This window comes from Pseudomonas sp. NMS19W, from assembly GCF_051554255.1.
Classification (GTDB): Bacteria; Pseudomonadota; Gammaproteobacteria; order Pseudomonadales; family Pseudomonadaceae; genus Aquipseudomonas; species Aquipseudomonas kribbensis.
The window spans coordinates 349,927-465,269 of the sequence record NZ_CP136718.1 but is presented as its reverse complement, the minus strand read 5'-3'; the positions used below and the strand labels follow the sequence as shown (position 1 = coordinate 465,269).

The following is a 115,343-nucleotide window of genomic DNA, read 5'->3' as shown; positions in this document are numbered from 1 at the left end:
CTTCCTCCTGCGCTTCGCGGCGAGCAACTTCTTCCGGCACTTCTTCCTTGTCGATCAGACCGGCGACCAGTTCCACCAGCCACGGGTTGGCGGTCTTGCCCATGGCGCCGACGCGAAACTGTTCGATCAGCACCACTTCATCGCGCTGCGGATCGTAGGGCAGCAGGCACACGGCGTCGTGACGCACGAACACTTCACGATTGATCTCGCGGCTCATGCCGCCGGCAAACAGTTCGTGGCGCAAATGCACACGGTCGAGCTTGTAGAAGCCCTTGTAGCATTGTTCGCGCCGCACGATATCGATGGCGGCGGGAGTGGCTTTGGCAAGATCGGTCATGGGCATCCTCGTTTACTGCAATTCCAATACGAGGCTGCGTTTTTTGTGACGGGCAACCTCGACTTCGCGCCATCCTAACGCGCCCGCGATGTTTGATGCAGCCCCTTTACCGTCAGCGGGATGGACGGTGGAGGCGAAACCCACTCTAATTAGCTTAGTGGCGAACTGACCGCTTCGTAGAGAGTCGAAGCGGTAACTTTTTGCCTTCCCCTGTTTCAGAAAGGACGCCCATGTCGCTTTTCAAAATCGCCTCCGTGGCGGCCATCGCCCTGACCCTGGGCGCCTGTGCCAGCCTGTTCCAGCCCAACTACCGCACGCCGCTGGAAACCACCCGCGACGCCTCGGAAACCCTGAAACCCGGCTGTTCCAACCCGGACTGCCCGCTGGTGAACATCGACACGCTGCACTTCCCGGCCGAGCCTGCGCTGGACGGCATCATCGAAAAACGCCTGCTGCAATTCACCCGCACCGAGCCGAACGCACCGGTGGCGCCGACCCTGGCGGCCTACCGCGAGCAGTTCCTACGCACGGCCGGCCCGCGCAACAGCAGTTATTTGCAGGCGAAAGTACGCGAGCAGCATGACGGTCTGGTGATTGTCGAAGTGTCGAGCTACCTGGACACCGGCGGCGCCCACGGCACCCCGGGCCGTGGTTTCATCAACTATTCGCGCCAGCAGCACAAGGTGCTGAGCCTGTCGGACATGCTGGTGCCGGGTCAGGAAGAAGCGTTCTGGAAGGCTGCACAAGTGGCGCATAACAGCTGGCTGATCAGCACCAAGCTCGATCAGGAAGCGGAGTTCGTGAAGAACTGGCCGTTCGTCAAAACCCCGCACGTGGCCCTGACTTACGGCGGCGTGATCCTCAAGTACGACGTGAGCACCATCGCGCCTTACGCGCTGGGCCACGTCGAACTGAAGATCCCTTACCCGCGTCTGAACGGCATCATCAAGCCCGAGCTGTTTCCCGGCCGTAACTGAAGGCCCGGCCCAGCACGAGTTGCAGCAGCCCTGCCAGGACCAGCGCCGGCAGGGTTGCGCCGACATCCGGATACAGGTTGGCCAGCAGGTGATAGGTGCTGATGCCACCCAGCCAGGCCAACAGCGCCGGCCAGCGCAACGCGGCCGAAGCGACCTGACCACTGCGCTTGCGCAGAATGAAATGATCCACCAACACTACGCCGAACAGCGGCGCAAATACCGAGCCGATCAGCAGCAGGAAATTCTGGTACTGCGCCAGGGGCGCGAGCAGCGCGATCAGGGTGCAGATCACACCAATGGCCAAGGCCAGATGCTCGACCCTCAGGCGTAGCAGAATCCCGCTGGAAACCGCCGCCGAGTGAATGTCGGCAAAAGCGTTTTCCGACTCGTCCAGCAGAATCAGCAGCAGCGGAATCCCCAGACCGGCACCGGCCAGTGCCAGCAGCAGCGCGTTGACTTCACCGCTCGGCGCAAAGGCCAGGGTGTAGGCGACGCCCAGGCTCATCAGCCAGAAGTTGCCGATGAAAAAACCGATGGCCGTGCCACCGAATACGTTCTTCGCCCGCTTGCCGAAACGCGAGTAGTCGGCAATCAGCGGCAGCCACGACAGCGGCATCGCGATGGCAATGTCGAAGCCCACGGCGAGCGGCATCGAACCATCCCCGGCCTGTGCCCACAAGGCACCCAGATCGGCCTTGGCGAACAGGTTCCAGGTCAGCCAGATGCACGCGGCCAGAATCAGCCAGATGCCCCATTTGCGCAGGATCTTGCGCACGAATGTCAGCGGCCCGCTGACCGCGAGCAATGTTGCCAGTGCACCGAAGCACAACGTCCACAGCATCGGACTCGCCCACAGCGAACCTTCGCTGAATGCACGAGTGCCGAGCAGACTCGCCGCATCGCGCATGACGATGATTTCGAACGAGCCCCAACCGATCAGTTGCAGCAGGTTGAGCAGCGCCGGCAGGCTCGCGCCTTTGCTGCCAAGGCTGAGTTTCAGTGCGGCCATCGACGACAGGCCGGTGTCGCTGCCGATCACGCCGACGGCGGCCAGCAGCAGGACGCCGACCAGGGTGCCGAGGAAGATCGCCAGCAGCGATCCCGACAGGCCCAGCCCCGGCGCCAGCAATGCGCCGGTCTGCAAGACCATCAGGCCGATGCCGAGGGAAAACCACAGGGAAAACAGATCGCGACCGCCGAACACACGCTTGTCGGCGGGCACGGCGAGGTCGGGGGAATAGGTACCGGGTTGAATGCTCAAGGACGTTTCTCACAGAGAAGCAGAAAAAAAAGCTGCAAGCTGCAAGCTACAAGTCAGAAGCGATACGCGGATCGCTTCTTCTCTTGCAGCTTGTAGCTTGCCACTCGTGGCTAGACTTTCTTGTACAGCTGACTGCCTTCCTTCTTGAACCGCTCGGCCTGTTCCGCCAGGCCCTGGGCGACGTCCACGTCGACCGCGTCGATCCGCTGGTTGGCCGCGTATTCGCGGACTTCCTGAGTGATCTTCATCGAGCAGAATTTCGGCCCGCACATCGAACAGAAATGCGCGACCTTCGCCGAGTCCTTCGGCAGGGTTTCATCGTGATACGAACGGGCGGTGTCCGGGTCCAGACCGAGGTTGAACTGGTCTTCCCAACGGAATTCGAAACGCGCCTTGCTCAAGGCGTTGTCGCGGATCTGCGCGCCCGGATGTCCCTTGGCCAGGTCCGCTGCGTGGGCGGCGATCTTGTAAGTGATGATCCCGGTCTTCACGTCATCCTTGTTCGGCAGGCCGAGGTGTTCCTTCGGCGTCACGTAGCAGAGCATCGCGCAACCGAACCAGCCGATCATCGCCGCACCGATACCCGAAGTGATGTGGTCATAACCCGGTGCGATGTCGGTGGTCAGCGGGCCGAGGGTGTAGAACGGCGCCTCGTCGCAGCACTCCAGCTGCTTGTCCATGTTCTCCTTGATCAACTGCATCGGCACGTGGCCCGGGCCTTCGATCATGCATTGCACGTCGTGTTTCCAGGCGATCTTGGTAAGCTCGCCGAGAGTTTCCAGTTCGCCGAATTGCGCTTCGTCGTTGGCATCGGCAATCGAGCCCGGACGCAGGCCGTCGCCCAGCGAGAAGCTGACGTCATAGGCCTTCATGATTTCGCAGATTTCGTCGAAGTGGGTGTAGAGGAAGTTCTCTTTGTGGTGCGCCAGGCACCACTTGGCCATGATCGAACCGCCACGGGAGACGATGCCGGTCACACGCTTGGCGGTCAGCGGCACGTAGCGCAACAGCACGCCGGCGTGGATGGTGAAGTAGTCGACGCCCTGCTCCGCTTGCTCGATCAGCGTGTCGCGGAACAGCTCCCAGGTCAGGTCTTCGGCCACGCCGTTAACTTTTTCCAGTGCCTGATAAATCGGTACGGTGCCGATCGGAACCGGCGAGTTACGAATGATCCACTCGCGGGTTTCGTGGATGTGCTTGCCGGTGGACAAGTCCATGACCGTGTCCGAACCCCAGCGAATGCCCCAGGTCAGTTTCGCCACTTCTTCTTCGATGGACGAACCCAGTGCACTGTTGCCGATGTTGCCGTTGATCTTCACCAGGAAGTTGCGGCCGATGATCATCGGTTCCAGTTCGACGTGGTTGATGTTGGCCGGGATGATCGCGCGGCCACGGGCGATTTCTTCGCGGACGAACTCAGGGGTGATTTCTTTCGGAATGCTCGCGCCGAAGCTGTGACCGGCGTGTTGCTGGTTCAGCAGGCCGGCGGCGCGGGCTTCTTGCAGCTTCATGTTTTCGCGGATGGCGACGTATTCCATCTCGGCGGTGATGATGCCTTGGCGGGCGTAGTGCATCTGGCTGACGTTGGCCCCGGCCTTGGCGCGGCGCGGGTTGTTGACGTGGGCAAAACGCAGCTTGGTCAGCTCCGGATCGGCCAGGCGTTCCTGACCGAAATTCGAGCTCAGGCCCGGCAGGCGCTCGGTGTCGCCACGGTCGTCGATCCACGCCGAACGCACATCGCCCAGACCTTTGCGCACATCGATCACCACGTTCGGATCGGTGTACGGGCCAGAAGTGTCGTAGACGGTAACGGGTGCGTTGATTTCGCCGCCGAAGTCGGTCGGGGTCACATCGAGGGTGATTTCGCGCATCGGCACGCGGATGTCCGGGCGGGAGCCCTGAACGTAGACTTTTTGCGAACGGGTGAACGGTTGGACCGACTGCTCGTCGACCTTGGCCGAGTCACTCAGGTTGATCGCGTTTTTAGATTTTGTAGTCATCACGGGCTCTCCAGACAGCATCCAGGCAGTGGATTGTCGGAGCAGAACCTGAAAGGCACGGACGCACCAGGACTGGTGCTGTGCATCGTCGTCGAGCGTTCGATTGTCGAACAATTTCCCGGACGAAGCACAAGAGGACTCGCCGGGTGACGAGAAATCTTGTTCCCTACGCAGGCGCTAACCTGATCAGGTTCAACGGGATCCGAAATTATTCGATCTCAGCCTCATAGCAAGGCACCCCGACAAGAACCCGGCCAGTCTCAGACACAACCGGCAAAGAACGCCAACACCGCAGCAAACACCATGATGAATGGCGCAATTGCGGCGGCCGACAGGATTGTGAGCGCCTCAATGCGCTACTACACTCGCCTTGCCCTGCTGCGCCTTGACGCTATGCGGCCCGCGCCTTACCTTTGGCGCCCGGATTATTTCCATAATATTCATGCTAGGGATCGCCTCATGCTGCGCAAACTCTCACTGGCTGTTGCCGTGTCTTGTGCGTCCAACGCAATGGTCTGGGCAGCAGAAGCGCCCTTGTCGACCAGGACCGATCTGGTCAGCGTCTATCAGGAAGCGGTCGACAACAACGCCGATCTGGCCGCCGCCCGCGCCCAGTACGGCGCCCAGAAAGAAGTGGTGCCCCAGGCCCGCGCCGGGCTGCTGCCGAACCTCTCCGGCGGCGCCGAAACCGCCAGCGTGCGCACCTCGATCGACCAGCCTTCGGCCATCGCCAACCGCAGCGCGCATTCCTATCAGGCGACCCTGGCGCAGCCGCTGTTCCGCGCCGATCGCTGGTTCCAGTACCAGGCCGCCAAGGACGTCAACGAGCAGGCCGCGCTGCAACTGTCGGCCACCGAGCAAAACCTGATCCTGCAATCGGCCGAAAGCTATTTCAACGTGCTGCGCAGCCAGGACAACCTGGCCTCGACCAAGGCTGAAGAAGCCGCGTTCAAGCGCCAGCTCGACCAGTCCAACGAGCGCTTCGACGTGGGCCTGTCGGACAAGACCGACGTGCTGCAGTCGCAAGCCAGTTACGACACCGCCCGGGCCAACCGGATCGTTGCCCAGCGTCAGGTGGATGATGCGTTCGAAGCGCTGATCACCCTGACCAACCGTCAGTACAACTCGATCCAGGGCATTGTCCACACCCTGCCGATCCTGCCGCCGGCGCCGAACGACGCCAAGGCCTGGGTCGACACCGCCGCCAAACAGAACCTCAATCTGCTGGCCAGCAACTTTGCCGTCAGCTCCGCCGAGCAGACCCTGAAGCAACGCAAGGCCGGCCACCTGCCGACCCTCGACGCTGTGGCCAAATACGAAAAAGGCGACAACGACGCCCTCGGTTTCTCCAACCCGAGCGCGTTCGGTACGCCTTATCACGGCAACGTCGAACAGAGCACCGTGGGCCTGCAACTGAACATCCCGATCTACAGCGGCGGACTGACCAGCTCCCAGGTGCGCCAGTCTTATGCACAACTGGATCAGAGCGAACAACAGCGCGAAAGCCTGCGCCGCCAGATCGTTGAAAACACCCGCAACCTGCACCGCGCTGTGAACACCGACGTCGAACAGGTGCAGGCGCGCCGCCAGTCGATCATCTCCAACCAGAGCGCGGTGGAAGCCACGGAAATCGGTTATCAGGTGGGGACGCGCAACATCGTCGACGTGCTCGACGCCCAGCGTCAGCTCTACACCTCGGTGCGCAACTACAACAACACCCGTTATGACTACATTCTCGACAACCTGCGCCTGAAGCAGGCGGCGGGGACGTTGAACCCGGGTGACCTGCAGGACCTGACCCGTTATCTGAAAGCCGACTACAACCCGGACAAGGACTTCCTGCCGCCGGATCTGGCCAAGGCCGCCGAAGAACAGCTCAAGGCCCGGCCTTAAACAAAAAACGCAGCCCTGAGGCTGCGTTTTTTTATGGGCGGTCGATCAACCGTCCCAGGCCATCGAGCAATCGCTGCAACGCGCCCTGATTGCGGCGCATCACGTTCAGCCCGGCATCGGCCATGCGCTGTGCATCGCGGGGCAATTCGAACAGCCGCTGTACTTCCGTCGCCAGACCTTCGGCGTCATCCACCTCGGCCAAAGCCCCGGCGCTGCGCAGTTGTGCGGCGATGTCGAGGAAGTTGAACAGGTGCGGGCCGCTGATCACCGGTTTCGCCAAAGCTGCCGGCTCCAGCAGGTTGTGGCCACCGTTGGGCACCAGGCTGCCACCGACAAACGCGCTGTCGGCCAGGGCATAGAGAAACAGCAACTCGCCCATGGTGTCGCCGAGCAGCACCGAGGTTGAGGCATCGACGTTGGCGCCGGTCGAACGACGCACCGTGGCAAAACCTTCGCGCTGGCACAGTTCGAACACCGAGTTGAAGCGCTCCGGATGGCGCGGCACCAGAATCAGCAACGCATCGGGATGGTTGGCCAGCAAACGGCGATGGGCATTGAGCACCACCTCGTCTTCGCCTTCATGGGTGCTGGCGGCGATCCACACCGGACGCTCCAGCGCCTGCCATTGGCCGCGCAGTTCAGCGGCGCGTTGCAGCAGTTGCGGGTCGATGGTCAGGTCGAACTTGATCGAGCCGGTGACTTCGACCGTCTCCGGGCGTGCGCCCAAATCGCGGAAGCGCTGGGCTTCGGCTTCAGTCTGCACGGCGAACAGGCTCATCTCGGCCAGCATTGGCGCGGTCAGTTTGCTGAACCGGCCGTAGCCTTTGGCCGAACGCTCGGACAATCGACCGTTGGCCAGCGCCACCGGAATCCCGCGTTTGGCACATTGATGAATGTGGTTCGGCCAGAGTTCGGTTTCCATGATCACGGCCAGTTTCGGCTGCACACGATCGAGAAAACGCGCCGCCGCGCAGGGCAAATCGTAAGGCAGGTAGCAATGCTGGATGCGCGGCTCATTGGCGAACATCGCATGAATGCGTTCCGAGCCGGTCGGGGTCATGCAGGTCACGGTGATCGGAAGCGTCGGATAACGTTGCAGCAGCGCGCGGATCATCGGCGCGGCCGCAATGCTTTCGCCCACTGACACGGCGTGAACCCAGATACCACCAGGTTGCAGCGTCGGCATGCCGTAGGAGAAACGTTCGCCAATCCGTTTGGCATACGCCGGCGCCTTGCGCGAACGCAGCCATAGCCGAATCGCCACCAATGGCAGCCCCAGGTAAAACAGCGCGGTGTAGAGAGTTCTATTCATGGCGGCGGAGTTTATCGGCTTTTGCCGCCGATCGCCCGCAGGTGTATGGCAAATCGCTCCGCCAGCCAGCGGGCGGCCGGCCCCAGCGGTTCATCACGGCGCCAAACCAGCTCCACCACCAGCGCTGGCGGCGTCCATTCGCTGTCGAGTTCCACCATCAGGCCCTGATAGGCCGAGTACTGCACCACGTGGCGCGGCAGCCAGGCCCAGCCGAGGTCGCGCACCAGCCATTCGGCCATGACGTAGAAACTGTCGGCGCGCCAGACCTGCGGACTGGCCGGTTCGCTGCCGGGGTAGACGCTGGTCTGGGTCGACATCAGCAGTTGCCGATGTTGCGCCAGCTGCTGGCAATTGACCCAGGATTGCGCCGCCAGCGGATGATTGACGCCACAGACCGTGACCATCTCCACGCTGCCCAACACCCGACGCTCCAGCGCTTCGGGGATTTCATCGTGATAGAACAACAAACCGAGATCGGCCCGACGCTCCACCAGTTTGCGCGAAACCTCGCCCTGTGCGGCGCTGGTCAGTTGCACCTCCAGACTCGGAAACTGCTCGGCCAGCGCACCGAAGCTTTCTACCAGCGCCTGATACGGCATCGCTTCATCCTGGGCGACACGCAACTGCGCTTCCTGACCACGCACCATGGCCATGGCCCGGCCGTTCAGGCGCTCGCATTGACGCAGCACTTCCCGCGCCTCTTCGAGCAAGGCTTCGCCCGCTTCGGTAAGACTCGGCTGACGACCGCTGCTACGCTCGAACAGACTGACACCGAGGTCGTCTTCCAGCATGGCAATCGCGCTGCTGATCGCCGATTGCGCCTTGCGCTGCTGGCGAGCCACAGCGGAAAACGAACGCTGTTCGGCCACCGCGACGAACACCCGCAACTGCTCCAGATTCCACTGCATGCTCATCGGCCAACCCATCTTGTAAACAGATAGGTAATGACTTTACCCCATCCGGGCAGTCACTAGAATGCCGCCTCAGAAAGCAACGCTTCACACGAGGAATTGAACATGAACGCTTACGTCTATCTGGCCATCGCCATTTGCGCCGAAGTGATCGCTACCGTTTCGATGAAGGCCGTCAAAGGTTTCAGCACGCCTTTGCCACTGGTGCTGGTCATCGTCGGCTACGGCATTGCGTTCTGGATGCTGACCCTGGTAGTGCGCAGCGTGCCGGTGGGTGTGGCCTACGCGGTGTGGGCCGGCATGGGCATCGTGATGGTCAGTGTTGCGGCGCTGTTCATCTATGGGCAGAAGCTGGATATCCCGGCGATGCTCGGGATGGGCTTGATCGTACTCGGCGTGGTGGTGATTCAGCTGTTCTCGAAAACCGCAGGCCATTAACAGCAGCGACAGGCTTCAAGCCACAAGCTGCAAGCCAAGCCAAGCCAAGCCAAGCCGATTTTTCCGCTTCGGGTTGCAGCTTGCAGCTTGAAGCTTGAAACTTGCGGCTTATTTGAGCCTTGAGGTCGTTGCATGCCATCTCCAATTTCCACCGACGTGCTGATTGTCGGCGCGGGTGTCGCCGGTCTCTGGCTGAACGCGCGCCTGCGTCGCCAGGGTTTCTCGACCGTGCTGGTGGAAAGCGCCAGCCTCGGCGGCGGGCAGAGTGTGAAGTCCCAGGGCATCATCCACGGCGGCGCCAAGTACGCGCTTCATGGCGCACTGACCGGCGCCTCGGAAGCCATCGCCGACATGCCGCGCCGCTGGCGCGAAGCCCTGGCCGGCAACGGTGAGCTGGACCTGAGCGGCGTGCGCCTGCTGTCCGAAGCCCATTACCTGTGGTCGCCGGGCACCCTGGCCGGCAACCTCACCAGTTTCTTCGCCAGCAAAGCGGTGCGCGGCCGGGTCGATCAGGTCAAGGGCGATCAATTGCCGCCAGCGCTGCAAGACAAACGCTTCAAGGGCAAGGTCTACCGCCTCGCCGAACTGGTGGTCGATGTACCGAGCGTGATCCAGCGTCTGGCCAACCTCGCCGGTGACGGTCTGCTCGCCGGTCAGAACATCGAGCCATTGCTGGAAAGCGGCGTGCTGGTCGGCCTGAAGGTCGACGGTCGCGAGATCCGCGCCCAGCGCATCGTGCTCAGTGCCGGAGCCGGTACTGCGGCGCTGCTGGAAACTCTCGGTCTGACCCAACCGGCCATGCAACGCCGGCCACTGCACATGATCATCGCCAAGGGCCCGGGCCTGAAACCGCTGTACGCCCATTGCCTGGGTGGCGGCACCAAGCCGCGCATCACCGTGACCACCCACCCGGCCGCCGACGGCCAGTGGGTCTGGTACATGGGCGGTGACATTGCCGAATCCGAAGGTGTGGCGCGCGAGCCGGCCGAGCAGATCGCCACTGCGCAAAAGGAAATCGCTCAGTTGCTGCCGTGGATCGACCTGAGCAACGTGCAATGGGCGACCCTGCGCGTCGACCGCGCGGAACCGCTGCAAACCGGCCTGACCCGCCCGGACAACGCGTTCCTGGCCGAAGACGGTCGCCTGCTGGTCGGCTGGCCAACCAAACTCGCCCTGGCCCCGGACTTCGCTGACCGTGTGATCGCGTCCCTGGAACGCGACGGCATCCAGCCGAGCCACCCTGCTCCGCTGCCGGAATTGCCGAAACCACCGATGGGCGTTCCGGCCTGGGAGCAACTGCTGCCATGAGCCTGCCGACCCTGCACGATCTGCATCGCCCACTGGGCAGCACCGGCCTGCTGGTTTCGCCGCTGGGCCTGGGCACTGTCAAACTCGGCCGCGACCAGGGCGTGAAATACCCCAACGGCTTCCAGATCCCTGACGACGACGCCGCGCGCATGCTGCTCAAGCAGGCGCGGGAGCTGGGCATCAACCTGATCGACACCGCGCCGGCCTATGGCCGCAGCGAAGAACGCCTTGGCCCGTTGCTGCGCGGCCAGCGCAAGGATTGGGTGATCGTCAGCAAGGTCGGCGAAGAATTTGTCGACGGCCAGTCGACCCACGATTTCAGCGCCGCCCACACTCGGATGTCGGTGGAGCGCAGCCTGCAACGTCTGGAAACGGATTTTATCGATCTGGTGCTGGTGCACTCCGATGGCAACGACATGGCCATCCTCAATGACAGCGAAGTCTACGCAACCCTCGCGGCGCTGAAGGCCGAGGGCAAGATTCGCGGCTTCGGCTTCTCCGGCAAAACCGTCGACGGCGGACTCAAAGCGCTGGAGCAAGGCGACTGCGCGATGGTCACCTACAATCTGAACGAACAAAACGAGAAGGCTGTCATTGACTATGCTGCTGCCCACGGCAAAGCCATTCTGGTGAAGAAGGCCCTGGCCAGCGGTCACGTGTGCCTGAGTCCCGGGATGGATCCGGTACGCGCCAGCTTCGAGTTGCTGTTCGCCCGGCCCGGCGTGGCCAGTGCCATCGTCGGGACAATCAATCCGCTGCACCTCGCCCATAACGTTGCGACCGTTGCCCAGGTCCTTCGTGGTCACTGACGCCGCCCCGCGGCCTTAAGCAGGAGCCGACATGCCGCGTACGCTCATCAGAAAGAACCCGAGCAACTTCAAGACGCTGCCACTGTTCGTCGAAGCGACGCCCGAAGGCCTGACATATCAGAGCGTCGGCATGCCGCTGAATTTCGCCCAGACCCTGCAGCGGCGCAAACCGGTCAGCGTGGCGGATGCCGAGCGCTTTGCGCTGGAACTGGCCAATCTCGGCGTCTCGGTGCGCCTGACCCTGCACTGGCAGAATCGCGATTACTGGGTGCTGGTGCGCCAGCGGCGGCAGGATCGCGGCGATGTCGTGCTCAAGCTGATTTCCGGCTACGTGCCGGCGCACGAATTGAATATCCCGTTGCACACGGCCATCCAGGAGATCGCCGAAGAATGCCTGCTGGAAACCCCGGAAGGCTGGCTCGGCGGGCGCTTCAATGACACCTGGCTGCCGGCGCCGTACGCGTCGGCGCTGCATTATCGCGAGGCCCTGCCCTTTCGCCTGACGCCGCTGTCCGGTTCGGCGCGACCGGTACGCTGCGCCAATCTGCAATTGCTGGAACGGCCACGGGCCTACGTGCACTTGCCGACCGCGTCCCTGCAATTGATCTATGACCTGCGGCTCGACGTGCCGAAGGAAGCCAAGAACCTGAGCCTGTTCCATGTCGATGAACGACTGGAAGGCGATCAACTGGTGGCCCGACTCGACCGCAAGCGCCCCGATCTGTACTTGATGCCGCTGCAGGACGGCGAACCGTTGCCCGAGCTGTATACGCTGAAGAAAGGTCAGTTGTCCCCGGCAGGCACCCGAGGCCTGTATCTGGCGGAAAGCTTCGCCCGGCAGGACGGCTGGCTGGTGCGCGATGAGCGGATTCGCTGGAAGGACTGGCTGCGCCAGCAAGGCCTGACGCCGCCCCCCAAGGACACAGGGCTGGAGCGGTTGCGCGGCAAGGCCAAGCAACTGCTGAAGAAGATCGTGCCGCGCAAGAAAGTGAATTCCTGAACGACAAAAGACCGCGCCTGCGAGTGACTCCAGAGAGTCATCGCAGGCGCGGTCTTCATGTTTGCATCACTCGGACTTGCGGATTTTTTCCACAATCGCCGTGGTCGAGCTGTTTTCCACCAGCCCCAACACCTTCACGGTGCCGCCGTAGGCCTTGACGATATCGGCGCCGACAACCTGGTCGATGCCATAGTCGCCGCCCTTCACCAGCACGTCCGGCTTGACCTCGCGCAGCAGGTTTTCCGGGGTGCCTTCAGGGAAGCTGATGACCCAGTCCACCGCACCGAGACCGGCAAGAACCGCCATGCGCCGGTCGACGCTGTTGATCGGGCGGCCCGGGCCTTTCAGGCGGCTGACCGAAGCGTCGTCGTTGATCGCCACGATCAGACGATCGCCTTGCGCTCGTGCCTGCTCGAGGTAGGTCACGTGCCCGGCATGCAGGATGTCGAAGCAGCCGTTGGTAAACACGATCCGCTCGTTGTGCGCCCGGGCATCGGCCACCGCCAGAATCAGTTGCTCCAGACCCAGCACACCGCGCTCCGAACCTTCCTCGCGCTGAATCGCGCGACGCAGTTCCGGGGCGCTGATCGCCGCCGTACCCAGTTTGCCGACCACGATGCCGGCCGCCAGGTTGGCCAGCGCCACCGCGTGCGGCAGTTCTTCGCCTGCGGCAATCGCGGCCGCCAGGGTGGAAATCACTGTGTCGCCGGCACCGGTCACGTCGAACACTTCACGGGCCCGTGCAGGCAAATGCAGCGCCGGATGGTCCGGACGCAGCAGGGTCATGCCGTGCTCGCCGCGAGTCACCAACAGTGCGCCGAGTTCGAGGTCGTGCATCAGCGTCGCGCCCTTGCTCACCAGTTCATGCTCATCGGCGCAACCGCCGACGATGGCTTCGAACTCGCTGAGGTTCGGGGTGATCAGGCTCGCGCCACGGTAGATCGAAAAATCCTTGCCCTTCGGGTCGGCCAGCACCGGAATGCCTTTGGCCCGGGCGGCCTGGATCAGCGCCTGATGGTTTTTCAGTGCGCCTTTGCCGTAGTCGGACAGCACCAGCACCTTGATGCCTTCCAGCAGGTCGTCGACCTGGGAAGCAAGGGCCAGGGCGTCAGTGGCGAACGGTTCTTCGAAGTCGATACGCAGCAATTGCTGGTGCCGGCTCATGACCCGCAGCTTGACGATGGTCGGCTGGTGCGCGATGCGCTGGAACAAGGCGCGCACGCCCGCACCCTTGAGGCTGTTGCTCAGGCTGTCGGCAGCCTCGTCGTCACCGGTCACACCGACCAGCGACGCCGGCGCACCCAGCGCGGCAATGTTCAAGGCAACGTTGGCGGCACCGCCCGGGCGGTCTTCGATTTGCTCGACCTTTACAACCGGAACCGGCGCCTCAGGGGAAATCCGTGAGGTACCACCATGCCAGTAACGGTCGAGCATGACATCGCCGACCACCAAGACAGGGGCTTGATCGAATCGCGGCATGGACAACTTCATGGAGCAACCCACATACAAAATGAACAGGGGCGCGATATTAACACAGGGTTGGCGAAGGCTTGTGCAGCGGCTGCAACAGGATGAAACGACAGGCTTTTTTGCTTATTTTTTGCACAGAAACGCCGCCAGTCGATGACAGGCATCGGCCAGCTCGACCTCGTCCGTATCGATCCGGCACTCGGCCGCCAGCGGCGCCTCGTACGGGCTGTCGATCCCGGTGAAGTCCTTGATCCGCCCTTCTCGCGCCGCCCGGTACAAACCCTTCGGATCGCGTCGGGCGCAGACTTCCAGCGAAGTGCTGACATGCACTTCAATGAAATCACCTTCGGCAAACAGCCGGCGTGCCGTATCCCGCTCGGCACGAAACGGTGAAATGGCAGCCACGATCACGATCAACCCGGCGTCCACCATCAACCGCGCCACTTCGGCGGTGCGCCGGATGTTCTCGCGCCGGCAGGCGTCACTCATGCCCAGATCACGACACAGACCGCTGCGCAGATTGTCGCCATCGAGCAGGAAGGTGTGCAGCCCGAACTGATGCAGATGCAGTTCCAGCGCATTGGCCAGGGTCGACTTTCCGGCGCCGGACAGACCTGTCAGCCACAGGCAACGGGGGCGCTGCACCTTATGCGCAGCACGCGCCTCGGCGGGAAGAGACAGCGCATAGGGACGGATCGCCGGTGGCGGCGATACTGACAGAGCCTCACTCATAACCGAGCATCTCGTAATCACGTGCATAGACTCGCCGTACCAGGCGTCGGGTGCGTTGCGTACAGAAGTCACGGGCCGGCTGTGGGCGTCGCTGCCGGGAGCTGTTGATGTGGTGCAGCTGGCTGGTCAGACCCAGGCGCTCGCACACAAGGCGAAAATCCCGCTCCAGATGCTCCTGATAACCGACGAAGTCCAGGGCGAGGCGCCCCAGTGAATCGGTGAGAAAGTCGGTTTGCGCGGCAAAGTGCAATTGTCGCCCGATGGTGTCGGCATGTAGCCAGCGCGCAACGAAGTCGTCGAAGTCTCGGTAGTGCCTGACCAGTTGCTGCGAGGCATGATCGCGACCGCCCAGTTCGTTGCCGTACAAGAAGGCATAGGCCGAATAGGCACGCTCCAGCGGATCACGCACGAAAGTGAATTTGAATGCCGCAGCGTACTGCGTGGGAAACTGTTCTTCATACCAGTACAACGGTAGATGACCGGGACGCCAGCCGTCGAACATCGACTTGCACACACTGCTGCCGGCGCATTTGGGGACGTGAATGAACAGGCAGGAGCGTTGTTCGAACGCTTCGGGAAAGCGCAGGCCGGCCGACATTGACTTGTTCACCGCCTGTCGGTCGACCACCGACAGGCGCCCCAGCAGAAAGGCCCGCTGCGGCTTGGGCAGCAATTTCCAGAGATAACGTTGCAGCATGCCAGCACCCGCGCGAAGAGGATGGCCCCTTCGATTGAAGTCAGAGTTCGTTCAGGAACCTTAACAAGCGCGATGCCGGGTTTTTATGCCGGTTTGGTCAAGATGGGTAAAGGTTTGGATACAAATCGCCGGGCGCATTGCGCGCCCGGCGTTCACAAGGCGGAATCAGGCGATATCTTCGGCCGGTGCGTCGAGGCCCATGGCGTTCAGACGCGCGTAGTAACCGTTCTGCGCCAGCAGTTCGCCGTGAGTGCCACGCTCGACAATCCGGCCCTGATCCATCACCAGAATCAGGTCGGCCTTCTCGATGGTCGACAGACGGTGGGCAATCACCAGCGTGGTGCGGCCCTTCATCACCTGGTCCAGCGCTGCCTGAATGTGCCGTTCGGATTCGGTGTCGAGGGCCGAAGTGGCCTCGTCGAGAATCAGCAGCGGCGCGTTCTTGAGCAAGGCACGGGCGATCGCCAGACGCTGGCGCTGGCCACCTGAAAGCAGCACGCCGTTCTCGCCGACCTGAGTGTCCAGGCCTTCGGGCAGCTGTGCGATGAAGTCCATCGCATAAGCGTCACGCGCGGCTTTCTCGATGTCTTCACGCGGCGCGCCGGCCAGATCGCCGTAGGCAATGTTGTTGGCCACCGTGTCGCTGAACAGCGTGACGTGCTGGGTGACCTGGGCGATGTGGCGGCGCAGGTTGAGCAGTTTGTATTGCTCGACTTCCACACCGTCGATCAGGATCTCGCCCTTGTCGTGGTGGTAGAAGCGCGGGATCAGGTTGGCCAGGGTCGACTTGCCGCTGCCGGAGCGGCCGACCAGTGCCACCATCTGCCCGGGCTCGGCCGAGAAGCTGATGTTGTCGAGCACCTGACGCTCGGTGCCAGGATAGGTGAAGCTCAGGTTGCGCACGTCCAGGCGGCCGGTGACCGAATCGCGCTCGATCGTACCGGTATCGACTTCCGGCTCGACATCGAGCTGCTCGAAAATGCTTTCGGCACCCGCCACACCCTTCTGGATCGTCGAACTGACTTCGGACAACTGGCGAATCGGCTTGGGTAGCAGGCCCGCCAGGGTGATGTAGGCCACCATGTCGCCCGCCGAGGCATCTCCACGCAGGAACAGCACCAGGAACATCAGCACGGCCATGGCGGTGTAGATCACCAGTTGCAGCATAGGCGTGTAGATCGCACCGGTGCGGGTCATGCGCAGCTGCTTGTCGGTATTGCTCTGGCTGGCGTTGAGGAAGCGTTTTTCTTCGTAGGTTTCGCCACCGAAGCTGCGCACCACGCGATAGCCCTGGATGGTCTCCGACGCGACGTGCGTCACGTCGCCCATGGCCAGTTGGATCTTCTTGCTCTGTTTGCGGAATTTCTTGCTGGCGGTACGCACCATCACCGCGATCAACGGCAGGATCGCAACCATCACCAGTGTCAGCTTCCAGTTCATGAACAGCAGGGAGGCAAACAGGAAGATCACCGTCATACCCTCACGGATTACGACCTTGATCGCATCTGTTGCCGCCCCCGTGACCATGGTGACGTTGAAGGTGATGCGTGAAATCAGATGACCGGAGTTATGCTTGTCGAAGTAACGGTTCGGCAGCACCAGCAGGTTGTTGAACAACTGCACCCGCAGATCGTGCACCAGGCCCAGGGAGACCTTGGCCAGGAAATAGTTGCCCAGATAGGAACCCAGGCCCTGCCAGGCAGCGATCAGGATGATCAGCAGCGGTACGGCCTGCAGCAGCTGCAAATCGCGCAGGTAAGGTACGGTCGGGAAAAGTACCGCCTCGGGATTGGACAGACCGTCGACGAAATACTTGAGGATGTAACCGAGCATCGGCTGGGTCGATGCGAAAATCAGAAAACCGACGATGCTGATCAGGAACAGACTGATATACGGCCGGACATAGCCGAGCAGGCGGAAGTAGATTTTCAAGCTCGAAGGGCTTGCGGCGGGACTGGAGTCGGTCATATCACGCGAAAGTCGATAAAAAGGACGCTGACTTTAGCACAGCTTCTTAAGGGTTCTGGCAATCGGGCAAAGGCTGGTATTGTTATGCGTCTTTTTCAGCATCAAAAAGCCATCAACCAAATGGCCGATCAACTTCAGGATTGAATCTCACAGCATGCAACTTCGCGGCTTCAGCAGTACGTCCAGTCGAGTCTTCGATCTCATCAGCCTGTGGATACTTCCCGTCGGCTACTTCCTGCTCCTGTGCGCGTTGTTTTTCCTGCCTGGCCGCAGCCTGCACCACAAGCTGTTTTACGGCCTGTTCAGCATTCCGGCGCTGGTTGCCCTGTGCGTGCGCCCGCGCGAGTTCAAGGAACTGCTGCGCGAACCAATGATTGCCGCTTTGCTGGTGTTCGTCGCCTGGGCGATGCTCAGTCTGAGCTGGGGGCCAGTCGACGGCGAATCGTTCAGTGGCATGTTCAAGCCACCGCTGCATACCTTGCTGCTGTTCGTCGGCTGTTACCTGCTCGTGCGCTATCGCAGCGATATTCTTGCGCCAATGTTATTTGTCGCGGCCATGGTCGCACTGATCGCCACCACCTGTTTTCTGGTCCGGTTCGCCCTTCATTACGAGCCTGGCGCGCGTCTTGTCGGTGGTGGCGCTTTCGACAATCCCTTGCTCAGTTCCCACCTGTTCGGCTTCTTCTGCGCCTACTGGATGAGCGTCAGCATGTCCTGCAAACATGGCCGCCTGCTCTGGCTCAGCCTGCCGGCGATGCTGGTCATGTTTGCAGCAGTCATCGCCACCGGTTCAAGAACGCCACTGGTCGCACTCACCATGGCTGCGCTGTGGCTGAGTTTCATCTGCTGGAACCGTCGCTCGCTGGTGATGCTGGGGGCGTTGATGGCCGTGGGCATCGCCGTGGCCAGTCTGTTTTCCAGAATGATTACCGAGCGTGGCGATTCCTACCGTTTCGAAATCTGGCAGATCGCCTTGCAGAAAATTGCCGATCACCCGTGGATCGGCCATGGCTTCAACGCCGATCTGGCGATCGATCCGGGCGTCGGCTATTCCTTTCAGGAACCTCACAGCTTCGCTCTGGGCGTCCTTTATTACGTCGGAATCCTCGGTTTGTTGCCCTGGCTGTTTTTCCAGGCGTGGGGCTTGCTGAGCAGCTGGCGTCAGCGGGTTCAGCCGTTGCTGATCATTGCTTCCACCTGGCTGGTTTTCGGCATCGGTGCCGGATTGACCGAGGGTGGCGGCATCATCTCGCGCCCCAAGGAACACTGGTTCCTGCTGTGGATTCCTCTGGCGCTGATTGCTGCACTGAGCATCAATCAGCGAGCCCGACGCCTGCTGACCGTACCGGTACAGAAACTGTCGGTCACCGGCCTGCAACAACTGGCGGCCGATGCTCAGGTGATCGAGGAAGACGGCCTCGGTCCCAAGGTCCTGCGCCTGAGCGATGGCAGCTTCCTCAAACTGTTCCGTCGCCGCCGCTGGTACACCTCCGGCAACTTCAACCCCTACTCCGAACGCTTCGCCATCAATAGCGAACAATTGCGCCGGATGGGCATCCCGACCCCGCAAGTGCTGAACCTGTATCGCCTCGACGATGGCAGCAGCGCGGTGCATTACGCCCCACTGCCGGGCCACACCTTGCGCCAGGTACTTCAAGGCATTACCGCACCGGCCGTGCGGCAGGCCCTGGTCGAACGCTTCGGCAAATTCATGGCTCGCCTGCATGAACAGGGCGTGTACTTCCGTTCGCTGCATCTGGGCAACGTATTGGTGCTGGAGGATGGTGAGTTCGGGTTGATCGACCTGGCAGACCTGCGTATCTACCCGTCCCCTTTGAGCCTTTCATTGCGTCAACGCAACCTGCGCCACATGCAGCGTTACACGGAAGACAAGCGCTGGCTGTTCGAGGACCACTTCGATGCCCTGCTTCAGGGTTATTCGACAACGGCGTCGCGGGCGGCTGTCGATAATCTGCACAGGCAAGTGCAACAGGGAGGCCGCCCTGCCCGGGCCCACTGACCATGATGGATACCAATCCTGGCTTCGCCGCGGTAGCGTACCTGCTCGCTATCGCGACTTCGGCAATGTTCCTGCGTCTGGCTCCCAAAGCCGCTCGACATCTGCAGCACAACGGTGAAAACCGCTACAGCAGTATCGATGGTTTGCGCGGTTATCTGGCCTTTGGCGTATTCATACATCACGCCATCATTACCTGGTTCTACCTGCACACCGGCGTGATCGACTTTCCGCCGAGCAACTTCTACTCGCAGTTGGGCCAGGCCAGTGTTGCGCTGTTTTTCATGATCACCGGGTTTCTGTTCTGGAGCCGCCTGCTCAAACAGGGGCGCCAGCACGACTGGCTGGCATTTGCGGTATCACGGGTATTCCGGCTTTATCCCCTTTACCTGCCACTGATGCTGATTGTGTTTGTCACTGTGTTCCAGCTGCAGGACTGGGAACTGAAGGACTCTCCCGCAGAAGTGGCCGGCCAGGTATTGGGTTGGCTGACATTCGACCGGCCGGATATCAATCAGCACCACCAGAGTGGCATGTTGATCTCCAACGTGACCTGGACACTGGCTTATGAGGTGTTCTTCTATCTGGCACTTCCGCTGCTGGGGTTGGTGTTCATCTATCGCGGGCACTGGGTGCAAGTCGTACTGTGCCTGATCGGGATCTACGCCCTGTACCAGGTCGTCGGCTGGGAGCATTCGCTGAAGAAGCATTTCCTGGCGAGTTTTCTTGGCGGCATCGCAGCGGCCTATTGGGTAAGACGCCCACACCTGGTTGCATGGGGCCGGACCCACATAGCCACGGCGGTTGCCCTGCTGGCCCTGATTCTGACGATGACACTGTTCAAGCGCGCCTTCAGCCTGGTGCCGCTTCTGCTGCTGAGCGTATTTTTCGTCATCGTGGCCTCGGGCAATCCGCTTTGGGGAGCCCTGCGCCTGCGCAGTGTCCGCTGGCTGGGCGAGATCAGTTACAGCACCTATCTGCTGCACGGTTATGTGCTCTGGATCATGGTGCAACAGCTGCCACACCTGATGTCCTTCAATCCACAGAACCCGGTCTTCTATCTGCTGTTGATGGCCGTCTGCAGCTGCCTGCTGATCGTCATCGCCAGCCTGACATTTCTGTACATCGAGAAGCCCGGAATCGAAGCCGGAAAGACATTCCTGCACTGGCTACGCCAGAAGCAGCGGCCGAAAAAACTGGCCGAAGAAGCCGCCCGGGAACGTTGAGCGACTACGAGGGCTGGCGCTGGCGGGCGTAATCGAGGAATCCCTCGATGTCGTCACTGCACAACTTTTGCGCCAAACCGTGCAGTTCGGCTTCCGGCCAGTCCCACCAGGCACTCTGCAACAGTTGCTGGCGCTGCTCCTCGGGAAAGCGCCAGCGCAGGAATTTCGCCGGATTGCCGCCCATGACCGCATAGGGTTCGACATCCCGCGTAACCAGTGCACCGGCTGCGATGATTGCGCCACTGCCAATCGTGACGCCCGACAGGATTGTGCAGTTGGAGCAGAGCCAGACATCGTTGCCGATTATCACGTCCCCGTGAGTACCGCTGTAATCGCAGATGCCAGCGGCTTGCGGCAGCATCGCCGGAAAGGGAAACGTCGTCACCCAGTCAGCCCGGTGATGCCCGCCAAGGAAGATCTGCACGCCTTCGGCAATCGAACAGTAGGCACCGATCTTCAGCGTCGAGCCTTCCTTCCAGTCATGAACGGTCGGCAGACCATAACTGCCCCGGCCAAAGCTGTACTCCGGGTAGGCCTGGGCGAACCGCACCGCACCGCGTTCGATCTTCGGCAGCTTGCGAATCGCCCGTTTGGCGCGTCGCTCACGCCAGCGCTGAAGCCAGCCCATGGCTCAGTCCTTTTCCAGCGGTGAAAACAGCAACCGGCCCAGACCGCGCCAGGTTTTCTTGTTCCAGGCCTTGAACGGAATCTGCGCCAGCAGCTCCCGCGCCAGTTTGCGGTCACGGTTGGCGGTTTTCAGGAACATCGAATTGAGCGACTTGTAACGCACCTCGTCGTACAGCGGATGATCGCTGAACAGCGCGTAGGTACGCAGGATGTTTTCGATCATGAAACGGTGATTCTTGTAGGAGTTGGTGGCGTGCTTGCGATAGCGCGCCATCACCACGTTCAGGCCATCGATGAAGTAACCGGCGCGGGTCACTTTCAGCTCGATGTACAGATCCTCGAGACGAATCGTCGGATCGAACCCGCCCACCTTGTCCAGCGCCTCGCGGCGGATCATCAGGGTCGGCGCCGGCGGATACGGCTTGCGCTCCAGGAACATGTCATCGAAATCAAGGCGCCGGAACGGCACGTCCCGGCGCTGACGTTTCTCCGGATAGAGGTTGCCGTCGGCGTCCATCAATTCGATGTTGCCGGCGCAGATCCCCACTTCCGGCTTGCCGTCCATGTACGCGACCTGGGTGGCGATACGGTCCGGGTACATGATGTCGTCGGAACCGAACGGCACGATCAGGCTGCCTTTGGCCCGCGCAATCGCGCCGTTGAGCGTATTGGTCAGGCCCTGGTTCTGCTGCACCCGGAAATCGAAGCCGTGCTGTTCCTGCAAGGCCTTGATGCGCTCGACACTGTCATCCTTCGAACCATCGTCGACCACCAGCAGCTCGATGTTCCTGTAGCTCTGGTTGATGACGCTGAGGATGCTTTCCTCGATGTACGGTCCGTGGTTGTAGGACGCGATGATGACGGTGACGAGGGGTTGCGCATCGCTCATGGCTGCTCCTTGCGGGCCTGCGCCAGGCCGGAATCGATCAGGTTCAGGTATTCCTGACGGAAGACCTCGATGTCGTGCTGTTCCTGCAAATAACGATACGCCTGTTCACCCTTGGCCTTGAGCTCGTCATCCGACAGCCCGAGGTAGGTATCCAGCGCTGCCACCAGGCTCGGCACGTCCTTGGGGGTGATCGACAGACCACCGGCCCCTTCGATCAGCGGCAACATGGCGGGTACGTTCGAGGCGATCACCGGCAAGTGCCCGCTCATGCCTTCCAGCAAGGCCAGGCCGAGGCCTTCGGCCAGCGACGGCATGGTCCAGATATCGAACGCACGCACGTATTGCAGGGCGTTTTCCTTGAAGCCCAGCAGGTGGGCGCGACCGCTCAGACCGAGCTGTTCAATCTCCGCCGCCAGCGGCGCTTGCAGGCGTCCGGCACCGATGATTGCCAGTTGGGTGTTCGGGTATTTGTCTTTCAGTTGGGCGAAAGCCTGCAACAGATAAGTGTGGCCCTTGACCGACACCAGCCGCCCCAGCGCACCGATCAGGCGCACATTCGGGTCGATACCGAGCAGCTCGCGGGCACGCTCGCGGCTGTGCTGCAAGCCTTCGGCCTGTTCGATGTCGATGGCGTTGGTGATCGCGTACGTGTTCTGGTCAGTGAAACCGCAATCGCAGTCCAGCAGGTACTGCTTGACCGCCGGCGACACGCCGACGAAACGCCAGTGCCGGTCGATCAGGCGTTGAGTCTGACGACGGCGATAGAAGCGGTCGTACTCGCCGAAACCGTGGGAAATACCGATGCACAACGGCACTTTCAACCAGCGGTTGAGGGTCAGCATCATGTTCACCGGTTTGAAGCGGTTGCAGATCACCACGTCGAACTTTTCCCGGCGGCAGAACTTGTACAGCTGCCACATCGCCCGCAGGCGCATGCCCTTGAGGGACTTGTCGGAAAACTCGAAATACACCGAACGATCCGCCCGGCTGACAGCTTCACCCGGACCGGGCTTGCCGCGCAGGAATGCCGCCGTCACCTCATAACGTTCCGTCGGCAGGGCCTTGACGATCTGTTCGGCGAGGTCGGCGAAATCATGGGATTTGACGTTGTAGTCGGGCTGCAGTTGCAGCACCTTTGCGCGTTGACTCATGACTCTCCCCGGTGCGATCCCGTCGCGCCTGTTTCACTCTGCTTCAGCAGCCAGAACAACTCCTGGCGCCTGACCGCTTTGCGGAAAAATTCGTTCTCGCCATAGACCGACGGCGCCCGACCGGCCAGCAGTCGCTGAAACAGCCGGCGCAGGCGCCGCTTGAACGGCGCCGGCGGTTGCAGGTCGTGCATCATGCCCAGTGCCATGGCCTTGTCCTGTTGCAACTCGACCGACAGCGGCAGGCACAGCGGCTGCATCGCCAGAGTCGCATCGAACGTCGGCGGCAAGGCGATGCCCTGCCCGCTGTCACCCATCGGCCAGCGATCGTTGTCGTGCAGGTGGTTGGCGTAACCGAGCAGGGTCGGTTGGTAATCGAGACCGCGCAAGGCTTCCAGCACGGCTTCCTGGGCACATATATGGTCGGGATGCGGATCCAGCGTCGGGTGCGGCAACACGATCACATCCGGACGGGCACGTGCCAGGACATCACGCAGATCGGCCAGCAAATTGTTCCAGGTCGGCGCGCCGTCGGCATCGCCGGGCAAGGCAAACGGATTCAACTGACGAAAAATCCGCGTGTCGCTGAGATCGGCTTCCCGCGAGCCCACCGGTTGATTCGGCGCAGCCTGCATCGCCGCCAGTTGCAGGCAGAAGTAGCCGAGCTGCACGCAGTGTTCCTGCGGCACGCCGGCCCAGCGCGGCACGGCGAGGCTGTCCCAGGCCCGCAAGCGGCCCTTGAGTCGCGACGCCTCGACCTTGCTCAGGCCCATTTGCTGATAGTGTTCGGCTTCGATCTCGCCGGCGGTCAGGGTGACGATCCAGGTCTCGTCGGCCTGACTGTACAGACCGTAAGCGGCCAGTTCGGCATCGTCGGCGTGAGGGGCGATGACCATTACCCGCTGCCGGCGGTAGTCCGGTTGTTCCAGCGCCCACAGCACCGGTTCGCCGGACACCCGGCAAAAACGCCCGTGCAAACGCAGCAGGCCCTGAGACAAGGTTTGCGCCTGACCACTGAGGTTCAGATAACGCAGGCCGTTGACGCCTCGTTCGAAGGTCTGGGCATCCGGGTTCGATCCACCCGCCAGATCGACCCGTGGATCGAAAAAAACGCCCCAGCCAGCTACTTTTCACCCGCACAGCGAGAATCAGCGTTGCGTCATCCGGCAACATCACGCCCTCATCGAGGCGCAATTGCTCACCGTGCAAATGCACTTTTGGTTGCGGGGTGAACGGCGGAAAGCTGTATTGGTAATCGTCTTTCGGCGAATAGAACAAGTGATCGGCGAACCACGCTTCGTGAGCGATCCAGCCAATCACCGCCAGCACCAACGGCAACCACCAGGCCACCAGCACGCCGAGGGCGATCAACACGATCAGTGCAATCAGCAGGCTGATCCGTTTATTGCGCCGGTGACGCTTGAGCAATTGCTGTTTGCGGCTCATGGGCTGACTCATACGGTGAAGACCGGCACAGGATTGCACCAGCGATCCTTGTATTCACGGTCGGCACGACCGAAGGAAAAGCGCAGCGGCTTGTTCTGGGACCGTGCATGCTCCCAGGCACTTTGCGTATTGAGAAAACTCAGGACGCTGCCGGGGCTGAATTCACGGGTTTCGGGGTCGACGCCACCGTTGATGTATTCGACGCTGATCCACTCCGGCGCCTCGACGCGATACACGAGCTGGATCGCGATCGGCGCATCGTTGAGGAAGATCACCGAACCGATCAGCAACTCGCGCAGCAGCTCGATGACTTCGGCCATGCGTACCGCGCCAGTGGCCGGAAAACCCCAGCGACGCTGGAACAGGTCGCAATAGATCGCTGCCAGTTCGGCACTCGTGAACTCGCTGACCGGTCGTACGACACCGCCCGCCTCTTCCAGCAGGCGCAGCTCACGACGCTGGTTGTAGCGAAACTTTTTCGACAGTTCTTCCGGGGTGCGGGCCATGGCCAGTTGCTCGGTCTGCAACTTGAGGCCGCTGAAGCGGTTCTCGTTGAGCGCCGACAGGTAGCGCCCGCGATGGCGCAGCGGGGCCTGGGCATCGGCGGCGGCCGGCAGGATCAGTTCGGCGTTGCCGAGATCGAACAAGCCTTTCTTGCCACTGCGTTTCAGCACGTCCTTGGACAAGGCCAGATCACGGCCCCAGGTCGGGATCGCCGCTTTGACTTCGCCCTGCTGCTCCCACGCCAGATAACGCACCGGGATGCCGGCCAGATCCGCCAGACGCTCGACCACCATCGGGTGAGTCGCGACGCTGCCGCCAAAACGCTGCCAGGCCTGTGCATAAGTTGAGGCGTCAACGGGCGACCAGCCACGTTCGCGCCAGCCTTGAAATCGGTTGAGCATCAGCCCCTCGGTGCCAGATCGGTAACTTGCGGCAAATGCCAGAAGGTGTCGCGTACGGCGCGGTCGGAGAAACGCTCGCGCAGGCGATCGAACATCATCTCGGCGCATTGACGGCGTTGCTGCTCGTCCATGCCGGCCAGATGTTTCAGGCCCTGGGCCAGATGCTCGGCATCGCCCAGCGGGAACAGAATGCCCACGCCTTCGACCACTTCCTTCGCCCCGCCGCACGCCGTGGCCAGCAGCGGCACGCCGGCGGCCATGGCCTCCAGCAGCACCATGCCGAACGGTTCGTGGTCGGAGCTCAGGGCAAACACATCGAATGCGCGGAAGTAATTGCGCGCGTCCGGCACCTGACCGAGAAACAGCACGCGATCACCGACACCCAGCTCACGGGCCTGCGCCTTGAGTTCATCCTCAAGCCGACCCTTGCCGAGGATCACCAGTTGGCTGTTGGCCGGCAGACCGGGCAGTGCGGCGGCAAAACCGTGCAGCAGCGTGGCCTGATCCTTGTCCGGGTGCAGGCGACCGACGTTGCCGACGATGAATGCGTCTGCAGACAGACCCAGGGTCTCACGGGCTTCACGGGCGGACACCTGACTCATCTGCAACGCCGAAACGTCGATGCGGTTGTAGAGAGTCTGGATGCGCGTCGCCGGCCATTTCGGCAGGCAGCGGCGCATGTCGTCGCGCACCGCATCGGACACGCCGAGCAGGCTCAGGCGCTTGCGGAATATGTGCGCAAACAATTTGCGCGAGCCACGTTTGTAATCACCAAACGCGTGGTGCACGCCAATCACCGGCAGCGAAGTGCCGAGCAAGGCGATGTAGATCGGCTTGAAGCGATGGGCAATGCAGAAACTGAAATTGCGTGAAGCGGCGATCTTGCGCAGATCGCCGATGGCACCCAGCTTCAGGCCACGAATGGCCTTGGAGCTGTATTCCATGAACAACACTTCGTCGGAGGCGCAGGCCGCGGCCACCTCGCTATCGGCCGCCCCGGTCAGAAAGACCGTGGTGACCCGATAACCGGTGCCCGCGAACAGGCTGGCGTACTGCCGCGCGCAGTCGAGGAACGGCCCGTCATAGCCGTGACAGAACTGCAGCACATGGCGTTCAGCCGAGCGTGTCATAAGCGTTTGCGCCTTCTTTGACCACCAGGATGTCTTCCATGATCAGGTACTGCAGATCGGAGCCGAAGAACATGTTCAGGGCGTCGGTCGGCGAGCAGATCATCGGCTCACCACGGCGGTTGAGCGAGGTGTTCAGGGACACGCCGTTGCCGGTCAGCACTTCCAGCGCCTTCATCATGTCGTAGTAGCGCGGGTTGTATTCGCGCTTGAGCACCTGGGCCCGGGACGTGCCGTCTTCGTGGACGACTTCCGGCACGCGGGTCTTCCACTCTTCCGCCACTTCGAAGGTGAAGGTCATGAACGGCGCCGGGTGATCGATCTTGATCATCTGTGGCGCAACGGTGTCGAGCATCGACGGGCAGAAAGGCCTCCAGCGCTCGCGGAACTTGATCTGGTGGTTGATGCGGTCAGCCACGCCAGCCACGCTCGGGCAACCGATGATCGAACGACCACCCAGTGCACGCGGACCGAACTCCATGCGGCCCTGGAACCAGGCCACCGGGTTGCCATCGACCATGATCTTGGCGATCTGCTCCGGCATGTTGTCGAGCTTGCGCCAGGTCGGCTTGTTCTCGTGACGGGCGCACGCGGCGATCACGTCTTCGTTGCTGTACGACGGGCCGAGGTAGATGTGTTCCATCTTCTCGACCGGCACGCCACGGGCGTTCGACACATAGGCCGCTGCGCCGACGGCGGTGCCGGCGTCGCCGGACGCAGGCTGTACGAACAGTTCCTTGACGTCGTCGCGGGCGATGATTTTCTGGTTGAGCTTGACGTTCAACGCACAGCCACCGGCGTAGGCCAGTTTGCCGGTTTCCTTGAGCACGTCGCCCAGGTAGTAGTCGATCATCTGCAGCGCGATTTTTTCGAACAGCGCTTGAATGCTGGCGGCGTAGTGGATGTACGGCTCGTCGGCGATGTCGCCTTCGCGCTTCGGACCCAGCCACTCGATCAGCTTCGGCGAGAAGTAGTAACCCTTGCCCTTCTCCTTGTAGCGACGCAGGCCGATCACGTTGGCGTAGTCGGTGTTGATCACCAGCTCGCCGTTTTCAAACGAGGCCAGGCGCGAGAAATCGTATTTGCTGGCGTCGCCGTACGGCGCCATGCCCATGACCTTGAACTCACCGTCGAGCATGTCGAAACCGAGGAACTCGGTGATCGCACCGTACAGGCCACCAAGGGAGTCCGGATCGAAGAATTCCTTGATCTTGTGGATCTTGCCGTTTTCGCCATAACCGAAGAAGGTCGTGGCGTACTCGCCCTTGCCGTCGATGCCGAGGATCGCGGTTTTCTCTTTGAAACCCGAGCAGTGATAGGCGCTGGAAGCGTGGGCCAGGTGGTGTTCAACCGGTTCGATCTTGATTTTCTTCGGATCGAAGCCCAGTTGCTCCAGGCACCAGACGATCTTGTTGCGATAGCGCTTGTAGCGACGGTTGCCCATCAGGATCGCGTCGAGTGCGCGGTCCGGGGCGTACCAGTAACGCTTGGCGTACTGCCAGCGAGCCTTGCCGAAAATGCTGATCGGGGCGAACGGAATCGCCACCACGTCAACGTCGGACGGCTTGATGCCGGCCTGCTCCAGGCAGAACTTCGCCGATTCGTAGGGCATGCGGTTCTTTGCATGTTTATCGCGTACGAAGCGCTCTTCCTCAGCCGCCGCGACCAGCTTGCCGTCGATGTACAGGGCTGCTGAAGGATCATGGCTAAGGGCGCCGGACAGGCCAAGAATCGTCAATGCCACAGGGGTCTAGCCTCTTTAGTCTGCATTCAGGCGCGATGCGCCTTGAAAAATGATGTGCCCTCGCACCGGGCGAGAGACAGCTAAAGGGCGGGATTATAGCGTAAACGTGGCGGGAATGACCCTGTGCGAATTGCCCCATGTCGTTCACCCCGCAGAACTTCCGGCGCAGCAAGAAAATTTTCGGTGCAGGAGCTGGCCTCATCGCTGGCAAGCCAGCCCCACACCTGAACGGCGACACTTACAGACCCTGTGGGAGCCGGCTTGCCGGCGATGGCGATTCAGGCAGCGCTGGAAATGTCTTTGGGCAAGCGCTGATCAATCACCTGATACAGCGCACTGCTTTCGGGCCAGTTGCGCATGAACCGCGCACGATCCCGGGCGTAGGCCGGAGCAAAGCTGCCCGCCGAGCCGTGCTGACACATCGAATCCAGGTCGATCAACGCCCAGCGATCCTCATGCCAGAACAGGTTGTGGCCCTTGAAGTCGCCGTGACTGATGCGCTCGGCAATCAACCGCGCAAACAGCTGATCCAGCGCCTGCAACTCGGCCTCCGGCGCTTCACCGCTTTCAACATACGGCGCAAAACGCTCGATGATGTCCGGCCCGGCCAGGTATTCGGTGATCAGGTACGCCTTGCTGCGCAGCCAGAAAAACCGCGTTTCCAGCACCGCCAGCGGTTTGGGCGTGGCGATACCGAGGAACGCCAGACGATTACCTTCGCGCCAGGAGTGCCAGGCACGGCTCGGGCGCCAGAAGCGCTTGAGCCAATGGGCAAAATTCTTGATGTTGTAGCGCTTGATCACCAGCGGACGCCCGGCGATTTCGACCTTGCCGACGCTGGCCGCGCCGCCGGTCTTGTACAGGTGCCCCTGATCGAGCAAGGCATCGGCCTGCTCCAGCACCGGCAGCATCGCGGGCTCTTCTTCGCGACGGATCGAACGCAGACCAAAAGCCCCGCGCCGCACGCTGAACAACGTGCATTCACGACCGACCTTGATCAGGAAGTCCTTCAAGCGCCAGGCGCGCACCTTGTCGATCTGCTTCTGCAACGCTTCAAGCGGCAGTGCGTGCTCGCTGTTGCTCAACAGGTAATACACCAGCAATTCTTCGGTGAACGGCTCCAGCGACTTGGGCAACTGGGCGAAAAACACCCCGAGGTTTTCCAGCACTTTCTGCCGGGACAATGGCTGGCCGGCATTTTCCGCGCAGATACCGGCGCCATCGATCAGGTACAACTGACCACCGTGGCGCAGCAGGTTGTCCAGGTGCAGGTCTTCCTGCCACAGGCCCTTGCCATGCAACTGACCGATGGCGCCGAGCGCCTCGGCCAGCACTGCCGATTGCTCGTCCGCCAGCACCGGCAAGGACTCGACCTTGCTCCAGGCATCGCCCAGGCTTTCGGCGCCTTCGAGGAACTCGAACAGCAGCCAGCCACCCTCGCCGTCCTTCAGGCCGTCAGCCAGCAGCAACGGCGTGGTCATGCCCTGGGCGGCGAGCAGCTTCACCCCTTCCAGTTCACGCTGAAAGTGTCGTGCAGCCTTACTGCCGACCAGCAACTTGGCCAGCACAGGGCGACCGCGCCACACGCCGGCACCGACATAACGCTGCCCCGGCAACACCCGCAACAGGCTGAGCAATTGCAGATCGGCCGGGCCCGCCGCATCGGCCAGCGAAACCGTCAGCGGCAGACTCGGCGTGCGTCCGGCGTTTTTCAGGTCGGACAGCTGCATCAGCGGGTCTCCTTGCGACTGCGCCGCGCGGTCAGCCGCGTGACCCAGCTGTCGACCAGCGAACTGTCGACCGACTGATCGAGATACGCCGCCAGCAACTCGCGCAACTGGGCATCAGTCCACTCCGGCGCCCGGCGCAGCAGCGGCTCGAGATCCTTGACCCGATCCCGCTGACCGAACAGCAAAGGCCGGGTCTTTTCCAGGTCGATCAACTGCGCCTGATAAGCAGCGCCATCAGCACGCAGGAAAATGTGTTTTGGATAGAAGCAACCATGGACCTGACGTACACCGTGCAGAAGCCGCGCCAGTTGACCGCAGGCCTTGAGAATCGCCGACTGCTGCGATGCATCAAGGTCGGACCAGCGCTGCAACAGCGAATCCAGATCATCCCAACCGTCGAGGGCGCGGGTCAGCAGGATCGCGCGCACTTCGCCGTTGACCTTGCGCTGGCCGAAAAACGCCGCCTGCAATGCCGGAATACCGAGCTGGTTATAACGGCTGATGTTGCGAAATTCCCGGGCGAACGTCGGCTCGCCGAACGGCGCGTGCAAGGTGCGGGTCAGGTAATTGCTCTGGCGCTTGAGGTAATAGCCGCGGCCTTCAAGTTCGAGGCGAAACACACTGCTCCAGCCGCCACCGTCGGTGTTCGGCTCATCCACCGCTTCGAGCTGCTTGGCCCACAGCGCGTCGAACGTGCCGAGACCGTGGCGCTCCAGCAGCGCACGGTCTTCAGCGGCGAGAAAATCAGTCATTCGCGTCCCTCGAAAAATCTCACCACATGACGAATCCGTTTTTTGTCGGCGGCATTGAGCCGGTCACGCTGGCGGTATTGCAGGTAAAAGCGCAGGCGCTGGGTGTTCGACAGGTGATATTTGGCGACCTTGTCGAGACAGGCCAGATCCTTGGTGATCCGGTACTTGAGCCAGAAACCGCGCCAGAAATCGCCGTTCGGGCAGTCGATGAGAAACAGCTGCGCCTGATCGTCGATCAGCAGGTTGCGCCATTTCAGATCGTTATGGGTAAAGCGATGATCGTGCATCGTCCGGGTATAGACGGCCAGTTGCCGACTGATGGCGTCGACCCAGCTGTGATTGCGCAGCTTGGGATCGTTGCGTTCGGCCAGTGCCGAAAGATCCTCGGTACGTGGCAGTTCGCGAGTGATCATCGCCCCGCGGTCGTAGGCCATGCCGTTGCGCTCAAGGCCCCAGGCCACCACTTCGGCGGTCGGGATGCCCCACTTGGCGAAACGCTTGAGGTTCTGCCACTCCATCTTCACCCGCGGCTTGCCGAGGTAGCGGCGCAAGCCCTTGCCGGCGCCGGAATAGCGCTTGACGTAATAGTTGACGCCGTTGCGCTGCACACGGATGACTTCGGACAGCGGATCGCGGGTCAGGCGCTCGCCTTCCAGCGCGAATACCGCTTCAAGACTGCCAAAATCCGCTGCGAGGTCGCTGTACCCGGGTTCAAGATTCCAACCCGCCATCAGAGCGCATCCCCGTATCGCTGCTTGCGCGCATAGAGCTTGTTAGCCTTGCCTTCGAGCCAGCTCAGCAACGGCGCTTCTTCAGCCAGGATCTGGCGCAGCGGTTGCTGAAAGTAACCTTTGAGAAAGCGCAGCTTGTCGCGACGGGTCAGACCGATGTCCAGCGCGGAAAAATACAGCGCCGCCAGATCCTTGTCGCGCCAGCGCCGGGTGATCACCGGGCGGGTCTGGGCACGATGCAGGTCGATCACCGAGAGTTTGAAATCTTCCGGGGTCACCGGCTTGTCGGTGTGCAGCAGGAAGTGGCAGATGTAGCAGTCGCGGTGGTTGACCCCCGCTCGGTGCATCATGCCGGTCATGCGTGCGACTTCGGCGATCAGCGCTCGCTTGAGTTTCGGCTGCGGTGGCTGCTTGACCCAATCGATGCTGAAGTCTTCGAGACTGATGGTCGGCGCCAGCTCTTCAGTGACGATGAACGAATGCTGATCCGCCGGGTTGCTGCCCTTCTCGCCGTACGCAACGGCGGTCATGGTCGGCACGCCGACTTCCTGCAGACGCTGGATAGCCTTCCACTCCTGACCCGCGCCGAGCACCGGCAGCTTGGCGGTCAGCAGGTTCTTGAAGATTTCGCCCCAGCCGATACCACGGTGGATCTTGACGAAAAATCCGTTGCCGTCGACTTCCGTGCGCAAAGTCCGGCGAGCTTCCAGCTCGCGGTACACCTCGCCCTGCAAGCCCTCGACTTCCGCGAACGCATCGCGGCCGGCCCAGAGGCTCTTGAACGGTTCAGCCAGCATCAACTTCATTTATGCGTGCTCCGCCAGAATCACATCGGCCGCGTGCTGCGGCATGCTGTAGAGGTCGGCCGTCTCGGCGAAAGCCAGACCGTTGCGGCTCCAGGCCGCCCGTGCAGCGTCGTCGTGCAACATGTCGGCCAGGTATTGCGTCAGTTGCGCCTGATCGAACGGCTCGTCCAGCACACGCCCGGCATCGGCCTCGGCAATGTAATGGGCATAACCGCAGACCGCGCTGACCAGCACCGGCAACCCGGCGACCAGCGCTTCAAGCAGCACCGTACCGGTGTTTTCGTTGTACGCCGGGTGGATCAACAGATCGGCGCCGAGCAGGAAGCGCGGAATATCGCTGCGCCCCCTGAGGAACGTCACGTTGTCGCCCAGACCCAAAGTTGCACTCTGCATCTGGAACAATTTGGGGTCATCCTGGCCGATTACAAACAGCCGGGTGCGTTTCTTCAGTTCGGCGGGCAATGCGGCCAGGGCTTTCAGGCTGCGATCGACGCCCTTGGTCTTGAACCCGGAGCCGATCTGCACCAGCAACAGTTCGTCGTCCCTGAGGTTGAATTCGGCGCGGAAACCGGCGCGAATTTCGTCGGCATCCTTCGGGCGGCGACGGTCCTGGGCGATGCCCGGCGGCAGCAGATGGAAGCGCTCCAACGGCGTGTCGTAGTGCTTGATGAACAGCGGCTGCTGCACTTCGGAAATCATCAACACTTCGGTCTTCGCGTCTTTGGCGAACACCGCGCGCTCGTATTCGGCGAAGTGGCGGTAGCGACCCCAGCGGCGATACAGCGAATGGCGCAGGTTCTGCGCCTTGTCTTCGAAGCAGCCGTCGGCGGCGTAGTAGACGTCCAGCCCCGGCATCTTGTTGAAGCCGATCAGGCGATCCACCGGGCGCTTGGCCAGGTCCGCTTCCATCCATGCGCTGAGCTTTTCGTTGCGGCGGTGATTGAAGAACGCCTTGACCGGCGCTACCAGCACTTCGAAACCGGGCGGCACGTCGCCTTCCCAGATCAGGGTGTAGACGCGGATCTTGTGGCCACGCTTCTGGCATTCGAGGGCGATGCGCATGAAGTCGCGTTGCAAACCACCGAACGGGAAATACTTGTAAAGGACAAATGCCAATTGCATCAACGCAGCTCCTCAGCCATCAACAACGTGCTCAGTCGGCTGGCGACACGCTCGGGATTCAGACGCGTGAAGCACAAAGGCAACTCGCGTTTCAGGTCAAACTGACGGGCATCCTGCGCGGTCGGTTGATACGTACATTTCTTTTGCAGGCACGGCGCACACGGGATGTCGCTGCCGAGGTGAATCTGCAGCTTGCCGTAGGCGCCGGTCAGGCCCGGATTGGTCGGGCCGAACAGGGAAATCGTCGGCACGTCCAGTGCCGCAGCGAGATGGCCCAGACCGGTGTCCACCGCAACGCAGGCCTGAGCCCCGGCCAGCACTTTGCCGACCCCGGCCAGGTTCAGCTTCGGCAGCACTTCGGCATGTTTGAAGCCGGCGGCGATGCGCTCGGCCCGGGCCTTCTCCAGCGGGTTGCCCCACGGCAGTTTGATCCCGACGCCGAGGTAGCCCACCCGCTCGGTCAGCTCGCGCCAATAGCTTTCCGGCCAGTGTTTGGTGTCCCAGGTGGTGCCATGCAGGAACACCACGTAAGCATTCTTGCGCGGCAGTTCGACCAGACGCTCGACGTTGAGACCGTAATCGCCCAGGCCTTTGGGCAAGTCATAACCCAGGGCGATAGCGAACAACTGGCGCACACGCTCGACAGCGTGCTGACCACGGGCCACCGCCAGTTTGCGATCATAAAAACGCGCGGCGATCGGCTCCCGGGCCGAGCCCTTGTCGAGACCGGCCACCGGGGCTTTGACGTAGCGGGTCAGCCAGGCACTTTTCAGCAGGCCCTGCGCGTCGATCACCAGGTCATATTTGTTCGCCCGAACGGATTGCTTGAAGCGCTTCCACTCGCCGCTGGTGATGGTTTTCCAGAGGTTCTTGCGCCAGCGGCGGATCGCCACCGGAATCACCTTGCCCACGGCCGGGTGCCAGGTCGGGATTTCGGCAAAGCCTTCTTCCACCACCCAGTCGAATTTGATCCCGGAATGGCCCGGGCCGCGTCGGTCAACGCCGGCAACGCATGAATCACGTCGCCCAGCGATGAGGTCTTGATCAGCAATACCCGCAACTTAATGAACCTCGACCACGGAGCCCTGCAAACGCTGCAAGGCATCGTTGACCGCGTCCGGCATCAGCTGGCGCAGGCAGTTGTAATGGCCGAAACGGCAGGTGCGGTCGAAGCACGGGCTGCAATCGAGGCCCAGACGGACGATTTCCACATGTTCGGCCAACGGCGGGGTGAAACCCGGCGAAGTCGAACCGTAGACCGCCACCAACGGACGGTTCAGCGCCGCTGCGACGTGCATCAGACCGGAGTCGTTGGAGACCACAGAATCAGCGCAGGACATCAGGTCGATGGCCTCGGCCAGCGAAGTACCGCCGCTGAGGTTCACGGATTCCTCGCGCAGGCCCGGAATCAGCCGCGCGCGGATGTCTTCACCGACCGCGTGATCGTTCTTCGAGCCGAACAGCCAGACCTGCCAGCCTTCGCGAATCCGCGCCTCGGCGACCTTGGCGTAATGCTCGGACGGCCAGCGCTTGGCTTCGCCGAATTCCGCGCCGGGGCACAACACCAGCACCGGGCGATCGAGGGTCAGGCCGAACTTGGCCAGCGCCGCCTCGCGGGTGACCGGGTCGATCTGCAGGCTCGGGCGCGGATAGGGCTTCGGCAGCTCGGCGTTCGGCTCGTAGGCCAGCGCCATGAAGCGCTCGATCATCAGCGGATAACGTTCTTTATCCAGCGTGCGCACGTCATTGAGCAAGCCGTAGCGGAATTCGCCGCGCCAGCCGGTGCGTTTCGGAATGCCGGCGAAGAACGGCACCAGCGCGGATTTGAGCGAGTTCGGCAGCAGGATCGCCTGGTCGTACTGGCCGGCCAGGGATTTGCCGATCCGCCGGCGGGTCGCCAGCTCCAGCGCGCCGTGGCCGAGCGGGAAGCTCAAGGCCTTGCGCACTTCGGGCATGCGCTCGAGGATCGGCCGGCTCCACTCGGGGGCCAGCACGTCGATTTCGCACTGCGGGTGGCGCTGTTTGAGACACTGAAACAGTGTCTGCGCCATCACCATGTCACCGACCCAACTGGGCCCAACGATCAGAATATTCATGTGGTTTCCATAAACGAACCGGGGAGGCCTTACGCCTCCCCGTCTCGAGAATCAGCTTAGCCCCAGCTCTCGCCAGATCCGCATCACCTGCCGCCGTTCGTCCGCGAACTGATCGCCCGGTATCACCCCGGCGTCCTTCTGCAAGGCCTGCCGGTGGGCGGCGGAACGATAGGCCTTGTAGGCCTCGCGCAACAGGCTGGCGTCTTCGACGGGCATCAGCCCTTCGTGTTCCAGCTCTTCCAGAATGCGGATATTGTCCGTCCAGCGCAGCAGCGGCGGGTGGCTTTGCGACCACGCCAGGGCCGCGTATTGCACCATAAATTCAATATCGACGATACCTCCGGCGTCCTGCTTGAGGTCGAACGGCGCCGTGGCGTCGAAGGCATTCGCCCCGGTACCGGCGGCGGTGCTCTTGCTCCCGAGGTTGTCGCGCATCTTCGCGCGCATCTCGCTCACTTCCTGCTGAAGCTTCGCCAGATCCCGCGCCTTGCCCAGTACCTGAGCACGCACATTCTCGAACGCCTGGCCGACATCCTGACTGCCTACCAACACCCGCGCCCGCACCAACGCCTGATGTTCCCATGTCCAGGCTTCATTTTCTTGATAGCGGGCAAATGCCCCCAGCGAACTGACCAACAACCCCGACGCACCGGACGGTCGCAGACGCATGTCCACTTCATACAGCTGGCCGGAGTTGGTCTGCGCCGTCAGCAGGTGAATGATCCGCTGACCGAGCCGGGTAAAGAACTGCGCGCCATCAATCGGTTTCGCCCCGTCGGTTTCCGCCTGCGGATCGCCGTCGTGGATGAACACCAGGTCCAGGTCCGAACCATGCCCCAATTCGATCCCGCCGACTTTCCCATAACCGACAATGATGAAGCCGGGATCGCACAGCGTGCCGTCGGTGCGCAGCGGCGTGCCGTACTTGGCCACGGTCTGGCGCCAGGCCAGGGCCAGCACTTGCTCGAGAATCGCTTCGGCGAGCCAGGTCAGGTAATCGCTGACTTTCATCAGCGGCAGGCTGCCGGCGATTTCCGAGGCGGCGACGCGCAAGCGGTGCGCCAGTTTGAAATGGCGCAGGGCTTCCATCTGTTGCTCGAGGTCGTCTTCCGGGATCCGGGTCAGACGCTCACGCAGTTCGGCTGCCAGTTCCGGCGCCAGCGGCGGCTTGAACAGGCGGCCTTCGTTGAGCAATTCGTCGAGCAGCAACGGGAAACGGGTGATCTGCTCGGCGATCCACGGGCTGGCGGCGCACAGAGTCAGCAAGCGCCGCAACGCGCCGGGGTTTTCCGTCAGCAAGACTAAATAAGCCGAGCGCCGGGCCACGGCTTCGACCAGCGGTAGCACTCGTTCTAGCACCAGATCCGGGTTGTCATGCTCCACCGCCTGAGCGAGCAGACGTGGAATAAAAGCGTCAAGGCGTTCGCGCCCCAAACGCTGCATCGCCCGCAGCTGCGGACTGCTGCGCAGACCGGCCAACGCTTTCAAGGCTTTGGTGGCGTCGGCAAAACCACCCTCTTCCAGTTGGCGGCAGGCGGCTTCTTCGTCCTGCGCCTCTTCCCACAGCGGCAGCCATTCACCGCCGACCACCACTTCGCAATCGGCACCCTCTTCTTCATCGGGATCGGCGATCACTTGCGCAAAGTGCCAGGCCACCCGGCCACGCCAGAACATCAGCTTTTCATGGAAGGCGTCCCAGTCGGCGAAACCGAGCATGAAGGCGATGCGTGCCTGATCCTGCGCAGTGTCCGGGAGCATCTGGGTCTGGCGGTCGGCAATCGCCTGGATCGCGTGTTCGGTGTAGCGCAGGAATTCGTAACCTTCACGCAACTCGCTGATCACCGCCGGCGGCAGGTAACCCTGCCCTTCCAGCGTGCCCAGCACCTTTAATAGAGGGCGCTGTTGCAGGCTCAGGTCGCGACCGCCGTGGATCAACTGGAAAGCCTGAGCGATGAACTCGACTTCGCGAATGCCGCCGGAGCCCAGCTTGATGTTGTCGGCCATGCCCTTGCGCCGGACTTCCTGCTGGATCAGCTGCTTCATGGTGCGCAGCGCTTCGATCGCCGAGAAGTCCAGATAGCGCCGGTAAACGAACGGTCGCAGCATGTCGAGCAACTGCGCGCCCGCCACCTGATCACCGGCGACGACCCGCGCCTTGATCATCGCGTAGCGTTCCCAGTCGCGCCCCTGATCCTGGTAATACTGCTCCAGCGCATTGAAGCTCAGCACCAGCGCACCGGACGAACCATACGGGCGCAGGCGCATGTCGACGCGGAACACGAAGCCGTCGACGGTCATCGGGTCGAGGGCCTTGATCAGGCGCTGACCGAGGCGGATGAAGAATTCCTGATTATCCAGTGCGCGCTTCACGCCGACGGTTTCGCCGCCCTCGGGGTAGGCGAAGATCAGGTCGATGTCCGAAGACAGGTTCAGCTCGACCGCGCCGAGCTTGCCCATGCCAAGGATGACCATTTGCTGCGGTTCGCCGCTGCGCCGGCCGGTGGGCGTGCCGAATTGCTGGCAATGGCGGCTGTACAGCCATTGATAGGCCTGGTCGATGCTGGCGTCGGCCATGTCAGAGAGGTCGCGGCAGGTCTGCACCAGATCGGCCTGACGGGTCAGGTCGCGCCAGATGATCCGCACCTGATGCCGGGCACGCTGGCGACGCAGTACGCGGCCCAGCTCGTCTTCTGTTTGTGCAGCGTTCACCGCAGCAGCGATCTGCCCGCACAACTCGCCGGGGGCGAACGGCCGATCGAGTTCGCCGGACTGCACCAGCGACAGCAACATCAAAGGGTCACGAACACTCTGTTCAATCACGAAATCGCTGGCGCCAGTGACGCGGGCGAACTGCGCCCAGCGCTCCGGAGTCCAGGTGGAGAAGCCGTGATCGCCTTCGGTCAATCCGGCGACGGCCGTACGGAACGACTGCTCGGATCGGCTGACCAACGGCAGGAGAATGGCGGGCAGTTCGGCAAGCGCGGGCAGGGTCATGGTCTATCCTTGATCGGCGTGTAAATGGCCGCTTGTAGTGATGATTGAAAAACCGCTACGCGAAGGACTGTCGAACAAAAGTGAGAAATAGCTGAAATTTCTTTTTCTTTGGCAGCCAACATCAAACTTTCACCTTTTTCGGATGGCCAAAGACCAACCTTAACGATTATTCTCACAACGCAGTCGGAGGCCACAAGCCTTTCATCTGTAGTTTTACTACTCGTCTATACATTCGAAAGGCTGAAATGCCGGATGATTTGTAGTAAAACTACACGCCGCCGGAACAACCTGTCGGCAATCCAAGAATTTTAAATCGTCTGCCCACAAGGCCAGTCGCAAACTCAGGCAACCGATTCTGGAAGCCTTTCCGCCCTGGAGCAAGCCATGCAAGACCTCGATCCCGTCGAAACCCAGGAATGGCTGGACGCCCTGGAATCGGTTCTCGACAAAGAAGGCGAAGACCGTGCTCACTATCTGATGACCCGTATGGGCGAACTCGCGACCCGCAGCGGCTCGCAACTGCCTTACGCCATCACCACGCCTTACCGCAACACCATCCCGGTTACCCACGAAGCACGCATGCCTGGCGACCTGTTCATGGAACGCCGCATTCGCTCGCTGGTACGCTGGAACGCGATGGCCATGGTAATGCGTACGAACCTGAAAGATTCTGACCTGGGCGGTCACATCTCCAGCTTCGCCTCCAGCGCGACCCTGTACGACATCGGTTTCAACTACTTCTTCCAGGCCCCGACCGACGAACACGGCGGCGACCTGATCTACTTCCAGGGTCACACCTCGCCAGGCGTCTACGCCCGTGCGTTCATGGAAGGCCGCATTTCCGAAGACCAGATGAACAACTTCCGCCAGGAAGTCGACGGTCAGGGCCTGTCGTCCTATCCGCACCCTTGGCTGATGCCTGACTTCTGGCAGTTCCCGACCGTTTCGATGGGTCTGGGTCCGATCCAGGCGATCTACCAGGCGCGCTTCATGAAGTACCTGGAACACCGCGGTTTCATCCAGCCGGGCAAACAGAAAGTCTGGTGCTTCCTGGGCGACGGCGAGTGCGACGAGCCGGAATCCCTGGGTGCGATCTCCCTGGCCGGCCGCGAGAAGCTGGACAACCTGATCTTCGTCATCAACTGCAACCTGCAGCGCCTCGACGGCCCGGTTCGCGGCAACGGCAAGATCATCCAGGAACTCGAAGGCGTGTTCCGCGGTGCTCAGTGGAACGTGACCAAAGTCATCTGGGGCCGTTTCTGGGACCCGTTGCTGGCCAAAGACGTCGACGGCATCCTGCAACGTCGCATGGACGAAGTCATCGACGGCGAGTACCAGAACTACAAAGCCAAAGACGGCGCGTTCGTGCGTGAACACTTCTTCAACACGCCAGAACTCAAGGCGATGGTTGCAGACCTGTCCGACGACGAGATCTGGAAGCTCAACCGTGGCGGCCACGACCCGTACAAGGTCTACGCGGCGTACCACGAAGCGGTCAACCACAAAGAACAGCCGACCGTCATCCTGGCCAAGACCATCAAGGGTTACGGTACCGGTGCGGGCGAAGCGAAGAACACCGCGCACAACACCAAGAAAGTCGACGTCGACAGCCTGAAGCTGTTCCGCGACCGCTTCGACATCCCGGTGAAAGACGAAGAGCTGGAAAACCTGCCGTTCTTCAAGCCTGAGCCAAACAGCGCCGAAGCCCGTTACCTGGCCGAGCGTCGCGCCGCACTGGGCGGTTTCGTGCCTCAGCGTCGCGCACAGAGCTTCAGCGTACCGACTCCGGATCTGGATACCCTCAAGGCGATCCTCGACGGTTCGGGCGACCGTGAAATTTCCACCACCATGGCTTTCGTGCGGATCCTCGCGCAACTGGTCAAGGACAAGGAAATCGGCCCGCGCATCGTTCCGATCATCCCGGACGAAGCCCGTACCTTCGGTATGGAAGGCATGTTCCGTCAGCTGGGCATCTACTCGTCCGTCGGCCAGCTCTACGAGCCAGTCGATAAAGACCAGGTGATGTTCTACAAGGAAGACCAGAAAGGTCAGATCCTTGAAGAAGGCATCAACGAAGCAGGCGCCATGAGCTCCTTCATCGCCGCCGGTACTTCGTACTCCAGCCACAACCAGCCAATGCTGCCGTTCTACATCTTCTACTCGATGTTCGGCTTCCAGCGTATCGGCGACCTGGCCTGGGCTGCCGGCGACAGCCGCACCCGTGGCTTCCTGATCGGCGGCACCGCCGGCCGTACCACCCTGAACGGTGAAGGCCTGCAGCACGAAGACGGTCACAGCCACCTGCTGGCTGCCACCATCCCGAACTGCCGCACCTACGATCCGACCTACGGCTACGAGCTGGCGGTGATCATTCAGGACGGCATGAAGAAGATGACCGAAGAGCAACAGGACATCTTCTATTACATCACCGTGATGAACGAGTCGTACCAGCAGCCAGCCATGCCGGCCGGTGCCGAAGAAGGCATCAAGAAAGGCATGTACCTGCTCGAAGAAGACACCCGCGATGCGGCGCACCACGTACAGCTGATGGGCTCCGGCACCATCCTGCGTGAAGTCCGTGAAGCGGCGAAGATCCTGCGTGAAGAGTTCAACATCGGCGCCGATGTGTGGAGCGTCACCAGCTTCAACGAACTGCGTCGCGACGGCCTGGCCGTAGAGCGCAGCAACCGTCTGAAACCTGGCCAGAAGCCTAAGCAGAGCTACGTTGAAGAGTGCCTGAGCGGCCGTAAAGGTCCGGTCATTGCCTCTACCGACTACATGAAACTGTTCGCCGAGCAGATCCGTCAGTGGGTACCGTCCAAGGAATTCAAAGTCCTGGGCACCGACGGTTTCGGCCGCAGCGACAGCCGCAAGAAACTGCGTCATTTCTTCGAAGTTGACCGTCATTTCGTGGTGTTGGCAGCCCTGGAAGCACTGGCTGACCGTGGCGATATCGAACCTAAAGTCGTGGCCGAGGCCATTACCGGGTTCGGCATCGACCCGGAAAAACGCAACCCACTGGACTGCTGAGGAGAAACTCTGTGAGCGAACTCATTCGCGTACCTGACATCGGCAGCGGTGAAGGTGAAGTAATCGAACTGTTTGTGAAGGTCGGCGACCGTATCGAAGCCGACCAGAGCATCCTGACCCTGGAATCGGACAAGGCCAGCATGGAAGTGCCGGCCCCGAAGGCCGGCGTCATCAAGAGCCTGAAAGTGAAGCTGGGCGATCGCCTGAAAGAAGGCGACGAACTGCTGGAACTGGAAGTCGAGGGCGCCGCGCAAGCGGCCCCAGCACCTGCCGCTGCGCCGGCTGCAAAAGCTGAAGCCAAACCGGCTGCCGCTCCTGCTGCTGCCGCGCCAGCCGCTGCCCCTGCTGCCGCTTCGGTTCAGCAAGTGCACGTGCCGGACATCGGTTCGTCGGGCAAGGCCCAGATCATCGAGATCCAGGTCAAGGTCGGCGACAAGGTCGAGGCTGATCAGTCGCTGATCACCCTGGAATCCGACAAGGCGAGCATGGAAATCCCGTCGCCTGCCGCTGGCGTGGTCAAGGCCATCAGCGTCAAGTTGAACGACGAAGTCGGCACCGGCGACCTGATCCTGGATCTGGAAGTGGCGGGTGCTGCGGCCCCTGCTGCCGCTCCGGCCCAGGCGGCTGCTCCAGCCGCTGCCGCTGCGCCGGCTCCGGCCGCCGCGCCTGCTGCACCGGTTGCCGACAGCGTTCAGGACATCCACGTTCCGGACATCGGTTCGGCCGGCAAGGCCAAAATCATCGAAGTGTTGGTCAAGGCTGGCGACAGCGTTGAAGCCGACCAGTCGCTGATCACCCTGGAATCCGACAAGGCGAGCATGGAAATCCCGTCGCCTGCCGCTGGCGTGGTGGAAAGCATTTCCATCAAGCTGGACGACGAAGTCGGCACCGGCGACCTGATCCTCAAGCTGAAAGTCAAAGGCGCCGCTCCGGCTGCTGCCCCGGCTCCAGCTGCCGCTGCTGCTCCGAGCGCTCCGGCGCCAGCCGCTGCTGCTCCGGCCGCCGCTGCACCTGCTGCTGCCGCTCCGGTTGCCGCTCCAGCCAAGCCTGGTGCAAAAGTTCACGCCGGCCCTGCCGTGCGTCAACTGGCTCGTGAATTCGGTGTTGAGCTGAGCGCTGTCGGCGCCAGCGGTCCGCACGGTCGCATCCTGAAAGAAGACGTGCAGACTTACGTCAAAGCCATGATGCAGAAGGCCAAGGAAGCTCCGGCCGCTGCTGGCGCAACCGGTGGCGCGGGTATCCCGCCGATTCCGGTCGTCGACTTCAGCCGCTTCGGCGAAATCGAAGAAGTGCCGATGACCCGCCTGATGCAGGTCGGCGCCGCCAACCTGCACCGCAGCTGGCTGAACGTGCCGCACGTGACGCAATTCGACTCGGCGGATATCACCGAGCTGGAAGCGTTCCGCAACGCACAGAAGGCTGTCGCAGAGAAGGCCGGCGTCAAGCTGACCATTCTGCCGCTGCTGCTCAAGTCCTGCGCTCACCTGCTCAAGGAACTGCCGGACTTCAACAGCTCGCTGGCGCCAAGCGGCAAGGCGATCATCCGCAAGAAATACGTGAACATCGGCTTCGCCGTCGACACCCCGGATGGCCTGCTGGTACCGGTCATCAAGAACGTCGACCAGAAGAGCCTGCTGCAACTGGCCGCCGAGGCCGCTTCCCTGGCTGAAAAAGCCCGGACCAAGAAGCTCTCGTCGGACGAGATGCAAGGCGCCTGCTTCACCATTTCCAGCCTCGGCCACATTGGCGGTACCGGCTTCACGCCGATCGTCAACGCGCCGGAAGTGGCGATCCTCGGTGTTTCCAAGGCAACCATCCAGCCAGTCTGGGACGGCAAAGCCTTCCAGCCGAAACTGATGCTGCCACTGTCGCTGTCCTACGATCACCGTGTGATCAACGGCGCCGCTGCTGCACGCTTCACCAAGCGTCTGAGCGATCTGCTGGCGGACATCCGCACCATCCTGCTGTAAAGCGCTCGGCCCTCCGGCAACGGAGGGCCGACTGCGTTCCACGTTTTCGAGCGCCACACGCTCGTACCTCAACCCCGTCAGTTTGGCGGGGCTTTTTTTTGCCCGAAATAACGCACGCCTGTACTTTTCCCACAACTTGCGCTGACATCAGCTACGAGCCGAGTCCACTTCCTGTCGATATTTTTCAGCAACAGGCAACTAATCTTGGCGCACAAAAGTTAGCCGATAAAACTTGGAAAACTTTATTACTCATCAACTTTCATTCGAACGGATTCGAACATGCAAAAGCCTGTTGTCGGCCCGATTATTGGCCACACCACAACTCATCAGACAAGAATATTCATTCGCGGCGACTTTCAAAATGGCGCTACGGTATTTGCGGGCATCCGTTACCGGATCACTGATTCAAAACAATGGTCGAAGGGACTGTTTATCAAACTTGATGCCAGCCGTGATCAATCTGGCGTCCTGGTTCTCGACAACTTGAACCCCGACACCGATTACGAATACCAGACCGGCTGGTTCACCCCCATGAGCCCGGCCCACACGATTGAAAGCGTGGCGGAACTCCCGCTGCAATGGCCTCGGGAAACCTGGCGCTTTCGCACTCGCAGCGACCAGCCTCAGCAACCACGGGCCTACATCCTCGGCTCCTGCCGCTACCTGCGACTGACCGCCGGCCTGCCCGTGCTCCCGCAGCTGGGAGACCGGATATTCGCCTCGATCAGCCAATTGATAGAAGGCGCACAACCCCCGGTCAGCGCGATCATGATGAGCGGTGACCAGATCTACGCCGATGATTTGAACTTGATCGCACCGGATCGCGAATATAACGAGATCATTGCCAAATATCGCGCTGCTTTCTCTCAGCCCAACATCAGAAGACTAATGTCGGGCACTTCTACTTATATGATTCTCGATGACCATGAAATAGAAGATAACTGGCCAGCAAATGCCGACACCTCCGATGAAGCACTGTTTCACAATGCAATGGCGGCTTACGAAATCTATCAGGCCAGTCACAGCCCGGCCTGCTCGCTCACAACTAACGGCCAAGTAGAACATTCTTCGCTGAAGCACTATTGGTATCAATTCAGCGATGGCGATATCGAATGGTTTGTGACCGATAGCCGAACCCGTCGCAACTTGTCCAGCGAGAACCGCCGCATCCTGGATGAAGAACAGGAACAGGCCTTGTGCAAGTGGTTGATCGAAAGCCCCGCGCGGGTCAAATTCGTGGTCACCAGTGTCATGTTCTACCCGGATCGAAAAATGAACGGCGAGGATGCCTGGATGGGCTTCCCCGAACAGCGTTTGCGCCTGCTGGAAACCATCCGCCAGCATCGGATCAGGAACGTGGTGTTCATTTCCGGTGACGTGCATGGTTCGCTGACGGCGCGCCTGACCCACAGTACGGACCCTGACTTCGAAGTGCACACCATCGTGTCCTCGCCGTTGAGCAACAGCAAGTTGCTGCCCTATGCCACGGCCTCGACGTTCATTCTCGATCAGCCGCTGGCCCGCACCGACTCGGGAGAGTACCGGCACACGCTGACCAGCGAGGTCGTCAGTCAGGACAACTTTGCCCACATGGTGGTCGACGCCGGGCACATCCTGGTCAACTACCACGACCGCGATGGCAAACGCCTGCAAACGATCAATATTCCACTTCGCTAAACCCGACTGCTTTACCGTTCCGGTTGCCCGATGGCTCTGGAACGGCACTTTCCCGGCGATCGCGCATTACTTTCCGCCACCTGCTGGAGAAATGCCCGCCGCAGCCGACATATTCTTATAGCACTTGGCCTTCATGTCTCTTGTCAGTCGGTGCCGCAATGATGCAACCTTGCCGCAGGCAACAGTAAAGAGGGCGAGAGCCCGGCGCGTTCAGCAAATTTCCAAGCGAGTTCCCTTCATGAAGAGCCAACCCGATGCCGCCAGCCGTATGGCGGCCGAGGTAGTGACGCAGTTGCCTGTGCCCTCGCGGCTCGGCATGCTGCGTTTCGAGCGCCTGAATGAAGCCAGTTGGGCGATGCTGTTTCTCGATCCCAACTGCGAACGCCAGTTCGGCCAGCCGGCCGTCGAACTCTGCGCCCTGGTCGGTTCGCCCTACGCCAGCCTGATGGAGCCCGAAGCGCGCTATCAGCTGCACGATGCGATCCAGCAGCAACTCGGCCAAAGCCCGCATTACCTGGTGCGCTATACCCTGCACACCGCCGCCGGCGCCCTGAGCATTCTCGAACTCGGTGAAGCCTACAAACAGCACAACCGCCACTTGTTGCGCGGTTATCTGCTGGCAGTCGACGACGTATTTGACGAGGCACCAACGCTGCCGTCCGTCGACCTGGAAACCCAGAACTCTCGCCTGCAGATCGCCCTTGAACTCAACCAGCGCGCCCAGCAGGAACAGCTGCAACATCTGGAGCGGGTGCGCGCCCAGCAGGATCTGATCCTGTTGCTGGCCCGCCAGCGCTACAGCAGCCAGAACTCCCTGCAGGAAGCCGCCGAGCTGATCACCCGCTGCGCCTGCGACATCTACGAAATCGACTGCGCCAGCCTGTGGAACCTCGAAGGCCAGAAACTGGTGCCGATCTCGGCCTACCACCGCGCCACCCAGGAATACATTCTGCCGGATGTGATCGACGTCAGCGGCTTCCCCGATTACATGGAAGCGCTGCACGGCAGCCGCGCCATCGACGCGCACAACGCGATGCGCGACCCGCGTACCCGGGAGATGGCCGAAGCCCTGCGCCCCCGTGACGTCAACGCCATGCTCGACGCCAGTATCCGCGTCGACGGCCAGGTAGTCGGCGTGTTGTGCCTGGAGCAGACCGGTGTCACCCGCGCCTGGCAGTCCGACGAGATCGCCTTTGCCGGCGAGCTGGCCGATCAATTCGCCCAGGTCATCAACAATCACAACCGCCGCACCGCCACCAGCGCCCTGCACCTGTTCCAGCGTGCGGTCGAGCAAAGTGCCAACGCCTTTTTGCTGGTCAACTGCGACGGCGTGGTCGAGTACGTCAACCCGAGCTTCACCGCGATCACCCAGTACACCACCGAGGAAGTCCACGGCCAGCGCCTGTCTGAGCTGCCAGCTCTGGAGAACCTCAGCGAGCTGCTGTTCGACGCGCCCTCGGCGCTGGCCAAGAGCAACAGCTGGCAGGGCGAATTCAAGAGCCGCCGCAAGAACCTCGAACCCTACTGGGGCCAGTTGTCGATCTCCAAGGTCTATGGCGACAACCGTGAGCTGACACATTACATCGGCATCTACGAAGACATCACCCAGACCAAACTGGCGCAGCAGCGCATCGAGCGCCTGGCCTACACCGACAACCTGACCAACCTCGGTAACCGGCCTGCATTTATCCGCAATCTGGACGAACGCTTCGCCCGAGACAGCGATACCCCGATCAGCCTGCTGCTGGTGGACATCGACAACTTCAAGCGGATCAACGACAGCCTCGGTCACCAGACCGGCGACAAGTTGCTGATCAGCCTGGCGCGACGCCTGCGCAACAGCCTGAGCCCGAGCGGCAGCCTGGCGCGGTTCGCCAGTAACGAATTCGCGGTGTTGCTCGACAACACTGACCTCGAAGCCGGTCAACAGATCGCCAGCCAGCTGCTGATGACCCTCGACAAACCGATGTTCGTCGACAACCAATTGATCAGCGTCACCGGCTCCGTGGGCCTGGCCTGCGCGCCGCTGCACGGGCGCGACCCGCAGACCCTGATGCGTAACGCCGGCCTCGCCCTGCACAAGGCCAAGGCCAACGGCAAACACCAGGTGCAGGTGTTCACCGAAGCGCTGAACGCCGAGGCCAGCTACAAACTGTTCGTCGAGAACAACCTGCGCCGCGCCCTGACCCAGAACGAGCTGGACGTGTTCTATCAGCCGAAGCTGTGCCTGCGCAGCGGTCGCCTGCTCGGCATGGAAGCGCTGCTGCGCTGGAATCACCCGGAACGCGGCATGATCCGCCCGGACCAGTTCATCAGCGTCGCCGAAGAAACCGGCCTGATCATTCCGATCGGCAAGTGGATCGCCCGCCAGGCCTGCCGCATGAGCAAAGCGCTGACCGCCGCCGGCATGGGCAACCTGCAAGTGGCGATCAACCTGTCACCCAAGCAGTTCTCCGACCCGGACCTGGTGGCCTCGATCGCCAACATCCTCAAGGAAGAAGCCCTGCCGGCCAATCTGCTGGAGCTGGAACTGACCGAAGGCCTGCTGCTGGAAGCCACTGAAGACACTCACTTGCAGCTCGACCAGCTCAAGCGCCTGGGCCTGACCCTGGCCATGGACGACTTCGGCACCGGCTACTCGTCGCTCAGCTACCTGAAGAAATTCCCGATCGACATCATCAAGATCGATCGCAGCTTCATCCATGAAATCCCGGACAACCAGGACGACATGGAAATCACCTCCGCCGTGATCGCCATGGCCCACAACCTGAAACTCAAGGTCGTGGCCGAAGGCATCGAGACCGCCGAACAACTGGCTTTCCTGCGCCGCCACCGCTGCGACGTCGGCCAGGGCTACCTGTTCGACCGGCCGATTCCGGGCGGCGAGCTGATACAGGCGCTCAAGCGCTACCCGCGCGGCCCGCTCTGCCTGTAACCCACCGGGCACTATCCGCACACTTTGCCTGGTGATTAACTTGGCATCATTGGGCACACTGGTGGTCTGCTTATTTACATCCCATCCTGACTGAGAGGAACGATCATGGTTCTGCGCTCGGAAATTCTGGTGAACAAAAACGTGCTACCGACTAAAGAACAAGCTCTGCCCGGCCGCGAAACCCCGATGGCCCTGCCTGAAAAACACTTTGTTTTCACCGAGACGCCGTTGCTGGGCCCGTTCTTTCAGGACGTCGACTTCGCGATTTTCGGTCTGGGTTGCTTCTGGGGTGCGGAACGCCGCTTCTGGCAGCGTGAAGGCGTGGTCAGCACCGTGGTCGGCTATGCCGGCGGTTACACGCCGAACCCGACCTACGAAGAAGTCTGCTCGGGCCTGACCGGCCACGCTGAAGTGGTTCTGGTGGTGTATGACAAGGCCAAGGTCAGCTACGAAGAGCTGCTGGCGATGTTCTGGGAATTGCACAACCCGACCCAGGGCATGCGTCAGGGCAATGACATCGGCACCCAGTACCGTTCGGTAATCTACGCGACCCACCCGGAGCAACTGGATGCGGCGCTGAAGAGCAAGGCCGTGTATCAGGCCGAGCTGTCGAAGGCGGGTCTGGGTGAAATCAGCACCGAGATTGAACAGGCGCCGACCGTTTACTTCGCCGAGACCTATCACCAGCAGTATCTGGCGAAAAATCCGGAAGGCTACTGCGGGATTGGCGGCACCGGCGTTTGCATGCCACCGAGTCTGGCAGGAAACTAAGCTTCGAGCTGCAAGCTGCAAGCTGCAAGCCCTATACTGGCTTTAGCTTGTAGCTTGTAGCTTGTAGCTCGCAACTTCATTCCGCTATTAGCCAATCCATCTGCCACCCACCCTGGGTCTGCCCAAGTTTCTTGGACAGCCACGGCAGCAGCTCACGCAATTCTTCCTCCAGCCCCCACGGCGGATTGGCAATCGCCAGGCCAGAGCCGTTCAGGCTGTTCGGCGTGTCCAGCGGATGCACCAGCAGTTCGACCCGCAGCAACTTCGGCGCACCGGTGCCGGCCAGATCCTGATAGAAACGACGCAATGCGCGCTGGTCCTTCACCGGATACCAGATGGCCGCCACGGTCTGGCGCATGCGCGAGATCGCCTCTTTCAAGGACGCCGCGCAACGCTGCATCTCGTCGAGTTTCTCGAACGGCGGGTCGATCAGCATCACCGCACGCTTCTCGGCCACCGGCAGCAACGCCCGCGCCACATGCCAGCCCTCACCCAGATGCACGGCCACACGACGGTCGCCCTTCATGTTGTCCTTGAGCAGCACGCCATCCTCCGGGTGCTTCTCGTTGAGCAACACCCGATCCTGGGAACGGGTCAGACGCCGCGCCAGCTCCGGCGAACCCGGGTAATAGCGCAACTGGCCGTCCGGGTTCATCTCGTGCAGCACGTTCATATAGTCGGCGGTCAGCGCCGGCAGATCCGGCTGGTCCCACAAGCGTGCAATGCCTTCCAGGTACTCGCCGGTACGGTTGGCCTGATCGCCCTGCAGGTCATACAGACCGATGCCGGCGTGGCTGTCGAGATAGGCAAACGGCTGCTCCTTGCGCGACATCAGGGCGATGAGGCGGGTCAAGGTCAGGTGTTTGAACACATCGGCGTGATTGCCGGCATGGAAGGCGTGACGATAATTCATGGCTGCTCCTGCGAGGGCCGTGAAGTTTACCTTTTACCGGGCGGCAAGTCAGGGGTTGGGGGCTGAGTGGGCGTTCCCGACGTTACACTGGCCGCAACCACCTGACAGGAAGTCTGAAAATCATGTACCGCCGGATCATTGCCCTCCTGTGCCTGTCGGGTTCATTACACGCCTTCGCTGGCGAAGAACACACCGAACAGGCACGCCAGAATCTGAAGAACTACGGTTTGAGCCACTGCATCCTGGCGCCATTCAAAGAACAATCTGCACTGGAAAAGGACATCAAACTGTCCGCCGGAGCCTACTCGTTCATGGGCAAAGGCCTGCACACCGTTGTTCAGAACGAGGACACACTGCAAGTCGTGCACGATCCTTACAAGGAAACCGAAAACTACGTACTCGCTGCCTACGATCAGACACCCTCGGCCAGCCAGCACTCAAATCGGAAAGTCGTGTTTTACGCATGCCTTCAGGTTTACAACTCCCAGGCTTTCGACAGTTTCATCAAGACCCAGGATGCCTACATCTCGGAATGACCACCAAACGATAGAGCGGGCGATCCTTTGAGTTCGCTGTTTTGGCGAGGGAGTTTGCAGGGACAGTCAGGCCTGCGCGCGCAGGCGCTTGCCAATCACATCCAGCACATCACAGCCGTCACGCAGTGGAATCACGCAGAGCTGGGCGAAGTCGCTCAGGATGACGGAGTCGCACTCGACCGAGCCACGCATGCACATGTTTTCGAGGACCTGGATTACGGCGCGGATGCGGTAGTTGGCGGCGTCCATCAGGACATCGAGCGGGGCGTGGGTGTCGATGAACAACGTGGGCATATCGTTGCAGTTGCTGGTCAGCGCCATGAGGCGGTTGTTGGGGTGGGGGATGAAGGGTTCGTAGGGTGGATCGGGTTTTAACGTCGACATTTTTTGCACCTCGGCAGGTTAAGTGAGGCTGCCAACGACCTTCCTACAGGTTTGGGTGGCAGCTGTACGCGAGAGTAGGAAACTGAGGAACCCACCAAACTCAGCTACGCCGAAGCGTTCCCGCGCACAGCCGCCGCGAACAATGTCACGGGCACGTTCAAGTGCCGCAATCAAAGAGCAGAGCGAATGCACGGTGAGTTTTCCAAGGGTTCCTACGCCCTGTCACCACTCTCGCAGTGACAGCCAAAAGACTATCCCCGCACCACCGCGCCCACCAGTTCACGCAAGCCGCCGCAACTCGCAGGAAACGTCCGAAGCCTTTGCCCGGAAATTTCACTCTGACTCGTCCCGCAAGTAGTCCAGCAACGCCGAAGCCGACGATTCGTCCGACGCCGAAACCGCAAAAAACCTGACAACCTTGCAGCGCAAAACATCGGCGGGAAACGCCTCGAACAATGCCGGATGTTCCTCGCTCAACCACTGCAAGGCGTTGTTGATCCGGACATCATCGCCGAACTGCGCCAGCAACTTTTCCGGCACCGACCACCAAGGAAACTCCCGCCCCGAGACCCGCGCCCTGCCCCCGATCTCCACGGCCTGACCGTTGATCAAGCCTCGCGTGAGGACCGGCAGCAATTGCCCGGCATCCACCTCGGAAGACTCAAGGATCGGCAACAAAAACCGCCCATCCCAGAACCGGAAAAACACCGCTTTCCCGTCCGGCATCAGCACTTGGGTCAAACTGCGAAAGTGCTCGACCACCGCCTCAAGCCCCGCCGAAGAGACCGCCAGCCAGCCCCAGTCCCGAGACTCCGTGGTCGCCACCCAATCCATAAACTCACTGCCCGCTTCGACGATTCCCACGTAGGGCATCACCGCTTCCCACTCGGCATAGATCGTTTCCGCCCAGACCGGTTTCGGCATCTGCGCGTCCGAAGGCCAGGCTTTTAGCGGTTTTGCGGCACTGGCGCTGCTGAAAATCGCGAACAACTGCTCCGACGGTTTCAGCGGCTCTCCCTTCAACCATTGATCAGGCCGCACAAACACCCTCCTTGCAGCGCTCGCATTCTTCGCAGAACGGCGCGTCTCCCTTCAGGCTCATGATTTGCGCGGCAGTCAAAATCGCTGCCGGTGCCGCCACCAGTTTCTCCGGCAACCCCGGCACGGTCGGCGCGGCGCTCATCGCCGCCATCGGCGCACCACCCACCACAATCGGCACGCTGCTGAAGATCCCGCCGGGGCCGATATTGATCCACTGTCCGCCCGCCTGAATAGTTGCGCTCGCCCCGCCGTCGATCACCACTTGCTGGCCGGCGCTGACGTGGAATTGCGCACTGGCGTTGATCGCCTGATTGCTCACGCGGATGTGCCGGTCGCCGGTCACCGTGAGGTGATCGTCCTGCTTCACTTCGGTCTGGCGCTGGCCGTGGGTGATGCGCTGCTCATCGGCTTTCAGTTCATGTTTCGCCAGCCCCGTCACGACAACGCTACGCTGGTTATCCACCTGCACCTGCTGGTCATTCAGTACATGCTGCGTCCAGTTTCGCTGGGCCCGCAGGTAGATTTCCTCGGCGCCTTTACGATCTTCGATGCGCAGTTCGTTGTAGCCGCCGCCACCGGGACTGCTCTGGCTGCGGAAAATGCTGCGGGTCTTGTCGGCAGGCAGATCCAGCGGCACCGGCGTGGCGGCGTTCGGCAGGCAACCCATGACCAGCGGTTTGTCGGCGTCGGAATCGATGAACCCCACCAGCACTTCCATACCGACCCGCGGAATCAGCACGCTGCCATAACGGTCATGAGCCCAGCCGCTGGCGACCCGCAGCCAGCAGCTGGAATGCTCGTTGAGTTCGCCGTCACGATCCCAGGCCAGTTGCACCTTGACCCGGCCGTACTCGTCGCAATGGATTTCACTGTCTTTCGGGCCGGTCACCACGGCCGGTTGATAGCCGAGCATCCGAGGTTTTTCCGGGCCCATCGGTGGGCGGAAGAACACGTCCCACGGCGTGGCGAGAAAGGTATTACGGTAACCCTGGAATTCATCGCCATCGCTGGTGACCGATTCCTCCAGCACTTGCGGCTGCCGGCCATGGTGCTCGACGGAAGTCAGCAGCCAGAGGTCATTCAAATCCTGGCGCGGATGCTCGGTCAGTTGCAGGAAATGTCCACTGACCAAGCCGGATTGATCGCTGCGCCCCTCGGCCTGACGGTAGTCGGCGACATGTCGCTCAAGGGTGCGCCGGGCCAATTGCTTGCCGGTTTCGCGCTCGGTGAACTGGCCGGGAAAGTGATAATCCTCCAGCACCGGGCGCTGTTCGCTTTCCACCCGACTCTGCAACGGCAGGCGTGGTTTGGTGAAGTCGTAATCACGGCGGGTGACCACGCTGGTTCGGGTTTCCACACGGACGGTGAAGCGCTTGATCGCCGGGGCCGCCGCAGCCATGCCGCTGCCCGGGAGGTACAGCGTCGGTTCGGCCAGACGCGGAAATACCGTTTGATCGTCGCCGAACACCAACAGATGCCCGTCCGGACTGTGCTGAAAGTGGAAATGAATGCCCACCTCGGCACACAAGCGCTGGATGAACGCCAGATCGCTCTCGGCGTACTGCACGCAATATTCACGGGGCGGGTAATCGCTGCCGAGGCGAAATTCGAAGGCATCGCGCAGGATCGCGTGATCCTTGAGGATCTGCGTCACGATCTGCGGCACGCTTTGATGCTGGAAAATCCGCTGATTGATCCGGTGGCCAAGATAGGCCAAACGCGGAACAAGGCTGACGTGGTAGCGAGTCAGACGCTTGCCGGAATCCCCCTGCCCAACCCGATAAATCTGACCGTGAATACCGGAACCGTCTTCATCAAACCCCAGAAACGCCTGACAGTGCAGCAGGCTTTCGAGATCCAGATCCGGTCGCTCGCTGACCAGTTCCAGGTCAAAGCGAAAGGGCTGGCTGATGGCTTCCTTGCCCGTGAACTCAAGGACTTTGAGGTCAAATTGGGCGCCTTCGACGGTCAACGTGAAACGCGGTTGATTGGCAGGCGCGAACATCCGATGTCTCTCTGCAGTATGAGGGCGGGCGATTCTGCATGAGGGGCAAGGGGTGCAGGTTGGGTGACCGGAAAATCAGATTTTCCCTACTTGAAACTTCGATTTGGCCTTCAACAATCGGCGCATTCGACTACAGACTTTTCCTTCAGAAAAAATGCAGCCAATAAAAAACGGCCCGTTTCCTATAGGAAACGGGCCGTTCTTTTGTGAGCCTCAGCTCATTCCCATCACTTGTTCAGATGGAAGTCCTTCTCGGCCGCTTCAAAGCGCTGAACCATGCCAGTGCTTGGCTGGCCCATCAGGCTGACCAAGTAGATGGCCAGGCTGGCGAAGATGAAGCCCGGGATGATTTCGTACAGGCCCAGCACTTCAAAGTGCTTCCACACGATCACGGTGATCGCGCCGACCAGGATGCCGGCCAGTGCGCCGTCACGGGTCATCTTTTTCCAGATCACCGAGATCAGCACGACCGGACCGAAGGCAGCGCCGAAACCGGCCCAGGCGTAGGACACCAGACCCAGCACGCGGTTGTCCGGGTTGGCGGCCATCGCGATGGCGATCAGTGCAACCAGCAGCACCATGGCGCGACCGACCCATACCAGCTCGACTTGCGAGGCGGATTTACGCAGGAAAGTCTTGTAGAAGTCTTCGGTCAGGGCGCTCGAGCACACCAGCAACTGGCAGCTCAGGGTGCTCATCACCGCCGCAAGAATCGCCGACAACAGCACGCCTGCAATCCACGGGTTGAACAGGATTTTCGCCAGTTCGATGAACACACGCTCGTGGTTTTCGGTCACTGGGCCGGCCACATCCGGGTGCGCCGAGAAGTAAGCGATACCGAAGAAACCCACGGCCACGGTGCCGCCCAGGCACAGGATCATCCAGGTCATGGAGATACGACGGGCCTTGGCGATGGATTTCACCGAGTCAGCGGCCATGAAGCGCGCCAGGATGTGCGGCTGGCCGAAGTAGCCCAGGCCCCAGCCCATCAGCGAGATGATGCCGATGAAAGTGGTGCCCTTGAGCATGTCGAAGTTGCTCGGGTCATTGGCTTCGATGGCCAGGAACGTGGTGTCCACGCCACCGGTCGCCAGCAGCACGATGATCGGCGTCAGGATCAGGGCGAAGATCATCAGGGTGGCTTGTACGGTATCGGTCCAGCTCACCGCGAGGAAACCGCCGACGAAGGTGTAGGCAATTGTCGCCGCAGCACCGGCCCACAGCGCGGTCTCGTAGGACATGCCGAAGGTGCTTTCGAACAGACGGGCGCCGGCCACGATGCCGGAAGCGCAGTAGATGGTGAAGAACACCAGAATCACTACTGCCGAAATGATCCGCAGCAGGCCGCTTTTGTCTTCGAAACGGCTCGCGAAGTAGTCCGGCAGGGTCAGCGCATCGCCGTTGTGTTCGGTTTGAACACGCAGACGGCCGGCGACGAACAGCCAGTTCAGGTAGGCACCGACGATCAGGCCGATGGCGATCCAGCTTTCGGACAGGCCGGACATGTAGATGGCGCCCGGCAGGCCCATCAGCAACCAGCCGCTCATGTCGGAAGCGCCGGCGGACAATGCGGTCACCACGCTGCCCAGGCTGCGGCCGCCCAGAATGTAGTCGGAAAGGTTGTTGGTGGAGCGATAGGCCATGAAGCCGATCAGCACCATTGCTGCGATGTAGATCACGAACGTGATCAGGGTTGGATTGCTTGCGCTCATTACGTACGTGCCCTGGCTTTGTTTTTATGTAGCGGCGGCGGTTGCACCGTTTGCAGACTGACGTCTGACAGACGATTCGCACGGCCGCGCATTTATGACCAATGTTTCCCCAGGAAAGCCATTGGCCGGTAAACCGGGTTGTCCCGGTTGCACCTTGGGCGCGAATCCTATGCAACAAAGCAAAACAGGTGCAACCAGTTTCTTGAGAATTAGTTGCACCTACGTCGGTTTTTTGCCTGTAAACCGCCGATTTTTCACCGTTGCGGCGCAGTGACACCCTGTCATCTGCCTTGAAAGCACCTATCTAGAGCGATCACCGCGAAGCTGAAATTTATTCCTGACAAGTTGCCGAATATTCCGACAAAAAAAGGGTTGCACCCGGTTGCACCTCTTTCGGCTCGCGGCTAATCTTGCCGCCAGCTGTTGTCGCGCAACTGCGGCACCTATGAGGATAAAAATATGGCTACCACCACCCTTGGGGTCAAACTCGATGACCCAACCCGCGAGCGCCTGAAGGCCGCCGCAACCTCGATTGATCGCACGCCGCACTGGCTGATCAAGCAGGCAATTTTCAATTACCTGGAAAAACTCGAGGGTGGTGCAACCCTGACCGAGCTGAACGGTTTGACCGCCAAGGACGCCGACGACGCGGGCGAAGTCCACACCGATCACGCTCACCAATGCTTCCTCGAATTCGCCGAAAGCATCCTGCCGCAATCGGTGCTGCGCGCCTCGATCACCGCCGCTTACCGTCGCCCGGAGCCGGAAGTGGTGCCGATGCTGATCGAGCAGGCTCGCCTGCCGGCGCCGATGGCCGAAGCCACCAATAAACTTGCAGCCAACATCGCGGAAAAACTGCGCAACCAGAAGAGTGCCGGCGGTCGTGCAGGCATTGTTCAGGGCCTGCTGCAGGAATTTTCCCTGTCGTCCCAGGAAGGCGTGGCGCTGATGTGCCTGGCCGAAGCGCTGCTGCGTATTCCGGACAAAGGCACTCGTGATGCGCTGATCCGCGACAAGATCAGCACCGGCAACTGGCAGCCGCACCTTGGCAACAGCCCGTCGCTGTTCGTCAACGCGGCGACCTGGGGCCTGCTGCTGACCGGCAAACTGGTCTCGACTCACAACGAAGCCGGCCTGACTTCGTCCCTGAGCCGCATCATCGGCAAGAGCGGCGAGCCGATGATCCGCAAGGGCGTCGACATGGCCATGCGCCTGATGGGCGAGCAGTTCGTGACCGGCGAAACCATCGCCGAAGCCTTGGCCAACGCGAGCAAGTTCGAAGCCAAGGGCTTCCGTTATTCCTACGACATGCTCGGTGAAGCGGCACTGACCGAACACGACGCCCAGAAGTACCTGGCCTCGTACGAACAAGCCATTCACTCGATCGGCAAAGCCTCCCACGGCCGTGGGATTTATGAAGGCCCGGGCATCTCGATCAAGCTGTCGGCCCTGCACCCGCGTTACAGCCGTGCCCAATACGAGCGCGTGATGGACGAGTTGTACCCGCGCCTGCTGTCGCTGACCCTGCTGGCCAAGCAATACGACATCGGCCTGAACATCGACGCCGAAGAAGCCGACCGCCTGGAGCTGTCGCTGGATCTGCTGGAGCGCCTGTGCTTCGAGCCGCAACTGACGGGCTGGAACGGCATCGGTTTCGTGATCCAGGCTTACCAGAAGCGTTGCCCGTACGTGATCGACTACGTGATCGACTTGGCTCGCCGCAGCCGTCATCGCCTGATGATCCGTCTGGTGAAAGGCGCGTACTGGGACAGCGAAATCAAGCGCGCCCAGGTCGAAGGCCTGGAAGGCTATCCGGTCTACACCCGCAAGGTGTACACCGACGTTTCCTACATCGCCTGCGCGCGCAAACTGCTGTCGGTACCGGAAGTCATCTACCCGCAGTTCGCCACGCACAACGCCCACACTCTGTCGGCGATTTATCACATTGCCGGTCAGAACTATTACCCGGGCCAGTACGAATTCCAGTGCCTGCACGGCATGGGCGAACCGTTGTACGAGCAGGTTGTAGGCAAGGTCTCCGAAGGCAAGCTGAACCGTCCGTGCCGCGTGTACGCTCCGGTCGGCACCCACGAAACCCTGCTGGCGTACCTCGTACGTCGCCTACTGGAAAACGGCGCCAACACTTCGTTCGTCAACCGCATCGCCGACCAGTCGATTTCGATCCAGGAACTGGTGGCCGATCCCGTTGCGCAGATCGAGCAGATGGCAACCGTGGAAGGTGGTTTCGGCCTGCCGCACCCGCGCATTCCGCTGCCGCGTGACCTGTACGGTTCCGAGCGCGCCAACTCCAGCGGCATCGACATGGCCAACGAACATCGTCTGGCTTCGCTGTCCTGCGCCCTGCTGGCGACCGCGCACAACAACTGGAAAGCCGCGCCGATGCTCGGTTGCGCCTCCAGCAACGAAGCGCCGGCACCGGTGCTGAACCCGTCCGATCTGCGTGACGTGGTCGGCCACGTGCAGGAAGCCACCGTCGAAGACGTCGACAACGCCATTCAATGCGCCCTGAACGCCGCACCGATCTGGCAGGCCACCCCGCCTGCCGAACGTGCCGCGATTCTGGAACGTGCCGCTGACTTGATGGAAGGCGAAATCCAGCCGCTGATGGGTCTGCTGGCCCGCGAAGCCGGCAAGACCTTCGCCAACGCCATCGCCGAAGTCCGCGAAGCCGTCGACTTCCTGCGTTATTACGCGGTGCAGGCACGCAACGATTTCAGCAACGACGCCCACCGCCCATTGGGCCCGGTGGTCTGCATCAGCCCGTGGAACTTCCCGCTGGCAATTTTCAGCGGTCAGGTTGCCGCCGCACTGGCCGCCGGTAACCCGGTACTGGCCAAACCGGCCGAACAGACTCCGCTGGTCGCCGCACAAGCCGTACGCCTGCTGCTCGAAGCCGGCATTCCGGAAGGTGTTCTGCAATTACTGCCAGGTCGCGGTGAAACCGTTGGTGCCGGCCTGGTGGGTGACGAGCGCGTCAAAGGCGTGATGTTCACCGGTTCCACCGAAGTTGCGCGCCTGCTGCAACGCAACATCGCCGGTCGTCTCGACAACCAGGGCCGTCCGATTCCACTGATCGCAGAAACCGGCGGCCAGAACGCGATGATCGTCGACTCTTCGGCACTGACCGAACAAGTCGTGATCGATGTGGTGTCGTCGGCCTTCGACAGCGCCGGTCAGCGTTGCTCGGCGCTGCGCGTCCTGTGCTTGCAGGAAGATTCCGCCGATCGCGTCATCGAAATGCTTAAAGGTGCGATGGCTGAAAGCCGTCTCGGCAACCCGGAGCGTCTGTCCGTGGACATCGGCCCGGTGATCGACGCCGAAGCCAAGGCCGGCATCGAGAAACACATCCAGGGCATGCGCGACAAAGGTCGCAACGTGTACCAGGTGGCCATCGCCGATACCGAGGAAGTCAAACGCGGCACCTTCGTCATGCCGACCCTGATCGAACTGGAAAGCTTCGACGAGCTGCAACGCGAGATCTTCGGCCCGGTGCTGCACGTGGTGCGCTACAAGCGCAAAGAGATCGACCAGTTGATCGCCCAGATCAACGCCTCCGGTTACGGCCTGACCCTCGGCGTGCACACCCGCATCGACGAGACCATCGCCAAGGTGATCGACAACGTCAACGCCGGTAACGTTTACGTCAACCGCAACATCGTGGGTGCCGTGGTCGGCGTCCAGCCGTTCGGTGGCGAAGGCCTGTCGGGTACCGGTCCGAAGGCCGGTGGCCCGCTGTACCTGTACCGCCTGCTGTCGACGCGTCCTGCCGATGCCATCGAACAATCCTTCGCTCGCGGTGATGCTGCCGTGGCACCGGACGTTCGTCTGCGTGATGCCCTGAGCAAACCGCTGGTTGCCCTGAAAGCCTGGGCCGACAGCAACAAGTTCGCCGACCTGAGCACCCTGTGCGTGCAGTACGCAGCCCAGTCGCAAAGCGGTATCACCCGCGTGCTGGCCGGCCCGACCGGCGAGAAGAACAGCTACGCCATCCTGCCGCGCGAGCACGTGCTGTGCCTGGCGGACATCGAAGGTGATCTGCTGACCCAGCTCGCTGCGGTACTGGCAGTGGGCGGTTCGGCGGTCTGGCCGGAATCCGACACCAGCAAGGCATTGTTCGCACGCCTGCCGAAAGAGATTCAGGCGCGGATCAAACTGGTTTCCGACTGGAACAAGGACGACGTGGTGTTCGATGCGGTTCTGCATCACGGCCATTCCGACCAGCTGCGTGCGGTCTGCCAGCAGATCGCCAAGCGTGCCGGCGCCATCGTCGGGGTTCAGGGCCTGTCCCAGGGCGAGACCAACATTGCGCTGGAGCGTCTGGTGATCGAGCGCGCGCTGAGCGTCAACACCGCAGCAGCGGGCGGTAACGCCAGCTTGATGACCATCGGATAAAAGCAGCTGCAAGCTTCGAGCGACAAGCTGCAAGTAAAAGCAAACTGCTCTTACTTGCGGCTTGAAGCTTGTAGCTTGTGCCGCCCCATCACCCTCATCTATCTTCCTTCCCCCTTTTTATAAGCCTCCCTACACTGCGGCATACTTTTTTTAAGGTAGGCCGCCATGTCCGAGACGCTGCTCAGTTCCCGCAATCTGGCTTTCGAGCTGTACGAAGTCCTCGATGCCGAGGGCCTGACCCGGCGCGAGCGGTTTGCCGAGCACAACCGCGAAACCTTCGATGCCGCCATCGGCACGGCACGCAACATCGCCGAGAAGTACTTCGCACCGCACAACCGCAAGGGCGACGAGAACGAACCGCGCTACGAGAACGGTCAGGCGATTCTGATTCCCGAAGTGAAACCGGCGGTGGATGCCTTCCTCGAAGCCGGATTCCTCAACGCTGCGCGCAGTTTCGACGCTGGCGGCATGCAACTTCCTACGCTGCTGTCCCAGGCCTGCTTCGCCCACTTTCAGTCGGCCAACGCGGCGTCGACCTCGTACCCGTTCCTGACCATGGGCGCGGCCAACCTGATCGAAAGCTTCGGCACCGAAGAGCAGAAGCAGCGCTTCCTGCAACCGATGATCGATGGCCGTTTCTTCGGCACCATGGCTCTGACCGAGCCCCATGCCGGCTCGTCGCTGTCGGATATTCGTACCCGCGCCGAACCTGCGTCGGACGGCACTTATCGCCTCAAGGGCAACAAGATCTTCATCTCCGGCGGCGATCACCCGCTCTCGGAAAACATCGTGCACATGGTGCTGGCCAAGCTGCCGGACGCACCGGCCGGGGTGAAGGGGATTTCGCTGTTTATCGTGCCGAAGTTTCTGGTCAACGATGACGGCAGTCTGGGCAAGCGCAACGACGTGCTGCTGGCCGGGCTGTTTCACAAGATGGGCTGGCGCGGCACCACGTCCACGGCGCTGAACTTCGGCGATAACGGTGATTGTGTCGGCTATCTGGTGGGCAAGCCGCATCACGGCTTGAGCTACATGTTCCAGATGATGAACGAGGCGCGAATCGGCGTCGGCATGGGCGCGGTGATGCTCGGTTACGCCGGTTACCTGTACTCGCTGGAATACGCCCGCGAACGCCCACAGGGCCGGGTCCCGGACAGCAAGGACCCGACGACGGCGCCGGTGGCGATCATTCAGCACGCGGACGTCAGACGCATGCTGCTGACGCAGAAATCCTACGTCGAAGGTGCGTTCGATCTCGGCTTATATGCGGCGCGACTGTTCGATGACACCACCACGCTGGAAACCGAAGCCGAGCGTAAACAGGCCCATGAGCTGCTGGATTTGCTGACACCGATCGTCAAATCCTGGCCGTCGGAGTTCTGCCTGAAGGCCAACGAACTGGCGATCCAGATTCTCGGCGGCCACGGCTACACCCGCGAATACCCGGTGGAGCAGTACTACCGCGACAACCGCCTGAATCCGATCCACGAAGGCACCCACGGCATTCAGTCGCTGGACTTGCTGGGACGCAAACTGGCGCAGAACGGTGGTGCCGGGCTCAAGCAACTGATCCGCCTGATTGCCGACACCGCCGAACGCGCGGTGGCGTACGAATCGTTGACCGCACTGCGTGAGCCGCTGGAGAAACTGGTTGCGCGCCTGCAGAGCGTGACCATTGGTCTGCTGACCGATCTGGCCCAGGGCAAGGTCAACAGCAGCCTGGCGAATTCGGCGCTGTACCTGAAGGTGTTCGGGCACACGGTGATTGGCTGGCGCTGGCTGGAGCAGGCGATTCGGGCCGAAGAAGGCCTGGCCAAGGGGAATGCGGCGGATGCCGACTTCTATAAGGGCAAGTTGCAGGCGGCGCGGTATTTTCTGACGTGGGAAGTGCCGGGTTGCCAGCATGAACTGGCATTGCTGGAGGTGCGGGATGATACGTGTCTGAGGATGCAGGATGCGTGGTTCTAAAGCCGGCCCTCACCCCAGCCCTCCCGAAACGTCGGACCGCCCGGAGGGAGAGGGGGCCGACCGCATAGTTTTGCGAGGTACATCGACCTGAATGACCGAGTCGATTATGGATTCGGCAAAGCACTTTCAGGTCGGCATATCTCAAAAGCATCCCCGAATCGGTCCCCTCTCCCTCCGGGAGAGGGCTAGGGTGAGGGGCTCTTTGGCTCTTGGCACTCAACTCAACTTGAACCCACCCATCTGCCGCGCCAGATCATCCGCCAGCCGCTGCAACATCTGACAATCCTCACGACAGGCGCGAACCTCCCCCGCCGTGGCCCGGGCCAGATCGGAAATCCCCTGCACGTTGCGGTTGATCTCCTCGGTCACCGCCGACTGCTCTTCCGTCGCCGTCGCCACCTGATGGTTCATGTCGCTGATTCGCTCGACCTGCCCGGTAATCGCGGTCAAAGAAGCCCCGGTACGCTGACTCGATTCAACGCCAGTCCCCGTCGCGGCCTGACCGGTGCGCATTGAAGACACGGCATTCTCCGCCCCCTGCTTGAGGCTGCCGATCATCTGCTGAATCTCATCGGTAGATGCCTGGGTCCTGCGCGCCAGCGTCCGCACTTCATCCGCCACCACAGCAAAACCACGCCCCATGTCCCCGGCACGCGCCGCTTCAATCGCCGCATTCAATGCCAACAGATTGGTCTGTTCGGAAACACCGCGAATAACCGCCAATACTTGATCGATCGACGCCACCTGATGCGCCAGCTCACCCACCGCGCCGGCCGCGACGCCGATTTCATCGGACATGCTTTCTATATGGCGAATCGAACCGCCGACCACTTCCCGCGCCTGCATCGCTTCATCACGGGCGGTTTGCGAGGCGAGCGCGGCATTGCCGGCGTTCTGGGCGATTTCCTGCACGGTCAGGCCCATTTCGTGAACGGCGGTGGCGACCATGTCGGTCATTTCCTGCTGGCGGCCGGAGCGCTCGGCGGTGTTATCCACAACCCTGGCCACCTGGCCGACGGCGACACGCAGACGCTCGCTGGTGGTCAGCACTTCGCCGATCATCCCGCGCTGACTGTCGAGGAAACGGTTGAAGCCCCGGGCGAGGTCGCCCAGTTCATCGGCGCGGCTGGAATCTAACCGATGGGTCAAATCTCCACCACCGCTACCGATTGCTACCAGTGCAGCTGTTACCTGACGAATCGGTCGTACCAACCCCTGGGCCAGCCAGATCACCAGCGCCAGGCAAACCAGCGCCACCGCCAGACCGATGCCGCTGCTAATCCACATCGCCCGGCGAGCCTCGGCGTAGATCTGCGACTGTGGCACTTCGGCCACCAGGGTCCAGCCTAGGTCTCGCAAGGGCAAGCTGAAGGCGAGGAAGTCTTCACCGTCGCGCTGAAAGCTGCTGTTGGTCGCCACTTTGTGGCCCATGACCGCTTGCGCCGCGTTGGCGCCGATCTGCTCCGTGAGGGTGCGTTTGCCGCTGAACTGTGCCTCGGGATGGACCTGGATCAGCCCGTCGGAACGCACGAGATAGACCTTGCCGCGTTCGCCGAAGCTGAAGTTGTGGATCAGCTCCGACAGCTCTTTCATGCTCAGCCCGAGCCCCGCGACACCCACCACTTTGCCGGCCTGTTCGACCTTCAAATCGATGAACAGCGCCAGCTCTCCGGTAGCCCCGTCGTTGTCGATGTTCAGGGTGCGTGGCTGATTACTGTCGAGGAAAGAGTAGAACCAGGCATCGGCCGGTTTGGATCGGCTGAGGGTGCGATCCAGGCCTTTTTCGGTGATGTAGTGATTGGATTCGGTGCCTATGATCAGCGCCGTGAAGGCCTTGTGTTCGGCGCGGATGCCTTCCAGATACTGTGCAAAGCCCGCCGTTTTGCCGGAGTCTTCACCTGTGGCCAGCCAGTCACGGACCATGGTGTTGCTGGCGATGTCCTTGGCGGCGGTGAGGGGTTGAACGAGGATTCGTTCGATATCGTTGCGCGTCGCTTCGATGCTCGACGGCAACGCCTGTTCGACCAGATAGCTCTGGGCGAGGCGGTTGACCACCAGGGTATAAATGCCAACCACGATCAGGATGCTGACCAGCAGAGCGGTGCCCATGCCGAGGATCAGCTGCCATTGAATACTGCGACGCCAGAACTGCATGGAGCACCCCCAAAGAATAAGAGGCTGAAACACTGCAACAGCCGTGCCGATTGTATACAACGCAATCGACAATCTTATTCTTTGGTTGTGCGCAACCCCATCAACCCTGATTGATGGTCTTGGCGATGGTCTCGACCGTGGCGCTGACTTGCTCTTGGTAACGCTCGAGTTCTTCCTGATGCTGCTTCTTCATTTCAATCTGCTGCGAGCACAGATTCATCGCCGCCAGCACCAGCAGGCGATCACCGATCAGGGTCGGGTATTTGCGCTTGGTGTCGGCCAGCGCAGCCTTGAGCATCAATGCAGCGTCCAGCAGGGTCTGTTCTTCCCCGGCCGGTGCCTTGATCGAATAGTCCTCCCCCATGATGGAGATGACTTTTACCCCTGCTGTGCCGTGGTTCATGCGCTGACAGGACCTGCGTTGACGCGATCAACCAGGGCCTGGATGCGTGCGGCGGTGGCGCCGTGCTTTTCTTCCTGTTCCATCAGGCTCAGTTGCAGGCTTTCGTTTTCATCCTTGGCCTGGGCCAGTTCCGTGGACAGGGTCTGGTTGGTTTCCGACAGGGTCTGGTTCTGTTGCACCAGGTCACTGACGAGCTGTTCCAATTGGCTGAGGGATGCTTCCAACATTTTGATATTCCAGGGCTTTTTCAAAGGGCGCGTACGATAAAGAAAAGTCGTCGTGGATGCCAGGATTAAACCGGCGCAAGGCCCTGATTTTCCAGGCAGTCGACCATTCCTGCGAGTGTTAGAGACTGTGATCTGCCGATCTGGTTCCTGCACTTCGTCGCCCGACCCCTTATGCGACAAATACGCGCACCGCCTCAAGACTTTAGTCGTATGACCGATAAGTCATCCAACAGCAGTCTCAGCCCGCATGGATGCGGCCCTTCCCTGGTAATCGCACCATGTCCCTTCGCAATATGAATATCGCCCCCCGGGCGTTCACCGGTTTCGCCCTGATCGGTGGCCTGATGCTGATTCTCGGCGTGTTCGCCCTGAACCAGATGAGCAAGATCCGCGGCGCCGCCGAAAACATCACCACCACCAGCGTGCCGAGCATCAAGAACCTCGACGAGTTCACCCAACTGACCTTGCGTCTGCGGGTGCTGTCGTACCGCTTGCTGGTGAACCGCGAGCCGGACATCCAGCAGAAAACCGTCGAGCTGCTGGAAATGCGCAACCAGCAGATCCGCAAGGCCCAGACCGACTACGAGCCGCTGATCGGCAGCCCGCAGGAACGTGCAGCCTATGACCAATACGTGCAGTTGCTGGGCCAGTACCGCCAGATCGAAGACCGGATGAAAACCCTGTCGCGCAACAATCAGGTGGATGAGCTGCGCACTCTGCTGAACACCGAATTGCTGAACAACTCCGAAGCGATGAACACCGTGCTCAACCGCCTGATGCAGATCAACGGCGAGCAGATCAGCCAGACCAACCAGCAAGCCGCCGAGCAGTTTTCTTCGGCCTTCAGTCTCGTGGTGACGCTGTTGGTGATCGCCACCGGCCTGACTTTCCTCTTTGCGTGGCTGTTGACCCTGAGCATCACCAAGCCGATTTCCAAAGCGCTGGACGCGGCGGAAACCATCGCCGAAGGCAACCTGACCCAGCCGATCCACGTTGACGGCACCGACGAAGCCGGGCGCCTGCTGGCGGCCATGGCCAAGATGCAATCGAAGCTGCGCGATACCCTGCAGCGGATTTCCGGCTCGGCCACCCAACTGGCGTCTGCCGCTGAAGAGCTGAACAGCGTCACCGACGAAAGCGCCCGTGGCCTGACTCAGCAGAACAACGAAATCGAACAGGCCGCCACGGCGGTCAACGAGATGACCAGCGCGGTGGAAGAAGTTGCACGCAACGCGGTCAGCACCTCGGAAGCCTCGAAGAACGCCACCACTTCCGCCGGCGACGGTCGCGATCTGGTGCAGGAAACCGTCAGCGCCATCGAACGCATGAGCGCCGACGTGCAGAGCACCGCGACCCTGATCGGTGATCTGGCCAACGAATCCCGCGACATCGGCAAGGTGCTGGACGTGATCCGTGGCCTGGCTGACCAGACCAACCTGCTGGCACTAAACGCCGCCATCGAAGCGGCCCGTGCCGGTGAAGCCGGTCGTGGTTTTGCCGTGGTGGCCGACGAAGTCCGTGCCCTGGCGCACCGCACCCAGCAGTCGACCAGCGAAATCGAGCGCATGATCGGCAGCATCCAGAGCGGCACCGAACACGCCGTGGATTCGATGCGCAACAGCACCGAGCGCGCCGAGTCGACCCTGAACATCGCCCGTGGCGCCGGCCTGTCGCTGGACACCATCAACACCGCCATCGTCGAAATCAACGAGCGCAACCTGGTAATCGCCAGCGCCGCCGAAGAACAGGCGCAGGTAGCGCGGGAAGTCGACCGTAATCTGGTGAACATCCGCGATCTGTCGGTGCAATCGGCGACCGGCGCGAATCAGACCAGTGCGGCGAGCAACGAGCTGTCGCGTCTGGCGCTGGATCTGAACAATATGGTTGGGCGGTTCAGCCTCTAACCCTGCGCAACACTGATCGTTCCCACGCCCGTGGGGACGATCTTTCACTTCACTGAAAAACCTTTTTGACAGCATCACATTTCAACAGGTTAGAATCGCTGGCACGCAGACTGCATGGTCAGTTTGTGCCCGTCTTTCCGCTTCTGGAGTACTGCCTTTGAATGCGACGACCATCAACAGCCTGTTCTTGATCGGCGCGTTGCTGGTAGGTGCGAGCATTCTTGTCAGTTCCCTTTCGTCGCGTCTCGGCATCCCGATTCTGGTGATCATCCTCGCCGTCGGCATGACTGCCGGGGTCGATGGCGGCGGCATCATTTTCGATAACTACCCGACGGCCTATCTGGTCGGCAACCTCGCACTGGCGGTGATCCTCCTCGACGGCGGCTTGCGCACCCGGGTATCCAGTTTCCGCGTGGCCTTGTGGCCGGCCTTGTCGCTGGCCACGGTCGGTGTGCTGATAACCACCGGTCTCACCGGCATGGCCGCCGCGTGGCTGTTCGACCTGAATCTGATTCAGGGTCTGCTGATCGGCGCCATCGTCGGTTCCACGGACGCCGCGGCGGTATTCTCGCTGCTCGGCGGCAAGGGCCTGAACGAACGGGTGACCGCCAGTCTGGAAATCGAATCCGGCAGCAACGACCCGATGGCGGTGTTCCTCACCGTAACCCTGATCGACATGCTCGCGAGCGGCCAGACCGGCCTGCACTGGAGCCTGCTGACCCACCTGATCCGCGAGTTCGGCATCGGTGGCGTGATCGGCCTCGGCGGCGGCTGGCTGATGCTGCAACTGGTCAACCGGATCAACCTCGCCACCGGCCTCTATCCGATTCTGGTGATCGCCGGTGGTCTGGTGGTGTTTGCCCTGACCAACGCCCTGCACGGCAGCGGCTTCCTCGCCGTTTACCTGTGCGGCCTGGTGATCGGCAACCGTCCGGTACGCAGCCGCCACGGCATCCTGCACATGCTCGACGGCATGGCGTGGCTGGCGCAGATCGGCATGTTCCTAGTGCTTGGGCTGCTGGTCACTCCGCATGACTTGCTGCCGATCGCCCTGCCTGCTCTGGGCCTGGCGCTTTGGATGATTCTGTTCGCGCGACCGCTGTCGGTAGTGGTCGGCTTGCTGCCGTTCAAGGCCTTCCACGGTCGCGAAAAGGCCTTCATTTCCTGGGTCGGCCTGCGTGGCGCGGTACCGATCATTCTGGCGGTGTTCCCGCTGATGGCCGGGCTGCCGAATGCGCAGCTGTACTTCAACCTCGCGTTCTTCATCGTGCTGGTGTCCTTGCTGGTGCAGGGCACGAGCCTGCCGTGGGTGGCCAGACTGCTCAAGGTAACGGTGCCGCCGGAGCCTGCGCCGATCTCCCGTTCGGCCCTGGAAGTGCACATCACCAGCGAGTGGGAACTGTTCGTTTACAAGCTCGGCGCAGAGAAATGGTGCATCGGATCGCCCCTGCGCGAGCTGAAAATGCCCGAAGGCACCCGTATCGCCGCCCTGTTTCGCGGCCAGCAACTGCTCCATCCGTCGGGTAGTACGGTGCTGGAAGTCGATGATTTGCTGTGTGTTATCGGCCATGAACACAACTTGCCGGCCCTTGGAAAACTGTTCAGCCAGGCACCGCAACGAGGCCTCGACCTGCGCTTCTTCGGCGACTTCGTACTCGAAGGAGACGCCCAGCTCAAAGCGGTTGCGGCCCTTTATGGCCTGTCGGCCGAAGGCATCGATCCGGACATGACCCTGGGCCACTTCATCGCCCAGAAAGTCGGCGGTGCACCGATCGTTGGCGACCAGGTGGAGTGGAACAATACCCACTGGACGGTGGCGGTCATGGACGGGAACAAGATCGCCAAAGTGGGCGTCAGATTCCCCGAAGGAAGTCGCCCGGGCCCCGGACTCTTCCTCTAAACTGCCTCCACTCTCACTTGCTTGACCGGTCTCTATGCCTACCCTGCGCTCCTTTTTCCTCGCGGCCCTGCTGGGCCTGAGTCTTACTGTCGGCCCGCTGCAGGCCGCAGAACCGCCGTCCAGCGAAGCCGTGCAGGCGAACCTGGACAAACTCACTGACAGCAAACTGCCCGAGGCCGACAAAAAGGCCCTGCAAACGCTCCTGCAAAACACGCTGAACCAGCTCAACAACCGGCGTGACTACGATCAGAAACTGATCGACCTCAAGCAGCAACTGGCCACGGCGCCGAAGCAAACCATCGAGAACACCCGCGAACTGGCACGCCTCAAGGCCACTGCCGTGGTACCGGTAGCGCAGCGTTTCACCAAAGAGAACATCCAGCAGCTGGAGCAGATCCTCACCGAGCGCTCGACCCAGCAGAGCGACCTGCAAAAAGCCCTGGCGGATGCCAACAGCCTGATCATCACCGCGCAGACCCGTCCGGAGCGCGCCCAGGCAGAAATCGCCAGCAGTCAGACCCGCATCCAGCAGATCAACAACATCCTCAAGACCGGCAAGGACAGCGGCAAGACCCTGAGTGCCGAACAACGCGACCTGCTCAACGCCGAGCTGGCGTCGCTCAATGCCCTGATCCCGCTGCGCCGCCAGGAACTGGCCGGCAACAACCAGTTGCAGGATCTGGGCAACAGCCAGCATGACCTGCTCACGGAAAAATCCGACCGTCTGGACCACGAGATCCAGGAGCTGCAGACCCTGATCAACCAGAAGCGTCTGACCCTGTCTCAGGAAACCGTGACACAGCAGTCGATCGAGGCTCAGAAGTCCGGCAGCAGCACCCTGCTCGCCACTGAAAGCGCGGCCAACCTCAAGCTCTCCGACTACCTGCTCAAAAGCACCGACCGCCTCAACGAGCTGACCCAGCAGAATCTGCAGACCAAGCAGCAACTGGACAGCGTGACCCAGAGCGACTCGGCCCTCGACGAGCAGATCAACGTGCTCAAGGGCAGTTTGCTGCTGTCGAAGATTCTCTATAAACAGAAGCAGGCGCTGCCGCGTCTCAAGGTCGACCGCGATCTGGCGGACCAGATTGCCGACATTCGCCTGTACCAGTTCGAAATCAACCAGCAACGAGAACAACTGAGCAACCCGGCGACTTACGTCGACACCCTGCTGTCCACCCAGCCGCCGGAGCAAGTCACAGCGCAACTTCGCAAAAACCTGCTGGATCTGGCCAACACTCGCGTCGATCTGCTGGATCGGCTGAGCCGCGAACTGAGCGCGATGCTCAACGAGTCGATCACCCTGCAACTGAACCAGAAGCAACTGCTGAGCACCGCGCAAAGCCTGCGCGCGACCCTCGACGAGCAGATGTTCTGGATTCCCAGCAACAAGCCGCTGGACTCCGAGTGGCTGCGCGGTGTGCCGGAGCGCCTGAAACGCCAGATCGACACCCTGCCGCTGGCCTCCAGCCTCAGCGAACTGACTGACGGCCTGACCCAGCGCCCGCTGCTGTTCCTGCCACTGGCGCTGCTGATCGGCGCCTTGCTGTGGCGGCGCAAGCAACTGTATGCACGCCTGAACAAGGTTCACCAGGACATCGGCCACTTCAAACGTGACAGCCAGTGGCACACGCCGCAGGCGATCCTGATCAACATCCTGCTGGCGATGCCGGTGGCGCTGGGTCTTGCGCTGTGCGGGCTGGCGCTGCAGATCGACGCCCGTGGCCAGAACGCCAACATGGGCGCCGCCCTGCTGCAAATGGGTCAGGCGTGGCTGGTGTTCTACACCGCTTACCGGATTCTTGCGCCGGGCGGTGTGGCTGAACTGCACTTCCGTTGGGAGAAGCCGCAGGTCGAATTCCTTCAGGGCTGGGTGCGTCGCCTTGGTCTGGTGGTCATGGCTCTCGTGGCGGTGGTGGCAGTCGCCGAACTGCAGCCGGCGGCGCTGGCCGATGACGTCATCGGCATGCCGGTGGTGCTGACTTGCTACGCCCTGATGGCGTGGCTGCTCAGTCGCCTGCTGATCAGCAGCCCGACCCACGAAAACGCCTCGCTGTTCCGCAAGGCCGTGGGGATCATGTTCACCCTGCTGCCCATCGCGCTGTTCGTCGCGGTGTGCTTCGGCTACTACTACACCGCGCTGAAACTCAGCGACCGTTTGATCAATACCCTGTACCTGCTCATGTTCTGGCTGGTGATCGAGGCGACTTTCGTCCGTGGTCTGGCAGTTGCCGCTCGGCGCCTGGCCTACCAACGCGCACTGGCCAAACGTCAGGCAGCGAAAGAAGCCGGCGACGGCGAAGCGGTGATCGAAGAACCGACCCTCGACATCGAGAAGGTCAACGAACAGTCCCTGCGCCTGATCCGTCTGGCCCTGCTCGGCGGTTTCATCGCCGCGCTGTACTGGGTCTGGGCCGACCTGATCACCGTGTTCTCGTACCTCGACAACATCACCCTCTACGAGTACACCAGCGGCACCGGCGCCAACATGAGCATGGTGCCGATCAGCATCGGCGACATGCTCGGCGCGCTGATCATTATCGGCATTACCTTTGCGCTCGCACGCAACCTGCCGGGCCTGCTTGAAGTGTTCGTGCTGTCGAAACTCAATCTGGCCCAGGGCAGTGCCTACGCGACCACGACGCTGCTGTCCTACGTGATCGCCGGCGTCGGCTTCGTCTCCACCCTGTCGACCCTCGGCGTGAGCTGGGACAAGTTGCAATGGCTGGTGGCGGCGCTGTCGGTCGGCCTCGGTTTCGGGATGCAGGAGATCTTCGCGAACTTCATCTCCGGCATCATGATCCTGTTCGAACGCCCGGTGCGGATCGGCGACACTATCACCATCGGCAACCTGTCGGGCACCGTGAGCAAGATCCGCATCCGCGCCACGACCATCACCGACTTCGACCGCAAGGACATCATTGTCCCGAACAAGACGTTCATCACCGGGCAACTGATCAACTGGTCGCTGACCGACACCATCACCCGGGTGACGCTGAAACTCGGTGTGGATTACGGTTCGGATCTGGATCTGGTCAAGGAGCTGCTGCTCAAGGCTGCCCGGGAAAACCCGCGCGTGCTCAAAGAACCCGAGCCGCACGTGTACTTCCTCAACTTCGGCGAAAGCACCCTCGACCACGAGCTGCGCATGCATGTGCGCGACCTCGGCGACCGCAATCCGGTGATCGACGAGGTCAACCGCTTCATCAATCGCGAGTTCAAGAAACAGCACATCAACATCTCGTTCCGGCAGATGGAGGTGTACCTGAAGAACCTTCACGGTCAGGAGTACAAACTGGTGCCGGTCGAAGACGACAGCAAAACCATCGTGCCCGTCAGCGGCGAGCAAAAACCGCTGCAAGAGCCGCCGCCCGCCAAACTCGACTAACCGGGCTAATCCCAGCAGAATGCTCGGACATTCTGCTGGAGCCGGCCCTTGAAAGCCCTCGACGAACTGACCTTCGACAACCGCTTCGCCCGTCTGGGCGACGCGTTCTCGGCCCATGTGCTGCCCGAACCGATCGACAATCCTCGGCTGGTGGTTGCCAGCCCGGCGGCCCTGGCTCTGCTGGATCTGGAACCGGCGACCGCCGACACCCAGGAATTTGCCGAACTGTTCGGCGGCCACAAGTTGTGGGCCGATGCAGAACCGCGGGCGATGGTCTATTCCGGGCATCAGTTCGGCGGGTATACGCCGCAACTGGGCGATGGTCGCGGGCTGTTGCTGGGCGAGGTCTACAACGCGGCCGGCGAACACTGGGACCTGCACCTCAAGGGCGCAGGTCAGACACCGTTTTCGCGCATGGGCGATGGTCGTGCCGTGCTGCGTTCGTCGATCCGTGAGTTTCTTGCATCCGAAGCGCTGTATGCGCTGAACATCCCGTCTTCACGCGCCGCCTGCGTGATCGGTTCCGACACCCCGGTGTGGCGTGAGAAACAGGAGCGCGCCGCAATGGTGCTGCGTCTGGCACCTAGCCACGTGCGCTTCGGCCATTTCGAATATTTCTATTACACCAAGCGTCCCGAGCAGCAGAAGCAGCTCGGCGAGCACGTGTTGGCGATGCACTTCCCCGAGTGCCTGGAACAGCCGGAGCCGTATCTGGCAATGTTCCGCGAAATCGTCGAGCGCAACGCCGAGCTGATCGCCAAGTGGCAGGCCTACGGTTTCTGCCACGGGGTGATGAACACCGACAACATGTCGATCCTCGGCATCACCTTCGACTTCGGTCCGTTCGCCTTCCTCGACGACTTCGACGCGAACTTCATCTGCAACCACTCCGACGATCAGGGCCGTTACTCGTTCAGCAATCAGGTCCCCGTCGGCCAGTGGAACCTCAGCGCCCTGGCCCAGGCCCTGACGCCATTCATCAGCGTCGAAGCCCTGCGCGAGACCCTTGGCCTGTACCTGCCGCTGTTCCAGGCGCACTACCTCGACCTGATGCGCCGACGTTTGGGCCTCACTACGGCCGAGGACGACGACCAGCAACTGCTGGAACAACTGCTGCAATTGATGCAGAACAGCGGCGTCGACTACACGCTATTTTTCCGTCGTCTGGGCGAGGAATCAGCAGACCAGGCGATTGCCCGGCTGCGCGATGACTTTGTGGATATCCGAGGCTTCGACGCCTGGGGCGAACGCTATGTCGCCCGTGTCGCACGCGATGGCGCGACCGATCAGGAACAACGCCGCGCGCGAATGCATGCGGTGAATCCGCTGTACATCCTGCGCAATTACCTGGCGCAGAAGGCGATCGATGCGGCGGAACAGGGTGATTACTCGGAGGTGCGCCGACTGCATGCGGTGTTGAGCAATCCATTCGAGGAACAGCCTGGAATGGACAGCTATGCGGAACGGCCGCCGGAGTGGGGCAAGCATCTGGAGATCAGTTGTTCGTCGTGAGGAGGCTCAATCCAACGGATCAATTGCGCTGACTACCCGAGCGACGATGTCCGCCATCGTCACGTCGTCCAGTCGCTCAATAAACTTCGCGTTTCCCTCTCGTACACGCTGTTCGATATCAAAGCTACGAACCTGATTACACACCGCGACACCATTGGTTTCGTGACCAGAAATGGTCACGGCCAATCCCGAGGTTCGACTGAAATTGCCGCCGCTGGTGATCGGTACGGTCATGCTGACGCCCAAAGCATTTATCTCCCGAGGAGTGATGACTACAAAACGATGCCTGTTCATCATCTCCCGCCCGGCCACGGGATTGGGATCAATCCAGTAAACATCTCCCCGCTGCGGGGGCTGTCGACGCACCATCAACCCAGCTCCCTGCCAACAGGCTCACCTTCGCGAGCTTCGGCAGTTTGAGCATTCAGTTCTTGCAACTGCTCAGCGCCTTCAAGCAGTTCGACCAAGCTATAACGCTTGCGAGCAAGAGGCGCCACGGGGCGAGCTATCAACTCCCCTTCAACCACATTCAGCTCCAGTTGAGCTCCCACATCCAAATGCAACAGCTTCAACAGCGTTGGCGGAATCGTTATGACTGCAGCGCCTCCTGACGGCGAATTCTGGACGTTACGGACATGAAGTCACTCCGATCCGGTAAGTGGAAATCATCGATCTCTCGATTTGTGCAACAAAAGTAGCACGCAGATACAGTCAAAGCGATCTCCTCACGACGAGCGTTAAAAACAGGAATTTGCTCTCAGCCTAGACATCAATCGAAAGGTGGCCGGCGGAAAACTGTGACGATTCAAGACATTGATAAATGACTCCCTCGACACCAGATCAGTGACATCAACTGCTCAATCGAGACCTATCATGACCGACCCGCTCCTCATCCCCTGCCCTTCCTGCAACGGCCTCAACCGCATTCCCGCCGAACGCCTCGGCGACCACCCGAAATGCGGGCGCTGCAAGTCCGAGGTGCTGTTGAACAAGCCGTTCGAGCTCAAGCAAGGCGATTACGCCAGCCAGATCAAGGGCGATCTGCCGTTGTTGGTGGATGTGTGGGCGGACTGGTGCGGGCCGTGCAAATCGTTTGCGCCGGTGTTCGAGCAGGCAGCGGCGCAACTGGCGGGCAAATGCCGGCTGGCCAAGCTGGACAGCGAGGCCAATCAGCAGTTGTCGGCGCAGTTGGGGATCCGTTCGATTCCGAGCCTGATCCTGTTCAAAAATGGCCGGGAGGTGGCGCGGCAGAGCGGGGCGTTTCCGCTGCCGCAACTGATGGCGTGGTTGCGCAGTCAAGGCATCTGACGCAACACCTGCCAGTGTGGGAGCTGGCTCCCACACTGGTTTTTTTCAGGCGTCTTCGAGCAGGTTGTGCAGCTCGACGAACTGCTGCGTCAGCTTGTGTCGCGGATCGAGATGGATCAGCGGTGTGCTGGCCTGGTGCGATTCGCGCATGCGCACTGAGCTGGCAAGGTAAACCGGCAACACCGGCAACCCTTCGGCGATCAACTCGTCGAGCATCTGCTGCGGCAGGCTGGCCCGGGCCTGGAACTGATTGACGACGATGCCTTCGACTTCCAGGCCTTCGTTGTGGTCGTCCTTCAACTCTTCGATCTCCGACATCAGCCCGTACAGCGCCTGACGGGAAAAGCTGTCGCAATCGAAGGGAATCAGCACACGATCAGCGGCAATCAGCGCCGAAACCGCATAAAAATTCAAGGCTGGCGGGGTATCGAGGTAGATGCGGTCGTATTCGCCGTCCAGCTCTTCCAGCAACTTACGCAGCTTGTTGATCTTGTGCTTGGCCTCGAGCTTGGGCTGCAGATCGGCCAGCTCCGCCGTGGCGGTGATGATGTGCAGGTTGTCGAACGGGGTTTCGTAGATATCGGCCTTGTTCTTCTTGGAGAACGGGCCCGAGGACAGGGTCTGCTTGAAGAAGTCGGCGATGCCCATCGGAATGTCATTACCGGTGAGCCCGGTCAGGTACTGAGTGGAGTTGGCCTGGGCATCGAGATCCACCAACAGCGTGCGATAACCCTCGCTGGCGCTGACCGCCGCCAGATTGCAGGCGATGCTGGATTTGCCCACGCCACCTTTCTGATTGAACACCACGCGCCGCATGACAAAACCTCCGTGTATCAAAGAATGACCGAGTGTAGTGGTGCCCGGCCCCGCTTCGCTACCTTCATGGATGCGGACTACAGAGTCAGACGCCAATCTCTCATTCAACACGGCGCAAAGACTGCCAATGGCCGCTGATATGCCTGACAGAAAAATCCCGCGCAGCGTGGATAATGGCCAAGTGACAGTTTTCGCGTTGTACCTTTCGGTCCATTTCAGCGCGCAAAATGTAACCAGCATTTGCTACACACTCGTCGCACCGGGATAATGCGCGCCACCCGGCGCCAAGCGCCACGCCACTTTCGGCAAGGTCAGCTCCTCTGTGGCTTTGGCAGAACCGCGTCAAAAACAGCCCGCAGGGGCGGGATGAATGTCCGTGATCAACTTCAACATCGCCCAATGGCGCGCCTGGGCTCCCGGGCTCGACAGCGTGGACGCCTGGCAAGCCTGGAGCCGACAGCCGGTCGTGCTCCCGAGCAGCGATGCCGCGCCCGATGTGTCGTTCCTTCCCGCCATGCAGCGCCGCCGTCTCAGTCGCCTGGCGCGGATGGCCTTCAGTGTCGGCTGGCCACTGGCCGACGGTCGGGAAAACCTGCCGCTGGTGTTCGTGTCCCGTCACGGCGAAACGCCGCGCACCTTCGAAATCCTCAGTGACCTGGCCAACGAGCAGCCGTTGTCACCGACCCAGTTCAGCCTCTCCGTGCACAACGCGATCATCGGCCTGTGGTCGATCATGCGCGGCGAAACCAGCGAGATGACGGCCCTCGCCGCCGCTGGCGACGGCCTCGAACACGGCGTGCTGGAAGCCGCCGCCCTGCTGGAGGAAGGCGCGCCCGCCGTACTGTTGGTGATCACCGAAGAACAGCCGCCCCAGGCCTATTCGGCGTGGGTCGATGATGTGCCGTTTCCGTACGCGGTCGGCTTGCTGCTGACCCCCGGTACCGACTGGCGGCTGACCCTGAACAGCGCCCCCGAAGCACTGTCCAAAGCGCAATGGCCCCATGCACTGAATCTGCTGCAAACCCTGCTCGGCCAGCAAACCCTTTGCCAACATGCCTGGAAAAATCGTGTATGGACCTGGCAACGCAACCCGTGACCGAAAAGCACCGCGACGCCTACTACTGGCGCCTGCTGGCCACTGCCCTCAGTTTTGCCCTGTTCGGGCTGGGCGGACTGTGCCTGCGTTTGTTGGTGTTTCCGCTGCTGGGCTGCCTGCCAGGCGATGCGAAAGCCCATCGCGAGCGGGCGCGGCAGACCGTCAGTCGGCTGTTCTGGTTTTTCGTCCGGTTCATGGCCCGTACCGGCGTGTTGACCTATGACATTCAGGGTGCCGAACGCCTCGGCCGGCCGGGGCAGATGATCATCGCCAACCACCCGTCGCTGATCGATGTGGTGTTCCTGATCGGCCTGGTACGCCACGCCAATTGCGTGGTGAAGAAAACGCTGTGGGAAAACCCTTTCACCCGTGGCCCACTGCGCAGCACCGAATACATCAGCAACGACGGCAGCATGGACATGCTCGATGCCGCCGCCGGCGCATTGCAGGATGGCCAGACCCTGATCATTTTCCCGGAGGGCACGCGCACCCAACCCGGTCAGGCCCCGGCCTTTCATCGGGGGGCTGCGGCCATCGCGCTGCGCGGTGCGAAAATCCTGACGCCGGTCATCATCAAGGTCAGCCCGACCACCCTGACCAAGGCCGAGCCGTGGTATCGCATCCCGAGCCGCCGTGTTCACTTCAGTTTTCGCGTCGGGGCCGATATAGACCCACAGACCTTTGCCGCACAAGGTCCTGCACCGCAGGCCTCGCGCAAGCTCAACGACTTTCTGCACCATTTTTTTATCAAGGAGCTCGCCGAAGATGAGCGATCTGCACCGTGAGATAAAACTGCTGATCATCGACGCCCTGGGCCTCGAAGACATCAGCGTCGACGATATTGGCGACGACCAGACGCTGTTCGGCGAGGGCCTGGGCCTGGATTCCGTCGACGCTCTGGAGCTTGGCCTGGCGATCCAGAAAAAGTACGGCATCAAGATCGACGCCGACGCCAAGGACACCCGCAACCATTTCACCAACGTGGCGAGCCTCGCGGCGTTCGTCACGGCAAAACAGGCAGCTTGAGACCGGACCATGCAAACTCGTGACGACATCTTCAACACCCTGCGCGATGCCCTGGTCGAGCTGTTCGAGCTGGACCCGGCCCGTGTGAGCCTGGAATCGAACCTGTATCAGGACCTGGAAATCGACAGCATCGACGCCGTCGACCTGATCGACCACATCAAGCGTCAGACCGGCAAGAAAATCGCCGCCGAGGAATTCAAGTCGGTGCGTACCGTCGGCGACGTGGTCGAGGCGGTCTACCGTCTGGTTCAACCGGCCGCATGAGCCGATTGATCGGCCTCGGCCTGCTGCTGGCGGGCCTGTTGTATCCCTTTGCGGTGTATTTCGGCATGGAGCACTTTGCGCCGTGGCAGTTCGGCCTGCTGCTGGGCAGCCTGTGGCTGGCCCGCGCCCTGACCGGCGAGCGCAAACCCGGCAGTCTGTGGATGGCCTGCGTGGCCATCGTGTTCTGCCTGCTGCTGGCGCTGTTCGACAGCCCGCTGTTGCTGCGCTGGTATCCGGTGCTGATCAGCGGCTTCATGCTGGTGCTGTTCAGCCTGAGCCTGAAATACGGCCCGCCGATGGTCGAACGTCTGGCACGCATTCGCGAGCCGCAACTGCCGCCCGAGGCGATCCGCTACACCCGCCAGGTCACCGTGGCCTGGAGCGTGTTTTTTTCTGTAACGGCTTGTGCGCGGCCCTGCTGACCCTTTGGGCGCCGCTGCACTGGTGGATGTTGTACACCGGCCTGATCTCCTACGGATTGATCGGCCTGATGTTTGCCATTGAATGGCTGATACGACAACGGGTAAGAGGTCGCCCATGAACTGGATAAAACTTGAGCAGCTGTTGCTCAAGGATCTGCCGCAGCGCGCCGTCACCGTCGCGCCGGCACTCGATCACGCACAACTGCGCGAACAGGCCCTGAGCCTGGCCGCCGGCCTGCAAGCCAGGGGCGTGCGACGTCTGGCCGTGCACCTGGAAGATGCCGCAGAACTGGCCATCGCCCTGCTCGGTGCCTGGCGCGCCGGCGTCAGCGTCTTGCTGCCTGCGGATCTGCAAGCGCAGACCCGCCAGCGCTGGTCGAACGAAGTCGACCTGTGGCTGACCGATCACGCGGACGACGCGCACTTGAGCGATTTGCAGCACACCGCACTGACGGGCGCCGAACTGGATCTCGACCAGTGCCGCCTGAGCCTGTGCACCTCCGGCTCCAGCGGCGAGCCCAAACGCATCGACAAATCCCTGCGGCAACTGGCCAACGAAGTCGAAGCCCTCGAGCAACTGTGGGGCGCGGATCTCGACGAGGCCTGCATTATCGGCAGCGTTGCCACCCAACACATTTACGGTCTGTTGTTCCGTGTGCTGTGGCCGTTGTGTGCCGGGCGCCCGTTCCTGCGCAAGCAACTGGCCTTTCCTGAAGACATGCAGCGCGCCAGCCGCGAACACCCGGCCTTCGCCTGGGTGGCCAGCCCGGCGTTGCTCAAGCGCATGGGCGACAACCTCGACTGGCCGGCCCTGAGCGCCGTGCGCCGGGTGTTTTCCTCCGGTGGCGCGCTACCGGCAGATGCTGCACAAAGCCTGCACCAGCGCTTGCAGCAGTGGCCGACGGAAATCCTCGGCAGCTCGGAGACCGGCGGTATCGCCTGGCGTCAGGGCCAACAGCTGTGGCAGCCGTTTGCCGGTGTCGAGCTGAGCCAGGACGGCGACGGCGCCCTGCTGATCGCCTCTCCTTACCTACCCGCCGGGCATGTCGAACACACAGCCGATGCCGCACGCATCGAAGCCGATGGTCGCTTCGAACTGCTCGGGCGGCTGGACCGGATCGTCAAACTGGAAGAAAAACGCATCTCCCTGCCGATGCTGGAACAAGCCCTGGTCGCCCACGATTGGGTCGCTGAAGCCCGGCTCGGTGTGGTGCAGGAAAACCGTGCTTCCCTCGGCGCCTTGCTGGTGCTCAGCGAATCCGGCCTGTTTGCCCTGCGCGAACACGGCCGCCGCAGCCTCACCGAAACCCTGCGCCGTCACCTCGGCGAGCATTGCGAAGCCCTCGCCCTGCCCCGGCGCTGGCGCTTGCTGCGACAATTGCCGCTGAACCCTCAGGGCAAGTTGCCTCAGGCCAATGTCGAAGCCTTGCTGCTGGCACCGCGTCCGAAGGCTCCGGAGGTTCTGGAACAGACCGAAACCGATGGCGAGTGGAGCCTGCAACTGAGCGTGCCGCCAGACCTCGCTTACTTCAGCGGTCACTTCCCCAAGGCCCCGGTTTTGCCCGGCGTGGTGCAGGTCGAGTGGGCGCTGAACCTTGGCCGCCAACTGTTGAATCTGTCCGGCGCGTTCGCCGGCATGGAAGTGCTGAAGTTCCAGCAACTGGTACGCCCCGGCGATGAAATCCAGCTGCACCTGCGCTTCGACCCTGAACGCGGCAAGCTGTATTTCGCCTACCGCAACGACACCGCCACCTGCTCCAGCGGGCGGATTCTGCTGGGGACTGGCGATGCATAAGCCTTGCGCAGTCATCCCGGTGTACAACCACGAAACCGCAATCACCACGGTGGTAGAGGCCCTGCTCGCCCAGGGCTTGCCGTGCATTCTGGTGGACGACGCCAGCAGCAAATCCTGTGCAGCTGTGCTGGATGTGCTGGCCGAACGCGAGCGGGTGTACCTGGTGCGCCTCACCACCAATCAGGGCAAGGGCGGCGCAGTGATGACCGGTCTGCGTGAAGCGGCGCGGCTGGGCTTCAGCCACGCCTTGCAGGTCGATGCCGACGGTCAGCACGACTTGCAGGATGTCGCGCGGTTCATCGAAGAATCCCTTGCCCATCCGCGTGCGCTGATCTGCGGTTATCCGCTGTACGACGCCAGCGTGCCCAAGGGTCGCCTGTACGCCCGTTACCTGACTCACGTGATGGTGTGGATCAACACCCTGTCGCTGCAGATCCGCGACTCGATGTGCGGTTTCCGGGTGTATCCGCTGGAGCCGACACTGGCGGTGATCGACTCGGCGCGGATCGGCAAGCGCATGGATTTCGACTCGGACATCCTCGTGCGCCTGTCCTGGCGCAACCAGCCGATGCGCTGGCTGCAAACCAGCGTGCGCTACCCGCTGGACGGTGTGTCGCACTTTCGGATGTTCCACGACAACGTGCTGATTTCGAGCATGCACACGCGCCTGTTCTTCGGCATGTTGCTGCGCTCGCCCGCGATCCTCTGGCGACGGTGGCGCGCATGACGGTCGAAACCGACAAAAAGCACTGGGCCGACCGCGAAGAGCGCGGCAGTTTCCTGCTGATGAAATTCACCGCGTTCGCCGCCAAGGTCCTTGGTCGACGCCTGCTGAGCCCGCTGCTGTACGGCATCGTCCTGTACTTCTTCCTGTTCGGCCGCACGGCACGGCGCAGTGCCTGGCAGTATCAGCAACGCCTCGCCGACTGGAGCGGTCGCCATGAATTGCGCCCGAGCCTGTGGCGCGTGTTCGGGCAGTTCATGGCGTTCGCCGATTCGCTGCTCGACAAGCTCGACGTGTGGAACCGCAAGTTGAGCATCGAGCAGATCGAAATCATCGACCCGGCGCTGCTGCGCAATCAGTTGCGCGGCAGTCGCGGGCAAATGCTGGTGGGCGCGCATCTGGGCAACCTCGAAGTGTGCCGGGCGCTGGCAGAGATCGGCGAAAAGGTCACCATGAACGTGCTGGTGCACACCAAGCACGCCGAACAATTCAACCGACTGCTGGGCGAAGCCGGGGCGACCAATCTGCGACTGATCCAGGTCAGCGAACTGGACCCGGGGGTCATGCTGCAACTGAACGAACGCCTGGAGCGCGGCGAATGGCTGGCGATTGCCGGCGACCGCGTACCGCTGCATGGCGGCCGCAGCGTGACCGTGGATTTCCTCGGTCACCCGGCGCGGTTCCCGCAAGGCCCGTGGCTGCTGGCCGGCCTGCTGAAATGCCCGGTCAATCTGCTGATGTGCCTCAAGCAACCTGACGGACACTATCGCCTGACCCTCGAACCGTTCACCGAGGCCGTGACCTGGACCCGCCGCGACCGCGAACAGGTCATTCATCAGTGGGCGACCCGCTACGCCGAACGCCTGAGTCACTATTGCCTCGAAGCCCCCAAGCAATGGTTCAACTTTTACCCTTTCTGGAAGACCGATGACGACGCCAACCCATGAGCCGGTAACCTTCGGCGAACGCCCTTTGCGCATCGAAGACGTGCTGGCCCTGGCCAACCGTCAGGCGCCCGTGCAGTTGCAGAGCGACGCCGATTACCGCGAGCGCATCGCCAAAGGCGCGCGGTTCCTCGATTCGCTGCTGGACAAGGAAGGCGTGATCTACGGCGTGACCACCGGATACGGCGACTCCTGCGTGGTGGCGGTGCCGCTGCATCACGTCGAAGCGCTGCCGCAGCACCTGTACACCTTCCACGGCTGCGGTCTGGGCAAACTGCTTGACGCCCAGGCCACCCGCGCGGTGCTGGCGGCGCGTTTGCAGTCGCTGTGCCACGGCGTGTCCGGGGTGCGCATCGAGCTGCTGGAACGCCTGCATGCCTTCCTCGAACACGACATCCTGCCGCTGATCCCGGAAGAGGGTTCGGTGGGCGCCAGCGGTGATCTGACGCCGCTGTCCTACGTCGCCGCGACCCTGTCCGGCGAGCGTGAAGTGATGTTCCGTGGCGAACGCCGCCAGTCCGCCGATGTGCATCGTGAACTGGGCTGGACCCCGCTGGTGCTGCGTCCGAAAGAAGCGCTGGCTCTGATGAACGGCACCGCCGTGATGACCGGCCTCGCCTGCCTCGCCTACGCCCGCGCCGACTACCTGTTGCAACTGGCCACCCGCATCACCGCGTTGAACGTGGTGGCGCTGCAAGGTAATCCGGAGCACTTCGACGAGCGCCTGTTCGCCGCCAAGCCGCATCCGGGGCAGATGCAGGTCGCCGCGTGGCTGCGCAAGGATCTGGCGATCGACGCGCCGACCGCGCCGCTGCATCGCCTGCAGGATCGCTACTCGCTGCGCTGCGCACCGCACGTGCTCGGCGTGCTGGCCGACAGCCTGAACTGGCTGCGTTCGTTCATCGAGACCGAACTCAACAGCGCCAACGACAACCCGATCATTGACGCCGAAGCCGAGCGCGTGCTGCACGGCGGGCACTTCTACGGCGGGCATATCGCGTTCGCCATGGACAGCCTGAAAAACCTCGTGGCCAACGTCGCCGACCTGCTCGACCGGCAACTCGCGCTGCTGGTGGACGAGCGTTACAACCACGGCCTGCCGAGTAATCTGTCCGGCGCCAGCGCCGACCGGGCGATGCTCAACCACGGCTTCAAGGCGGTGCAGATCGGTGCCAGCGCCTGGACCGCAGAAGCCTTGAAAAACACCATGCCGGCCAGCGTCTTCTCGCGCTCCACCGAGTGCCACAACCAGGACAAGGTGAGCATGGGCACCATTGCCGCTCGCGATGCCATTCGCGTGCTGGAGCTGACCGAACAGGTGGCCGCCGCCACGCTGCTCGCGGCCAATCAGGGTGTGTGGCTGCGTGGCCGTGATGAAGACGCACGACCACTGCCACCGTCCCTGGCCGACATGCACGAAGCGCTGGCCCAGGACTTCCCGCCGGTGATCGAAGACCGCGCCCTGGAAGGCGAACTGCGCCTGTGCCTGAAACGCATCGCCGAGCAACACTGGAGGCTGCATGCGTAGCGCCGGAGTGCTTCACGCCGATACGGAAATCCTCGTGCCGTTCTTTGACGTCGACACCATGCACGTCGTCTGGCACGGCCATTACGTGAAATACCTGGAAGTGGCGCGCTGCGCGCTGCTCGACAAAATCGGCCACAACTACAACCAGATGGTCGATTCGGGCTACGCCTGGCCGGTGATCGACCTGCAATTGCGCTACGTGCGCGGCGCGGTGTTCGGTCAGCGGCTGAACGTGCGCGCCAGCCTGGTGGAGTGGGAAAACCGCCTGAAGATTCACTACCTGATCACCGACGCCGAGACCGGCGAGCGCCTGACCCGCGCCAGCTCGGTGCAGGTCGCTGTCGAGGTGAGCAGCCGCGAGATGCAACTGGCGTCGCCGAAAGTCTTCACCGATGCCGTGGAAAGGATGCTGTGATGAATGTGTTTGTGAAATCCCTTGGGGCCCTGGCGCTGCTGACGCTGTCGTCGCTGGCCAATGCCTTCGACCTGCAACAGCTGAGCGATCAACTGGCGAAACCGGACGTGATCCACGGCCAGTTCATCCAGGAAAAGCACCTGCGTGCCCTGCCCCAGCCGCTGATCAGCAAGGGCAACTTTGTCCTTGCCAAGCATTACGGTCTGCTCTGGCTACTGAAAACCCCGCTGCAGCAGGACTACCGCATCAACGCCAAAGGCATCGCCCGTCGTGACGTCAGCGGTTGGCAACTGTTGCCCGGCAAGAGCGCCGGCGCCGAACAGAACCGTCTGTTCCTCGCCGTGCTGCAAGGCGACAGCAGCGGCCTGCAACGGGATTTCGAACTGACCCTGAGCGGCGATGCACAACAATGGCACCTGACCCTCACCCCGCGCTCGGTGCTGCTCAAGCAGGTTTTCAATCAGATCAACATCACCGGCGGCACGCTGGTGAACACCATCGAACTGCTGGAAACCCAGGGCGACAGCACCGTGCTGCGCATGCAGGACAGCACCGCCGGCCAACCGTTGAGCGACGCGGAGCAACATGACTTTGCCGAGTGAGCGCAGGCTGCCCTGGCTGTTCCTGATCCTGCTGCTGGTCGTCGTCGCACTGGGCGCCTGGCAGTGGCGCGACGGCGCACCGCTGTCAGCGAACCTGATGGAACTGGTGCCCGGCACCCATCCGGACGCCGTCGAACAGCATGCCGAACAACGCATGCAGGAACCGCTCAACCGGGAAATGCTGGTATTGGTCGGCCACACCGATCGCCAGCAAGCCGTCGCCATGGCCCAGACGTTGGGCGAGCAATGGCAGGCCAGCGGGCTGTTCGAAAAAGTGCAGTGGAACCTGCAAGCCGACCTTCCCGCCCTGCGCACGCAATTGCTGCAAGGGCGACTGGCGATGCTCTCGGCGGATGATCGTCAGTTGCTGGTCGAACACCCGGATGCCTTCATCCAGCAACGGGTACAGGCACTGTTTGACCCGTTCACCGGTTTCAGTCTGGTGCCGAGCCAGGACGACTGGCTGGGCCTGACTGGACGCATCCAGAACAGCCAGCCACAGCACGGCGCGGTGCAACTGGATATCGGCAGCGGAGCGTTGATCGCCGATGCCGACGGCAAGAGCTGGGTGCTGTTGCGCGCACGCACCACCGGCAACGCTTTCGACATGAACCTGCCGCTGCAAGTCGCCACGCTGCTGCAACACAGCCGCGAGCAAGCAGCGAAATCCGATGTGCAACTGCTGGCCGCCAGCGGACTGCTCTACGCGGCCAACGGTCAGCAGCAAGCGACCCGGGAAATTTCCTGGGTCGGCGGCGGCGCCACGTTCGGTATTCTGTTGTTGCTGTTGCTCGCCTTCCGCCGCTGGCGGGTGCTGCTGGCGTTCATTCCGGTGCTGGTGGGCATGCTGTTCGGGGCGGTGGCCTGCGTGGCGCTGTTCGGGCATCTGCATGTCATGACGCTGGTGCTCGGTTCGAGCCTGATCGGTGTCGCGGTGGATTACCCGCTGCACTATCTCTCCAAGAGCTGGAGCCTCAAGCCATGGCGCAGCTGGCCGGCGCTGCGATTGACCGTCTCGGGCCTGACCCTGAGCCTGATCACCAGCGCCATCGGTTATCTGGCACTGGCCTGGACGCCGTTCCCGGCCTTGACCCAGATCGCCGTGTTCTCCGCGGCCGGCCTGCTCGGGGCTTACCTGTCGGCGGTGTGCCTGCTGCCGGCGCTGCTGAGCAACGTCGAATTGCGCCCGGCGCAGTGGCCGTTGCGGCTGGCCGAACGCATGGTCAGCCTTCGGGAAACCCTGCTGGAACACGTACGCACACCGATTCTGTTTGCCCTGCTGATCGCCTTCTGCGCCGGCGGTCTGGTGCAACTGCAAAGCAAAAACGACATCCGCCAGTGGGTCGGCGCGCCGCAGCATCTGACCGATGAGGCGCAGACCATCGCCCGCATCACCGGTTATCAGCCGACCAGCCAGTTCTTCCTGGTGCGCGCGGAAAACCAGGAGCAACTGCTGGAACGTCAGGCCGCGCTGAGTGAACGCCTGGAGCAACTGGTCAACCTCGACAAGTTGCAAGGTTTTCTGGCGCTCAACCAACTGGTCAGCCCGCCGAGCCAGCAACAGCAGGTTCGCGAAGCGCTGAACAAATTGCCGCAGTTCTGGCAGCCACTGCTTGAAGTCGGCGTACCGCTCGCGGCCCTGCAAACCGAACTCGCGCAACTGCAAGCCCTGCCCGCCGAAGACATCGACACCGCGCTCAGCGGTCCGCTCGGCGAGCCTTACCGCACCTTGTGGCTCGGACCGGTCGAGGGTGGTGTGGCGGCGATGGTCAGCCTGCAAGGCCTGAACAATCCGTCGCTGCTGCGGGTGCAGGCGCTGGACCTGCCCGGCGTGGAGCTGGTGGATCGCCTCGGTGACCTGAACCGGGTGTTTGCCGAAACCCAGATCAGCGCCGCCGAACTCAAACTCGCCTCCTGCGTGCTGATCGTGCTGGTGCTGATTCTGCCGTTTGGTCTCGGTGGCGCGTTGCGCATCGTTTCCCTGCCGCTGCTCGCGGCGCTGTGCAGTCTGGCCAGCCTCGGCTGGCTCGGTCAGCCGCTGACCCTGTTCAGCCTGTTCGGCTTGCTGCTGGTGACGGCGATCAGCGTCGATTACGCGATTCTCATGCGCGAACAGGTCGGCGGCGCGGCCGTGAGCTTGCTAGGCACGTTGCTGGCGGCGCTGACGACCTGGCTGTCGTTCGGTCTGCTGGCGGTGTCGAGTACACCGGCGGTGAGCAATTTCGGTCTGTCGGTGAGTCTCGGGCTGGCCTTTAGCTTCATGCTGGCGCCGTGGGCGGGGCGTCATGCCCATGCCGCGACAGTCGCGGAGACGGCAGCATGATGGTCGCAGTCTTCTGGGGCATGGCCTTGGCGCTGTTCGCCGTGGCCACCCGCGTCGGCCGGTATTTCGGGTTGATTCCGATTGTCAGCCAGTTGCTGCTGGCCAGCTTCATCCTGCCGCTGTTGATGTATTTCTGGATCGAACCGGGCTGGCAGCTCAGCGGCGCCGACCTGATTGCGCCGGACTGGCTGAAAAACCTCTACAGCCTGAGCTTTGCGCTGTTGCTCGGGCACATCCTCAGCGATGTGATCGACCTGCGTCTGGATCGCCAGAGCGTAAAAATCGCCCTGCCGAGTTTCGCCGTGCCGTTCGCCTGCGGACTGGCGACCGCATACTGGCTGCTGCCGGCGCAACCGTGGATCAACTCGCTGGCTATCGGGCTGGTGTTCGCCATCACCGCAATCCCGGTGCTGTACCTGTACCTGCGCCATATCGACTATCCGCCCGCCGCCACCCGGCGTCTGGTGCAGACCGCGATCCTGATCGACCTGACCTGCTGGACCCTGTTCGGCCTCGCCCAGGGCAGCCTGCACCTGAGCAGCCTGTTGCTGCCGCTGGGGCTGGCCTGCGTGCCGTTGCTGTTGCGTGTGTTCGGTATCCGCCGGCCGTTGACCTACAGCCTCGGCTTCTTTGCGCTGCTGGTGCTGGCCGAACACTACAAACTCAATGCACTGATTTTCGGCATCGGCTATTTGCTGTGCATGGCCGTGCTGAAAGTGCCGCTGGTGCTGCCGCTGCCGGCGCGCTGGATGAACCGTTTGCAGACGTGGATCGCGATTCCGCTGATCCTCACTTTCGGCATCGTGCAGATCGATGTGCACAGCGCCCTCGCCAGCCTCGGCGCTGTGCAATGGGCAGCGCTGCTGCTGTTGCCGATCGCCAGCAAATTGCTCGGCAACTGGCTGGGCCTCGGCTGGGCCGGTGAATCCTTCGAAGGCGCCAGCCGCTGGCGCGAAAGCGTGCTGCTGAACATTCGCGGCTTGAGCGAAATCGTCTTTCTCAACCTGCTGTTGCAACAACAACTCATCAGCCCGGCGCTGTACTTTGCGCTGATGCTGATGGGGCTGATCGCGACGCTGTTGCCGGCCTTCATCGGCCTGCACCGTGCGTCTCTGAACCCTATTGCCGTACCCAGGAGCTCGCGTGCCAATCGTTGAAATGGAATCCCGTCAGGTCGTGATCATCGGCGCCGGCCCGTCCGGCGCCATTGCCGCTGCGTTGCTCAAGCGCAAGGGGCACGACGTGCTGGTCATCGAACGCCAGCATTTTCCGCGGTTTTCCATCGGCGAAAGCCTGCTCAGCCATTGCCTGGATTTCGTCGAAGAAGCGGGCATGCTTGAAGCGGTGAACGCCGCCGGATTCCAGCGCAAGACCGGCGCGGCATTCGCCTGGGGCGAGCGCTATAGCGCGTTCGATTTCGGCGATACGTTCACCGGCGGCAAACCGACCACGTTCCAGGTGCAACGCGCCGACTTCGACAAACTGCTGGCCGATCAAGCCGCGCTGCAAGGCGTGGACATCCGTTATGGCGATGCCATTGTCAGCGTCGATTTCGACCGCCCGCGCCCGCAACTCGATGTGCGTCGCGAGGACGGCAGCGAGTACCGTGTCGAGGCCGGTTTCGTTCTCGATGCCAGCGGCTATGGCCGCGTACTGTCACGCTTGCTCGATCTGGAAGCACCGTCGAATTTCCCGGTGCGCCAGGCCGTGTTCACCCACGTCGAAGATCACATCGACCACCCGGCCTTCGACCGCGAAAAAATCCTCGTCACCACCCACCCGCAGCATCGCGATATCTGGTTCTGGACGATCCCGTTCAGCAACGGTCGCTGCTCGGTGGGCGTGGTGGCCGCTGCTGAACATTTCAATGGTCGCGATGCCGATCTAGACGCCTGCCTGCGCGGTTTCATCGCTGAAACCCCGAGTCTGGCCAAGGTGCTGAACAACGCCGTGTGGGACACGCCGGCACGCACCCTCGGCGGTTATGCGGCCAACGTCAAAACCCTGCACGGTCCGGGTTTTGCTCTGCTAGGCAACGCCGCCGAGTTTCTCGATCCGGTGTTCTCTTCCGGCGTGACCATCGCCATGCGCTCGGCGAGCATGGCCGCTGGCGTGCTGCACCGGCAGTTGCAGGGCGAAACCGTGAACTGGCAAAGCGAGTTCGCCGAACCGTTGAAACGCGGCGTCGACACTTTCCGCGCCTACGTCGAGGGCTGGTACGCCGGCACCTTCCAGGACGTGATTTTCCATGAGCAGGCCTCCCCGGACATCCGTCGCATGATCTGTTCGATTCTCGCCGGTTACGCCTGGGACGAACGCAACCCGTTCGTCAGCGAAGCACGCCGCCGGCTGAAGACGATTTCCGAATTCTGTGCAAAGGACGCCCCATGAACTACTTGAGCGACAGCTACGTCGAGGAAACCCGTTTCGGCTTCTGGTTCCTGCGCAGCCACACCTGGCAGCACCATGTGTTGCGCGTGGCGATCAACGATTTGCGCGGTTTGTTCAGCGAAGCGCTGCCGGCCAATCCGGTGCTGCTGGATGCCGGATGCGGCCAGGGCAAATCCTTCGGCCACCTGCGCCAGACCTTCGCCCCACAGCGTTTGATCGGTGTCGATGCCGACCCGCACAGCCTGGAGCTGAGTGCTGAAGAAGCGGCGCGCCAGGGTTTCACCGTCGAGCTGATCGGCAGCGACTGCGCGACACTGAATGTGCCGGATGCGAGCGTCGATCTGCTGTTCTGTCACCAGACCTTTCATCACCTCGTGGAGCAGGAAAAGGCCCTGGCCGAGTTCTACCGGGTGCTCAAGCCGGGCGGTTATCTGCTGTTCGCCGAGTCCACCGAGGCTTACATTGATACGTGGGTCATCCGTTGGCTGTTCCGTCATCCGATGCATGTGCAGAAGAGTGCGGCGCAGTATCTGGAAATGATTCGCCAGCAGGGCTTCGAGTTCGGCGAACGGAATGTTTCCTACCCGTACCTGTGGTGGAGCCGGGCGAAGGATTTCGGCCTGCTGGAACGTTTTGGCCTGCGCAAGCCGAAGCCGTTTGGCCAGCGTGAAGAAACCCTGGTCAACGTCGTGGCGCGCAAACCGCTGGAAGAGGCTGTCTGATGCTGCGTGTTCTGCTGCTCGCCTGCGTCCTGCTGCTGAGCGCTTGCGCCAGCCAGGCGCCGTTGCCTGTGGATAACCCGACGCTGCCCTTGCCGCTGCAACTGCACATCGAGCGCCAGCAGGCCGGACAGCGTCAGGACTGGTTGCTGGTAATCCAGCGCGAGGGCCAGGGCATCCGCTGGTCGATGATGGATCCGCTGGGCATTCCCCAGGCCCGTCAGCAACTGATCGACGGACGCTGGCAGGCTGACGGCCTGCTGCCGCCGAATCCGGAGGCCCGGGAGCTGTTCGCCGCGCTGCTGTTCGCCCTGACGCCTGCCGGCGAGCTGTCACGCAATTACCCCACCGCGCAGCAACACGACGGGCAACGCACCTTGCCGGCACGCTGGGACATCCGCTATTCACAACCGTCGAGCTTCGAATTGAATCTGCCCCAAGGCCCGCACTATCGCGTGTCTCCCTTAGGTGAATCGACGCCATGACCGCCTACCTCAACGCCCTCGGCGTGATCTGCGCCCTGGGCCGTGACAAGCAAGAAGTCGCCCGCCACCTGTTCGCCGGCGATTGTTCGGGCATGCGCCACGAGGCTGGCTGGGTGCCGGAACGCGAGTTGCCGGTGGCCGCCGTACGCGGTGATCTGGCGCCCATTCCGCCGCAGATGGCGGCGCACAAGAGCCGCAACAATCAGTTGCTGCTGGAAGCCGCGTTGCAGATTCGCAAAGACATCGACGCTGCCATTCGGGCCTATGGCCCGGATCGCATCGGTGTGGTGCTCGGCACCAGCACCTCGGGTATCGACGAGGCCAGCCAGGGTCTGGCGCATTACATTCGCAACCAGCAGTTCCCGGCCGATTACGACTACCGGCAACAAGAGCTCGGCGCCCCGGCGACCTTCCTCGCCGACTGGCTGCAACTGAGCGGCCCGACCTACGTGATTTCCACCGCGTGCACCTCCAGCGCCCGGGCCCTGATGAGTGCCAAACGCCTGCTCGATCTGGGGCTGTGCGACGCGGTGCTGTGCGGCGGTGTCGACAGTCTATGCAAACTGACCCTCAACGGCTTCTCGTCGCTGGAAGCTGTTTCCGGGGAGCGCTGCAACCCGTTCTCTGCCAACCGCAACGGCATCAATATCGGCGAGGCAGCGGTGCTGTTCGTCATGAGCAGACAGCGTGGCGACGGCCCGGCCATCGCCCTGCTGGGCGCAGGCGCCAGTTCCGACGCTCACCACATTTCCGCACCGGAGCCATCCGGCCGTGGCGCGTTGCAAGCCATGCAACAGGCGCTGGATCGCGCACAGCTGCAAGCCGCGCAAATCAGTTACCTGAACCTGCACGGCACCGCCACCCAGCACAACGACGCCATGGAAAGCCTGGCCGTTTCCACCCTGTTTCCGCAGGGCGTGGCCTGTTCCTCGACCAAACCCATGACCGGCCACACCCTTGGCGCTGCCGGCGCACTGGAAGCCGCGTTCTGCTGGCTGAGCCTGAGTGCCGACAACCCCGACCACGCCTTGCCGCCGCACGTCTGGGACGGCCAGGCCGATCCCGACCTGCCAGTGCTGAAGTGGGTGACCGCGAGCGAGCGCCTGGCGTCCATTGCACCCCGCTACCTGATGAGCAATTCGTTTGCCTTCGGTGGCAATAACGTCAGCCTGATTATCGGAGACGCCCCATGACTGACTGGCCGCTCGCCGAACTGCTGCCCCACGCTGGCGACATGATTCTGATCGACCGGATCCTCAGCTTCGACGACGAGCAGATCCACACCACCCTGACGGTCAAACCCGACGGTCTGTTCAACTTGCCCGACGGCAGCCTGCCGGCGTGGGTCGGCGTCGAGTTGATGGCACAGAGCGTTGCCGCGTTCGCCGGCTGCCATGCACGGCAGAAAGGCAATGCGGTGGAGCTGGGCTTTCTGCTCGGCACCCGTAAATTCGAATGCAATGTCGAGGCGTTTCCGGTCGGCTGCGAACTGACCATCCACGGCATCCGCTCGCTGGAAGACGACAACGGCATGGGCGTGTTCGAATGCCACATCAATGCGCCCGGCATCGAAGCCAGCGCCCGGCTGAACGTGTTCCGCCCGCCGCATGCGGCGCAATATCTTGAACAATTGAAGGAGTCGAACGATGACTGAATTCGTACTGGTCACCGGCTCCAGCCGTGGCATCGGCCGCGCCATCGCCCTGCGCCTGGCCCAGGCCGGCCACGATATCGTCCTGCATTGCCGCAGCGGCATGGCCGAAGCGCAAGCGGTGAAAGCCGAAGTCGAAGCGCTCGGGCGCAATGCGCGCATCCTGCAATTCGACGTGGCTGACCGCGAATCCTGCAAAGCCATCCTCGAAGCCGACGTCGAAGCTCACGGCGCCTATTACGGCGTGGTGCTGAACGCCGGCCTGACCCGTGACGGCGCGTTTCCGGCGCTTAGCGATGACGATTGGGACGTGGTGTTGCGTACCAACCTCGACGGTTTCTACAACGTTCTGCACCCGGTGATGATGCCGATGATCCGCCGCCGCGCCGCCGGTCGCATTGTTTGCATCACCTCGGTCTCGGGCCTGATCGGCAACCGTGGCCAGGTCAACTACAGCGCTTCCAAGGCCGGTGTGATCGGTGCCGCAAAGGCGTTGGCGATCGAACTGGCCAAGCGCAAAATTACAGTCAACTGTGTCGCGCCGGGCCTGATCGACACGGCCATGCTCGACGAAAACGTGCCGGTGGAAGAACTGATGAAAATGATCCCGGCACAACGCATGGGCACCCCTGAAGAGGTGGCCGGTGCGGTGAATTTCCTGATGTCGGCGGAAGCGTCGTACATCACCCGCCAGGTCCTGGCGGTCAACGGAGGCTTGTGCTGATGAAGCGCGTTGTCGTCACCGGCATGGCCGGCATCACCTCGCTGGGCAGCGACTGGGACACCATTGCCGGCAATTTCGCCGCCAACCGCAGCGGCATCCGCCGGATGGACGAGTGGGATCGTTTCAGCGAGCTGAACACCCGACTGGCCGGGCCGATCGATGATTTTCTGGTGCCGGCACACTGGACCCGCAAGCAACTGCGCAGCATGGGCCGGGTCTCGCGGCTGGCCGTCGGCGCGGCGGAAAAAGCACTGTCCGATGCAGGGCTGCTGGGCGACGAATCGATCAAGGACGGGCGCATGGGCGTCGCCTGTGGTTCGTCCACCGGCAGCACCGACGAGATCAAGGCGTTCGGCAACATGCTGCTGAATTCGGTGGCCGAAGGCCTGAACGCCAACTCCTACGTGCGGATGATGCCGCATACCACGGCGGCGAACATCAGCATCTTCTTCGGCCTCACTGGTCGCCTGATCCCGACCTCCAGCGCCTGCACCAGCGGCAGCCAGGGCATCGGCTACGCCTACGAGGCGATCAAGTTCGGCCGCCTGCCGCTGATGCTCGCCGGCGGTGCCGAAGAGCTGTGCCCGACCGAGGCCATGGTGTTCGATGCGCTGTACGCCACCAGCCTCAAGAACGATGCACCGCAAACGTCGCCACGCCCATATGACAAGGGCCGCGACGGTCTGGTAATCGGTGAAGGTGGCGGCATGCTGGTGCTCGAAGAACTGGAACACGCCCTCGCTCGCGGCGCGCACATCCACGCCGAAATCGTCGGCTTCGGCAGCAACGCCGACGGCCAGCACACCACCCGTCCGGAACAAGTCACCATGCGCCGGGCGATGGAGCTGGCACTGGAAGACGCCGGCCTCACGCCTGACGCCATCGGTTACGTGAACGGTCACGGCACGGCCACCGAACAGGGCGATATCGCCGAGACCCTGGCCACCAGCAGTCTGTTCGGCGAACACATGCCGATCAGCTCGCAGAAGAGCTTCCTCGGCCACACTTTGGGCGCCTGCGGTGCGCTGGAGTCGTGGTTCAGCATCGAAATGCTCAACCGCGACCTGTACGTGCACACCCTCAACCTCGACGAAGTCGATCCGCACTGCGGCCAGCTCGACTACCTGCGCGGCGAATTCCGCCAGATGCACCACGACTACGTGATGAACAACAACTTCGCGTTTGGCGGGGTCAACACCTCGCTGATTTTCCGCCGCTGGACGCAACCGAATTAATCCAGGTCAAGGAGACCTCCATGCGCTTCAACCAACTCGCTGCCGCCCTGCTCATCTGTGCCTTGCCGGCCGTCAGCCAGGCCCGTGACACGGCGGTCTATCTGCCATTCGACAAAGCGGTCGCAGAGGCAACCCGCACCGGCAAGATCGACGGCAGCGTGAAGTTCTATCTGGCGGGCAACACCCCGGCCGGCAAAGTCAGCGTCGTCAGCCCCGGCGCGGTGACCAACAAGAAGACCAACGCCTTCAACAAGACCGACCAGGAAGCCTGCGAGTGGGTCGTGCAATCGGCGATCATCAGCCTGCACCAGGCGGCGAAAAACGCCGGCGCCAATGCCGTGACCAACATCGTCAGCTACTACAAGAGCAACGAGCGCAAGGATGCGAAAAACTACGAATGCCACGCGGGCGCAATCATGGCCGGCGTTGCGTTGAAGGGTGACCTAGCGACGGTTCAGTAACCGCCGGAAACGACAAAGGGCGCCTTTCGGCGCCCTTTCAGTTCAGATCATGTGCTTGCGTGCAACTTCAGGCCCAGCGCTTTCATGACTTTGAGGATCGTTCCAAACTCGGGATTTACCTCGCCTGACAGTGCGCGATAAAGACTTTCCCGTGACAGCCCTGCATCGCGCGCGACCTGGGTCATGCCACGCGCCCGAGCGATAGTGCCAAGTGCCTTGGCAATAAAAGCCGGGTCGTCACCCGCTTCCTCCATACAGGCGTCCAGATAGTTGGCCATGTCCTCTTCTGTCTTGAGGTACTCGGCTGAGTCCCAACGAGTGAATTGTTCGGTCATGGGTTTTGCTCCTGCCAGGATTCCGCGATGAGCCTGGCTTGCTTGATGTCTCGAGATTGACTGCTCTTGTCTCCACCACAAAGGAGGATGACCAGCTGACGACCTTGCTGCATGAAATAGACCCGATATCCCGGGCCATAGTCAATTCGGGCTTCGCTGATCCCTTCGCCAATGGCTTTGACATCACCGAAATTCCCATCAGCCATGCGATCAATTCGCACCTGAATACGCATCCTGGCGCGACTATCAGCCAGCTTCACAAGCCAGCTCGAGAATGTGGAGCTTCGAAGTATCTCAGTCATGGCCGCAAGTGTAGCCTTTGAGCTACACGCACTCTACATGGACTTCTCTCTGTCCGATATACGGCGTCTACACTCGTCATACCCATGATTTGCTGCGCGTTACGTCAAGGAGATGACCATGCAAGCGAAAGCCCTGATCGCCGCTGCCCTTTTCAGTCTGCTTCCCAGCGCCAGCCACGCCACCAACCTGATGTACATGCCGTTCGAAACCGTGCTGTCGGATGCGATTCGTGCCGGGCGGCTCGATGGCAGTGTGAAGTTTTACCTGATCGGCAATGGACCTCAGGGGACTCAGCGGATGTTGCAGCGCGGTGTGGTCAGCGATCTGAAGACCAACGGCTTCAACAAGAGCGATCACGACTCCTGCGAGTGGGTGCTGCAGTCGAACCTGATTGCCCTGCAGGCCCAGGCCAAGCGCGTCGGGGCGAATGCGGTGACCAATATCGTCAGCTACTACGACCAGCATGTGCGCAAGGATCTGAACACATACGAATGTCGCGCCGGGGTGTTTGTGACGCGGGTGGCGTTGAAGGGTGATCTGGTGCGGTTGCCTTGATCAGCCGGCTTCGACCTTGCGTGTGAGCAACTCGACAAACGCCTTGGCCATCGGCGATTTCTGGTCCTTGCGCTGCACCAGCCATACCGCCGTCACGGCCTCGGGATCCAGCAGCGGTCGATAGACCACGCCGTCGATGCGCATCCGCTGATACGAGGCCGGCATAACCGACACCCCCAGACCCGCCGCCACCAGACCGATGATGGTCATCGCTTCCCCCGCCTCCTGGGCGAAGTGCGGACTGAACCCGGCGTCACGGGCCAGGCTGATCAACTGCGAATACAGACCGCTGCCGTAGCTGCGGGGGAAGAACACGAACGGTTCGAGGGCCAGAGCCGACAGAAACAGGCCTTCCTCGCTGCCTTGGGCCAGCGGATGCTTGGAACTGAGCACCGCCACCAAGGGCTCGCGCATCAGTTCGACCACGCTCAGCGAATCCGGCAAACCCAGCGGTCGCATGATGCCGACCTCGATCGACTCGTCCACCAGTGCGTCGGCCACCATGGTGCTGCTCATTTCGCGCAGGTTCAGGTGCACGGCCGGGAAGCGTTGGCGGAAGGAAAATATCGCCTGGGGAATGGTCGAGTTGAACGGCGCCGACGAGGTGAAGCCGATCTTCAGTTCCCCCAGCTCGCCGAGTTGTGCGCGCCGCGCCACGTCCGCCGCTTTATCGACCTGGGCCAGCACCAGCCGCGCCTCTTCCAGAAACAGTCGCCCGGCTTCGCTGAGCTCGACCCGACGATTGGTACGCTCGAACAGCCGTGCGCCGACTTCCTGTTCCAGCGCCTGAATCTGCTGGCTCAGCGGTGGCTGGGAGATGCCCAGCACCTGTGCGGCGCGGCCAAAATGCAGTTCTTCGGCAACGGCGATGAAGTAGCGAAGATGACGCAATTCCATGGACACCCCATTAGGTCGTAAAAGCTATCAAACAGGTCGAACAATATATTGGATAGAAACATTAGCCAGCTATATGATTTTTTCATTGCCTGCCTGTCCGCGCCCTCCGAGGTCTGATGTGAAAACCGCCGTCGCTCCACTGGCCCATGAAGTCCCGCCCGCTGCGGCGGACGATGTACTGACCGAACTGCAAGAGATCTACATCGAGAAAGGCACGCCCGCGTTCATGCGTACGGTGCTCGCGCTGTTCAGCGGCGGCTTCGCGACCTTCGCCCTGCTGTACTGCGTGCAGCCGATGATGCCGCTGCTGTCCCATGAATATTCGATCAACGCAGCGCAGAGCAGCCTGATCCTGTCAGTGGCCACCGGCATGCTGGCCTTCGGTCTGCTGATCACCGGCCCGATTTCCGATCGGGTCGGGCGCAAACCGGTGATGGTCGCCGCGCTGTTTGCCGCAGCCCTGTGCACCATCGCCAGTTCGATGATGCCGAGCTGGCACGGCGTGCTGATCATGCGAGCGCTGATCGGGCTGTCGTTGAGCGGCCTGGCGGCGGTCGCGATGACGTACCTGAGCGAGGAAATCCATCCGCAGCACATCGGTCTGGCGATGGGCCTGTACATCGGCGGCAATGCGATTGGCGGGATGAGCGGGCGTCTGATCACTGGCGTATTGATCGACTTCGTCAGCTGGCACACGGCGATGATGGTGATTGGTGGCCTGGCGCTGATCGCGGCGGCGGTGTTCTGGAAAATCCTGCCGGAGTCGCGCAACTTCCGTTCTCGCTCGCTGCACCCGCGCAGCTTGCTCGACGGCTTCACCATGCACTTTCGCGATGCCGGCCTGCCGCTGCTGTTCCTTGAGGCATTCGTGCTGATGGGCGCGTTCGTCACGTTGTTCAACTACATCGGCTACCGCCTGCTGGCCGAGCCGTATCACCTGGATCAAGTGTTTGTAGGGCTGCTTTCGGTGGTCTATCTGTCGGGCATCTACAGCTCGGCGAAAATCGGTTCACTGGCCGACAAACTGGGTCGCCGCAAAGTGCTGTGGGCCACCATCGCCCTGATGTTCGCCGGCCTCGCGCTGACGATGTTCACCCCCTGCCGCTGGTGATCATCGGCATGCTGATCTTCACCTTCGGCTTCTTCGGCGCCCACTCGGTGGCCAGCAGCTGGATCGGCCGCCGGGCGCTCAAGGCCAAGGGCCAGGCCTCGTCGTTGTACCTGTTCAGCTATTACGCCGGTTCGAGCATCGCCGGGACGGCGGGCGGGGTGTTCTGGCACATGGCTGGGTGGAACGGGATTGGCCTGTTCATCGGCGCGCTGTTGCTGGTGGCGCTGATGGTGGCGTTGAAGCTTGCGAAGTTACCGCCGCTGGGTGGTGGCGAAAAGGTTTAGCCACAACTGCGCCCTAGCGGTTATCGCGGGCCAAGGTACACTGACGGCATTCGCCCGCTTTGGTAAAGGGAAGCCAGAATGCGCCTGGACCGTCTCCACATTCAGAATTTTCGTTGCTACGAAGATGCCACTTTTAACTTTCAACCGGAGTTCAATCTGGTGGTGGGAGTTAATGGGAGCGGGAAGACTTCGTTGTTGCAGGCGGTGGCGACCTCATTTGTCGAATATGGTGAAGCGTTCAGCGCCCAAAAAGACCTGCTAACGGAAGAGTCCGTGCGCTTCACCTTCAACGAGTTTGAAAAGAGAACTCGTTTCGAGCGTGTTTTTCCGCTGGCTCTGGAAGCCAAGGGAGACATCCTCGGATCTGAGGGTTGGGATGTCATTTGGTTGGCAGCAGATCATCGAATACTTGATTCGAGGCCGTTTCGTATAACTCAAGGGGTGATCGAAAGCGTCAGTTCTGGAGAAACAATTGATCTACCCTTGCTGGTTTTCTATCGGGCAAATCGACATTGGAAAATTGCTGGGGTAGCTGCAGAGTTCGCGGTAAAACAGCGCATTTCTCGTTTGGATGGCTATTCAAACTGGTTCGATGCCGTCACAAATCTGAAAGGCTTTGAAGCCTGGCTGATTAGCAAGACTCTGGAGCGCATGCAGAATGTCTTGGAAATAGGACCTGGCGCCACTCAGATTGAGGAGGACGAACTGGCTTGGGTTAACCGTGCAATTCAAATTGCTTTACCGAATGCCAGAGATCTGCGCTACGACTTACGAACGCAAACATTGTTAATTGAGCTGGAAGGGACAACAGTTCCTTTCAGTGATCTGAGTGATGGTCAGCGCGGAATGATTGCGCTCTTTACAGATATCGCACGCCGCATGTGCATCCTCAACCCTCATTTGGGTAAGGATGTTCTGAAAAAAACCTCTGGGTTAGTCCTGATTGACGAACTGGATATCCACCTTCACCCTGCCTGGCAACGCAGCATCGTGCCTGCATTGAGACAGGCTTTTCCCAAAGTCCAGTTCATCGCAGCAAGCCACTCCCCACAAATCATCGGCAGCCTGAAACCCGAGGAAGTCATCGTGTTGCACAACGGGGATCCTACTCATCCGCGTGTCACCTACGGTCTGGATTCCAGCAGCGTGCTTGAAGAGGTAATGGGCGTTACGCAGCGCGAACCGGAAATCGAAGATCTGCTGTCCGAGCTTTTTTCCACGTTGGAAGACAACGACCTCGAAAAGGCAAAATCACAACTTGAGGCGCTGAAAAAGAAAGCCCCCGACCTACCGGAATTCGCCGGCGCCGAAGCACTCATCAGGCGCAAGGAGATTCTCGGAAAATGAAGCGAGTGCTCAAAGGAACTGAACCCGCTTCATTTACAGAATGGAAAAACTCGGCAAACGACGAGTGGAGTCCAACTTACCCAACGCTACAAAACCCGCAAAAGCGGGATTTGCATAATGCCCTGCTTCAGGAGCAAGGCTTCTTTTGCTGCTATTGCGGCCGGGAAATCGATGCATCGACCAGTCATATCGAGCACTTCAGACCTCAAGAGCATTTCGAAGAGCTGGCGTTGGAATTCAACAATCTCCACGCTTCTTGCCTGCGTGAGACGAAGCCCGGCAATCCGTTGCACTGTGGCCATCACAAGGGCAACTGGTTCGACGAAAACCAACACATTTCTCCCACCGACGAGAATTGTGAACAGCGCTTCCGCTACCTGCGCACTGGCGAGATACAGCCGAAAGACTCTGACGACGCTCCTGCCGCCAAGATGATCGAGGTGTTGGCGCTGGACATCGCGTACCTCAGAAATCGACGTCAGGATACAGTCCGTCGATTCTTCGATGATGAGTTCGTCATGCAAGTCAGCGAAGAAGAGCTTGATCGGTTGGTGACGGCGATCAGATTTGGCGCTATCGCCAATCAAAAACCCTTCGACCACATCATCGCCCGCTACGCCGAACAACTCCTCGGACGCTAAACCCATCGCAAACAAAAACGCCCGGCATAAGCCGGGCGTTTTGGTTTTCTACTTTTAGCTCTGAGCGCCGATTACTCGTGATACTGCGCCGACAACTCGTGCACCGCGCGCAGGAACGCGCCGGCGTGTTCCGGATCGACTTCCGGCGTGATGCCGTGGCCGAGGTTGAACACGTGGCCGCTGCCTTTGCCGTAGCTGGCGAGGATGCGCCCGACTTCGGTGCGGATCGCTTCGGGTTTGGCGTAGAGCACGGTCGGGTCCATGTTGCCTTGCAGCGCGACCTTGTCACCGACACGGGCACGGGCGTTGCCGATGTCGCAGGTCCAGTCCAGGCCCAGTGCGTCGGCACCGGCCTCTGCGATGCTTTCCAGCCACAGGCCGCCGTTCTTGGTGAACAGGATCACCGGCACCTTGCGACCGTCGTGCTCGCGGATCAGGCCGCTGACGATTTTCTTCATGTAGGCCAGGGAGAATTCCTGATACGCAGCCGCCGACAGGTTGCCGCCCCAAGTATCGAAGATCTGCACCGCTTGCGCACCGGCCTGGATCTGGCCGTTGAGGTACGAGGTCACCGACTGCGCCAGCTTGTCCAGCAGCAGGTGCATGGCTTGCGGGTTGTCGTAGAGCATCGCCTTGGTCTTGCGGAAGTCTTTCGACGAGCCGCCTTCGACCATGTAAGTGGCGAGGGTCCACGGGCTGCCGGAGAAACCGATCAGCGGCACACGGCCGTTGAGTTCGCGGCGGATGGTGCTGACCGCGTCCATCACGTAGCCGAGGTCTTTGTGTGGATCCGGGATCGGCAGGGCTTCGATGTCGGCCAGGGTGCTGACGACTTTCTTGAAGCGCGGACCTTCACCGGTCTCGAAATACAGGCCTTGGCCCATGGCATCGGGAATGGTGAGGATGTCGGAGAACAGAATCGCCGCGTCCAGTTGCGGATAGCGGTCGAGAGGTTGCAGCGTGACTTCGCAGGCGAATTCCGGATTCATGCACAGGCTCATGAAATCACCGGCCTGGGCGCGGCTGGCGCGGTATTCCGGCAGGTAGCGGCCGGCCTGGCGCATCATCCACACAGGGGTGACGTCTACGGGTTGCTTGAGCAGGGCGCGGAGGAAACGGTCGTTCTTCAGGGCAGTCATGTCGGCATCCGGAAAAAAAGTGCGGGCATTTTCTCAGAGCGAGACGCAGAAAGACAGTGACGAGCGACAAGCTACGAGCCGCAAGCCTAAAGCGCAATTGCTTTAACTTGAGGCTTGCAGCTTGATGCTTGAAGCTGGGGTCTTCAGACCCCCAGGTAATCCAGGATCCCTTCCGCCGCATTGCGGCCTTCGAAGATCGCCGTCACCACCAGGTCGGAACCGCGCACCATGTCGCCACCGGCGAAGATTTTCGGGTTGCTGGTCTGGTGCTTGTACTGACCTTGCTCAGGCGCAACGACGCGGCCCTGGCTGTCGGTCTGGATTTCGAACTGTTCGAACCACGGCGCCGGGCTCGGGCGGAAACCGAATGCGATGACCACGGCGTCGGCCGGGATGATCTCTTCGGAGCCCGGGATCGGCTCGGGGCTGCGACGGCCACGGGCGTCCGGCTCGCCGAGACGGGTCTCGACCACTTTCACGCCTTCGACCTTGTCCTCACCAACGATCGCAATCGGCTGACGGTTATAGAGGAATTTCACGCCTTCTTCCTTGGCGTTCTTCACCTCTTTGCGCGAGCCCGGCATGTTCGCTTCGTCACGACGATAGGCGCAGGTCACGGACTTGGCGCCCTGGCGGATCGACGTGCGGTTGCAGTCCATCGCCGTGTCGCCGCCGCCCAGAACCACGACCTTCTTGCCTTTCATGTCGACGAAATCTTCCGGCGACTTTTCAAAGCCCAGGTTGCGGTTGACGTTGGCGATCAGGAAGTCCAGCGCGTCATAAACGCCCGGCAGATCCTCACCGGCAAAACCGCCCTTCATGTAGGTGTAGGTGCCCATGCCCATGAACACGGCATCGTATTCGGCGAGCAATTGCTCCATGGTCACGTCCTTGCCGACCTCGGTGTTGAGGCGGAATTCGATGCCCATGCCAGTGAAGACTTCGCGGCGATTGCTCAGCACGGTCTTCTCGAGCTTGAACTCGGGGATGCCGAAGGTCAGCAGACCGCCGATTTCCGGGTTCTTGTCGAACACCACCGGAGTCACGCCGCCACGCACCAGCACGTCGGCACAACCGAGACCCGCCGGGCCTGCGCCGATGATCGCGACACGCTTGCCGGTCGGCTTGACCTTGGACATGTCCGGGCGCCAGCCCATGGCGAACGCGGTGTCGGTGATGTACTTCTCGACCGAACCGATGGTCACCGCACCGAAGCCGTCGTTGAGGGTGCACGCACCCTCGCACAGACGATCCTGCGGGCACACCCGGCCGCAGACTTCCGGCAGGGTGTTGGTCTGGTGCGACAGCTCGGCGGCCTGGAGGATGTTGCCCTCGGCCACCAGTTTCAGCCAGTTCGGAATGAAGTTGTGCACCGGGCACTTCCATTCGCAATACGGGTTGCCGCAGCCCAGGCAGCGGTGGGCCTGGTCGGCCGACTGCTGGGGTTTGAACGGTTCGTAGATTTCCACGAACTCTTTCTTGCGTTGACGCAACAGTTTCTTCTTCGGATCCTTGCGCCCGACATCGATGAACTGGAAGTCGTTACTGAGACGTTCGGCCATCTTCAAAACCTCTTACACGACAGCTCCAAGCTACAAGCTTCAAGCTGCAAGAAAATCACATTAGTCCGGTAGAGCGCGCACGAGCTTCAGCTTGCCGCTTGAAGCTCGTGGCTTGCAGCTGCGCCGTTATTGCGGACTTGCACGAGTACTGGAGAGCAGAGATTTCAGACTCGCCGCCTTCGGTTTGACTAGCCAGAAACGACGCAGGTAGTCATCGAGGTTCTCGGCGAGTTCACGACCCCACTCGCTGTCGGTTTCCGCGACGTACTCGTTCAGCACGTTCTGCAGGTGGCTGCGATAGGCTTCCATCGCCTCGCCGCTGATCCGCTGGATTTCCACCAGTTCGTGGTTGACCCGGTCAACGAAGGTGTTGTCCTGGTCAAGCACGTAGGCGAAGCCGCCGGTCATGCCAGAGCCGAAGTTGTAACCGGTCTTGCCCAGGACGCAGACAAAACCACCGGTCATGTACTCGCAGCAGTGATCGCCGGTGCCTTCCACGACCGTGTGGGCACCGGAGTTGCGCACGGCGAAACGCTCGCCCGCGGTGCCGGCGGCGAACAACTTGCCGCCGGTGGCGCCGTACAGGCAGGTGTTGCCGATGATGGCGCTGTTCTGAGTCTGATAAACGCTGCCCTTCGGCGGCACGATGACCAGTTTGCCGCCGGTCATGCCTTTGCCGACGTAGTCGTTGGCATCGCCTTCAGGTACAGGTTCAGACCGCCGGCGTTCCACACGCCGAAGCTCTGACCCGCAGTGCCCTTGAAGCGGAAGGTGATCGGCGCCTTGGCCATGCCCTGGTTGCCGTGCCTGCGCGCGATTTCACCGGAGATCCGCGCGCCGATCGAACGGTCGCAGTTGCAGATGTCCAGATCGAACTCGGCGCCGCTGAGGTCGTTGATCGCCGACGTCGCCATCTCGACCATTTTCTCGGCCAGCAGGCCCTGGTCGAACGGCGGGTTGCGCTCGACGCCGCAGAACTGCGGTTTGTCCGCCGGGATGTGATCGCTGCCCAGCAGCGGAGTCAGATCCAGGTGATGTTGCTTGGCAGTCTGGCCTTCGAGGACTTCCAGCAGATCGGTGCGACCGATCAGCTCTTCGAGGAGCGCACGCCCAGCTTGGCCAGCCACTCACGGGTTTCTTCGGCGACGTAGGTGAAGAAGTTCACCACCATGTCGACGGTGCCGATGTAGTGATCCTTGCGCAGCTTCTCGTTCTGAGTCGCAACGCCGGTGGCGCAGTTGTTCAAGTGGCAGATGCGCAGGTATTTGCAGCCCAGGGCGATCATCGGCGCAGTACCGAAGCCGAAGCTCTCGGCGCCGAGGATTGCTGCCTTGATCACGTCGAGGCCGGTTTTCAGACCGCCGTCGGTCTGCACCCGGACCTTGCCGCGCAGATCGTTGCCGCGCAGGGTCTGGTGGGTTTCGGCCAGGCCGAGCTCCCACGGTGCGCCGGCGTACTTGATCGAGGTCAGCGGCGAAGCACCAGTGCCACCGTCATAGCCGGAGATGGTGATCAAGTCCGCATAGGCCTTGGCCACACCGGCGGCGATGGTGCCGACGCCCGCTTCAGCCACGAGCTTCACCGAAACCAGCGCCTTCGGGTTGACCTGTTTCAGGTCGAAAATCAGCTGCGACAAGTCTTCGATGGAATAGATGTCGTGGTGCGGCGGTGGCGAAATCAGGGTCACGCCCGGCACTGCGTAACGCAGCTTGGCGATCAGCCCGTTCACTTTACCGCCCGGCAGTTGCCCGCCCTCGCCCGGCTTCGCGCCTTGAGCGACCTTGATCTGCAGCACTTCGGCGTTGACCAGGTATTCCGGGGTCACCCCGAAACGGCCGGTCGCGACCTGCTTGATTTTCGAGCTCTTGATGGTGCCGTAGCGCGCCGGGTCTTCGCCGCCTTCGCCGGAGTTGGAACGCGCACCGAGGCGGTTCATGGCTTCGGCCAAGGCTTCGTGAGCTTCCGGCGACAGGGCGCCCAGCGAGATACCGGCGGAGTCGAAGCGCTTGAGCACCGATTCCAGCGGCTCGACTTCGCTGATGTCCAGCGGCTTGTCGAGGGTCTTGACCTTGAACAGGTCGCGGATCATCGACACCGGACGGTTGTCCACCAGCGAGGTGTATTCCTTGAACTTGGCGTAGTCGCCCTGCTGCACGGCGGCTTGCAGAGTGTTGACCACGTCCGGGTTGTACGCGTGGTATTCGCCACCGTGGACGAACTTCAGCAGACCGCCCTGCTGGATCGGCTTGCGCGGACTCCAGGCTTCTGTGGCCAGTGCTTTCTGCTCGGCTTCGATGTCGACGAAACGCGCACCCTTGATGCGGCTCGGCACGCCACGGAAGCTCAGGTTGCAGACTTCTTCGGACAGACCGATGGCTTCGAACAGCTGCGCACCACGGTACGACGCGATGGTCGAGATGCCCATCTTCGACAGGATCTTCAACAGACCTTTGGTGATGCCTTTGCGGTAGTTCTTGAACACCTCGTAGAGGTCGCCCAGCACTTCACCGGTACGGATCAGGTCGCCCAGTACTTCGTACGCGAGGAACGGATAGACCGCCGACGCACCGAAGCCGATCAACACCGCGAAGTGGTGCGGATCGCGGGCGGTTGCGGTTTCCACCAGGATGTTGGAGTCGCAGCGCAGGCCTTTTTCGGTCAGGCGATGGTGCACCGCGCCAGTGGCCATCGAGGCGTGGATCGGAAGTTTGCCCGGAGCGATGTGGCGGTCGCTCAGGACGATCTGGGTACGACCGGCACGCACGGCTTCTTCAGCCTGATCGGCGACGTTGCGGATCGCCGCTTCGAGGCCGACGCTTTCGTCGTAGTTGAGGTCGATGATCTGCCGCTCGAAACCCGGGCGGTCGAGGTTCATCAGCGAACGCCACTTGGCCGGGGAAATGACCGGCGAGCTGAGGATCACGCGCGACGCGTGTTCCGGCGATTCCTGGAAGATGTTGCGCTCGGCACCGAGGCAGATTTCCAGCGACATCACGATCGCTTCACGCAGCGGGTCGATCGGCGGGTTGGTCACCTGCGCGAACTGCTGGCGGAAATAGTCGTACGGCGTGCGCACCCGCTGGGACAGCACGGCCATCGGCGTGTCGTCGCCCATCGAGCCAACGGCTTCGTAGCCTTGCTCGCCGAGCGGACGCAGTACCTGATCGCGCTCTTCGAACGTGACCTGATACATCTTCATGTATTGCTTGAGCTGATCGACGTCGTAGAAAGCCGAACCGTGATCGTTGTCTTCCATGGTCGCCTGGATGCGCAGGGCATTCTTGCGCAGCCATTGCTTGTACGGATGACGGGATTTCAGACGGTTGTCGATCGCATCGGTGTCGAGGATCTGGCCGGTTTCGGTGTCCACGGCGAGGATCTGGCCAGGACCGACACGGCCCTTGGCGATCACGTCCTGCGGCTGGTAGTTCCAGACGCCGATTTCCGAAGCGACAGTGATGAAACCGTTGGTGGTGGTGACCCAGCGCGCCGGACGCAGACCGTTACGGTCGAGCAGGCACACCGCGTAGCGGCCGTCGGTCATTACCACGCCGGCCGGGCCGTCCCACGGCTCCATGTGCATCGAGTTGTACTCGTAGAACGCACGCAGATCCGGGTCCATGGTTTCGACGTTCTGCCACGCTGGCGGAATGATCATCCGCACGCCACGGAACAGGTCGATGCCACCGGTGACCATCAGTTCGAGCATGTTGTCCATGCTCGAAGAGTCGGAACCGACACGGTTCACCAGCGGGCCGAGTTCTTCCAGATCCATCAGATCGTTGGTGAACTTGGTGCGACGGGCCTGGGCCCAGTTGCGGTTGCCGGTGATGGTGTTGATTTCGCCGTTGTGGGCGAGGAAGCGGAATGGCTGAGCCAGCGGCCATTTCGGCAGGGTGTTGGTGGAAAAGCGCTGGTGGAACACGCAGATCGCGGTTTGCAGGCGCTGGTCACCCAGGTCCGGATAGAACGCGGCCAGGTCGGCCGGCATCATCAGGCCTTTATAGATGATGGTCTTGTGGGAAAAGCTGCAGATGTAGTGGTCGGTGTCGGCGGCGTTGGCCACGGACGAACGACGACGGGCGCTGAACAGCTTGACCGCCATGTCCTGATCGCTCAGGCCTTCGCCGCCGATGTACACCTGCTCGATCTGCGGCAGGCGCTCAAGAGCCAGGCGGCCGAGGACGCTGGTGTCGATCGGCACTTTGCGCCAGCCGATCAGTTGCAGGCCTTCGGCCAGGATCTCGCGGTTCATGTTCTCGCGAGCGGCTTCGGCCTTGGCCGGATCCTGGTTAAAGAAGACCATGCCCACGGCATATTGCTTGGGCATCTCGACGCTGAAGGTTTCCTGGGCAATGGCGCGCAGGAAGGCGTCGGGTTTTTGAATCAGCAGACCGCAACCGTCACCGGTCTTGCCGTCGGCATTAATCCCACCGCGGTGGGTCATGCAGGTCAGGGCCTCGATGGCCGTTTGCAATAGGGTATGACTGGGTTCGCCCTGCATATGGGCTATCAGACCGAAACCGCAGTTATCCTTGAATTCATCTGGTTGGTACAGACCTGCTTTCATAGACACTTTCTCACCAGGCTGCCTCTTTTCGAGGCAAATTTCTTTTCAATTCAACCACTTGCATCTCGCGCCGAACGTACGCCGGCTTTGCGGGGGGCAAAAGGGTGGTCATTGTACACAGCGACACAGACGCTCACAAATTTGACGACGAAATGTCGCAAATCTATGTCGCATTTGTGAAAGGTTTAAAGCGATCTGCTGTGCTAGTCAAAACTTTTTTAATTCTGACCGCAACGACTCAAAGACTACTGTGACGCAGACACCACAAGGCACGCGGTCTGTAGAGACGGCGCGCACTTGTAGAAATTTTGAGGTGCTTGGAGAGGCGGCCTGGGTAAGGCCGCCGAATCTTCAGCGAGTTGTTGCCAGTTCCTGTTGGACGCTGGCGACAGTGCGAGGCCAAGGTTTACCAGCCTGAACCTTCGCTGGCAAGGCCTTGATGGCAGAAACGGCCGCATCACGATTGGCAAAGCTGCCATAGGTGATCACGTAGAGCGGCTTGCCGTTGAGGACTTTCTTGAAATAACGGTACTCGCCGCCCTGCTCCTTGACGAAGCTTTGCGCAGCGGCTTCGGAGCTGGTGCCGAGGATCTGCACCACGTAGTTGCCCGGGGCCTGGCCGGCGTACCAGCTGCCACCGGCGGCCTTGGCGACGGTGACCGGCTTCTCGGCAGCTTTCTCGGCAGGTTTGGCCGCAGCGACAGGCTTGGCAGGCGCCGGAGCTGGCTTGGCGACTGGCGCAGCCGGAGCAGGCGCTGGCTTGGCCGTGGCAACCTGGGTCGGTGCCGGTGTCGGTTTGGCCGCAGGGACCGGAACCGGAGTCGGCGCAGGACCGGCCGGCACACCGACCGGTGGCGCAGACGTGGTTACGGTTGGCGGCGTGTTGCTCGAGCCTTCCAGCGGTACGCCATCGTCACCTTCGGTGATCCCGCCGGCCGCTTCGGCCAATGGCTTACGCATGACCGGTTGCGAATTACCGACCAGCGGCAACGGCATCGGCTGGGTGTTACCGGCGAACTCCACGTTCGGCGCGCCACCCTGACCCAATGGCAGTTGAGCCTGTTCATTGGCCGGTGCGCCGGTAGTCGGCGCCTTGTTGCGACCGGGCATCAGCCAGGCGGCAGCGACCGCCACCACGACAACGGCGGAAATCGCCAATACGTGTTTCTTCGGCATGTTGAACCCCATACTTGGACGCTTCACCGCAGAGCGGCTGGCAATCATGACTTCGATCAGTGCATCGCGAGCGACCTGGTTGATGTTACCGGGCCAACCCTCGGAGCTTTCGTGAATATCAGAGATCTGATCCGCGGTGAAAAGTTCGACACCACGGCCGGCACCTTCGAGCCGCTGGTCGAGATACTCGCGGGTTTCTTCTTCGGTGTACGGCTGCAATTCGATGACGTGAAAGCGCTCTTCTTCAAGGTGCAGGGCCTCGAGCTGGGCGATCAGCGACGACTCACCGAACAGGAACACATGGGGACGGCCTTCCGGTGCGCCAGCGCCCAAAGCCATCAGGGCTTCGAGGGCGGACTCGTCAAGCTGCTCGGCGTCATCCACCAGCAGGTAGACTTCCTGGCCGGTCAACGCCAGTTGCACCACCTGATCGAGGATCGCCCCGACTTCGGCCTGGGCCACATTCAGCGCCTGAGCAACCTGACGCAGCACACCGGCCGCATCGCCAGCACCTCGGGCCGAAACGACAACACTCTGAACCGACTGCTTGTTGGTGCTCGCCACCAGCGCCTGGCGCAGCAACGTCTTGCCGCTGCCCTGAGGGCCGGTGACCACCAGCAGCAACTGGCTGTAACGCGCCAGGTGATGCAGTTGACCCAGCACCGGCTTGCGCTGGGCCGGGAAGAATTTGAAGCCCGGAACCCGTGGAGCGAAAGGGTCATGACTTAACTGGAAATGGCCGAGGAACGCCTCGTCGGCATGCAAACTAGTCATCGGAATCTTATTAACCTTTAAGCTGAGCCAGAGCGCGGTAATCCGCTCCCAGCGTGGCCTGTAGAACCTCTTTCGGATAATCGTCGGTCACTACCGCTTCGCCCATCCGGCGCAGCAGCACCAGGCGCAGACGACCGTCGATCACTTTTTTGTCAATTGCCATGTGTTCGAGAAAATCGGCTTCGGTCATTTCTTCCGGCGGAACCACCGGCAGGCCGGCACGCTGGAACAGACGAATGCCGCGATCACGCTCCTGCTCGCTGATCCAGCCGAGGCGCGCGGACATCTCCATCGCCATTACCGTGCCAGCAGCGACCGCTTCCCCGTGCAACCAGACACCATAGCCCATGTGGGTTTCGATGGCGTGGCCGAAGGTGTGGCCGAGGTTGAGCGTGGCACGTACACCGGTTTCCTTCTCATCGGCGCCGACCACTGCAGCCTTGGCCGCGCAGGAGCGTTCGATGGCATAGGTCAGGGCTTTCTGGTCCAGTGCACGCAGGGCATCGACGTTGTCTTCGAGCCAGGTCAGGAACGGCTCGTCGCAGATCAGGCCGTACTTGATGACTTCCGCCAGGCCTGCGGACAGCTCGCGCGCTGGCAGGGTTTTCAGGGACGCCGTATCGATCAGCACCACGTTCGGCTGATAGAAGGCGCCGACCATGTTCTTGCCCAGCGGATGGTTGATGCCGGTCTTGCCGCCCACCGACGAATCGACCTGGGACAGCAGCGTGGTAGGAATCTGGATGAAATCGACGCCGCGCTGGTAGCAGGCGGCTGCAAAACCGGCCATGTCGCCGATCACACCGCCACCGAGGGCAATCACCGTGGTGCGACGGTCATGACGGGCGGTCAGCAGACCGTCGAAGATCAGTTGCAGGGTTTCCCAGTTCTTGAAGGCTTCGCCGTCCGGCAGCACCACGGAAACCACCGAAAACTGCGACAGGCTGCGGGTCAGACGCTCGAGATAGAGCGGCGCAACGGTCTCGTTGGAGATGATTGCCACTTGCCGTCCATGGATGTGCGGCGCCAGCAATTCAGGCTGATCCAACAGTCCTTCGCCAATATGAATCGGGTAGCTGCGCTCGCCTAGATCGACCTTGAGTGTCTGCATGTGTCCCCACAGTGAAGATGGAAGCAGGCGTCCTGCCTTGAATTATCGGATGTCCCCGGTCTTGAGAGGTGTGACGCCGCTTGCGTGCGATCCGCCACAACCCTCGACAGGACGCCGAGGATAGCGCATTTCGGGCGGCGCTTTAACGGGGTGGAAGTTGCGCCAGACGGTCAAGAATGTCGAGTACCACCATGCGTGGCGGCCGCTCGTCGGTTTCCACCACCAGATCGGCGATTTCCCGATAAAGCGGATCGCGGATCGCCAGCAGGTCGCGCAGGGTTTTCTCGGGATTGGCCGTGCGCAGCAGCGGGCGATTGCGGTCGCGGGAGGTGCGGCCGACCTGCTGTTCGACGGAGGCGTGCAGATACACCACCCTCCCGCCCTCGTGCAGGGCCTTGCGGTTGGCATCGCGCATCACCGCGCCGCCGCCCGTCGCCAGCACTACGCCGTCGAACGCGCACAGCTCGGCGATCATCGCCTGCTCACGATCACGAAAACCGGGCTCGCCTTCCTTGTCGAAGATCCACGGGATATTGGCGCCCGTACGCAGTTCAATTTCCTTGTCGGAATCCTTGAACGGCAGGCGCAGCTCTTTGGCCAGTAATCGGCCGATGGTGCTTTTTCCAGCGCCCATCGGTCCTACAAGAATCAAATTTCGCACAGAATCAACGACTCACAGCAATCGCCTGGTTATTCATGATACGCGGAGTGAGGAATACCAGCAGCTCGGATTTTTTCTCCGAAACCACATCACGCCGGAAAAGGCGGCCAAGATACGGCACATCGCCAAGAAATGGCACCTTATCTACGACCTTGCTTTGAGTATTTGAGAAAACCCCGCCAATCACGATGGTCTCGCCGTCGTTCACCAGCACCTTGGCGTTGACCTCGTTTTTCTTGATCGGCGGTACATCCTGCACCTTGTTCAGGTAGTCCGGCTCATCCTTGGTGACCTTCACCTCCATGATGATCCGGTTGTCCGGGGTGATTTGCGGCGTGACCTCCAGCGACAGCGAGGCCTCCTTGAACGACACCGACGTAGCGCCGCTGGAGCTGGCTTCCTGATACGGAATCTCGGTGCCCTTGAGGATTTTCGCGGTCTCCTTGTCGGAGGTGACCACCTTGGGTTGCGAGACGATTTCACCGTTGCCGGTCTTTTCCATCGCCGTCAGTTCAAGATCCAGCAGGACGTTGTCGGTGATGAACGCGATGCCGATCCCGGAGGTGTTGTTGACCGTGCCCATATCGACGAACGGCGAGTTGGTGCTGGTGCTGCCCGGCGTACCGATGGTGGTCGACGAACCATTGCTGACCCCGGAAGTGTTCCAGTTGCCCTTGTTCTGGATCGACCCGCCCCAGCGCACACCCAGGCTCTTGTCGTAATCGACGTTGGCCTCGACGATCCGCGCCTCGATCATCACCTGACGCACCGGGATATCCAGTTGCGCCACAATCCGCCGCAGCTCGTCGAGGCGATCCTGGGTCTGGTAGGCGATGATGTTGTTGGTGCGCTCGTCGACAGTGATCGATCCCCGCTCATCGACCTTCGCCTCGGCGCTGGTGACCGACTGGAACAGCTTGGCGATGTCCGCAGCCTTGGCGTAGTTCACTTGCAGCAGTTCACGGCGCAGCGGCGCCAGTTCGGCGATCTGCTTCTGCGACTCCAGTTCCTGCCGTTCGCGGGCGGCGATTTCATCCGCCGGCGCCACCAGCAACACGTTGCCGACCTTGCGTTTGTCCAGGCCTTTGGTCTTGAGCACCAGATCCAGCGCCTGATCCCACGGTACGTTTTGCAGGCGCAAGGTGATCCCGCCCTGCACCGTATCGCTGGCCACCAGGTTGAGATTGGTGAAGTCCGCGATCAGTTGCAGCACCGAACGCACGTCGATGTCCTGGAAATTCAACGAAAGCTTTTCACCGCTGTAGCTGTTGCGGTCGGCGTTGCGCTTTTGCAGGTCGTCGATGGTCAGCGGACGGATACTCACCGTCAGCTTGTTGTCGGTCTGGTAGGTGGAATAGTCGAACGTACCGCCGGGCTCGACGGTGATGGTCGCCCGATCCCCGCTGACGCCAGCGTTGACGAACTGCACCGGGGTGGCGAAATCCTTGACGTCGAGACGCACCCGCAACGGCTCGGGCAACTGGGTGCGGGCGAAATTGAGGATGATCTTGCCGTCGTGCTCCTGAATGTCCGGCGCGATGGTCGGGTCGGACAGGTCGATGACCACATTGCCCTCTCCCGCCGTGCCGCGCTGGAAGTCCACGCCACGAATCGCCCTGGCGACTGGCGCGTAAGTCCGCGCCGGCGCTGCCACCGGCGTGGCACGCGGTGTCTTCGCGGCAGGTCGCGGTGCACTGGCCTTGGTGCCCTGCCCGACCACCACGAACAGCGTGTTGCCCTCAACCCGGGCGTCATACGGCGCCAGTTGCGTCAGGTTGATGATCAACCGGGTACGGTCATTGGCCTCGACCACCGTGGCAGAGCGCGCATTGCCGCTACCGAGGTCGCGGGTCTTGGTCGCGAGCTGGCTGGCCACCCCCGGCAGGTCGAGGGCGATCCGCGCCGGCGAGTCGGTGGTGTAACCCTTGGGCTGCGGCGGCGGGCCGTCGAACGACAGCTTCAGCTCGACGCGATCACCCGGCAGCGCGGCAACGTCCAGCGTCTTCAGGTTGGCTGCGTGAACCATCGGTGAAAGCAGCGCTATCCATAGCGAAAAACCGAGGGTGGAGAAAATCCTGTTCATTGTTCGACTTCCACTATGAGTGCTCTTTCAAAGGAATGGTGCGCGGCCGCTCCAGCCAGGCGCCTTCGCCATCGGGAACGATTTCGACCACATCGACCTGGGACGCGCTGATCGCGACGATGCGTCCGTCGTTGCGCCCCAGGTAATCGCCGACTTTCAGCCGGTGCACCCCGCCCGCCCCGCGCAGCAGCGCAAAGGAACCGGAGGCATTGGAAATCGTGCCGACCATCTCGAACTGCTCGATGTTGAAACCTTCGAGGTATTGCTTGACCCGGTTCGGGTCCGGCTTGACGTTGCGTGAGCCGTGCTGCTGCCCGGCCAGATCGACCCGTACCTGACGCGAGAAAGGACTGCGCAGGTTGGACGCGCTGTAGGTGAACGTCGGGTAGGAACGAAAGGTCGGCGTCGGCTCGATCTTGCCCGGCGGCCGCAGACGCACTTCATTCATGTAGGCGTCGAGATCGCCGAAGTCGTTGCCGCCGCAACCGCTCAGCCCCAGCATCAATGCCGACAACAGAAGAAAACGGATCGGGCTCATTTTTGCAGCCCCTTGTCGTTGTAGCGGTACGTCTTGGCGAGGATGCTCATGCGCAACTTGGTCCCGCCTTCCGGGTTGGCCGGCGCCAGCTCGAAGTCGTGCAGCGTGACGATCCGCGGCAACCCGGCCACGCCGCTGACGAAGGTGGCGAGGTCGTGATAGGCGCCCGTGACAGTGATCTGGATCGGCAATTCGATGTAGAACTGCTGCGTCACCTCCGGCAACAGCTTGATCTCCTCGAACTCAAGACCACTGCCCAGCCCGGTGCGCGTGATGTCTTCCAGCAATCCCGGCACTTCGGTGTCACTGGGCAATTGCCGCAACAGCACGCCGAACGAGTTCTCCATCTCCTTCATCTGCTGGGTGTACAGCTCCAGATTGGCCGCCATGTGCGCCTTGCTGGAGAACTGCTCCTTGAGCGTGGCTTCTTCCGTGCGTTTGGTTTCGAGCTCGCTTTCCATGTCGCTGACGAAAAAGTTGTAGCCCAGGGCCAGCACCAGAATCATCAGCAGCGCCCCGGCCAGGCCTTTCACGGCCGGCGGCCAGGAGCCGATGTTGCTCGTATCCAGGTCGTTGAAGTCGATATTGCGCAGGCTGGCCAGCCATTCGGACGGTTTCATTGATCGTCCTCCAGGTTTTTCGGCCGGGTCTGATGGACAGTCAACTGGAACACGTTGGCCTGATCCAGTTGCCCCGCCGTGGTTGCCTTGACCTCGTTCAACGTCGGCGCATCGAACCAGTCGGACGCCTCGAGATTGCGCATCAGGTCGGAGACCCGGTTGTTCGATTCCGCCGCACCGCTGATCGACAGCGTCTTGCCGACCATCTTCACGCTGGTGAAATAGACGCCGTCGGGCAGGGTCCGCGCCAGTTGATCGAAGATCCGCCCGCTGACCTGCCGGTTGCCCTGCAGGTCCTGGATGATGCGCATGCGCTCCACCAGTTGCTGGCGACGCGCCTTGAGTTCGCTGATCTGCTTGATCCGCTCATCGACCACGGCAATCTGCTTGCCGATGTAATCGTTGCGCGCCTGCTGATGTTCGATGGCCGTGCTGAAAACCTGCGCGGCAATGAATACCGCGCCGACCGAACCGACCACCACGCCGGTCAGGGTCAGCAGAAAGCGTTTGCGCCGTTCTTCGCGGCGCTCCTCGCGCCAGGGGAGAAGGTTGATCCGCGCCATCAGTCGAAACTCCTGAGCGCGAGCCCGCAGGCAATCATCAGGGCCGGCGCATCACTGGCCAGGGCCCCGGCGTTGACCTTGCTGCTCAAGGCCATGTCGGAAAACGGATTGGCGACCTGGGTCGGGGTGCCGAGGCGCTCTTCGATCAGCCGGTCCAGCCCCGGTACCGACGCCGTGCCACCGGCCAGCAGAATGTGATCGACCGCGTTGTACTGGCCGGAAGCAAAGAAGAACTGCAGGGAACGTGACACCTGTTGCACCAGCGCCTCGCGAAACGGCTGCAGGACCTCGCCGACATAATCGTCCGGCAGACCGCCCTGCTTCTTGGCCAGCCCTGCCTGTTCGAGGGTCAGGCCATAGCGGCGCTGGATTTCCTCGGTGAGCTGGCGACCACCGAAGAGCTGTTCGCGGGTGTAGATGATCCGCCCGTTGTGCAGGACGCTGAGGGTGGTCATGGTCGCGCCGATATCGACCACCGCAACGGTCAGGCGCTCCTGCGAGGCCGCCAGTTGCGTGGCCAACAGGCCAAACGAGCGCTCCAGTGCATAGGCCTCGACATCCACCACTCGGGCCGTCAGGCCGGCCAGGGCCAGCGCCGCCTCACGGACTTCGACGTTTTCCTTGCGACAGGCGGCCAGCAGCACGTTGACCCGCTCGGGGTTGCGCGGCGAAACGCCCTGGACTTCGAAGTCGATGGCGACTTCGTCCAGCGGGTAGGGAATGTATTGGTCGGCTTCGATCTTGAGCTGGTTTTCCAGCTCGTCGTCGGACAGCCCGGCGTCCATTTCGATGACCTTGGTGATCACCGCCGAGCCGGCCACCGCCACC

91 protein-coding genes, 6 pseudogenes and 1 riboswitch (2 of these 98 only partly in view) are annotated in these 115,343 nt (G+C 61.6%); of the genes and pseudogenes, 47 read left to right on the top strand and 50 right to left on the bottom strand.

The annotated features are described in order from the left end of the window. On the bottom strand, positions 1 to 337 hold the 5' portion of the coding sequence (locus tag R1A29_RS02005; RefSeq protein WP_134825273.1) for an NUDIX domain-containing protein. It extends 281 nt beyond the left edge of the window; the window shows 337 of its 618 coding nt (coding positions 1-337); its start codon is at positions 335 to 337; its stop codon lies off the left edge, out of view. Between the two features lie 230 nt (positions 338 to 567). On the opposite strand from R1A29_RS02005, the gene R1A29_RS02000 reads away from it, so the two are divergent. After that, positions 568 to 1,314: an RsiV family protein gene (locus R1A29_RS02000; protein WP_438300516.1), complete on the top strand. Its 747-nt coding sequence runs from the start codon at positions 568 to 570 to the stop codon at positions 1,312 to 1,314. On the opposite strand, the gene cytX is transcribed toward R1A29_RS02000, so the two are convergent. Together cytX and thiC are read right to left on the bottom strand one after the other, a co-directional pair. Further along, positions 1,283 to 2,575: a putative hydroxymethylpyrimidine transporter CytX gene (cytX, locus tag R1A29_RS01995; RefSeq protein WP_438300515.1), complete on the bottom strand. Its 1,293-nt coding sequence runs from the start codon at positions 2,573 to 2,575 to the stop codon at positions 1,283 to 1,285. The two genes, R1A29_RS02000 and cytX, sit on opposite strands and share 32 nt — an antisense overlap. Positions 2,576 to 2,685: 110 nt before the next feature. Further along, positions 2,686 to 4,575 carry a phosphomethylpyrimidine synthase ThiC gene (gene thiC / locus R1A29_RS01990; protein ID WP_438300514.1) on the bottom strand — a complete coding sequence of 630 codons (1,890 nt, stop codon included), beginning with the start codon at positions 4,573 to 4,575 and terminating at the stop codon, positions 2,686 to 2,688. 146 nt (positions 4,576 to 4,721) lie between these two features. After that, positions 4,722 to 4,827, bottom strand: a riboswitch (TPP riboswitch). 207 nt (positions 4,828 to 5,034) lie between these two features. Here thiC and R1A29_RS01985 point away from each other — a divergent pair. After that, a complete protein-coding gene (locus tag R1A29_RS01985) occupies positions 5,035 to 6,468 on the top strand; it encodes a TolC family outer membrane protein (protein ID WP_438300513.1) in 1,434 nt (477 codons plus the stop codon). Between the two features lie 31 nt (positions 6,469 to 6,499). Here the strand turns inward: R1A29_RS01985 and waaA are convergent, their stop codons facing one another. Together waaA and R1A29_RS01975 are read right to left on the bottom strand one after the other, a co-directional pair. Further along, the gene (gene waaA / locus R1A29_RS01980) at positions 6,500 to 7,780 is read right to left on the bottom strand and encodes a lipid IV(A) 3-deoxy-D-manno-octulosonic acid transferase (protein ID WP_438300512.1); all 1,281 of its coding nucleotides are present in this window, start codon (positions 7,778 to 7,780) and stop codon (positions 6,500 to 6,502) included. An 11-nt stretch (positions 7,781 to 7,791) separates the two neighbouring features. Further along, complete coding sequence (locus tag R1A29_RS01975; protein ID WP_438300511.1) at positions 7,792 to 8,694, bottom strand: LysR family transcriptional regulator; 903 nt, start codon at positions 8,692 to 8,694, stop codon at positions 7,792 to 7,794. A gap of 102 nt (positions 8,695 to 8,796) precedes the next feature. On the opposite strand from R1A29_RS01975, the gene R1A29_RS01970 reads away from it, so the two are divergent. The 4 genes from R1A29_RS01970 to R1A29_RS01955 all read left to right on the top strand — a co-directional run bounded on the left by R1A29_RS01970 (position 8,797) and on the right by R1A29_RS01955 (position 12,246). Then, a complete protein-coding gene (locus tag R1A29_RS01970) occupies positions 8,797 to 9,129 on the top strand; it encodes a DMT family transporter (RefSeq protein WP_438300510.1) in 333 nt (110 codons plus the stop codon). Positions 9,130 to 9,261: 132 nt separating this feature from the next. Continuing rightward, positions 9,262 to 10,437 (top strand): NAD(P)/FAD-dependent oxidoreductase, encoded by a 1,176-nt coding sequence (locus R1A29_RS01965; protein WP_438300509.1) that lies wholly within the window; start codon positions 9,262 to 9,264, stop codon positions 10,435 to 10,437. Beyond that, positions 10,434 to 11,246, top strand: coding sequence for an aldo/keto reductase (locus R1A29_RS01960; RefSeq protein WP_438300508.1), 813 nt, complete (start codon positions 10,434 to 10,436; stop codon positions 11,244 to 11,246). The genes R1A29_RS01965 and R1A29_RS01960 overlap by 4 nt, the downstream gene beginning before the upstream one ends. Before the next feature lie 31 nt (positions 11,247 to 11,277). After that, positions 11,278 to 12,246, top strand: coding sequence for a metal ABC transporter ATPase (locus R1A29_RS01955; protein WP_438300507.1), 969 nt, complete (start codon positions 11,278 to 11,280; stop codon positions 12,244 to 12,246). Between the two features lie 66 nt (positions 12,247 to 12,312). Here R1A29_RS01955 and hldE read toward each other — a convergent pair whose 3' ends face one another. The 4 genes from hldE to msbA all read right to left on the bottom strand — a co-directional run bounded on the left by hldE (position 12,313) and on the right by msbA (position 17,113). Beyond that, complete coding sequence (hldE, locus tag R1A29_RS01950; protein WP_438300506.1) at positions 12,313 to 13,737, bottom strand: bifunctional D-glycero-beta-D-manno-heptose-7-phosphate kinase/D-glycero-beta-D-manno-heptose 1-phosphate adenylyltransferase HldE; 1,425 nt, start codon at positions 13,735 to 13,737, stop codon at positions 12,313 to 12,315. Positions 13,738 to 13,839: 102 nt separating this feature from the next. Then, positions 13,840 to 14,448: an adenylyl-sulfate kinase gene (gene cysC, locus R1A29_RS01945; RefSeq protein ID WP_438300505.1), complete on the bottom strand. Its 609-nt coding sequence runs from the start codon at positions 14,446 to 14,448 to the stop codon at positions 13,840 to 13,842. Then, positions 14,441 to 15,145, bottom strand: coding sequence for a sulfotransferase family 2 domain-containing protein (locus tag R1A29_RS01940; RefSeq protein WP_438300504.1), 705 nt, complete (start codon positions 15,143 to 15,145; stop codon positions 14,441 to 14,443). Before R1A29_RS01940 ends, cysC begins: the two co-directional genes overlap by 8 nt. A gap of 165 nt (positions 15,146 to 15,310) precedes the next feature. After that, entirely contained in the window at positions 15,311 to 17,113 is a 1,803-nt protein-coding gene (gene msbA, locus R1A29_RS01935; protein WP_438300503.1) for a lipid A export permease/ATP-binding protein MsbA, read from the bottom strand. A gap of 154 nt (positions 17,114 to 17,267) precedes the next feature. Here msbA and R1A29_RS01930 point away from each other — a divergent pair, with 154 nt between their 5' ends. Together R1A29_RS01930 and R1A29_RS01925 are read left to right on the top strand one after the other, a co-directional pair. After that, the gene (locus R1A29_RS01930; protein WP_438300502.1) at positions 17,268 to 19,133 is read left to right on the top strand and encodes an O-antigen ligase family protein; all 1,866 of its coding nucleotides are present in this window, start codon (positions 17,268 to 17,270) and stop codon (positions 19,131 to 19,133) included. Between the two features lie 2 nt (positions 19,134 to 19,135). Next, a complete protein-coding gene (locus R1A29_RS01925) occupies positions 19,136 to 20,356 on the top strand; it encodes an acyltransferase family protein (protein WP_438300501.1) in 1,221 nt (406 codons plus the stop codon). Between the two features lie 4 nt (positions 20,357 to 20,360). On the opposite strand, the gene R1A29_RS01920 is transcribed toward R1A29_RS01925, so the two are convergent. The 15 genes and pseudogenes from R1A29_RS01920 to glnE form a co-directional block, all read right to left on the bottom strand. Continuing rightward, positions 20,361 to 20,984, bottom strand: coding sequence for a CatB-related O-acetyltransferase (locus R1A29_RS01920; protein WP_438300500.1), 624 nt, complete (start codon positions 20,982 to 20,984; stop codon positions 20,361 to 20,363). A gap of 3 nt (positions 20,985 to 20,987) precedes the next feature. Further along, on the bottom strand, positions 20,988 to 21,872 hold the full coding sequence (locus R1A29_RS01915) for a glycosyltransferase (RefSeq protein ID WP_438300499.1): 885 nt from the start codon (positions 21,870 to 21,872) through the stop codon (positions 20,988 to 20,990). Next, a complete protein-coding gene (locus R1A29_RS01910) occupies positions 21,869 to 23,023 on the bottom strand; it encodes a glycosyltransferase family 4 protein (protein ID WP_438300498.1) in 1,155 nt (384 codons plus the stop codon). The genes R1A29_RS01915 and R1A29_RS01910 overlap by 4 nt, the downstream gene beginning before the upstream one ends. Next, positions 23,020 to 24,466: pseudogene (locus tag R1A29_RS01905) on the bottom strand (PIG-L family deacetylase). Before R1A29_RS01905 ends, R1A29_RS01910 begins: the two are co-directional and overlap by 4 nt. Before the next feature lie 8 nt (positions 24,467 to 24,474). Then, positions 24,475 to 25,371, bottom strand: a complete 897-nt coding sequence (locus R1A29_RS01900) for an antimicrobial resistance protein Mig-14 (RefSeq protein ID WP_438300497.1) — start codon at positions 25,369 to 25,371, stop codon at positions 24,475 to 24,477. Beyond that, positions 25,371 to 26,501: a glycosyltransferase gene (locus R1A29_RS01895; protein WP_438300496.1), complete on the bottom strand. Its 1,131-nt coding sequence runs from the start codon at positions 26,499 to 26,501 to the stop codon at positions 25,371 to 25,373. The genes R1A29_RS01900 and R1A29_RS01895 overlap by 1 nt, the downstream gene beginning before the upstream one ends. After that, positions 26,485 to 28,242, bottom strand: a complete 1,758-nt coding sequence (locus R1A29_RS01890; protein WP_438300495.1) for a carbamoyltransferase family protein — start codon at positions 28,240 to 28,242, stop codon at positions 26,485 to 26,487. Before R1A29_RS01890 ends, R1A29_RS01895 begins: the two co-directional genes overlap by 17 nt. A 278-nt stretch (positions 28,243 to 28,520) precedes the next feature. Continuing rightward, on the bottom strand, positions 28,521 to 29,972 hold the full coding sequence (locus R1A29_RS01885) for a lipopolysaccharide kinase InaA family protein (RefSeq protein WP_438300494.1): 1,452 nt from the start codon (positions 29,970 to 29,972) through the stop codon (positions 28,521 to 28,523). After that, on the bottom strand, positions 29,972 to 30,724 hold the full coding sequence (locus R1A29_RS01880; RefSeq protein WP_438300493.1) for a lipopolysaccharide kinase InaA family protein: 753 nt from the start codon (positions 30,722 to 30,724) through the stop codon (positions 29,972 to 29,974). Before R1A29_RS01880 ends, R1A29_RS01885 begins: the two co-directional genes overlap by 1 nt. Further along, positions 30,721 to 31,455 carry a lipopolysaccharide kinase InaA family protein gene (locus R1A29_RS01875; RefSeq protein ID WP_085711112.1) on the bottom strand — a complete coding sequence of 245 codons (735 nt, stop codon included), beginning with the start codon at positions 31,453 to 31,455 and terminating at the stop codon, positions 30,721 to 30,723. Before R1A29_RS01875 ends, R1A29_RS01880 begins: the two co-directional genes overlap by 4 nt. Beyond that, entirely contained in the window at positions 31,455 to 32,261 is an 807-nt protein-coding gene (gene rfaP, locus R1A29_RS01870) for a lipopolysaccharide core heptose(I) kinase RfaP (RefSeq protein ID WP_438300492.1), read from the bottom strand. Before rfaP ends, R1A29_RS01875 begins: the two co-directional genes overlap by 1 nt. Next, a complete protein-coding gene (locus tag R1A29_RS01865; protein ID WP_438300491.1) occupies positions 32,262 to 33,383 on the bottom strand; it encodes a glycosyltransferase family 4 protein in 1,122 nt (373 codons plus the stop codon). After that, positions 33,383 to 34,443 (bottom strand): annotated as a pseudogene (gene waaC / locus R1A29_RS01860) (lipopolysaccharide heptosyltransferase I). Before waaC ends, R1A29_RS01865 begins: the two are co-directional and overlap by 1 nt. A gap of 1 nt (position 34,444) precedes the next feature. Then, complete coding sequence (gene waaF, locus R1A29_RS01855; protein WP_039766536.1) at positions 34,445 to 35,479, bottom strand: lipopolysaccharide heptosyltransferase II; 1,035 nt, start codon at positions 35,477 to 35,479, stop codon at positions 34,445 to 34,447. A gap of 51 nt (positions 35,480 to 35,530) precedes the next feature. Then, on the bottom strand, positions 35,531 to 38,473 hold the full coding sequence (gene glnE, locus R1A29_RS01850) for a bifunctional [glutamate--ammonia ligase]-adenylyl-L-tyrosine phosphorylase/[glutamate--ammonia-ligase] adenylyltransferase (RefSeq protein WP_438300490.1): 2,943 nt from the start codon (positions 38,471 to 38,473) through the stop codon (positions 35,531 to 35,533). Positions 38,474 to 38,857: 384 nt separating this feature from the next. On the opposite strand from glnE, the gene aceE reads away from it, so the two are divergent. The 5 genes from aceE to msrA all read left to right on the top strand — a co-directional run bounded on the left by aceE (position 38,858) and on the right by msrA (position 48,856). Beyond that, positions 38,858 to 41,503 carry a pyruvate dehydrogenase (acetyl-transferring), homodimeric type gene (gene aceE, locus R1A29_RS01845; protein ID WP_438300489.1) on the top strand — a complete coding sequence of 882 codons (2,646 nt, stop codon included), beginning with the start codon at positions 38,858 to 38,860 and terminating at the stop codon, positions 41,501 to 41,503. A gap of 11 nt (positions 41,504 to 41,514) precedes the next feature. Beyond that, positions 41,515 to 43,473, top strand: a complete 1,959-nt coding sequence (gene aceF / locus R1A29_RS01840) for a dihydrolipoyllysine-residue acetyltransferase (RefSeq protein ID WP_438300488.1) — start codon at positions 41,515 to 41,517, stop codon at positions 43,471 to 43,473. A 279-nt stretch (positions 43,474 to 43,752) separates the two neighbouring features. Further along, entirely contained in the window at positions 43,753 to 45,150 is a 1,398-nt protein-coding gene (locus tag R1A29_RS01835) for an alkaline phosphatase D family protein (RefSeq protein ID WP_438300487.1), read from the top strand. A 238-nt stretch (positions 45,151 to 45,388) separates the two neighbouring features. Further along, positions 45,389 to 48,085 (top strand): putative bifunctional diguanylate cyclase/phosphodiesterase, encoded by a 2,697-nt coding sequence (locus tag R1A29_RS01830; RefSeq protein ID WP_085711103.1) that lies wholly within the window; start codon positions 45,389 to 45,391, stop codon positions 48,083 to 48,085. 105 nt (positions 48,086 to 48,190) lie between these two features. Then, positions 48,191 to 48,856: a peptide-methionine (S)-S-oxide reductase MsrA gene (msrA, locus tag R1A29_RS01825; RefSeq protein ID WP_085732613.1), complete on the top strand. Its 666-nt coding sequence runs from the start codon at positions 48,191 to 48,193 to the stop codon at positions 48,854 to 48,856. A 76-nt stretch (positions 48,857 to 48,932) separates the two neighbouring features. Here the strand turns inward: msrA and R1A29_RS01820 are convergent, their stop codons facing one another. Continuing rightward, positions 48,933 to 49,769, bottom strand: coding sequence for a 23S rRNA (adenine(2030)-N(6))-methyltransferase RlmJ (locus tag R1A29_RS01820; protein WP_197869268.1), 837 nt, complete (start codon positions 49,767 to 49,769; stop codon positions 48,933 to 48,935). Positions 49,770 to 49,891: 122 nt separating this feature from the next. Between R1A29_RS01820 and R1A29_RS01815 the strand changes: the two genes are divergently transcribed. After that, on the top strand, positions 49,892 to 50,305 hold the full coding sequence (locus R1A29_RS01815; protein WP_438300486.1) for a hypothetical protein: 414 nt from the start codon (positions 49,892 to 49,894) through the stop codon (positions 50,303 to 50,305). 66 nt (positions 50,306 to 50,371) lie between these two features. Here R1A29_RS01815 and R1A29_RS01810 read toward each other — a convergent pair whose 3' ends face one another. The 4 genes from R1A29_RS01810 to putP form a co-directional block, all read right to left on the bottom strand. Next, entirely contained in the window at positions 50,372 to 50,689 is a 318-nt protein-coding gene (locus R1A29_RS01810) for a hypothetical protein (protein WP_438300485.1), read from the bottom strand. A gap of 333 nt (positions 50,690 to 51,022) precedes the next feature. Next, on the bottom strand, positions 51,023 to 51,730 hold the full coding sequence (locus R1A29_RS01805; RefSeq protein ID WP_438300484.1) for a DUF4123 domain-containing protein: 708 nt from the start codon (positions 51,728 to 51,730) through the stop codon (positions 51,023 to 51,025). After that, positions 51,720 to 53,735 carry a type VI secretion system tip protein VgrG gene (locus R1A29_RS01800; protein ID WP_438300483.1) on the bottom strand — a complete coding sequence of 672 codons (2,016 nt, stop codon included), beginning with the start codon at positions 53,733 to 53,735 and terminating at the stop codon, positions 51,720 to 51,722. Before R1A29_RS01800 ends, R1A29_RS01805 begins: the two co-directional genes overlap by 11 nt. A gap of 227 nt (positions 53,736 to 53,962) precedes the next feature. After that, complete coding sequence (putP, locus tag R1A29_RS01795; RefSeq protein ID WP_438300482.1) at positions 53,963 to 55,447, bottom strand: sodium/proline symporter PutP; 1,485 nt, start codon at positions 55,445 to 55,447, stop codon at positions 53,963 to 53,965. A 459-nt stretch (positions 55,448 to 55,906) separates the two neighbouring features. On the opposite strand from putP, the gene putA reads away from it, so the two are divergent. Together putA and R1A29_RS01785 are read left to right on the top strand one after the other, a co-directional pair. Beyond that, positions 55,907 to 59,860, top strand: coding sequence for a trifunctional transcriptional regulator/proline dehydrogenase/L-glutamate gamma-semialdehyde dehydrogenase (gene putA / locus R1A29_RS01790; RefSeq protein ID WP_438300481.1), 3,954 nt, complete (start codon positions 55,907 to 55,909; stop codon positions 59,858 to 59,860). Positions 59,861 to 60,025: 165 nt separating this feature from the next. Next, positions 60,026 to 61,828, top strand: a complete 1,803-nt coding sequence (locus R1A29_RS01785; RefSeq protein ID WP_438300480.1) for an acyl-CoA dehydrogenase — start codon at positions 60,026 to 60,028, stop codon at positions 61,826 to 61,828. A gap of 216 nt (positions 61,829 to 62,044) precedes the next feature. Here the strand turns inward: R1A29_RS01785 and R1A29_RS01780 are convergent, their stop codons facing one another. The 3 genes from R1A29_RS01780 to R1A29_RS01770 all read right to left on the bottom strand — a co-directional run bounded on the left by R1A29_RS01780 (position 62,045) and on the right by R1A29_RS01770 (position 64,612). Then, positions 62,045 to 63,982 (bottom strand): methyl-accepting chemotaxis protein, encoded by a 1,938-nt coding sequence (locus R1A29_RS01780; RefSeq protein WP_438300479.1) that lies wholly within the window; start codon positions 63,980 to 63,982, stop codon positions 62,045 to 62,047. Positions 63,983 to 64,082: 100 nt separating this feature from the next. After that, a complete protein-coding gene (locus tag R1A29_RS01775; protein ID WP_007952314.1) occupies positions 64,083 to 64,385 on the bottom strand; it encodes a cell division protein ZapA in 303 nt (100 codons plus the stop codon). Further along, the gene (locus R1A29_RS01770) at positions 64,382 to 64,612 is read right to left on the bottom strand and encodes a hypothetical protein (RefSeq protein ID WP_007952320.1); all 231 of its coding nucleotides are present in this window, start codon (positions 64,610 to 64,612) and stop codon (positions 64,382 to 64,384) included. The genes R1A29_RS01775 and R1A29_RS01770 overlap by 4 nt, the downstream gene beginning before the upstream one ends. A gap of 251 nt (positions 64,613 to 64,863) precedes the next feature. On the opposite strand from R1A29_RS01770, the pseudogene R1A29_RS01765 reads away from it, so the two are divergent. The 5 genes and pseudogenes from R1A29_RS01765 to selO all read left to right on the top strand — a co-directional run. Then, positions 64,864 to 65,613: pseudogene (locus R1A29_RS01765) on the top strand (MCP four helix bundle domain-containing protein); the annotation flags it as partial. A gap of 30 nt (positions 65,614 to 65,643) precedes the next feature. After that, positions 65,644 to 66,516, top strand: a complete 873-nt coding sequence (locus R1A29_RS01760) for a methyl-accepting chemotaxis protein (RefSeq protein WP_371850982.1) — start codon at positions 65,644 to 65,646, stop codon at positions 66,514 to 66,516. A 157-nt stretch (positions 66,517 to 66,673) separates the two neighbouring features. Then, a complete protein-coding gene (locus tag R1A29_RS01755) occupies positions 66,674 to 68,416 on the top strand; it encodes a potassium/proton antiporter (protein WP_085711091.1) in 1,743 nt (580 codons plus the stop codon). A 34-nt stretch (positions 68,417 to 68,450) separates the two neighbouring features. Beyond that, positions 68,451 to 71,804: a mechanosensitive channel MscK gene (gene mscK, locus R1A29_RS01750; RefSeq protein WP_438300478.1), complete on the top strand. Its 3,354-nt coding sequence runs from the start codon at positions 68,451 to 68,453 to the stop codon at positions 71,802 to 71,804. Between the two features lie 48 nt (positions 71,805 to 71,852). Continuing rightward, positions 71,853 to 73,316 (top strand): protein adenylyltransferase SelO, encoded by a 1,464-nt coding sequence (selO, locus tag R1A29_RS01745; RefSeq protein ID WP_438300477.1) that lies wholly within the window; start codon positions 71,853 to 71,855, stop codon positions 73,314 to 73,316. Between the two features lie 6 nt (positions 73,317 to 73,322). Here the strand turns inward: selO and R1A29_RS01740 are convergent, their stop codons facing one another. Next, a complete protein-coding gene (locus R1A29_RS01740; RefSeq protein ID WP_085711088.1) occupies positions 73,323 to 73,685 on the bottom strand; it encodes a type II toxin-antitoxin system PemK/MazF family toxin in 363 nt (120 codons plus the stop codon). Beyond that, entirely contained in the window at positions 73,685 to 73,888 is a 204-nt protein-coding gene (locus R1A29_RS01735) for an AbrB/MazE/SpoVT family DNA-binding domain-containing protein (RefSeq protein WP_438300476.1), read from the bottom strand. Before R1A29_RS01735 ends, R1A29_RS01740 begins: the two co-directional genes overlap by 1 nt. 301 nt (positions 73,889 to 74,189) lie before the next feature. Between R1A29_RS01735 and trxC the strand changes: the two genes are divergently transcribed. Next, positions 74,190 to 74,624, top strand: coding sequence for a thioredoxin TrxC (trxC, locus tag R1A29_RS01730; RefSeq protein WP_114881153.1), 435 nt, complete (start codon positions 74,190 to 74,192; stop codon positions 74,622 to 74,624). Positions 74,625 to 74,669: 45 nt separating this feature from the next. Here the strand turns inward: trxC and R1A29_RS01725 are convergent, their stop codons facing one another. Next, positions 74,670 to 75,440: a ParA family protein gene (locus R1A29_RS01725; RefSeq protein WP_085711085.1), complete on the bottom strand. Its 771-nt coding sequence runs from the start codon at positions 75,438 to 75,440 to the stop codon at positions 74,670 to 74,672. A gap of 370 nt (positions 75,441 to 75,810) precedes the next feature. On the opposite strand from R1A29_RS01725, the gene R1A29_RS01720 reads away from it, so the two are divergent. The 21 genes and pseudogenes from R1A29_RS01720 to R1A29_RS01620 all read left to right on the top strand — a co-directional run bounded on the left by R1A29_RS01720 (position 75,811) and on the right by R1A29_RS01620 (position 94,245). Further along, positions 75,811 to 76,536, top strand: a complete 726-nt coding sequence (locus R1A29_RS01720; protein ID WP_438300475.1) for a beta-ketoacyl synthase chain length factor — start codon at positions 75,811 to 75,813, stop codon at positions 76,534 to 76,536. Beyond that, positions 76,512 to 77,321 carry a lysophospholipid acyltransferase family protein gene (locus R1A29_RS01715; protein WP_119429509.1) on the top strand — a complete coding sequence of 270 codons (810 nt, stop codon included), beginning with the start codon at positions 76,512 to 76,514 and terminating at the stop codon, positions 77,319 to 77,321. The genes R1A29_RS01720 and R1A29_RS01715 overlap by 25 nt, the downstream gene beginning before the upstream one ends. Then, the gene (locus tag R1A29_RS01710) at positions 77,302 to 77,562 is read left to right on the top strand and encodes a phosphopantetheine-binding protein (RefSeq protein ID WP_085711082.1); all 261 of its coding nucleotides are present in this window, start codon (positions 77,302 to 77,304) and stop codon (positions 77,560 to 77,562) included. Before R1A29_RS01715 ends, R1A29_RS01710 begins: the two co-directional genes overlap by 20 nt. A gap of 9 nt (positions 77,563 to 77,571) precedes the next feature. Continuing rightward, the gene (locus R1A29_RS01705) at positions 77,572 to 77,826 is read left to right on the top strand and encodes an acyl carrier protein (RefSeq protein ID WP_007909503.1); all 255 of its coding nucleotides are present in this window, start codon (positions 77,572 to 77,574) and stop codon (positions 77,824 to 77,826) included. Then, positions 77,823 to 78,367: pseudogene (locus tag R1A29_RS01700) on the top strand (hypothetical protein). Before R1A29_RS01705 ends, R1A29_RS01700 begins: the two are co-directional and overlap by 4 nt. Then, entirely contained in the window at positions 78,364 to 80,043 is a 1,680-nt protein-coding gene (locus R1A29_RS01695) for an AMP-binding protein (protein WP_438300474.1), read from the top strand. The pseudogene R1A29_RS01700 and the gene R1A29_RS01695 overlap by 4 nt, the downstream one beginning before the upstream one ends. After that, complete coding sequence (locus tag R1A29_RS01690; protein ID WP_438300473.1) at positions 80,036 to 80,770, top strand: glycosyltransferase family 2 protein; 735 nt, start codon at positions 80,036 to 80,038, stop codon at positions 80,768 to 80,770. The genes R1A29_RS01695 and R1A29_RS01690 overlap by 8 nt, the downstream gene beginning before the upstream one ends. After that, positions 80,767 to 81,714, top strand: a complete 948-nt coding sequence (locus R1A29_RS01685; protein WP_085711078.1) for an LpxL/LpxP family acyltransferase — start codon at positions 80,767 to 80,769, stop codon at positions 81,712 to 81,714. The genes R1A29_RS01690 and R1A29_RS01685 overlap by 4 nt, the downstream gene beginning before the upstream one ends. Further along, a complete protein-coding gene (locus R1A29_RS01680) occupies positions 81,695 to 83,239 on the top strand; it encodes an HAL/PAL/TAL family ammonia-lyase (protein ID WP_438300472.1) in 1,545 nt (514 codons plus the stop codon). The genes R1A29_RS01685 and R1A29_RS01680 overlap by 20 nt, the downstream gene beginning before the upstream one ends. After that, the gene (locus R1A29_RS01675) at positions 83,232 to 83,654 is read left to right on the top strand and encodes an acyl-CoA thioesterase (protein WP_438300471.1); all 423 of its coding nucleotides are present in this window, start codon (positions 83,232 to 83,234) and stop codon (positions 83,652 to 83,654) included. Before R1A29_RS01680 ends, R1A29_RS01675 begins: the two co-directional genes overlap by 8 nt. After that, positions 83,654 to 84,256: an outer membrane lipoprotein carrier protein LolA gene (locus R1A29_RS01670; protein ID WP_248738581.1), complete on the top strand. Its 603-nt coding sequence runs from the start codon at positions 83,654 to 83,656 to the stop codon at positions 84,254 to 84,256. The genes R1A29_RS01675 and R1A29_RS01670 overlap by 1 nt, the downstream gene beginning before the upstream one ends. Then, a complete protein-coding gene (locus R1A29_RS01665) occupies positions 84,240 to 86,579 on the top strand; it encodes an MMPL family transporter (protein WP_438300470.1) in 2,340 nt (779 codons plus the stop codon). The genes R1A29_RS01670 and R1A29_RS01665 overlap by 17 nt, the downstream gene beginning before the upstream one ends. Next, positions 86,576 to 87,736, top strand: coding sequence for a sodium:proton antiporter (locus R1A29_RS01660; RefSeq protein ID WP_438300469.1), 1,161 nt, complete (start codon positions 86,576 to 86,578; stop codon positions 87,734 to 87,736). The genes R1A29_RS01665 and R1A29_RS01660 overlap by 4 nt, the downstream gene beginning before the upstream one ends. After that, a complete protein-coding gene (locus tag R1A29_RS01655) occupies positions 87,723 to 88,970 on the top strand; it encodes an NAD(P)/FAD-dependent oxidoreductase (protein WP_438300468.1) in 1,248 nt (415 codons plus the stop codon). Before R1A29_RS01660 ends, R1A29_RS01655 begins: the two co-directional genes overlap by 14 nt. After that, positions 88,967 to 89,692: a class I SAM-dependent methyltransferase gene (locus R1A29_RS01650; RefSeq protein WP_248738585.1), complete on the top strand. Its 726-nt coding sequence runs from the start codon at positions 88,967 to 88,969 to the stop codon at positions 89,690 to 89,692. Before R1A29_RS01655 ends, R1A29_RS01650 begins: the two co-directional genes overlap by 4 nt. Next, positions 89,692 to 90,174 carry a hypothetical protein gene (locus tag R1A29_RS01645; RefSeq protein WP_438300467.1) on the top strand — a complete coding sequence of 161 codons (483 nt, stop codon included), beginning with the start codon at positions 89,692 to 89,694 and terminating at the stop codon, positions 90,172 to 90,174. The genes R1A29_RS01650 and R1A29_RS01645 overlap by 1 nt, the downstream gene beginning before the upstream one ends. Further along, positions 90,171 to 91,367, top strand: coding sequence for a beta-ketoacyl-[acyl-carrier-protein] synthase family protein (locus tag R1A29_RS01640; RefSeq protein ID WP_438300466.1), 1,197 nt, complete (start codon positions 90,171 to 90,173; stop codon positions 91,365 to 91,367). The genes R1A29_RS01645 and R1A29_RS01640 overlap by 4 nt, the downstream gene beginning before the upstream one ends. After that, on the top strand, positions 91,364 to 91,828 hold the full coding sequence (locus R1A29_RS01635) for a hotdog family protein (RefSeq protein WP_438300465.1): 465 nt from the start codon (positions 91,364 to 91,366) through the stop codon (positions 91,826 to 91,828). The genes R1A29_RS01640 and R1A29_RS01635 overlap by 4 nt, the downstream gene beginning before the upstream one ends. Then, on the top strand, positions 91,821 to 92,549 hold the full coding sequence (gene fabG, locus R1A29_RS01630; RefSeq protein WP_438300464.1) for a 3-oxoacyl-ACP reductase FabG: 729 nt from the start codon (positions 91,821 to 91,823) through the stop codon (positions 92,547 to 92,549). Before R1A29_RS01635 ends, fabG begins: the two co-directional genes overlap by 8 nt. Further along, entirely contained in the window at positions 92,549 to 93,784 is a 1,236-nt protein-coding gene (locus tag R1A29_RS01625) for a beta-ketoacyl-ACP synthase (protein ID WP_438300463.1), read from the top strand. Before fabG ends, R1A29_RS01625 begins: the two co-directional genes overlap by 1 nt. A 20-nt stretch (positions 93,785 to 93,804) precedes the next feature. Continuing rightward, positions 93,805 to 94,245, top strand: a complete 441-nt coding sequence (locus R1A29_RS01620) for an excinuclease (RefSeq protein WP_438300462.1) — start codon at positions 93,805 to 93,807, stop codon at positions 94,243 to 94,245. A 47-nt stretch (positions 94,246 to 94,292) separates the two neighbouring features. Here the strand turns inward: R1A29_RS01620 and R1A29_RS01615 are convergent, their stop codons facing one another. Continuing rightward, positions 94,293 to 94,580: an addiction module antidote protein gene (locus tag R1A29_RS01615; RefSeq protein WP_011332089.1), complete on the bottom strand. Its 288-nt coding sequence runs from the start codon at positions 94,578 to 94,580 to the stop codon at positions 94,293 to 94,295. Continuing rightward, entirely contained in the window at positions 94,577 to 94,882 is a 306-nt protein-coding gene (locus R1A29_RS01610) for a type II toxin-antitoxin system RelE/ParE family toxin (RefSeq protein ID WP_102620197.1), read from the bottom strand. Before R1A29_RS01610 ends, R1A29_RS01615 begins: the two co-directional genes overlap by 4 nt. Positions 94,883 to 95,000: 118 nt before the next feature. Here R1A29_RS01610 and R1A29_RS01605 point away from each other — a divergent pair, with 118 nt between their 5' ends. Next, the gene (locus R1A29_RS01605) at positions 95,001 to 95,438 is read left to right on the top strand and encodes an excinuclease (RefSeq protein WP_085711066.1); all 438 of its coding nucleotides are present in this window, start codon (positions 95,001 to 95,003) and stop codon (positions 95,436 to 95,438) included. On the opposite strand, the gene R1A29_RS01600 is transcribed toward R1A29_RS01605, so the two are convergent. Further along, positions 95,439 to 96,335 (bottom strand): LysR family transcriptional regulator, encoded by an 897-nt coding sequence (locus R1A29_RS01600; RefSeq protein ID WP_039766450.1) that lies wholly within the window; start codon positions 96,333 to 96,335, stop codon positions 95,439 to 95,441. A gap of 118 nt (positions 96,336 to 96,453) precedes the next feature. On the opposite strand from R1A29_RS01600, the pseudogene R1A29_RS01595 reads away from it, so the two are divergent. From R1A29_RS01595 to R1A29_RS01585, 3 genes and pseudogenes are all read left to right on the top strand, one after another. Then, a pseudogene (locus R1A29_RS01595) lies at positions 96,454 to 97,730 on the top strand (MFS transporter). A gap of 78 nt (positions 97,731 to 97,808) precedes the next feature. Continuing rightward, the gene (locus R1A29_RS01590) at positions 97,809 to 99,077 is read left to right on the top strand and encodes an AAA family ATPase (RefSeq protein WP_438300461.1); all 1,269 of its coding nucleotides are present in this window, start codon (positions 97,809 to 97,811) and stop codon (positions 99,075 to 99,077) included. Continuing rightward, positions 99,074 to 99,718: a retron system putative HNH endonuclease gene (locus R1A29_RS01585; RefSeq protein ID WP_438300460.1), complete on the top strand. Its 645-nt coding sequence runs from the start codon at positions 99,074 to 99,076 to the stop codon at positions 99,716 to 99,718. Before R1A29_RS01590 ends, R1A29_RS01585 begins: the two co-directional genes overlap by 4 nt. Before the next feature lie 71 nt (positions 99,719 to 99,789). Here the strand turns inward: R1A29_RS01585 and hemE are convergent, their stop codons facing one another. From hemE to R1A29_RS01525, 12 genes and pseudogenes are all read right to left on the bottom strand, one after another. Beyond that, positions 99,790 to 100,857 carry a uroporphyrinogen decarboxylase gene (gene hemE, locus R1A29_RS01580; RefSeq protein ID WP_007968321.1) on the bottom strand — a complete coding sequence of 356 codons (1,068 nt, stop codon included), beginning with the start codon at positions 100,855 to 100,857 and terminating at the stop codon, positions 99,790 to 99,792. A gap of 143 nt (positions 100,858 to 101,000) precedes the next feature. After that, positions 101,001 to 102,419, bottom strand: a complete 1,419-nt coding sequence (locus R1A29_RS01575) for an FAD-dependent oxidoreductase (protein ID WP_039757038.1) — start codon at positions 102,417 to 102,419, stop codon at positions 101,001 to 101,003. A gap of 126 nt (positions 102,420 to 102,545) precedes the next feature. After that, a pseudogene (locus R1A29_RS01570) lies at positions 102,546 to 103,333 on the bottom strand (hypothetical protein). 173 nt (positions 103,334 to 103,506) lie between these two features. After that, positions 103,507 to 106,989 carry a glutamate synthase large subunit gene (gltB, locus tag R1A29_RS01565; RefSeq protein WP_438300459.1) on the bottom strand — a complete coding sequence of 1,161 codons (3,483 nt, stop codon included), beginning with the start codon at positions 106,987 to 106,989 and terminating at the stop codon, positions 103,507 to 103,509. A gap of 351 nt (positions 106,990 to 107,340) precedes the next feature. After that, a complete protein-coding gene (locus R1A29_RS01560) occupies positions 107,341 to 108,939 on the bottom strand; it encodes an AAA family ATPase (RefSeq protein ID WP_438300458.1) in 1,599 nt (532 codons plus the stop codon). A gap of 10 nt (positions 108,940 to 108,949) precedes the next feature. Then, positions 108,950 to 110,050, bottom strand: coding sequence for a 3-dehydroquinate synthase (aroB, locus tag R1A29_RS01555; RefSeq protein WP_119429530.1), 1,101 nt, complete (start codon positions 110,048 to 110,050; stop codon positions 108,950 to 108,952). 142 nt (positions 110,051 to 110,192) lie between these two features. Continuing rightward, positions 110,193 to 110,711, bottom strand: a complete 519-nt coding sequence (gene aroK / locus R1A29_RS01550) for a shikimate kinase AroK (protein WP_011332081.1) — start codon at positions 110,709 to 110,711, stop codon at positions 110,193 to 110,195. Positions 110,712 to 110,715: 4 nt separating this feature from the next. Further along, entirely contained in the window at positions 110,716 to 112,794 is a 2,079-nt protein-coding gene (pilQ, locus tag R1A29_RS01545) for a type IV pilus secretin PilQ (protein ID WP_438300457.1), read from the bottom strand. A 13-nt stretch (positions 112,795 to 112,807) separates the two neighbouring features. Further along, positions 112,808 to 113,332 (bottom strand): pilus assembly protein PilP, encoded by a 525-nt coding sequence (locus R1A29_RS01540; RefSeq protein WP_114881131.1) that lies wholly within the window; start codon positions 113,330 to 113,332, stop codon positions 112,808 to 112,810. Further along, positions 113,329 to 113,952 (bottom strand): type 4a pilus biogenesis protein PilO, encoded by a 624-nt coding sequence (gene pilO / locus R1A29_RS01535; protein ID WP_085711057.1) that lies wholly within the window; start codon positions 113,950 to 113,952, stop codon positions 113,329 to 113,331. The genes R1A29_RS01540 and pilO overlap by 4 nt, the downstream gene beginning before the upstream one ends. Then, positions 113,949 to 114,515: a PilN domain-containing protein gene (locus tag R1A29_RS01530; protein ID WP_248743154.1), complete on the bottom strand. Its 567-nt coding sequence runs from the start codon at positions 114,513 to 114,515 to the stop codon at positions 113,949 to 113,951. Before R1A29_RS01530 ends, pilO begins: the two co-directional genes overlap by 4 nt. Next, positions 114,515 to 115,343, bottom strand: partial view of a pilus assembly protein PilM gene (locus tag R1A29_RS01525; protein ID WP_085711055.1) — the 3' portion only. The gene runs 236 nt beyond the window's last position; the window shows 829 of its 1,065 coding nt (coding positions 237-1,065); its start codon lies beyond the right edge, outside the window; its stop codon occupies positions 114,515 to 114,517. The genes R1A29_RS01530 and R1A29_RS01525 overlap by 1 nt, the downstream gene beginning before the upstream one ends.

What these genes read in the sequence shown, in the direction of transcription:
- pilQ (WP_438300457.1), bottom strand. Translation starts at nt 112,794, where the DNA reads ATGAACAGGATTTTCTCCACCCTCGGTTTTTCGCTATGGATAGCGCTG.
- R1A29_RS01650 (WP_248738585.1), top strand. Translation starts at nt 88,967, where the DNA reads ATGAACTACTTGAGCGACAGCTACGTCGAGGAAACCCGTTTCGGCTTC.
- R1A29_RS01605 (WP_085711066.1), top strand. Translation starts at nt 95,001, where the DNA reads ATGCAAGCGAAAGCCCTGATCGCCGCTGCCCTTTTCAGTCTGCTTCCC.
- R1A29_RS01970 (WP_438300510.1), top strand. Translation starts at nt 8,797, where the DNA reads ATGAACGCTTACGTCTATCTGGCCATCGCCATTTGCGCCGAAGTGATC.
- R1A29_RS01865 (WP_438300491.1), bottom strand. Translation starts at nt 33,383, where the DNA reads ATGCAATTGGCATTTGTCCTTTACAAGTATTTCCCGTTCGGTGGTTTG.
- aceE (WP_438300489.1), top strand. Translation starts at nt 38,858, where the DNA reads ATGCAAGACCTCGATCCCGTCGAAACCCAGGAATGGCTGGACGCCCTG.
- R1A29_RS01530 (WP_248743154.1), bottom strand. Translation starts at nt 114,515, where the DNA reads ATGGCGCGGATCAACCTTCTCCCCTGGCGCGAGGAGCGCCGCGAAGAA.
- R1A29_RS01885 (WP_438300494.1), bottom strand. Translation starts at nt 29,972, where the DNA reads ATGCAGCTGTCCGACCTGAAAAACGCCGGACGCACGCCGAGTCTGCCG.
- R1A29_RS01645 (WP_438300467.1), top strand. Translation starts at nt 89,692, where the DNA reads ATGCTGCGTGTTCTGCTGCTCGCCTGCGTCCTGCTGCTGAGCGCTTGC.
- R1A29_RS01785 (WP_438300480.1), top strand. Translation starts at nt 60,026, where the DNA reads ATGTCCGAGACGCTGCTCAGTTCCCGCAATCTGGCTTTCGAGCTGTAC.
- R1A29_RS01985 (WP_438300513.1), top strand. Translation starts at nt 5,035, where the DNA reads ATGCTGCGCAAACTCTCACTGGCTGTTGCCGTGTCTTGTGCGTCCAAC.
- R1A29_RS01895 (WP_438300496.1), bottom strand. Translation starts at nt 26,501, where the DNA reads ATGACACGCTCGGCTGAACGCCATGTGCTGCAGTTCTGTCACGGCTAT.
- R1A29_RS01920 (WP_438300500.1), bottom strand. Translation starts at nt 20,984, where the DNA reads ATGGGCTGGCTTCAGCGCTGGCGTGAGCGACGCGCCAAACGGGCGATT.
- R1A29_RS01780 (WP_438300479.1), bottom strand. Translation starts at nt 63,982, where the DNA reads ATGCAGTTCTGGCGTCGCAGTATTCAATGGCAGCTGATCCTCGGCATG.
- R1A29_RS01680 (WP_438300472.1), top strand. Translation starts at nt 81,695, where the DNA reads ATGACGACGCCAACCCATGAGCCGGTAACCTTCGGCGAACGCCCTTTG.
- R1A29_RS01975 (WP_438300511.1), bottom strand. Translation starts at nt 8,694, where the DNA reads ATGAGCATGCAGTGGAATCTGGAGCAGTTGCGGGTGTTCGTCGCGGTG.
- R1A29_RS01710 (WP_085711082.1), top strand. Translation starts at nt 77,302, where the DNA reads ATGAGCGATCTGCACCGTGAGATAAAACTGCTGATCATCGACGCCCTG.
- R1A29_RS01690 (WP_438300473.1), top strand. Translation starts at nt 80,036, where the DNA reads ATGCATAAGCCTTGCGCAGTCATCCCGGTGTACAACCACGAAACCGCA.
- hldE (WP_438300506.1), bottom strand. Translation starts at nt 13,737, where the DNA reads ATGAAGTTGTCCATGCCGCGATTCGATCAAGCCCCTGTCTTGGTGGTC.
- R1A29_RS01725 (WP_085711085.1), bottom strand. Translation starts at nt 75,440, where the DNA reads ATGCGGCGCGTGGTGTTCAATCAGAAAGGTGGCGTGGGCAAATCCAGC.
- R1A29_RS01880 (WP_438300493.1), bottom strand. Translation starts at nt 30,724, where the DNA reads ATGACTGATTTTCTCGCCGCTGAAGACCGTGCGCTGCTGGAGCGCCAC.
- R1A29_RS01560 (WP_438300458.1), bottom strand. Translation starts at nt 108,939, where the DNA reads ATGACTAGTTTGCATGCCGACGAGGCGTTCCTCGGCCATTTCCAGTTA.
- R1A29_RS01635 (WP_438300465.1), top strand. Translation starts at nt 91,364, where the DNA reads ATGACTGACTGGCCGCTCGCCGAACTGCTGCCCCACGCTGGCGACATG.
- R1A29_RS01815 (WP_438300486.1), top strand. Translation starts at nt 49,892, where the DNA reads ATGTACCGCCGGATCATTGCCCTCCTGTGCCTGTCGGGTTCATTACAC.
- R1A29_RS01720 (WP_438300475.1), top strand. Translation starts at nt 75,811, where the DNA reads ATGTCCGTGATCAACTTCAACATCGCCCAATGGCGCGCCTGGGCTCCC.
- R1A29_RS01810 (WP_438300485.1), bottom strand. Translation starts at nt 50,689, where the DNA reads ATGTCGACGTTAAAACCCGATCCACCCTACGAACCCTTCATCCCCCAC.
- fabG (WP_438300464.1), top strand. Translation starts at nt 91,821, where the DNA reads ATGACTGAATTCGTACTGGTCACCGGCTCCAGCCGTGGCATCGGCCGC.
- R1A29_RS01625 (WP_438300463.1), top strand. Translation starts at nt 92,549, where the DNA reads ATGAAGCGCGTTGTCGTCACCGGCATGGCCGGCATCACCTCGCTGGGC.
- R1A29_RS01540 (WP_114881131.1), bottom strand. Translation starts at nt 113,332, where the DNA reads ATGAGCCCGATCCGTTTTCTTCTGTTGTCGGCATTGATGCTGGGGCTG.
- R1A29_RS01590 (WP_438300461.1), top strand. Translation starts at nt 97,809, where the DNA reads ATGCGCCTGGACCGTCTCCACATTCAGAATTTTCGTTGCTACGAAGAT.
- trxC (WP_114881153.1), top strand. Translation starts at nt 74,190, where the DNA reads ATGACCGACCCGCTCCTCATCCCCTGCCCTTCCTGCAACGGCCTCAAC.
- cysC (WP_438300505.1), bottom strand. Translation starts at nt 14,448, where the DNA reads ATGAGTGAGGCTCTGTCAGTATCGCCGCCACCGGCGATCCGTCCCTAT.
- mscK (WP_438300478.1), top strand. Translation starts at nt 68,451, where the DNA reads ATGCCTACCCTGCGCTCCTTTTTCCTCGCGGCCCTGCTGGGCCTGAGT.
- R1A29_RS01835 (WP_438300487.1), top strand. Translation starts at nt 43,753, where the DNA reads ATGCAAAAGCCTGTTGTCGGCCCGATTATTGGCCACACCACAACTCAT.
- glnE (WP_438300490.1), bottom strand. Translation starts at nt 38,473, where the DNA reads ATGACCCTGCCCGCGCTTGCCGAACTGCCCGCCATTCTCCTGCCGTTG.
- R1A29_RS01670 (WP_248738581.1), top strand. Translation starts at nt 83,654, where the DNA reads ATGAATGTGTTTGTGAAATCCCTTGGGGCCCTGGCGCTGCTGACGCTG.
- msrA (WP_085732613.1), top strand. Translation starts at nt 48,191, where the DNA reads ATGGTTCTGCGCTCGGAAATTCTGGTGAACAAAAACGTGCTACCGACT.
- R1A29_RS01800 (WP_438300483.1), bottom strand. Translation starts at nt 53,735, where the DNA reads ATGTTCGCGCCTGCCAATCAACCGCGTTTCACGTTGACCGTCGAAGGC.
- R1A29_RS01600 (WP_039766450.1), bottom strand. Translation starts at nt 96,335, where the DNA reads ATGGAATTGCGTCATCTTCGCTACTTCATCGCCGTTGCCGAAGAACTG.
- R1A29_RS01620 (WP_438300462.1), top strand. Translation starts at nt 93,805, where the DNA reads ATGCGCTTCAACCAACTCGCTGCCGCCCTGCTCATCTGTGCCTTGCCG.
- R1A29_RS01675 (WP_438300471.1), top strand. Translation starts at nt 83,232, where the DNA reads ATGCGTAGCGCCGGAGTGCTTCACGCCGATACGGAAATCCTCGTGCCG.
- R1A29_RS01820 (WP_197869268.1), bottom strand. Translation starts at nt 49,769, where the DNA reads ATGAATTATCGTCACGCCTTCCATGCCGGCAATCACGCCGATGTGTTC.
- hemE (WP_007968321.1), bottom strand. Translation starts at nt 100,857, where the DNA reads ATGACTGCCCTGAAGAACGACCGTTTCCTCCGCGCCCTGCTCAAGCAA.
- R1A29_RS01715 (WP_119429509.1), top strand. Translation starts at nt 76,512, where the DNA reads ATGGACCTGGCAACGCAACCCGTGACCGAAAAGCACCGCGACGCCTAC.
- R1A29_RS01610 (WP_102620197.1), bottom strand. Translation starts at nt 94,882, where the DNA reads ATGACTGAGATACTTCGAAGCTCCACATTCTCGAGCTGGCTTGTGAAG.
- waaF (WP_039766536.1), bottom strand. Translation starts at nt 35,479, where the DNA reads ATGAATATTCTGATCGTTGGGCCCAGTTGGGTCGGTGACATGGTGATG.
- msbA (WP_438300503.1), bottom strand. Translation starts at nt 17,113, where the DNA reads ATGACCGACTCCAGTCCCGCCGCAAGCCCTTCGAGCTTGAAAATCTAC.
- R1A29_RS01705 (WP_007909503.1), top strand. Translation starts at nt 77,572, where the DNA reads ATGCAAACTCGTGACGACATCTTCAACACCCTGCGCGATGCCCTGGTC.
- R1A29_RS01960 (WP_438300508.1), top strand. Translation starts at nt 10,434, where the DNA reads ATGAGCCTGCCGACCCTGCACGATCTGCATCGCCCACTGGGCAGCACC.
- R1A29_RS01575 (WP_039757038.1), bottom strand. Translation starts at nt 102,419, where the DNA reads ATGGCCGAACGTCTCAGTAACGACTTCCAGTTCATCGATGTCGGGCGC.
- R1A29_RS01665 (WP_438300470.1), top strand. Translation starts at nt 84,240, where the DNA reads ATGACTTTGCCGAGTGAGCGCAGGCTGCCCTGGCTGTTCCTGATCCTG.
- R1A29_RS01910 (WP_438300498.1), bottom strand. Translation starts at nt 23,023, where the DNA reads ATGAGTCAACGCGCAAAGGTGCTGCAACTGCAGCCCGACTACAACGTC.
- R1A29_RS01875 (WP_085711112.1), bottom strand. Translation starts at nt 31,455, where the DNA reads ATGGCGGGTTGGAATCTTGAACCCGGGTACAGCGACCTCGCAGCGGAT.
- R1A29_RS01925 (WP_438300501.1), top strand. Translation starts at nt 19,136, where the DNA reads ATGATGGATACCAATCCTGGCTTCGCCGCGGTAGCGTACCTGCTCGCT.
- R1A29_RS01965 (WP_438300509.1), top strand. Translation starts at nt 9,262, where the DNA reads ATGCCATCTCCAATTTCCACCGACGTGCTGATTGTCGGCGCGGGTGTC.
- thiC (WP_438300514.1), bottom strand. Translation starts at nt 4,575, where the DNA reads ATGACTACAAAATCTAAAAACGCGATCAACCTGAGTGACTCGGCCAAG.
- aroB (WP_119429530.1), bottom strand. Translation starts at nt 110,050, where the DNA reads ATGCAGACACTCAAGGTCGATCTAGGCGAGCGCAGCTACCCGATTCAT.
- rfaP (WP_438300492.1), bottom strand. Translation starts at nt 32,261, where the DNA reads ATGAAGTTGATGCTGGCTGAACCGTTCAAGAGCCTCTGGGCCGGCCGC.
- R1A29_RS01940 (WP_438300504.1), bottom strand. Translation starts at nt 15,145, where the DNA reads ATGCTGCAACGTTATCTCTGGAAATTGCTGCCCAAGCCGCAGCGGGCC.
- R1A29_RS01900 (WP_438300497.1), bottom strand. Translation starts at nt 25,371, where the DNA reads ATGCTCAACCGATTTCAAGGCTGGCGCGAACGTGGCTGGTCGCCCGTT.
- R1A29_RS01585 (WP_438300460.1), top strand. Translation starts at nt 99,074, where the DNA reads ATGAAGCGAGTGCTCAAAGGAACTGAACCCGCTTCATTTACAGAATGG.
- R1A29_RS01760 (WP_371850982.1), top strand. Translation starts at nt 65,644, where the DNA reads ATGGCCAAGATGCAATCGAAGCTGCGCGATACCCTGCAGCGGATTTCC.
- R1A29_RS01915 (WP_438300499.1), bottom strand. Translation starts at nt 21,872, where the DNA reads ATGAGCGATGCGCAACCCCTCGTCACCGTCATCATCGCGTCCTACAAC.
- gltB (WP_438300459.1), bottom strand. Translation starts at nt 106,989, where the DNA reads ATGAAAGCAGGTCTGTACCAACCAGATGAATTCAAGGATAACTGCGGT.
- R1A29_RS01660 (WP_438300469.1), top strand. Translation starts at nt 86,576, where the DNA reads ATGATGGTCGCAGTCTTCTGGGGCATGGCCTTGGCGCTGTTCGCCGTG.
- R1A29_RS01830 (WP_085711103.1), top strand. Translation starts at nt 45,389, where the DNA reads ATGAAGAGCCAACCCGATGCCGCCAGCCGTATGGCGGCCGAGGTAGTG.
- R1A29_RS01770 (WP_007952320.1), bottom strand. Translation starts at nt 64,612, where the DNA reads ATGTTGGAAGCATCCCTCAGCCAATTGGAACAGCTCGTCAGTGACCTG.
- pilO (WP_085711057.1), bottom strand. Translation starts at nt 113,952, where the DNA reads ATGAAACCGTCCGAATGGCTGGCCAGCCTGCGCAATATCGACTTCAAC.
- R1A29_RS01930 (WP_438300502.1), top strand. Translation starts at nt 17,268, where the DNA reads ATGCAACTTCGCGGCTTCAGCAGTACGTCCAGTCGAGTCTTCGATCTC.
- R1A29_RS01740 (WP_085711088.1), bottom strand. Translation starts at nt 73,685, where the DNA reads ATGGTGCGTCGACAGCCCCCGCAGCGGGGAGATGTTTACTGGATTGAT.
- R1A29_RS01640 (WP_438300466.1), top strand. Translation starts at nt 90,171, where the DNA reads ATGACCGCCTACCTCAACGCCCTCGGCGTGATCTGCGCCCTGGGCCGT.
- putP (WP_438300482.1), bottom strand. Translation starts at nt 55,447, where the DNA reads ATGAGCGCAAGCAATCCAACCCTGATCACGTTCGTGATCTACATCGCA.
- R1A29_RS01615 (WP_011332089.1), bottom strand. Translation starts at nt 94,580, where the DNA reads ATGACCGAACAATTCACTCGTTGGGACTCAGCCGAGTACCTCAAGACA.
- waaA (WP_438300512.1), bottom strand. Translation starts at nt 7,780, where the DNA reads ATGAATAGAACTCTCTACACCGCGCTGTTTTACCTGGGGCTGCCATTG.
- R1A29_RS01775 (WP_007952314.1), bottom strand. Translation starts at nt 64,385, where the DNA reads ATGAACCACGGCACAGCAGGGGTAAAAGTCATCTCCATCATGGGGGAG.
- R1A29_RS01695 (WP_438300474.1), top strand. Translation starts at nt 78,364, where the DNA reads ATGAACTGGATAAAACTTGAGCAGCTGTTGCTCAAGGATCTGCCGCAG.
- R1A29_RS02000 (WP_438300516.1), top strand. Translation starts at nt 568, where the DNA reads ATGTCGCTTTTCAAAATCGCCTCCGTGGCGGCCATCGCCCTGACCCTG.
- R1A29_RS01955 (WP_438300507.1), top strand. Translation starts at nt 11,278, where the DNA reads ATGCCGCGTACGCTCATCAGAAAGAACCCGAGCAACTTCAAGACGCTG.
- R1A29_RS01685 (WP_085711078.1), top strand. Translation starts at nt 80,767, where the DNA reads ATGACGGTCGAAACCGACAAAAAGCACTGGGCCGACCGCGAAGAGCGC.
- putA (WP_438300481.1), top strand. Translation starts at nt 55,907, where the DNA reads ATGGCTACCACCACCCTTGGGGTCAAACTCGATGACCCAACCCGCGAG.